Genomic DNA, 107,819 nt, shown 5'->3' with positions numbered 1-107,819 from the left:
TGCGTGGCACCGATCCGGGCGCAGGCCAGCATCGCGACCGCTGCCTCCGGGATCATCGGCAGGTAGATCGCCACCCGGTCACCGGCGGTCACCCCGAGTTCGGTGAGCGCGTTCGCCGCCTGGCAGGTCATCCGGTGCAGGTCGGCGTAGGTGATGGTGCGGCTGTCGCCGGGCTCGCCCTCCCAGTGGATGGCCACCTTGTCACCCCGGCCAGCCTCCACGTGCCGGTCGAGACAGTTGTACGCCACGTTCAACTGCCCGCCCACGAACCACTTCGCGAACGGCGGACGGGACCAGTCCAGCACCTGATCCCACTGCTTGCTCCAGGCCAGCCGGGCGGCCTGGCGTTCCCAGAAGGCGAGCCGGTCGTCCGCCGCCTCGGCGTACGCCGCCTCGGTGACGTTGGCGTCGGCGGCGAGTTCGGCCGGCGGCGGGAACTGGCGCGTCTCGTTCAGCAGATTGGCCAATGCCTCGCTCATGCCCGCACTCCGCTTCGCTTCGTGCCGGCATGAGGGACCAGCGCGCTGCATTGATGATTCGCTCGCTGCCGCTCGCTCATGCGGTGACTCCCTCGTCGCTCGGGTGACCTGGGTCTCTCCCGGGCAGGTTAGTCGCGGCGGCCGAGCGAGGCGACCGATCCCCCGCGCCCCCGTCGCCAAACGGCCCGTCCCACGCGCCGAGGTGCAGGGCAGGTCATCGACAGGGCTGTTTCACGGATTGCGGCATCTCGGGCCTTCCCGTCGGCGAGAAAGCCCGACATGCCGCATGGCGCGACCGCGGCCCTCCCGGCGCGGCCCCGTCAGGGCGGCCCGCCTGGCCGGATGGGTGGTCTCTGTCGGGTCGGGTGGGTGGCCCTCCCCGCAGGGTCGGGTGGGTGGCGGGGATCGCGTTGCCGGCCACTCACGCTCGGGCCCACCGGCATCGCCGCTACCGTGACGGGGTGACCGCCGATCCGCTCGCGCCGCTGCTCGACCTCGCCGACATCGCCACCGCCGTGGAGCGCGCCCGCGACCGGTTCGACGGTGCCCTCGGCCACCGGGCGTTGCGCCGCCACGGCGGCCAGGTCGCCGCCGAGGTGAGTCTGCGCTCCGCGGTGGCCAGCGCCGGGCTGGAGGGCCACGACCACGAACGGGAGACGGTACGCGCCGGCACCGTCACCGAACCTGTGCTCCAGGGTGCCCTGCGGGTGGCCGGAGCCCTGCCCGGGCTCAGCGAACTCTGGCCGAAGGCACCCCGGCAGGTACTGGCGAAGCTGCACGTGCTCGCCGCCCGCGAGGTGGTCACCGAAGCCGAACTGGGTCGCCCGATCGACGACCCGGTGGTCGCCGCCCGGCTCGACGGACTGGCCACACTGGTGGCCGGTGGCACCCAGGTCACCCCGCTGGTGCTGGCCGCCGTCGTGCACGGTGAACTGCTCAATCTACGGCCGTTCGCCGGCCCGTCCGGCGTGGTGGCCCGGGGCGCGGCCCGGCTCGTCCTGCTCTCCAGCGGATTCGACCCACGCGGCCTGCTCGCCGTCGACGTCGGGCACCGCGAGCGTGAGCCGGAGTACGTGGGCGCGGCCGGCGCCTTCGCCACCGGCACCCCCGACGGGCTGCGCTCCTGGCTGCGCCACTACATGTCCGCCGTCGAGGTGGGTGCCGACCAGCTCACCGCCATCGGAGACGAGATCCTGGCCGCCTGACCGTCCCCGGGTACGCGAACCCTGTCGGCCTGCGCCGCGGCAGCGACTGCGTGGCGAGGGGTTGTCCGCCGTCGGCCGCGCCGGGCGGAACCGGGGTGCGACGGCCAGGTCAGGCTGGTGAGGCGCTGGTCCGGTACGGGGCGGCGCTCGGTCGGTCAGGCAGGTGAGGCGCTGGCCCGGGTGCGGCGGTGCCGGCCGTACCAGGCGATGCCGATCGCCACCCCGACACCCACGCCGAGGGCGGCCGCGGCGACCGGGACGGCGGGCCGCTCACGCAGTCGCCGGCCCAACGGGATCGGGTGCCGGAACTCAAGCACCGGCCAGGCGTTCTCCACCGCCAGCCGGCGTAGCTGCCGGTCCGGGTTGACAACTGTCGGACGACCCACGCACTCCAGCAACGGCCGATCGCTGTACGAGTCGGAGTAGGCGTACGAGTCGGCCAGGTCGTAGTCGCGTTCGGCGGCCAGCTCGCTCACCGCCTCGACCTTGCTGGGACCTGCGGCGTAGAACTCGACCTCGCCGCTGTACCGACCGTCGACCACACCCATCCGGGTGGCGATCACGTCGGTGACCCCGAGCAGCGCGCCGATGGGACGCACCATCTCCTCGCCGGAGGCGGAGACCAGCACCACGTCCCGACCGGCAGCCTGGTGCTCCTCGATCAGCGCGGCGGCCTCCGCGTACACATAGGGGTTGATCAGCTCGTGCAGCGTCTCCGCGACGATCTGGCGGACCTGCTCCACCGGCCACCCCTTGCACAGGGTGGCGAGATAATCGCGAGTCCGGGCCATGGTCTGCTCGTCGGTGCCGCCCAGCCGGAACATCAGCTGCGCGTACGCCGACTTGACCACGTCACGTCGCGTGATCAGACCGTCCCGGTAGAACGGCCTGCCGAACGCCAAGGCGCTCGACTTGGCGATGACGGTCTTGTCCAGATCGAAGAAAGCGGCACTTCGGCCCACGGCGCGAAAGTCTAGCCCGATGGTCTATCGTCGGCGGGTGCCCGGGGGCTGAAGAGCACTCGGACCTGCGGGTCGACCCCCCACCCGCCTGCGAACAGTGACCGCGGTCACACGCTGCGAACAGGATTTCGCAGGGAGTGGAGGTTACACCACTCGACGTACACAGGTCCGCTCAGGCAGACTTGTTCACAGCACGAGCATTCATCGCTCGTACAACCGGCAGACCCTCGGCGGTTGCACCCCCCGTGACCGCTGAGTGGGTTCGGCTCGACCCCCCCCCGGAGCCGAACCTCAGACGACCCCCGTCTCCCCCCGACGGGGGTCGTCCCTTTCCCCTCCCGTCGCCGACCCAGGTGAAGCCGTGTCTGCCAAGTGGCATACCCTCCCGAAGCCGTCGCACGGGAGGAACCATGAGCGGAACGGCTTATCGCCACGCCGTCGGTGCATTTGTCGCCTGGGCGGTGTTCGTCGCGCAGAGCCCCGTCATCTACGCCGGCCTGCTCGTGTACGCGTGGAGCACCGCTGGGGATCCAGGTGGCCCACTCGCCCTTCCGGCGATCTGCTTCTCGCTGGCGTGTCTGGGCGTCGCCCTGGTGCCGCTGCTGTTTGTGCCGGCGGCTTGGATCGGCGAGGTGGCCGCGAGAAACGGGCGGCTTTCCGTGAAGTTGCCGGTCGCGATCGCCGTCGCCGCAGTGCTGGCGACGATCTACGTTACCGGCACCGCAGCACTGACCGAAGGATCGATCGCCGTCGGCACGCTGGTGGTGTGCTTGGGTGGCGTGGGCGCTGTGCTCTGCCCGACTGCGGCCTACGTCGTGGTCGCCCACCGCAAGCTGAAGGCGAGTTCCGTCTAGCGGCGTCTCCTCGGTCAGCGGCAGTGGAGCCGTCATGCGCACCCGCCGACAGCAGCGGCATGGGTCACGGCGCCCAGGTTGTCACCACATCCGGGGGCTGCCTCCGTCAGCGCGGGTGGTAGACGACCGCGCGACTCACTCCCCAGACCGGGCGGATCGACGCGGCGATGCGTCCGCGGTCGTCGAGGTCGACCACTTCGCCCTCGGTGCTGACACCGGCGAGGCTGAGGTCGTGCAGGACGCCGCGCCGCCACAGTGCCGGGCGTTCGCTTCCGTCGGTGGCCTGGGAACTGGCCAGGATCTCGCCACGGTTGTTTATCGCTCGCAGCCGGGTGAAGCCGCCGCCGAGGGTGCCGACGTCCACGGCGCGGCCGTGCCGCCACAGGATGCCGCGTTCGGACTGTTCCGCCGAGAACTGCCAGCCGATCGCCCAGCCTCGGTCGTTCAGGGCGTACGTGTTGCTGCGGTTGAAGGGGCCGGCACCGAGGTCGGTGACCCGGCCACGGTGCCACCGGGCGGCGTGGAAGCCGTCCGGCACGGACACCCCGCCGGCGACCTGGCCGCGCTCGTTGATGTCGGACACGTCGCCGAGGGGCAACGGCCGGGGGCGGCGGTTCGTCCACAGCACGGGGCCCGTGTCGGTGTGGCCGACGACCTGGCCGCGGTCGTTGATCGCCACGGGCCGGCCGGACGGGCCACCCAGTGGCCGTAGGACCCCGCGATGCCAGACGTACGCGCCGGAGCCGTCGTCGCGGACGCCGACGACCTGGCCTCGGTCGTTGACGTCGGTGGGGCTGAGGTCGCCGAGATTGATCATCCGGCCGTTGCGCCAGAGGAATCCGTGGTAGATGCCGTCGGCGTCCTGGGCGCGGCCGACCACGTCACCGCGGTCGTTCATGGCGGTGGCGTAGCTGCTGTCGCCACCGAGCGTGCCGAGGTCCACCGCGCGGTAGTCGGTGCGGGCGGGGGACACGGCGGCGGTGGGTGCGGCCGTCAGGGCGGCCGTGAGGAGTGCCATGGCGAGGATGGATGGCATGGGACGGCTCCCTCCGGAGCGTGGCCGGCGAAAGGTGCGCCCAGCGTAGGCGCGTCCTGCCGCTCCGTCAGGGTGCTGTCACCTAGCGGACAGCCTCGCCGGGCGCTACGTGTCGCTCGCCGGGTCCGGCGCGGACCGGCCGCGCGACAGGGCATTCGGTCACGCGGCTGGTTACCTGATCACGGCGCGGGCGGGGGCACGGGTCGGTTCGAAGCAGACCAGGGCGTGGCCCCGACGGTCGGTCACCACCCAGGGATGGCCGACGTACGTGTGCTGCCGGTACGACTCGCGCGGTTGCAGCACGGCGTACTGCCTCCGATGCCCACGGTGGTCCAGCCAGTACACGATCACCGATCGCTGCCTGAGGTTGACGAACTCGATGCTCGTCTCGCTGCCGCCGCTGACCGAACGCAGATCATGTTCCCGCCATGCCGGTAGCGGGGTCAGGTGCGCCGGCTCGGGCGGTCGGGTGGTCGGTGGCGGGCCTGCTGACCGGCTCGGCGAGGGGGTCGGGCGGGCGCTCGGCCTGGGCGGCCCGGTCGGCGAGGGGGGTCGGGTGGCCGACGGGATCGGTGTCGCCCGCCGGCTCAGTTGCGGCCGGGAGGAGGAGACTCCCCCGACCGACGACGAGGCGGCCGGGGTGGACGGCGACAGCGCGTCGGCGGAGGCGACACCGTCCAGGTTGGACCCGGGACCGCCCGGTTGCGGCGGGATCCAGTCCGACGGCACGTCCGGCGCCGCGACGGTGGGGGGTTCGGTCGCCGGCCAGAGCGCGGTGAGCATGAGGCCGAGCACGGCGGCGGCGACGCCCGCGAGCATCAGCCGGTGCGACATCCGGCCGGGAGCGCGGTGGGCGGGCGCCAAGGCGACGGCTGGCTCGCGTACGGGCGGGGGTGGGGTGAGCGGCCCGTCGTCGCCTGCGGCCGGTGCCGGTGGCAGCGCGCGCGGAACCGGACGCGCCGGCAGTTGCCTGGCGCGGGAACGCGGGTCGAACAGCCAGGGGCCGACCCGCAGCCTCGGCTCGACCCGGGGACGTTCGTGATCTGGCGACTGAGTCATGACCTCGATCCGGCGAGGAATGCCGTTCGGCCGACGGCACAGGACGTCGATTATGCGTGGTGCACGTCACGTCCCGCCATGGGGTGGTGAGGGTCGAGACAGGTGCGATGTGCGGACCGTCCACATAACAGATCAACGACCGTTGTGGGCGTTGTCCACAGAACGCCTCGTTGTCCACAGGCCGGCCGCCTGGGGCGGCCTGCGGGGTGGCAGCGGCGGCAGTGTTCGACCCAGTGAACCCGCGCCGACCGCTTGGAGGCCGCGATGCCACCCCGTACCTCCCTCCCACCGGACCGGCGCCTGCCGCTGGTCGTCACCTCGGACGGTGACCTGCTCGACGACCTGCTCCGGCTCGCTGCCGCCGGAGGAGTCGAGGTGGAGGTCGCCGCCGATCCAGCGGCCGCCCGCACCCGCTGGCGGCCGGCTCCACTGGTCCTCGTCGGCAGCGATCAGGCGCAGTCCTGCCTGCGGGCGCGGCTGCCCCGGCGTTCCCGGCTGGTCCTGGTGGGGCGGTCCGGCGATGTCGAGCCCGGCTGGCAGGTGGCCGACCTGCTCGGTGCCGAACACGTGGCCGTGTTGCCGGCGGCCGAGCCGTGGCTGGTGGACCGGTTCGCCGACTGCGAGGTCGAGGGCGCGGCCACCGCCCAGGCCCGGATGGTCGCGCTTGTCGGCGGTCGGGGCGGTGCGGGTGCCAGCATCCTCGCCGGTGGCCTCGCCGTCACCGCTGCCCGAGCGCGGCTGCGGACCCTGCTGCTCGATGCCGACCCGCTGGGCGGTGGGTTGGACCTGGTGCTCGGCTGGGAGCAGCTGGAAGGGCTGCGCTGGCCCGCGCTCACCGGAGCCGACGGGCGGGTCGACGCGCCCGCCCTGGTGCGAGCGTTGCCCAGCCGTGGTGATCTGGTGGTGCTCTCTTGGGACCGGGGTGACCTGGTCGCGGTGCCGGCCGAGGCGGTGGCGGCCACCTTGGACGCTGCCCGACGGAGCCGGGACTTCGTGGTGGTGGACCTGCCCCGGCAGCTCGACGACGCCGCGGTGACCGCGCTTCAGGCTGTCGACCGGGCGTTCGTGGTGGTGCCGGCCGAGCTGCGGGCGACCGCCGCCGCGGCCCGGGTGGTCGCGGCGGCAGCCCCGCACTGTCAGGACCTGTCCGTCATCGTCAGGGGGCCCGCTCCCGGCCGACTGCGCGCCATCGAGGTGGCCAGGGCACTCGGTCTGCCGCTTGCCGGTTCCCTGCGGCCGGAGCCCGGATTGTGTCGCGGACTGGAACGGGGTGAGGCCCCGGCGGCCGGTGGGCGCGGGCCGCTGGCCGAGCTCTGCCAGCGGATCGTCTCCGACCTCACCGGCCAACCCGTGGCGGGTGCGGCATGACCGGGGAGAACCTCGCGGCCCGGGTCCGGCAGCGGATCGCCGCCACCACCGCGCCTGTCACCCCGGCCGCGATCGTCTCTGCGGTACGCGCCGAACCCGACGCCGCGGTACTCGGTGACAACGCCCTGCTACGGATCGCCGACCGGGTACGCGACGACCTGGTGGGCGCCGGTCCGCTGGCCGTACTGCTGGCCGACCCCGAGGTGACGGACGTGTTGGTGAACGGGGCACGGGTGTGGGTCGACCGTGGGCAGGGGCTGCACCAGGTCCCGGTGCCGGTGGGCACTCCGGACGACGTACGTCGTCTCGCACAGCGGCTCGCGGCCGGTGCCGGCCGCCGGCTGGACGACGGCTCGCCGTGCGCCGACGCAAGATTGGCCGACGGCACGCGGCTGCACGCGGTGTTGCCGCCGGTGGCGACCGACGGGCCCTACCTGTCGCTGCGCACCTTCCGGCAGCGGCCGTTCACCCTTGACGAACTGGTCGCCCAGGGCGCGGTGGCCCGGCCGGTGGGGCCGGTGCTCGCCGCCGTGGTGGCGGCCCGGCTCGCCTACCTGGTCATCGGTGGCACCGGCTCCGGCAAGACGACCCTGTTGAACACGTTGCTCGGGCTGGTGCCGAGCACCGAGCGGATCGTGCTGGTCGAGGACGCCGCCGAGTTGCGGCCGGTGCATCCGCACGTGGTGGGCCTGCAGACCCGCACGGCCAATGTGGAGGGATCGGGTGCCGTCGGCCTGAGCGAGCTGGTCCGCCAGGCACTGCGGATGCGACCGGATCGGCTTGTGGTCGGTGAGTGTCGGGGCGGGGAGGTGGTGGATCTGCTGGCCGCCCTCAACACCGGCCACGAGGGCGGCGCGGGGACCCTGCACGCCAACACCCCGTCGGACGTACCGGCCCGGCTGGAGGCGCTCGGCCTGGTCGGCGGGCTGCCGCGTCCAGCGCTGCACGCCCAGGTGGCGGCGGCGCTCCAGGTGGTGTTCCAGATCCGCCGCACGCCTCAGGGCCGGGTGCTGGAGTCCATCTGCCTGCTGCTGCCGGAAGGCCCCGATCGGCTGGTCACCGCCGTACCCGCATGGATTCGTGGTCGGGGGCTCGGCCTGGCCGCTCGGGCGCTCGGCACGTTGATCCGTAACCGCGACGTGCCGGTGCCGGCGATTCTGTGCGAGCCCTGGCCTGCGTCGGCGGTGTCGTCATGACCGGCGTGTGGTGGTGGGCGGTGGCGGTGTCGCCGGTTCTGGCGGCAGTCCTGACGTACCGGATGCGTGGTCGTCGTCCGTCGAGGTGGTCCGTGGACGGCGGGAAGGCGGCCGACGAGCAGCTTGTCGCATGGGTCGTTGCGCTTCGGGAGGCGGGCGGTCAACGTGACGGCGAGGGGCCGGAGAGCCTGCGTCGGAGTGCTCCGAAGCCGAGAGGTGTCGGATGGCCTGCGGTGACGGCTGTGTCCGGGCTCGGCGACGCGCACGTGGCGGTGCCGTTGCCGCGGCAGAGTGTTCCGGCGGTGCGGGTCGCGCGGCGGGTCGCGCCGAGTGCCGTCGGCGAGCGAAGCGTGCCGGCAGGGAGCAACCCGCTGGCCCGGTCCGCCGGGTCAACCTGCACAGCGCGACGTCCGGCCGGTGTCCGGCTGTCGGTGCGCAGTTCCGGGTCACCACCCTCGTCGGTCGCGGACCATCCGTCCAGATCGCCGGCCTCCCCGATGGCTGGACCGGTGTCGGGGCCACCGACAGCGCCGGCCGCGTCCCGCCCGCCGGGGCCACGGGGAAGCCGCGGGCCGGGTCGGCCCGGTGGCGTGACCGGTGGTGTCGTACCGGGACCAGCATCCGTCGTCGCGGCGTCCACGACCCGGGTGATCCTGGTGTTGACCTGCCTGCTCGGCGCAACGGTCGGTGGCCTGCTCGCCGGTCCGGTGACGGCAGTGGCTCTGGGTGCCTACGCCACGCTCGGCGTGCGGGCGATGCGCCGCCGGGCAACTGTCGGCCGGGCCGTACGGGACCGCCGGGAGCGGCTGGATCAGCTCTGCGCTTTGGCCGGGGACCTGCGCGTCGGTCTGCCGGTACCGGTGGCCGCACAGGTGCTGACCAGCCCGTTCCTGGCCGTCAGCTCGGCTGCGGGGCAATCGGACGAGGCCGTCGCTGACAACGGCCCGCCCGCCGGGCCCGAGTCGCGCCCGGCGGACCGGCCCGCTCCCGGTTCGGCTGAGGATCGGCTGGGGCGACTGGCCGGGGCTGCGGTGCGGCTGGCCGAGCGTACCGGGGCGCCGCTGGCCGACCTGGTGGAGCGGATCGAAGCTGACGCCAGGTCGACGGACCGAGGGCTGGCCGCAGCCATGGCCCAGGCATCCGGGGCCCGGGCCACCGCCTGGTTGCTCGCGGCCCTGCCGCTGGGCGGGATCGGTCTGGGTTACGGGATCGGAGTGGACCCACTCCAGGTTCTGCTGCACACCCCGGTGGGTGGCGGATGCGCCATCGCCGCAGTGGGCCTTCAGGTGGTCGGGTTGCTCTGGTCGGAGCGGCTCGCGGCCACCTCGGGCGGGGACAGCTGATGCCCGGGACATCCCTGGTCGCCGGTGGTCTGGCCGGCGTCACCCTGATCGCCGTGCTCGCGGTCGGCCGGTACCGGCCCCGACGCCGGTTTCGTCGACTGTCCAGACCTGTAGGGGCAGGCCGGACCGGTAAGCAGCGCTGGCGGACGAGGTTACGTGGGATGCCACCGGCCGTACTGCGTTACGGGCGGGCCACCGAAGCCCCGGCCCGGGCTTCAGCAGTCCCGCCACCGGGGACTGTTCAGTGGCGGCCGGATCTGGTCCGGCTCGCGGCCGGGATGTCCGGGCTGGCGGTGGCGGTGCTTGTCGGAGGATGGGCCGGCCCGGTGGCGGCGGTGCCCACCGCGGTGCTGCTGGACCGACTGCTCCGGCGGATCGAGCCGCCGGCCGTCCGTCGTCGTCGGCTGCGCGCCGCAGCCGATCTGCCCCTCGCCGCTGACCTGCTGGCGGCGGCGTTGCGGGCGGGGGCACCCGTGGAACGCTCGGTGCTTGCGGTGGCCGACGCACTCGGCGGGCCGCTGGGCCGACAACTCGCCCGGGTCGGCCGGACGCTGCAACTCGGCGGCGGCCCGCAGGAAGCGTGGGCGCATCTGGCGGCGGTACCGGGAGCGCACCGGGTGGCCACCGCCGCGATCCGCTCGGCGAGCAGCGGCGCCGCACTGGCCGGCGCGCTCACCCGGCTCGCCGACGACCTGCGAGCAGACCGGGCAGTCGCGCTTGAGACGGCCGCCCGCCGGTCGGGCGTGCTGATCGTGCTGCCGCTGGGCCTGTGTTTCCTGCCCGCCTTCATTCTCGCCGGTCTGGTGCCGGTGATCGTCGCTGTCCTCGGCGACGTGCTGTGATCCATCGAGAAAGGACGAACACATGCGCAGAATCCTCGCCCGCCTTCGCGGTGACGCCGGGATGAACACAGCGGAGTACGCGGTCGGCACGCTCGCGGCGGTGGCCTTCGGCGGCGTCCTGCTCAAGGTGCTGACCTCCGACGGAGTGCAGTCCGCGTTGACCGCCGTCATCGACCGGGCACTGAAGTGACCGGGCGCCGGCGGGCCGGCCACGACCGGGGCTCGTTCACTGCCGAGATGGCGGCCGGCCTGCCGGCGCTGGTGCTGCTCCTGCTCACCGGGCTGACCACGATCAACGCGGTGAGCACCAAGGCGGCGTGCCTGGATGCCGCCCGGGAGGCGGCGCTCGCCGCAGCCCGGGGAGAGCCAGGTGTCGCCGTCGGCGGCGGACGAGCCCCGCAGGGCGCGGAGGTGGACGTCGTCTCGGACGGTGCCCACGTCCGGGCGACGGTCCGCGCCTCCGTTCGTACCCTCGGCACCGACCTGCCCGCGATCAGTGTCGTGGCCACGGCCGTCGCGGCTGTCGAACCGGGCTTGCCGGAGCCGCAGACATGAGCTGGTGGACGGGTTGGCGGGCGACCGGGGACGGTGAGCGGGGTGGGGCCACGATCTGCCTGCTCGGGGTGGGTTTGCTGTTCGTGGTGGCAGGTCTCTTCGGTGCCGGGGTGGGTGCGGCCCGGGTGGCGCGACAGCAGGCCCGGGTCGCCGCCGATCTCGGTGCCCTCGCGGGTGCGGCTCGGGCCCTTCAGGACGAGCCGGTGGCGTGCGCCCGTGCCGTGGAGCTGGTCGCCGCGAACAGTGCCCGGCTGGTGCGGTGCCGCCTCGACGGGCTGGACGTGCTCGTCACCACGGAGGTGACAGTTGCTCCGCTGCCGGGAATGACCCGGACGGCCAGGGCCACCAGCCGGGCCGGCCCGCTACGTGGCTGACCGGGTCTCGGGGCTACGCCGTGCCCCGGTACCGCAACGGTCACGGTGGTGGTGGCGGTGGGCCGGCCCGCTCGGCGTGGTGGTCGAGCGGGCCGGACCAGGGCCGTGGTTGATCGCTGTGGTGGGGTCTGGCGTCAGCGGCCCTGGAGGGCGTCGAGGGCGACCGCCATGGCGATCACCAGGCGACGGTCGATCTGTGGGTGCTGGATCTCGACGACGTACCTGTCACGCAGGCCCCACTTCTTGACCACTGTGAAGACGGGCTGTCCGTCCGCGACGAAGTCGAAGTGGTACGGCAACCAGGACAGCGAGTCGACGAACCGGCGGAGCAGCGCCACCGGCATGCTGCGCTCCTGACCTGTGACGTTGGGCAGGCCGGCCTGCTCGACGTGCCAGGTCGAGCGGAGCAGGGACTGCGCGAAGTCCTTCCGGAACAGGCCGATCGGGGCGCCGGCGTGGTCGGTGACGTCGTACGTGGCACCGAGATCGAGGCGCTGACGCGCCTTGAAACCGAGCAGCGGCTGCTGCTTGGCCTCGTCGGCGTAGATCGTCACCTGCTCCTTGAAGGCGAGCCGCTTCTGCTGGGCGAACGCCAACAGGCCGCCCTCGGAACCGTCAGGCGCGACACTGTGCACCTCGTACTGGTTGACCATGAATCGCACCCGCTGGCGGATGTGGAACTGTCGCTGCGCCTGCAAGCTGTCGAGCTGCATGAGAACTCCTCAACTGTGGTGCGCCGGAGTGTCGCACAGCCGGACAACGGCCGCCCGGCCGCCAGTCGCCGCCCGCAGGCCGCCGGTCAGCGGATGCCGTCCGCGGCTGCCCGGTGCGTCATGGTGGTCAACAACTGCTGGATGGTGCGCAGGCGTTCGTTTATCTGATCCAGTCGTTCGGCCTGGGCCAGGGTGGCTAGCGCGGTGCCCAGCGCGATCTGCTGGTTGATGTCGAGCTGCTCCTGGTCAATGGTGTAGAGCAGGTCGACGGTCTCGGCGATGGTGTCGGCCACGGCCTCTCCTCCATGCTGGCAAAGGACAACGAACGGCAAGCACAACACTCGATGGAAGCGCTCCCACAATCATTGCCCGCCGGCCCCGGATTTCATACCCGGCCGATCACTCGGGCAAATTGGCGAGTACCACGTCGAGCACCCGGATGGCGTCCGGCTTGGACAGCGGGTTGTTGCCGTTGCCGCACTTGGGTGACTGGACACAGGACGGGCAGCCGGCCTCGCAGCCGCACTCCGCGATCGCGTCGCGGGTGGCCCGTAGCCAGGACGCCGCCATGCCGTACGCCCGCTCCGCGAAGCCCGCACCCCCCGGATGGCCGTCGTAGACGAAGACGGTCGGCGCCTCGGTGTCCGGGTGCACCGCCGTGGAGAGCCCGCCGATGTCCCACCTGTCGCAGGTGGCCACCAGGGGCAGCAGCCCGATCGCGGCGTGTTCGGCCGCGTGCAGCGCCCCCGGCACGTCGGCCGGGTCCACCCCGGCGGCGGTGAGCGACTCGGGGGAGAGGGTGAACCAGACGGCGGCGGTACGCAGCTCGCGCGCCGGCAGGTCAAGTGGGCGGGTGTCGATCACCTCGCCGGTGGCGATCCGTCGCCGCTGGTAGGAGACCACCTGGCTGGTCACGTCCACCTCACCGAGGAAGAGCCCGACCGGCCCGGCGTCGACGTAGGAGCGCACCGAGACCACCGACAGCGCGGTGACGTCCCGGGCGTGGGTGGACCAGTCCGGCTCCTCGGGCCGGACCAGCGCGCATCCGTCGTCGAGGTCGAGCGAGTCGACCACGTACGACACGCCCTGGTGCAGGTAGACCGCTCCGGTGTGCAGCAGGAAGTGCGAGGAGCCGCCGTCGACAGTGCCGAGCAGCCGGCCGGTCGCCGCCTCCACCACGCAGACCGGGGCGCCGCCCTCGCCACGCAGATCCACAGCGGGCCGTTCCCGGTGCCGCCAGTACCAGCCGGTCGGTCGTTGCCGTAACGCGCCCGCCTCGACAAGCGCCTCCACCGCCTCCTTGGCGCCGGCACCGAAGAGGTCCAGGTCGGCCGGGGTCAACGGGGCCTCGGCCGCCGCGCAGGCCAACTGCGGGCCGAGCACGTACGGGTTGGCCGGGTCGAGCACTGTCGCTTCCACGGGCCTGCCGAAGACCGCCTCCGGATGGTGCACCAGGTAGGTGTCCAGCGGGTCGTCCCGGGCCACCAGCACCGCGAGGGCTTCCTGGCCGGAGCGTCCGGCCCGGCCCGCCTGCTGCCACAGCGAGGCCCGGGTGCCCGGATAGCCGCAGATCACGACCGCGTCCAGCCCGATCAGGTCCACCCCCAGTTCCAGGGCGTTTGTCGAGGCCAGCCCGAGCAGGTCGCCGTGCAGCAGCGCCCGCTCCAACTCGCGGCGCTCCTCGCGCAGGTAGCCGGCCCGGTACGCGGCCACCCGGTCACCGAGCCCGGGCACCGCCTCGTCGAGGCTGCGCCTGGCGCTTGTCGCCACCACCTCGGCACCCCGCCGGGAACGGACGAAGGCGAGCGTGCGTACCCCGGCGGCGACGGTGTCGGCGAGCAGGTCGGCGGTTTCCCGCAGCGCCGACCGGCGGACCTGGGTCAGATCGGACCCACCTGCCGGCTCCGGACCGGCGACGGACGGGTCCGGAGGGAGCAGCGGCGGTTCCCAGAGGGCGAAGGTGACGCCCGCGCGCGGCGAGGTGTCCTCGGTGATGGCCGCCACCGGCAGGCCGGTCAGCCGGCCGGCCGCCGCGGCCGGGTCGCCCGAGGTCGCCGACGCCAGCACGAACGTCGGTCCGCCGGCCCGCCCGTAGCTGGCGCACTGCCGTCGCAGCCGGCGCAGCACGTGGGCGACGTGCGAGCCGAACACACCCCGGTAGACGTGGCACTCGTCGACCACCACGTACGCCAGCCGGCGCAGAAAGCCGGACCACTGGGCGTGCCCGGGCAGGATGCCGTGGTGCAGCATGTCGGGGTTCGTCAGCACGAACCGGGAATGCCTGCGGATCCACTCCCGCTCGGCGCGCGGGGTGTCACCGTCGTAACAGGCCGGGCGTACACCCTCGATCTCCAGCGCGGCGACGGCGCGCAACTGGTCGGCGGCGAGCGCCTTTGTCGGTGCCAGGTAGAGCACCGTGGCGCGCGGGTCGGCGAGCAGCGTGGCCAGCGCCGGCAGTTGGTACGCCATCGACTTGCCGGAAGCGGTGCCGGTGGCGACGACGACGTGCCGACGGTCGTACGCCAGACCTGCCGCCTCGGCCTGGTGCCGCCACGGCGTTGTCACGCCACGTCGGGCGTACGCCGCGCGCAGGTCCTCAGGAGTCCAGGACGGCCACGGTGCCGGTACCCCGACCCGGGGCGGCACCCGCTCGATGTGGGTGACCGGATCGGCGGGGTGCCGCTGGCGTAGCCGGCGCAGCAACTCCCCGGGTGACGCGACCGGCGGGCCGCCCGGAACGGCATCGGTGGGGCGCTCGGGGCCGCTGCCGGTGGATACGGTGGCTGCCGAGGTCACGTCCTGCACTCTCGCACTGGTGTACGGAAATTGGAAATCGGCGTGCCGGGTACAGATGGACCTGGCCCGGTGAGTCGTCCGCCCGCCACCGGGGTAGTGGTTAGATGCCAACAGAGTTTACGGCTGCCTGAGGAGGACGGATGGAGCTGTCGCTGGCGACCCGCACCGTGGGTGAGCACACGGTGCTCGAGGTCGGCGGTGAGGTGGACGTCTACACCGCCCCCCGGCTGCGCGAGCGGCTCCTGGAACTGATCGACGCCGGGGCCCGGCACGTGGTGGTCGACCTGGGTCGGGTGGACTTCCTCGACTCCACCGGGCTGGGCGTGCTGGTCGGCGCGCTCAAGCGGCTGCGTACCGCGGACGGCACCTTCGCCCTGGTCTGCGACAAGGAGCCCCTGCTCAAGATCTTCCGGATCACCGCGTTGGACCAGGTCTTCCCGCTGTATCCGACGGTCGAAGCGGCGACCGGCGCCGGCAAGTGATGGCCACGGTCCGGCTCTCCTTCTCACCCGCGCCGGTGCACGTGCGTACCGCCCGCCTGGTCGGCGTCGCGGTGGCCCGGCGGGCGGGGGTCCGCGAGGACCTGCTCGACGAGGTACGCCTGGCCATCGGCGAGGCGTGCACCCGGGCGGTGGCCCTGCACCGCCAGTACGGCGTCGTCGAGCCGGTGCTCGTGGAGATGTCCGACTCCGGGGCGTACTCGGTGCGGGTGGTGGACCGGGCGCCCATCGAGGCGAGCATCGGTCTGGCCGCGCTCGACGCCGATCAGTTGGCCAACGAGTCGCTGAACGAGGACGACCTGACCACAGGTGTCGGTTTCGCCCTGCTCGCCGGGTTCGTCGAGGATCTCCAGGTGCGGCCCGTCGACGAGGGCGTCGGCACCGAGGTGCGAATGGTCTGGCCGCTCGCCCGCTGAGCGCTGCCGGCGACCCGCTGCCGCAGGATGGATCAGTTCCTATATCAGATTTCGGTTCATAACACAGCGACGGAGATCATCCAGACCCGCCGCCACCTCGGTGTGACCTCGAACACTGGGGGCGGCTAGAGTACGCGGGTTGTCAGCAAGTGATCCACCCGGCAGCCAGCGCAGATGGGCGTGGAGTCGCTGGTTCGCCGGGTGGATCGGCGCGCGCTTGCGAGTTCGCATCCAGGCGCCGGGCGGTGCGTCTCCACCGGCCGGCGCGTTGTTCGGCACAGGAGGACACAGATGTCCGACACCTTGGCCGCCGAGGGCGGCGGGATCTCCCTCACCGGAGCCAATGTCACGTACGTCGTCATCGCCGCGGTGATCGCGCTGGTCGCGCTCGCCTTCGCCGCCGCGTTGACGAAGACGGTGCTGGCCGCCGGCAAGGGCACCACCAACATGCAGGAGATCTCCGGGGCCGTGCAGGAGGGCGCCTCGGCCTATCTTCTCCGACAGTTCCGTACCCTGGCGATCTTCGTGGTGATCGCCGTGGTCCTGCTGTTCCTGCTGCCGGTGCACAACACCGACGGCAGCGAAGTCGCGGTGAAGATCGGTCGCTCGCTCTTCTTCGTGGTCGGAGCCGTGTTCAGCGCCTTCATTGGCGGCGCGGGCATGTGGCTGGCGACCCGGGCCAACCTGCGGGTGGCGGCTGCCGCCCGGGAGCGTGAAGGTGGCCGCGAGGCGGCCATGAAGATCGCCTTCCGGACCGGTGGCGTGGTCGGCTTCCTCACCGTCGGCCTGGGCCTCTTCGGTGCCGCGCTTGTCGTGTTGGTATTCCGGGGCGACGCGCCGACCGTGCTGGAAGGCTTCGGCTTCGGTGCCGCGCTGCTGGCCATGTTCATGCGGGTCGGCGGCGGCATCTTCACCAAGGCCGCCGACGTCGGCGCCGACCTGGTCGGCAAGGTCGAGCAGGGCATCCCCGAGGACGACCCGCGTAACGCCGCCACCATCGCCGACAACGTGGGCGACAACGTCGGCGACTGCGCCGGCATGGCCGCCGACCTGTTCGAGTCGTACGCGGTCACCCTGGTCGCCGCGCTGATCCTGGGCCGGGCCGCATTCGGCTCCGACGGCCTGGTGCTGCCGCTGATCATCTCCACGATCGGTGTGCTGGTCGCCATCATCGGCGTCTTCATCACCCGGCTGCGCGCCTCCGATCGCAACGGCCTGACCGCGATCAACAGGGCCTTCTACCTCTCCGCGCTGATCTCGGCGGTGCTTGTCGCGGTCGCCACGTTCGTCTACCTCCAGCCGTCGTGGGCGGCGCAGCTCGGCGACGACTGGCGGACCACCCTCGGCGTCAACGGCGGGGATCCGCTCTTCGGCCCCCGTGGTGTGGTCATCGGTGCCGTGATCATCGGTATCGTGCTCGCCGCCGCCATCCAGGCGCTGACCGGCTACTTCACCGAGACCAACAAGCGCCCGGTGCAGGACATCGGCAAGAGCTCGCAGACCGGTCCGGCCACCGTCATCCTCGCCGGCATCAGCGTCGGCCTGGAGTCGGCTGTCTACTCGGCGCTGCTCATCGCCGCAGGTGTGTTCGGCGCCTTCCTGCTGGGCGGCGGCTCCATCACCCTCTCGCTGTTCGCCGTGGCGCTGGCCGGTACCGGCCTGCTCACCACCGTCGGCGTGATCGTCGCGATGGACACGTTCGGCCCGATCTCGGACAACGCCCAGGGCGTGGCCGAGATGTCCGGCGACATCGACGAGCACGGCGCCCGGACGCTCACCGAGCTGGACGCCGTCGGTAACACCACCAAGGCGATCACCAAGGGCATCGCGATCGCCACCGCGGTGCTGGCCGCGACCGCGCTGTTCGGCTCGTACACCGACACGCTGCGGGTGGCGTACGCCGACGCCGGGGTGACCGACGTCGGTGCCGAGATCCTCAACGCGCTGAACGTGTCCAACCCGCAGAACCTGGTCGGTCTGATCATCGGTGCGGCTGTGGTGTTCCTCTTCTCCGGCCTGGCCATCAACGCGGTCTCCCGTTCGGCGGGTGCCGTGGTGATGGAGGTCCGCCGGCAGTTCCGTGAGCTGCCCGGGATCATGGACCGCACGCAGCGTCCGGAGTACGGCAAGGTCGTCGACATCTGCACCCGGGACGCGCAGCGTGAGCTACTGACCCCCGGCCTGCTGGCGATCCTGGCGCCGATCGCTGTCGGCTTCGGCCTCGGGCCCGGCGCGCTGGCCTCGTACCTGGCCGGTGCGATCGGTGCCGGCACGCTGATGGCGGTCTTCCTGGCCAACTCCGGCGGTGCCTGGGACAACGCCAAGAAGATGGTCGAGGACGGCGCGTACGGCGGCAAGGGCTCCGAGGCGCACGCCGCGACGGTCATCGGCGACACCGTCGGCGACCCGTTCAAGGACACCGCCGGCCCGGCGATCAACCCACTGCTCAAGGTGATGAACCTGGTGGCGCTGCTGATCGCGCCGGCCGTGGTGGCGTGGAGCGTGGGCGACGACCGCAACGTCGGCCTGCGGATCACCATCGCGGCGGTGGCGACGTTGATCGTCGTCGCGGCCGTGGTGTTCAGCAAGCGCAAGAGCATCGCGATGGGCGACGACGCCGACAGCGGTTCCGGCAGTGCGGACCCGCGTCCGGAGGAGATCAAAGCCTGACGGACAGGACGCACCGGTCCCCGGTCGGCAACGTCTGCCGGCCGGGGACCGCGCTCCTCTCCGGACCCGGTACCGATGACCGGTGCCGACCGCGAAGAGAAGCCGTACGCTGCAACGCATGCGTACGTGCCGGGCGGCAGCCGCCGGAAAGTTCACGGTGGTCCTGGCCACGCTGATGATGTTGGTCGCCTGCGGGTCCAGCGGCCCCAGTCCGCGCGCCTGGGCCGCCTCGGTCTGCTCGGCGCTCACCCCCTGGCGGGCCGAGATCAGCAAGTTGACGAACAGCACCGATCAGCAGATGACCGCGCAGACCACCCCGGCACAGGCCAAGGAGAACCTGGTCCGACTCTTCGGCGGTGCCGAGCAGGCAAGCGAGACCGCCCGGCGCAAGGTGGAGCAGGCCGGAGTCCCCGAGGTCGAGCACGGGGAGGAGGTCTCCGCCGGCTTCCGCGCCTCGCTCGCGTCGATGCGGGACGCCTACGGCCGCGCCCGGACCACCATCGACGGCCTGGGTACCGGCGAGGCCAGCACCTTCTACGACGGTGTCCAGGCCGCGGTGGAGACGCTCCAGCAGGAGTACGACGCGAGCGCGCTGGACACCAGCCGACTCGACTCCGAGGAGCTGAAGCGCGCCTTCGACGAGGTACCCGAATGCCGGTGAGCGGTTCCGGCGAGACACCGGCGGCGCAACAGCTGCCGGTGTCCTTCCCACCGCCCGTCGAGACGCCACAGGCGTCGCGCCGTCGTCGGCTGACCGGCCGTCGGCCCACCCCCGTCGACCCACCGACCGACGGCGACTCCCCGGCCGACCCGCCAGCGGCACCGGCCGACCCGACCGCCACCGACAGGCAACTTGTCTTCTTCGGCGCGGAGACCGGTGAACCCTCGGTGGCCGACCTCGCCGGCCTGCTCGCCGGCCCGGGTGAGGTGCACCGGATGGGCGGCACGGCCCGGTTGTCGGTGGTGGTGGCCGCCGCGTGGCGGGTGCATGTGCTCATCGGTGAGCTGGCCCAGCGGGGTGTGCGGAGCAGCTGGGCACCAACCGAGGACCAGCGCTACGCGGTACGCACCGCGTACACCCGGACGATCGTGCCGCTCGCGGCGGCCTGGCTGCGCGGCCCGACGCAGCATCCGCCGCCGGGTTTCCAGCTCGACGGCCGGCGGCTGCGTCTCTGGCTCGCCGCGGCCGGAGTGGCCGATCCGCCCGACTTCCTGCTCCGCCTCGGCGGCAGCGACCCGGCGCGGTGGGCTGTGGTCGGTGCCGCCCTGGCCACGGCCGGGCTGACCGGCGAGCTGATCGAGGCGGGGCCCGATGGTCCCGCGTACCGGATCGCGGGCAGCCGCGGCACCCGGCGGCTGGCCGAACTGGTCGGCGAGCGCCCGCCCGCGAGCCCGCCGACGGCCTGGCCGAGCCGGTTCTGACTGTCGGCGCGGCTGTCCGATGGGAGACAGCCGGGTGTCCGGGAACACAGGGAGAATCGGCCGGGTTTGACCTCCACCGAGGGGCTGCCATGGTCACAGTGGCCCGCTCGGCACCCTACCCAGGGTGTACGGTGACGCCGTCCGGCGTGACCACAGATCGTCCGGGGCGGATCGCCGCCCCCGAAACCCGAAACACGGACGGCGCGTTACGTTGGACATCCGGACCGCCGGGAACCGGTGGGACGACTGCGCCCCAAGCCGGCCAGGCGCGGCCATTGAGTGGGAATGAGGTCGAAACAGACGTGCCGAGCAACGCTGGAACCACCCGTCTGGTCATCGTCGAGTCTCCGGCGAAGGCCAAGACGATCTCGGGCTACCTGGGCCCGGGGTACGTCGTGGAGGCCAGCTTCGGGCACGTCCGTGACCTGCCCCGCAACGCCGCCGACGTGCCGGCGAAGTACAAGGGCGAGGCGTGGGCGCGGCTCGGCGTCGACGTCGACAACGGCTTCAACGCCCTCTACGTCGTCTCCGCCGACCGCAGGCAGCAGATCACCAAGCTGACCAAGCTGGCCAAGGAGGTCGACGAGATCTTCCTGGCCACGGACGAGGACCGCGAGGGCGAGGCGATCGCCTGGCACCTGGTGGAGACGCTCAAGCCCAAGGTGCCGGTCCGGCGGATGGTCTTCCACGAGATCACCAAGCCGGCGATCCAGGCGGCGGTGGCCAACCCCCGGGAGATCGACCGCGACCTGGTCGACGCCCAGGAGGCCCGCCGTATCCTCGACCGGCTGTACGGCTACGAGGTCTCCCCGGTGCTGTGGAAGAAGGTCATGCCGAAGCTCTCGGCGGGCCGGGTGCAGTCCGTGGCCACCCGCATCGTGGTCGAGCGGGAGCGGCAGCGGATGGCCTTCCGCACCGCCGAGTACTGGGACATCCTGGCCACCCTCGCGGTGACGAACCCGGGCGAGGGGCCGCGCAGCTTCAACGCCACACTCGTCGCGCTGAACGGCGACCGGATCGCCACCGGCAAGGACTTCGAGCCGACCACCGGCCGGGTCCGGCCCGGTGCCGGTGTGGTCCACCTCGACGAGGGCGGCGCCCGAGGGCTCGCCGCCCGCCTGGAAGGCCGGCCGTTCACCGTCACCCGGGTCGAGGAGAAGCCGTACCGGCGTCGCCCGTACGCGCCGTTCATCACCTCCACCCTCCAGCAGGAGGCGGCCCGGAAGCTGCGGTTCTCGTCGCAGCAGACGATGCGTACCGCGCAGCGGCTCTACGAGAACGGCTACATCACCTACATGCGTACCGACTCGGTGAACCTGTCGGACACCGCCATCGCCGCGGCCCGCCGGCAGATCGTCGAGCTGTACGGCGAGCGCAGCGTGCCGCCGGAGCCGCGCCGCTACACCGGCAAGGTGAAGAACGCGCAGGAGGCACACGAGGCGATCCGCCCGGCGGGGGACAACTTCCGCACCCCGGGCGACGTGGCCAAGGAGTTGTCGGCCGAGGAGTTCAAGCTCTACGAGCTGATCTGGCGGCGCACCATCGCCTCGCAGATGACCGACGCGGTCGGCTCCAGCGTCTCGGTGCGGATCCGGGCGACCACCTCCGGCGGCGAGGAGGCCGACTTCGGCGCCACCGGTAAGACCATCACCGATCCGGGTTTCCTGCGCGCGTACGTCGAGTCCAGCGACGACGAGAACGCCGAGGCCGAGGACGCCGAGCGCCGACTGCCGAACCTGGTCAAGGACCAGCCGCTGACCGCCGACGAGCTGGCCGCGCAGGGGCACCACACCCAGCCGCCGGCCCGCTACACCGAGGCGTCGCTGGTCAAGGCCCTGGAGGAGCTGGGCATCGGCCGTCCGTCGACGTACGCGTCGATCATGCAGACCATCCAGGACCGGGGGTATGTCGTCAAGCGTGGCCAGGCGATGATCCCGTCGTTCCTGGCGTTCGCGGTGATCGGGCTGATGGAGCGGCACTACCCGCGCCTGATCGACTACGACTTCACCGCCAGCATGGAGAACGAGCTGGACGAGATCGCCGGTGGCGACCACGCCGCCGTCGACTTCCTCACCGCGTTCTACTTCGGCACCACGAACGGTGCCGGCGACCAGGACATCGCCCGCTCCGGCGGGCTGAAGAAGCTGGTCACCGAGAACCTCAGCGACATCGACGCGCGCAGTGTCAACTCGATCCCGCTCTTCACCGACGACGAGGGGCGTGAGGTGGTGGTGCGGGTCGGCCGGTACGGGCCGTACCTGCAGCGCCGGTTGCCCGGCGAGGAGCAGGCACCCGCTGCGGAGGGCGAGGAGGGCACCACCCCGGGCGACCGGGCACCGATCCCGGAGGGGCTGGCACCGGACGAGCTGACCCCGGAGAAAGTGCACGAGCTGTTCCTCGGCGGCGGGGGCGAACGCAAACTGGGCGACGACCCGGCGACCGGGGAGCCGATCCTGCTCAAGTCCGGCCGGTTCGGCCCGTACGTGGCGAGCGGCGAGCGCAAGTCGTCGCTGCTGCGCTCGCAGTCGCCGGATTCGCTCACCCTCGACCAGGCGCTCAAGCTGCTCAGCCTGCCCCGGCTGATCGGGGTCGGCCCGGACGGCGCGGAGGTGTTCGCCAACAACGGCCGCTACGGCCCGTACGTCAAGCGTGGTGACGAGTTCCGTTCGCTGGACTCGGAAGACAAGATGTTCACCGTCACGCTTGACGAGGCGCTGGCGTTGCTCGCCGCCCCGAAGACCCGCCAGCGGCGGGCCGCCGCCCCGCCGCTGCGGGAGATGGGCGCCGACCCGCTGACCGAGAAGCCCCTGGTCATCAAGGACGGCCGGTTCGGCCCGTATGTCACCGACGGGGAGACGAACGCCTCATTGCGGCGCGGCCAGACGCCCGAGGCGTTGACCCTCGAGGAGGCGTCCGAGATGCTCGCCGAGAAGCGGGCGAAGGGTCCGGCCCCGAAGAAGAAGGCTGCCGCCAAGAAGGCCCCGGCCAAGAAGGCCACCGCCACCAAGGCCACCAAGGCCACCGCGAAGAAGACCCCCGCGAAGAAGACCCCCGCCGCCAAGTCCACCCCCGCCAAAGCCCGCACCACCGACTGACCGCGCCGAATCTTGGTCCGAAACCGCCCCCTGCGGGGCGCTGGCGGACCAAGATCTGCGTCGTCAGGGGTGCCAACCCGCCGCTGTCAGGGCGGTGCGGAGTTGGGTGATGACCTGGATGGGTGCGTGGCGGATGGCCCAGGCCGGGAAGCGGAGTACCCAGTCGCCGCGCTGCCACAGGTCGTTCTGCCGGCGCATGTCCGCCCATGCCGTGGCCGGATGGAGATGCTGGCCACCGTCGATCTCCACCAGAACTCCCCACTCCTCGAACAGCGCGTCCAGGTAGCGGCGCCGTCCGGCGGCATCCCGCCGGACGGCCTGCCGGGTCGGCTGGGGCAACCCGGCGCGCCGGACGAGGGCGAGGAACTCCAACTCCGGCAGGGAGTGAGCGCCACCGGCCGCGTCGGCGGCCGTCTGCCGGATCAGGCTGCGCCGCCGGGCGCGGGGCAGCCGATCGAGTACGCGCTGGACATCGTCGCCGCCGACGAGGCGCTGCTGAAATCCGGCCGCGATGATGGCACACGCCTGATGGTCATCGACAGCCCATTGCGCTGCGTCCACGATCGACCGAGCCGGCATCGTCCGACGCGGTTGCCCGACGTGGAGAACGTCCTCGTCGGCCAGAATGGTGGTGCGGTGCACCTGGACACCGGGTGGCATCGCACGCGGCCGGTGTCCGGCCGGTATGAGCAGGTGCACGAATCCGTCGTCATGTCTGCGCAGGCCCCATGCCCGGGCGGCGCTCAACCCACCGAGCATCGCCGCCGGACCGGCGGACAGAACGGCGATCCACGGCAGTTGCGTAGGTGTCAACGGACCGTTGTGCGTCAGGTAAACGGCTCGATGCACCTGCCGCCACCGACCGGACGTGACCCGGTACCGGATGGCCTTTGGCGACAGGTGCTGGCGGGCCTGATCGAGGCTGAGCACCTGCTCCTGGTGGAACAGCAACCAGGTCAGCTCATCCGCGTCGTCCCGTGGTGGGACCGACGCCCATCCTCGCCGACTCCCCATGCCACCACCCTGCCGGGCACCTTCTCCCCGCGCTGCCCCTGTGGACAGCCGGCGGATCTTGGTGCGGAAGTGCCCCCTGGAGGGCGGGTTCGGACCAAGATCTCGGTGTGCCTAGCCGAGGAGGGTGGACAGGTAAGGGGTGGTGAGGGTGTGGTGGGGGTCTAGCTGGGCGCGGATCTGTTGGAAGTCGGGCCAGCGGGGGTAGGCGGCGGCCAGCGAGGCGGCGTCGCGCCAGTGCAGCTTGCCCCAGTGCGGTCGTCCACCCAGCCCGGTCGCCACCTTCTCGAAGGCCCGGAAGTACGGCTCGTACGGCATACCGACGTACTGGTGCAGGGCGAGGTACGCCGAGTCGCGGCCGTAGGAGTGGGACAGCCAGATCGGGTCAGCGGCGGCGAACCGTACCTCGACCGGGAAGAGCACCTTGAACGGCAACCCGTCGATGATGTGCCGTACCGCCTCCAGCGCCTCAGCCAGGGCCTCGCGCGGCAGCGCGTACTCCATCTCCAGGAAGCGGACCCGGCGTGGGCTGCAGAACACGGCGTCGGAGCGACCCGTGTAGCGGCGCTCGCTGAGCGCCCGTGCGGAGATCGCGCTGATCCCCGGTGCCAGGCCCGGTACGGCCCGGCCCAGCCGGCAGGCTCCGGCGAAGACGGTGTTGGCCAGGAAGTCGTCGTCCAGCCAGCCGCGCCAGCGGGACAGCGGACGGTCGTCGACGGGCACCCGGTCGTTCGTCTTGAGCTGCACCCGGGTGGTGTACGGGAACCAGAAGAACTCCAGGTGGTCGTGCGCGTCGACCAGGTCGGGCAGCTGCGCCAGCACGTCGTCGAGCGTCGCCGGGCGTTCGTGTGCCAGCAGGACGAAGGCGTCCACACAGCGCAGCGTTACCTCGACGAGTACGCCGAGTGCGCCGAGCGAGACGCGGGCCGCGTCGAACACCTCCGGATGCTCCTCGGCGGAGCAGCGCAGCACCTCTCCGGTGCCGGTGACCAGGGTCAGCGCCTCGACGAAGGTGGCCAGACCGCCGAAGGCCGCCCCGGTGCCGTGGGTGCCTGTGGAGATGGCCCCGGCCACGGTCTGCGCGTCGATGTCACCGAGGTTGGGCAGGGCCAGCCGGTGACCGGCGAGTAGGGCATTCACCTCCCGCAGCGTCATTCCGGCCGGTACGGTGACGAGGCGCCGATCGATGTCCACGCGTACGTCGATGGCGAGTCGGGTGAGGTCCATCCGCTGCCCGTCGCTGACCGCGACGGGGGTGAAGGAGTGGCCGCTGCCGACCGGGCGGATCCGCTCACCGGCTGCGGCGGCACGTCGGACCTGTTCGGCGGCCTCGTCCACCGAGGACGGCCGTAGTACGGCGGTCGCCACGCCGCGTTGGTTGCCCGCCCAGTTCGACCAGGCGGCGGTCCCGGTGGCGGTGCTCTCGACCATGCCCGCTCCTAAAGATGAATATGAACCGAATTCATATCAGGAACGTTGTCCCTGGTAAACACCGCAATCGAGGTCCGCTCGTTGTACCGGTAGTCACGGACTCGTGACGTGCAGATATGTTCATCCGTCGAGAGGGGGTGGCGAGTGTCCACTTCAGCCGCCACGACCGGGCCACTGCGTCGAGTACCAGTGCAGGGTCGTAGTGTCGCGCGGGTCCAGCGGATGCTGGACGCCTGCGCCGAACTCGTCGACGAGGTGGGGTACGAGGGGCTGACCACCACCCTGCTCGCCGAGCGGGCCGAGGTGGCGATCGGGTCGGTCTACCAGTTCTTTCCGGACAAGCGGGCGATTGTGCAGGCGTTGACGCTGCGCACGATGGAGTCCTACCTCCAGCGGCTCGATGAACGCTTCGCCTCGGACGACCTGACCCACTGGTGGGACGGGGTCGATGCGGGGATCGATGAATACATCACGATGCACCGCACCGTTCCCGGGTTCCGTACCCTGCACTTCGGCGACGTGGTCGACCTGCATCTGCTCGATGAGCAGCGGGACAACAACGGGGTGATCGCTGATCAACTTGCCCGGGTGCTCACCGAGCGGTTCGGGCTGGCCGACGTGCCGGACCTGCGTTTCCATCTGGAGATCGCGGTGGAGGCGGCCGACTCCCTGATCAAGCTGGCGTTCCGGCGCAAGCCGGACGGGGACGACCGGGTGCTGACCGAGGCGAAGGCCCTGATCCGGGAGTACCTGCACCGGCAGGTAAACGCGCGGGGTGATGCCGGCCGTCGGCCGGTGGTGCAGCCCGCGAAGCCGGCCGACGACCAGATCGTCGCCGACGCCGAGCCCGCGCAGCCGGCCGCCCAGCCCGCCTGACACCGATCCGGTCAGCCGGCCGGGCGGCCAACCGGACCGGGCGGTCAGAGGAAGGCCCGACCCTCGCCCCGGTAGGTGGGCACGGTGGCCACCACCTGGTCACCGTCCACCAGGTGCAGCTCGTTCACCCGCTCACACAGCTCGCCCGACTTCGCGTGCCGGAACCAGACCCGGTCGCCGATACGCAGGTGGGCGGCGGGTGGGCCGGTCAGTGGGGTCTGCACCTCGCCGGCACCTTCGGCGCCGAGCAGGCTGAGCCCGTCGGGCAGCCAGGGTCGGGGCAGCCGACTGCGGTCGGCCGAGCCGGAGGCGATCCAGCCACCACCCAGCACGGTGGCCAGGTCCGGCGTCGGGCGTCGGACCACCGCGCAGGCGAAGAAGGCCGCCGGAGTGGGGCGCCAGGCGCGGTACGCGTCGAACAGCGTCGGCCCGTACAGGCCCGATCCCGCGGTGATCTCGGTCACCGCGGGATCGTCGCCGGTCGCGGCCACGCTGCCGGTGCCGCCGCCGTTGACGAATTCCAGGTCGGCGTGCTCGCGTACGGCGGCCACCGCCGCGCTCCGGCGGACCAGCAACTCGCGGTACGACAGGCGCTGGGCCAGCCGGATGGCGTTGCCGAGCGCCGCCCGCCCGGGCGGTGCGTCGCCCAGGCCGGCGATCTGCGCCTCGTACGACATCAGCCCGACCAGCCGGAAGCCCGGCCGGCGGGCGACCGTGGCGGCCAGCCGGCCGGCCGCCCGCGCGCTGTGCACCGGCGAGCGGCGGACGCCGACATGCACCCGCCCGCCCAGCAGCCGCCATGAGGCGTCCAGGTCGAGGCAGATCCGTAGCTCGGACCGGCGCGCGGGAGGCGACACCGAGTCGCAGAAGTCCAGCTGATCCGGATCGTCGACCATCAGGGTGATCGCGGCGGCGAGCCCCGGATCGTCGCCCAGTCGGGCGAGCGCGCCCCTGTCGACTGTGGGGTAGGCCACCAGCACGTCGGCGCTGATCCCGCTGCCGACCAGCCAGATGGCCTCGGGCAGGGTGAACGCCATCACCGCGTGCCAGCCCGGTCGGGCCAGCGCACGGGCGACAAGGTCGCGGCTGCGTACCGATTTGCTGGCGACCCGCAGCGGCTTTCCGCCGGCCCGGTCGACGAGCGCGGCGGCGTTGGCGTCGAAGGCGCCGAGGTCGACCACCGCGTACGGCGGATCGAGGTGCGCGGTCGCCCGGTCCAGCCGGTGGCGCAGATTCTCGCTGTCGGTGGCCACGTGTGCACGCTAACTGTGAAACGGTTAATGCGAAATACCCTCGCGTCTGCGTTGCCTGGGTCGGGCTGGCCACGGCGGCCTAGGCTCGGCGAGCAGGCGGTGCAGGACGGGAAGACGTCCATACCGGGTCTAGAGTGTTCCACCGGGGGTGCCCAGCGATGGGCCGGCACGTGGAGGTACGGCCATCGAAAGCGAGTTCAACGGCGAGTCGTCCGGCGTGTCGCCGTCAAAGGACCAGCCCGCCGGCCCAGCCGACCAGTCCACCCGCCCGGCTGGACGCGACACGACCGGCCGGTCCGGTGGTGCCCCGAACCAGCCTGGCAAGGCGGGGCCACCGAGCCCGTCGGGCGGATCCGGCAGCCAACCCGACCTGACCGGGTACGGTGCGATCCGCTCGGTGCTGCGCATCCGGCCGTTCCGCAGGCTGTGGATCGTGCTCGGCGCGGCCTCCTTCGGTGACTGGCTCGGACTGCTCGCCACGAGCGTCTTCGCCGCCGCCCAGGTGGAGGGAAGCACCGCCAAGGGTGCGGCCTTCGGCGGCGTGATCGCCATCCGGCTGTTACCCGCCCTGCTGCTCGGCCCGGTCGCCGGAGTGCTCGCCGACCGGTTCGACAGGCGCTGGACGATGGTCATCTGCGACCTGCTGCGGTTCGTGCTCTTCGCCTCCATCCCGCTCTACGCGTTGACCGGGGCCAGCGGCGCCCGGGTGGTCAGTTGGGCGGCGATCGCCACCTTCCTGATCGAGACGGTCACCCTGCTCTGGATCCCGGCCAAGGAAGCCGCGGTACCGAACCTGATCCCACGGGCCCGGCTGGAGTCGGCGAACCAGCTCACCCTGATCACCACGTACGGCCTGACCCCGGTCGCCGCCGCGATCCTGCTCGCCTCGGGCGACGGCATCGTCCGGGGCGCCACCGGCGGCGAGATGCCGGACTGGGCCCAGCCGGCCCAACTCGCGCTCTGGTTCAACGCCTTCTCCCGGCTCGCCACCGCCGTCGTGGTGGCCTTCGGCATCAAGGAGATCAGCCAGGGTCAGACCGACGAGCAGGAGCGCACCGAGCAGAGCATGATGCGCCAGTTCACCGAGGGCTGGAAGTACATCGGTCAGACTCCGCTGGTGCGAGGGCTGGTCCTCGGCATCCTCGGCGCCTTCGCCGGCGGCGGCATCGTGATCGGCACGGCCCGGTTCTTCGCCGACTCGCTCGGCGCCGGTGACGCCGCCTTCTACCTGCTGTTCGGCGCGATCTTCATCGGCCTGGCGATCGGCATCGGCCTCGGGCCGATGATCGTGCGGGAGATGTCCCGACGCCGCTGGTTCGGCATGAGCATCGTGTTGGCCAGCGCCTCGGTGATGACGCTCGCCTTCGCCATCCACCTGTCCATGGCGCTTGTCGGCGCGGTGTTCGTCGGTGCCGGTGCCGGAATGGCCTTCCTCTCCGGCACCACCCTGCTCGGCGGTGAGGTCGCCGACGAGGTTCGCGGCCGGGTCTTCGCCGTGGTGCAGATCGGTACCCGGCTCGTGCTGATCCTGGCCATCGCGCTTGGCAGCCTGCTGGCCGGCGTCGGTGGCTCCCGCACGCTCACCATCGCCGACCTCGGCATCTCCGTCTCCTCCACCCGCCTGCTGCTGCTCGCCGCCGGCGCGGCCGGAATCTTCGCCGGGATCAGCGCCTTCGGGCAGATGGACGACAAGAAGGGCGTGCCGGTCCTGGCCGACCTGTGGGGGTCGATCCGGGGCCGCCCGCTGATGCCGGCCGAGCCGTTCGTCTCGGCGGGACTGTTCGTCGTCTTCGAGGGCGGCGAGGGTGCCGGCAAGTCGACCCAGCTCGGCGAGTTGGCCGAGCTGCTCCGTGGCCAGGGCCGGGACGTGGTCGTGACCCGGGAGCCGGGTGCCACAGGCGTCGGTGCCCGGATCAGGTCGCTGGTGCTCGACACCACGCCGGAGGAGGCCCCCTCCCCACGCGCCGAGGCGCTGCTCTACGCCGCCGACCGGGCACATCACGTGGCCACGGTGGTCCGACCCGCCCTGACCCGGGGGGCCGTGGTGATCAGCGATCGGTACGTCGACTCGTCCCTGGCCTACCAGGGCGCCGGCCGGACGCTCCCGGTCGACGAGGTGTCCTGGCTCTCCTCCTGGGCCACCGGTGGGCTCAAGCCCGATCTGGTGGTGCTGCTCGACGTCGATCCGCGTACCGGCCTGTCCCGGGTCGCCGCGCGTGCGGAGAGCGCCGACCGTCTGGAAGCCGAGTCGATCGCCTTCCATGACCGGGTCCGCTACGCCTTCCTCGATCTCGCTGCCGCCGACCCGAAGCGTTACCTGGTGCTCGACGGCGCCCGCCCGGCCGAGGAGATCGCCAAGCGGGTCGCCCGTCGGGTGGAGGAACTGCTCGGCAGCCCCGACGGGGTCGAACACCCGGGCCCGGCCCACGGCCCGGACACCTCGGTGCAGCCCGAGTTATCCCCGTCGGAGCTGGTGACGACGGAGCGGAGCTGATGCCGGACGCCTTCGCCGACCTGGTCGGGCAGGACGAGGCGGTGGAAACGCTGCGCCGGGCCGCCGCCGCTGCCGCCGCGGTGCTGCGCGCCACCGGCGAGCCCGAGGTGGCCGGCGGCACCGACCCGGGCGGGGGAATGACCCACGCCTGGATCTTCACCGGTCCGCCCGGCTCGGGCCGGTCGGTCGCGGCGCGGGCCTTCGCCGCAGCGCTCCAGTGCGTCCACGGCACCGGCTGCGGCGAGTGCCCCGGCTGCCACACCACCCTCGCCGGCACCCATGCCGATGTCCGCCTGGTGGTGCCCGAGGGGCTCTCCATCGGGGTGAACGAGATGCGGGCTCTGGTGCTCCGCGCGGCCAGTACGCCGTCCGGTGGGCGCTGGCAGGTCGTCATCATCGAAGACGCCGACCGGCTGACCGAGGCGGCCGGGAACGCGCTGCTCAAGGCGGTGGAGGAGCCTCCGCCGCGAACCGTCTTCCTGCTCTGTGCGCCGTCGACCCACCCGGACGACATCTCGGTGACCATCCGGTCGCGGTGTCGGGTGGTGCCGCTGCGCCAGCCGGCGGCCGAGGCGGTGGCCGACGTGCTCGTGCGTCGCGACGGGATCTCCCCGGAGGTGGCCCGCTGGACGGCCGCCGCCACGCAGGGCCATGTGGGGCGGGCCCGGCGGCTGGCCCGTGATCCGCAGGCTCGGGCCCGGCGGGAGGCGGTGCTCGCGGTGCCGCGTCGGCTCACCGGGGTGGGAGCCGCCTTCGACGCGGCGTCCGCGCTGATCGAGGCCGCCGAGGCGGAGGCCGAGGCATCGGTCGCGGAGGTCGACGCCGCGGAGCGCGCCGCGCTGGAGATGGCGCTCGGTGCCGGCGGCACCGGCCGGGGCGCGGCCAGCGCCGCCCGGGGCACCGCCGGGCAACTCAAGGATCTGGAACGACGCCAGAAGTCGCGGGCGACCCGGGCCCAGCGGGACGCGCTGGACCGGGCTCTGGTGGATCTCGCCGCCTTCTACCGCGACGCGCTGACGATGGCACTGGGTGCACAGGTGTCGCCGGTGCACCTCGACACCGCCGAGCTGGCCGAGGCGGGCGCTCGGAGCTGGCAGGCGGAAGGTGCGTTGCGTCGCCTGGAGGCGGTGCTCACCTGTCGGGCCGCAATCGACGCCAACGTCAAGCCCCGGATCGCCGTCGAGGCGATGATGCTCGCCCTCTGGAAGGGCTGACCGCCGCCGCTCGGCGTCCCCGGTCGCCCTGTAGCCGGACCGTTGCCCACAGCCATCGACAGGCGCAATTCGCGTGCGGTACGGTCCGGTGTGCCGTGGTGACGGTAGCGGCACGCACAGTGATGAAACCGGGAGGAGTCCGGCGATGCCGCGGGGTGAGATCGACGAGGCGTGGATTGAGGAGGCGGTCCGGCGCTACCGCCGCATCGAGTCTCTCCAGGCCGAGTTCGACCAGGCCGTGGCGACGGTCGAGGTCACCGTCCGCTCGCCGGACGGGCTGGTCGAGGTGGTGGTGACCGCCGGTGGCCGGATCACCGACGTGCGATTCCTCGGCCCCCTGCACGCCCGGGCGCCGCGCGACGTGGCCGACTCGGTGCGGGCCGCGGTCACCGCCGCCGCCGACGCTGCGGAGTGGGCCAGGGAAAAGCTGCACAACGAGACCTTCACTGCCTACCGACCGCTGACGGGGGCCTGAGATGGACAGCCTTCGCACCCTGGCCGGCCGCCTCGACGAGGCGAGCGCCACGCTTACCGCGCTCTCCCGATCGGTCACGGCCGGCGACCCGGCGCAGGTGGCGTTCGGCGCCGACGCGCCGGGCCGGGCCGGCGAGGTGGGTCGGGCCCTGCACCGGCAGTGGGTGGCCGCCACCGGCGACCGGGCCCGGGAGGCGCACACCGCCGCCGCGCAGGTGGCATCCGTGGCCGCCGCGCTGCGCAACGCGGCCGACCGATACTCCGACGCCGACTCCGCCGTCTCCCGGCGGCTCGCCGGTGAGGCGTGATGGATTTCCTCGACCGGCTCGCCGAGCCCGGCCTCGACCTGTTGGGGCGGGTCGACACGCTGCTCGCGGCCGGTGCGCCCGAGGGGCACCGGGTCTGGCCGCTGTTGCGCCGGATGCAGGTGCTGCCCGGTGACGCGCTACGCGGCTTCCTCGAACTGCGGCCGGGGCCGTTGGCCACCGCCGGGCACGCCGTGCGTCGGCACGTGCACGGCTACGACCACGCCTGCGCCGCGCTCACCGATCCGGTGCTCTGGTCCGGTTCGGCGGCCATGGCGTACGGCCAGTCCCGGGCGGCGCTGTTGCGGCATCTGGACGAGGGCCCCGAGAGCCTGGTCGGCCGACTGGAGGCCACTGCCGGCTACGCCGACGCGTTGGCCGACTGGGTGGAAGGCAGTCGGCTGGCCGTCGCCCGGGCGCTAGCCGAGGTGATCGGCTCGACCGAGGCGGTGGCCGTCGTCGCCGCCACGTCGGTCCGCCCCAAGGCGGCGGACGCCGCGCCGGCCAGGTCGGGTGGGATCGCCGCCGCCGAGATCGGTGCCCGGGTGCTTGCGGTGCTCTGCGTCGCGTACGACGGAGCGGAGACCCTGTTGCGGCAGTGGGCACCGAGCCTGGCCGAGTCTCCGTGGCGACCGGGTGGCGGGCGGTTCCGGCCGGACACCGGTGGTGGCCCGGCCGGTGGCCGGACGACCCGCGTCGGTTGGTGAGGCCCGCAACAGGCGCACGGCGTCGCTCGCGGACACCCTCCCGGGCGGCCCGTCAGCGACGCCGTGACCTTCCCTGCACCCCCCGCAGGTCTGCCTCCACTCAACGCTGTTCGGCTCGGTCTTGTCCCGCCCGCGACGCAGGTTTCAGCCGTCCGGGCGGCATCGTCGTACCGGTAGCCGGGATGGGGATCGGTCAAGTCGACAACCGTGGATGGCTACCTGGCCAGGGCGGGCGTTGTTGTCCCGGTCGAGCCGAGGCGGAGTCCAGGCGGTGATCCGGCTCGCGCGACGTAGGGTGAGGCAATGGGCATGCTGTGTGCGGTCAGCTTCCAGCGGTACGGGCGCCTCTACTACCTGGACCCCGGTGACCTCCGACCGCAGGTGGGCGACAAGGTGCTGGTGCCCACCGATGACGGCCCCGAGGTAGCGGAGTGCGTGTGGGCGGCGCAGTGGGTCACCGAGGAGACAGCGGGCTTCCCTCGGCTGGCCGGGCTGGCGCAGGACGAGGACCTGCGCCGCGACGAGGAACTGCGGCGGCGTAAGGCCGAGGCGAAGGTGGCGGCGAAGCGGCTGATCCGCGAGCACGGGCTGCCGATGAAAGTGGTGGCGGTCGACCACGTGCTCGGCAACGGCGAGGGGGGTGGCGAGCGCAGCACCATCTACTTCACCGCCCCGCACCGGGTGGACTTCCGCTCCCTGGTCCGCGATCTCGGTGCGACCCTGCACTGCCGGGTGGAGTTGCGCCAGTTGTCGGCCCGCGACTCCGCGCGGGTGCAGGGCGGCATCGGCTCCTGCGGGCGGGATCTCTGCTGCGCCACCTTCCTGAACGACTTCGAGCCGGTCACCATCCGGATGGCCAAGGACCAGGATCTGCCGCTCAACCCGCTGCGTATCTCCGGCGCGTGCGGTCGGCTGATGTGCTGCCTCAAGTACGAACATCCGCTGTACCAGAAGTTCCAGGAGTCCGCCCCGGCGATCGGCGCCCGGGTGACCACGCCCGAGGGCGAAGGCCGCGTGGTCGGCCACAGCGTCCCGATAGACGCGGTCACCGTCCGCCTGGACGCCGACGGCTCGCGCTCCCGGTGCTCCCGCGCCGACGTCTGCGGCTCCCGCCGCGCCTACGACACCCGCTGACCCCACCCCCGCGCTCCACCCCCTGCCAGTCCGCGTCGATCATGAGGTTGGCGGCAGTCTCATAGATCGACATCGCCGCCAACCTCATGATCAACGGTATGGGTGGGTGGTCAGGTGAGGGTGATGGGGGGTTCGGCCAGGCGGGGAGCCAGCGGGGTGGTGGGGGTCAGCCAGGAGGACTCGGGGGACTGGTCGGGGTTGACCTGCCAGTCGCGGGTGACGCGGTCGACGGCGATCGGGTAGAGCGTGAGGGTGCCGTCGGGGTCGATCCGCATCCTGACGAAGCCCTTGGCGTCCTCGATACCCTGCCCGGCGAACAGCTCGTTGACGTTCACCCCGAAGGAGCTCGCGAGCAGCAGGTAGGCGGCCACCAGCTGGCTGGCCACCAGCCCGATGACCGGCAGGTAGACCACTGCCGCAGCCACCGCCGGCAGCGGCCACGACCAGTCGTGGAACGGCAGGGCCAGCCAGGCCCAGGTGCCGGCGGCAGCGAGCCCGACATGCGACAGCCCGTGCCCGACGCCGAGAATCCAGTGCCGGGCGTGCCGCTTGCCGCTGGAACTCGGCGGTTTCGCGAACATCGCCGCCGCGAGCACCGTCACCAGCACCATCATCACCAGCGGCACACTGAACAGCCGCTGCTCGGAAGCCTCGGAACGGAAGTCGGTCACGCCGGCCATGGAGAGCATCAGCAGGGTCTGCAGGACGCCCAGCAGCGTCGAGAAGCCCGGGTTGCGGCGCGGCAGCCGGGCGAAGATCCCCCAGCCGTACCGGCGGGAGCGGGCGGCGTCGGGGTAGCGGCCCGCCAGGTCGTACGCCCGGGACGGGCTGGACCGTCGGGCCAGGGTGTCCCGTGGCGGTACCTCGATGCGTTCGGGCAGCTTGTGCGTGGGGTACAGGTACGCGCCGCCGCTGCCGCAGGTGACCAGTTGCCGACCGTCCGGCCCGGTGTACCGCGCATAGTGGTGCAGGTCGCCGGAGATCAGCAGGCGGACCTGAGCGCCGGTGGGCGCGACGATGGTTCGGATGAAGTAGTCGATCGAGTCGTACGCGGTCGGCTGGTCGACGGCCTTCACCCAGGCCGGAGCCGGCACCGCCAGGATCACCCGGCTCTGCGGCCCGAGCCGCTTCGCCACCGCATCGAAGTAGGTGAGCTGCGGGTCGTCGACGTACGAGCCGGACTGGTCGTCGAGACCCAGCAACCACCAGTCGGCCGGCAGTTCGGCGGCGAAGTACGACCGGGACTGGCCGGTACGCCAGCCACCGAAGTGCCGGTCCCGGGTACGGACGAACAGCCGCAGGAACGCCGTCAGCCCGTCGTACCAGTCGTGGTTGCCGGGCACCGCGAAGATCGTCGGCTGCTCCGGTGGGGTGGCCGGCAGCGCCGCCTGGTACGGCCCCTTGCACCGGTCCTCGTACGCCGCGTACTCCGCCGACGGGTAGACCTGGTCACCACCCATCACCAGGGTCTGTGCCCGGGGCAGCCGGTGCCCGTCCACGGTGATCTCCCGCTGGGCGAGCAGGTACGCCACGGAATAGGTGGCGTTGAACCCGTCACCCAGGTCGGCGACGTAGTCGAGCCAGAGCCCCCCGTCCGGCCCCACCTGCCGGGAGATCTCCGCGTCCAGCGCCTTCTGGAGTTCCCGCTTGTCCAGGTACGCCCCGAACAGCATCGCCAGCAGCGTACGCAGGCCGGTGCTGATCAGCAGGAACGGCGCGAGCCACGGCACCGGCTTGCGGGGCGTGAAGCCCAGCTCCAGCGGATCGGTGCTGCGGGGCCGCCGAGACGCCCGGCCACCTGCCGCCTCCCCGGCGTACGGCCCCGGCGGTTGGGGCCCGCCGCTGGACGGCGGCCCGGCATCGACCGGTTCGTCGCGAGGGGTGTGATCGTCGGTCATTCGCCGCAGCGTAGTGCGGCCCGGGTGACCCGACGACCCCGGAAACGCCCCGGGTGCCCGGTTCGTTCGGCCCGGGAGCAATCCCGCGCAGCTGTGGACCGATGCGTGCCGTACACTTGAGCACCGTTGCCGCCTTAGCTCAGTCGGCAGAGCGACGCACTCGTAATGCGTAGGTCGACGGTTCGATTCCGTCAGGCGGCTCGGTAAAGAAGCCCAGGTCGATGACCTGGGCTTCGCCGTTTTTCAGGTCGACAACCCGCGAAGGGGACCTGTTCGGCGCGGCCGAAGCATTGGGGCCTTCACTCTCCGCCATGCAACCCCGTTCGCTCGCGAATCGTCAGGGGGCTGTGAGAGTGAAGGAGAGACTGTGTGAAACGTGACCGTGACGAGCAGTTCCACAGCTTCGTGCTCAGCCGGCGCTCCGGGCTGGTACGAACAGCGACGCTGCTGACCGGTGGTGACGCGCATCTGGCCGAGGATCTGGTCCAGTCCACGCTTACCAAGCTGTACGTCGCCTGGCCGGCGGTCCAGCGGGCGGACAACATCGAGGGCTACCTGCGCCGGACCCTTGTCAACGCGCTCACCGACGAACGCCGTCGGTGGTGGCGCCGCCACGAACGCTCGGTGGCGGAACTTCCGGACCGTTCCCGCGCTGAAGCGGGCAGCGCCGGCGACCTCGACGACGGCCTGCGCGCGGCCCTACGTGACCTGCCACCAAAGATGCGCGCCGCAGTGGTTTTCCGCTACTTCTACGACCTTTCCGTAGCCGACACCGCCGACGCCCTCGGCTGCTCCGAGGGAACGGTGAAAAGCCAGACTGCCCGCGCCCTGGACCGGTTGCGGGCCGCCCTTGACGAATCTTCCCTGACAGGAGTCACCCGATGATGGATCTGCACGACCGGCTCGACCGGATCGCCGGCCCAGTCTCCGAGCCGTCGGCCGCCGAGGCCGACGCCGACCTGGCCCGGGGCCGCCGGGCGCTGCGCCGCCGCCGGTCCGCCCGCGCGCTCGGTACCTCAGCCTTCGCGGTCGCCGCGCTTGCCGTCGCCGTCACCATCGGTACCCAGGCCGGCCCGACCACCACCACTCCCGACAACGCGCCGGCCCCCGTCGTGGCTGCCCGCCTGGTGGCCTACGAGGGCAAGCAGCCTCAAGGTTTCACGATCGACAAGGTTCCAGCGGGCTGGGAGATCCAGGGCGGCAGCACCAGCGAGCTGACGATCGCTCCGAAGAACGCGGCGGACAAGAACCCGATGGCGTTCATCGGCAAGATCGGCATTATGTTGCAGTCGGCGAGCGACCGCTCCACCCCGACCGGTACGCAACTTGACGTCGGTGGCAAGCCTGGCGTGCTCAATAACGGCGATGGCACCGGTCACGGCAAGAACCTGTGGGTCAAGCAGCCCGACGGCGTCTGGATGCTTGTGCAGATCTGGGACGCCCGCGGCTGGACCCAGCAGGACATCATCGAGTTCGCCGACGGCATCCAGGTCCAGCCGGGGGTCGAACGCATGGTCGGCTGACGTCCGTCGTCCGCCGCGCACCTGCTCAAGGTGCGCGGGGGGCGAGGCGGGACGACCCGGCTTGATCGCCGATCATGGCCTGGGCCTTTCGGCTGCCCTCGCCAGGCTGAGCAGCCGAACGAGCCAAGCGGACCCGCGGATGCCGCGAGAGAGGTCTTGTTCGAGCCGACTAACGTCTCGGCCATGCCTCTCTCGGGCCGCAAACGGCGGCGAGCGTCCCGCTTACCGCTGTGGCCCAGGTTCACCATATTTGGCGTCATGACCTCGACTGCGCTTCTCCTGGCGGGCCTGTTCGCCGATCTGGGGCCGCCGCCGCCGGCTGGCGAGTTGGTCCCCGGCACCGTGGTCTCCGTCGAGGCCGACCGCAGCGGACGTCCTGTCTCGGCCCTGCTGTCGATCGATTCGAGCGACGGACCGGTCTACTGCGGCATTTACCGGGAGGCGTTTCCCGGAGAGCACATCCCGCCACCACAGACGCGGCTGACGGTGGACTACACGCCCACCGCCTGTGCCCCAGCCCCGGTATCGCGCGAGCTGCCCCGTTGGCTGCTCCTCTCGACGGGCGGTGGCGGACTGGCCCTGATGGCGGCCTACCTGCACCGAGCCCGACCGATCACCTGGGGTCGATTCATGGAGTCATGGACCCGGGGCTACATCGGGCGGGGCGCCTAGCTTGGCCTTTCCGATCCGGCCGAGGTGGGTGTGCTCGAACCCCTCGGTGGTCTTGAGGCCGTAGCCGAGGGCGCGGTCGACGGCGATGTGGAACGCCCACGCGATGGCGAGAATGCCGAGCCAGTCGATCGGGTCACGGAATGCGGCGAAGGCCACCGCTACCGCGCCGAGCAACGCCGGCAGCGCGTAGGAGTGCACCAGGTTGTAGCAGGCGGCACCCACCCTCGGACCGCGCAGATAGCCGACCATCGAGAGGTCGAAGACCAGGAAGAGGGCGAGCAGCCACCACCACGCGTACCCGACGGCGACGGTGACCACGACGGCGAAGGCTGCCACGACAACGCCCTCGATGCGCTGCGTCTGGACCGGGTTCAACATCCGACAACTCCTGTCACAGCCAGTCGTGTTCGCGGGCGTAGCGCGCGGCCTCGTGGCGGGTGTGGGTCTGGGTCTTCTGCATGGCGTTGGAGAGGTAGTTGCGGACGGTGCCCTGCGCGAGATGGAGCCGGGCGGCGATGTCGGCCACCGAGTAGCCCTCGCTCGTCACCCGTAGCACGTCGAGTTCACGCTCGGTGAGTGGGCAGTCGTCGACGATGGCGAGCGCGGACACGTCCGGGTCGATCCACCGTTTGCCCGCGTGCAGGTCGGTGATGACCGAGGCGATGTGGCCCGGCTCGGCCGACTTGCTGACGAAGCCCTGGACGCCTAGCTTCAGCGCCTTGCGCAGTACGCCGGGCCGGGCGTGCCGGGTCAGCATGAGGACCACCTGCTCCGGTCGGCCGCGACGGATCTGCGTGATCGCGCCGAGGCCGTCCACGCCGGGCATTTCCAGGTCGATGACGAGCACGTCGGGCTGGTGTCGCAGGGTTGCCGCGACGGCGGTTTCGCCGTCGGTCGCCTCGGCGACGATGTCGATGTCGCCTTCGAGTGGAAGCAGCGCGGCCAGCGCCTTGCGCAGCAGGGCCTCGTCGTCAGCGAGCACGATGGTGGTGGTCATCGGTCATCCTCCGCAACGCCGCCGGTGGCAGCATCGGCCCGAGCGGGCGGGAACCTCGCGGCGGTCAGGAAGCGCCCGTCCTGCTGTTCCACGGCCAGCTCGCCACCGTCGGCCGCCACCCGTTGCCGGAGGCTGGACAACCCTCTGAGCTCGGGCAGCGTATCGCCGCTCACGCCGTCGTTGACGATCGCGATGCCGGATTCGGAGAGCGTGATCTGCACCTGGGTGGCCTGTGCGTGACGCAGGATGTTCGTGGTGGTCTCGCGCAGGACCTGGCCGAGCAGTTCGCTGCTGCGCGGGCCCACCTCGGCCTCCCGGGTCACCCGGACCCGGATGCCCGCCGCCTCGAACAGGTTCTTCGCATTCTCGAGTTCAGCCGAGAGGTTGAGCCGGCGCTGGGCGTACGCCAGCTCCTTGGTCTGGGTGATGGTGTCACTCACCAGAGCGTACGTCTCGCGCAGTTCCTTTTCGGCTCGATCGGCGTCGCGGAGCACCAGCTTCTGCGCCAGGGCGATCTTCAGCTTGACCACGTGCAGGGTGTGACCCTGGATGTCGTGCAGATCGCTGGCGAAGCGGACGCGTTCGCGGATGACCGCGAGCTCCGCCTCCCGCTCCCGGGCGTGATCCAGCTCCCGGATGAGGTCGTAGAAACGTTCGCCGATGACCGTGAGGACGGTCACCAGGATGGTGAGGCCCGTCGGGACGAGGACGTAGGTGATCAGGACGCCGCGTACGTCGTCCTGCTGCACCAGGAGTCGAGCCGCACCGACGGCGGCGACGTAGGTGAACAGTCCGACCGCTGCCAGGGTCCGGCGTCGTACCTGGCGCAGGGCCAGGGACCCCACCGCGCAGATACCCCAGTAGGCGTTGGGGCTGCCGGTCAGCAGCACCCCGAGCGGCCACACCACAGCCCCGACGACCGTGCAGGGCAGAGCGACCCGGGCGAGGTCGTCTGCCGTCCAACGTTCGAAGGCCACCACGGCCGCCACGGCACCCGGGACCAGGACGATGAAATGCCACCAGGTGCGCGCGTCGGTGGCCAGGAGAACCACAGCGGCGAACACGACAGGCGGCAGTGACGTGAGGAGATTGATCCGGCGCAGCCGCTTCTGCGTCGTCTTGGTGAAGGCCGGCGATCTCGCGGTCACCCAGCCAGTATTCCCACGTACCGGCGGGAGGAGCAGTGACACCACGTCACATGTACCCGTGACGTGACGCCACTGATGGATCGGAGCGACCGCTGCTGTCATTGGGGTATGTCCACGACACCAGTGATCGAAGTCGAACGCCTCAACGTCAAGTACGGCGACTTCCACGCCGTGAAGGACCTTTCGTTCGAGGTCCGGCGTGGCGAACTGTACGCGCTGCTCGGCACGAACGGGGCGGGGAAGACCTCGACCCTGGAGACCATCGAAGGGCACCGGGCGCCGACCTCCGGCACCGTGCGCGTCTTCGGACATCACCCGGGTGACCGCCGGGTGGTACGCCCCCGGATGGGGGTGATGCTCCAAGAGAGTGGTTTCTCCCCGGACCTCACGGTACGTGAGTCGGTCCGGCTGATCGGCACCCTCACCCGGCGGAGCGACGATGTCGACCGGGTGCTCGACGTCGTCGACCTCATCGGCAAGGCCGGCCGGAAGGTGTCCCAGCTCTCCGGCGGTGAGAAGCGGCGGCTGGACTTCGCCACAGCCGTCTACGGCACCCCGGAGCTGATCTTCCTGGACGAGCCGACCACCGGCCTGGACGTCCAGTCCCGCGACCACCTGTGGACGACTGTCGACCGGCTCCGGGAGAACGGCGCGACGATCGTGCTCACCACGCACTACCTGGAGGAGGCGCAGCAGCGCGCCGACCGGATCGGGCTCATGCACGAGGGCACCTTCCACCGGGAGGGCACGGTCTCCGAGCTGACCCGCACCCTGCCGGCGGTGATCCGCTTCTCGGTGCCGCCGACGGCACCGGCGCTGCCGTTGCAGGCCGCCACGAACGGCGACGGCAAGGTCGCGATCGAGACCTTCGGCCTCCAGAAGGACCTGCACATCCTGCTCTCCTGGGCGCAGGACCACGCGGTGGAACTGCGGGACCTGGAGGCCGGGCCGACCCGACTCGACAACGTCTTCCGCGCCATCAGCGGCTGACCCGTTTCCCGAGAGGAATCCCTTCTGTGTTTCCCATCGCGTTCAGCGAGCTGATCCAGATCTTCCGGAACCGGCTGGTGCTGGTCACTAGCTTCATCATCCCGGTGGTCGTCTCCGGGTACTTCGTCCGTCAGCACGAGACCTTCGCGAGCCTCGGCAGCCTCGGCTACATCGCGGCGATCGTGCTGTTCACAGTGGCCGCGTTCGGGCTCTACGCCACGACCGTGACCACCCTGGCGTCCCGGCGGCAGAACCTGTTCCTCAAGCGGCTGCGCTCCACGGCCATCGGGGACACCGGCATCATCGCCGGCCTGCTGCTGCCCGCCACAGTCGTCGCCGTGGTGCAGGTCGCCGCGATCCTGACCGCCCTGGCCATGGTCGCCGGCGGGCCGGCCAACATACCCCTGCTGGTGGTGGCGATCGTCGCGACCGTGGCCATGCTGCTCGGTCTGGGGCTGGCCACCGCCGGCCTGACGAACTCACCCGAGCACGCCCAGGTCACCACCCTGCCGGTCACCCTCGGCGTGATCGGCGTGACCAGTTGGGTGGGCATCAGCGGCACCGAGGATCTCGCCCTGCTCAAGCGGCTGCTACCCGGTGGTTCCGCCACCGAGATGGTGATGAACGCCTGGAACGGCGGCGTCGCCGTGACCGACTCCCTGCTCCTGCTGGGCCCGACGCTGGGCTGGGTCGTCGTGGCCGTCGTGCTGGCCCGCCGCCTGTTCAGCTGGGAGCCCCGCCGCTGAGGCGGCGAGCACGCCGCCGTTGACCCCGACCGACCGTTCGACCCGGTGCACACTGCGCTGGAAGACGTACGACGAAGGAGTGACAGTGACCGCTGAGACGAGGCAGTCCGGATCGCCGACCCTGGTGGAGGACCTTCTGCTGCTGCTGTTCCAGCCGAGATCGGGCACCATCGCCGGCGAGAACACCCTCTTCTACGTCCTCGCCGGAGCCGTCCTCGCCGATCTCGCCCTCAACGAGCAGGTGACAGTGGCGGACCGGCGCAAGGTGCGGATCGTCGAGGGTCACGCACCCTCGGACGACCTGCTCCGATCGGCGTGGGACTACCTCTCCGAGAAACCCCGAGGCGTGCAGACGGCGCTCGCCGCGATCGGCCCTGAGCTACGCAAACCGGTGTTGGGGCGGCTCATCGAACGCGGCGACATCCGCCAGGAGGACCGTAAGGTGCTCGGCCTGTTCCGTACCACAGCACTACGCGACGGTGGCAACGGACGCCGCGCACGCCTGCTGGAGCAGGTTCGGCGGGTCCTCGTGGACGGAGCGGAACCGTCGGTGCGGGTAGCCGCGCTGGCGGCCCTGCTGTCGGGCAGCGGAACTCTGCCCCAGTTCTACCGCGACATTCCCTGGAGCACACCCGTGATCAAACGCGCCAAGGAACTTGAGCAGGGCAACTGGGGAGCCGGCGCCGCAGCGGAGGCCGTGACCCGGACCATGACCGCGACCGTCGTCAACAGTGTCATCGTCACCACCACGGTGATCCCGCGAAGCTAGGTGTAGAGGTTTGCGGCGTACTGGGGGCCGTAGTGACGTTCGAGGTCGGCGAGGGTCTCCGCCGGAGCCTCGACCTCCTTGATCAGCCGGGCCCGGCTGGGCAGCGGGTCCGGCGGCCAGGTCTCCGGCTGCCACAGCTGGGACCGGAGGAACGCCTTCGCGCAGTGGTAGAAGATCTGCTCGATCTCGACCACCACCGCGAGCACGGGCCGGTGTCCCTTGACCGCCATGTCGTCGAACCAGGGCGCGTCACGCAGCAGCCGTGCCCGGCCGTTGATCCGCAGGGTGTCGGTGCGCCCGGGAATGAAGAAGATCAGGCCGACGTGCGGGTTCGCCAGGATGTTGCGGTAGCCGTCGGCCCGCTTGTTGCCGGGGCGCTCCGGAATGGCGATGGTCCGGTCGTCGAGCACCAGGGCGAAACCCGCGGGGTCGCCCTTGGGGGAGACGTCGCAGGTGCCGTCCGCCCCGGCGGTGGCCACCAGGCAGAACGGCGAGGCGGCGAGCCACTGCCGGTCACGCTCGTGCAGCCGGGTGCGCTCCTTGGCGACTGCGCGGGGAGCCGGGGTGCCGAGCAACTCGGTCAATTCGGCTGCGGATGTGATCTCCACCGTCACTGGGTGCCTCCCCGTGGAGTTGACCGTGGTGGCGGCACCCGGGCGGGAAACCGCCACGGTCAGTCTAGTCGCGCCCGGCCGCGAGGTTTGTGCCCCGATGACCGGGGTACCGCCCAACGAGCGCCATCGGAGAGCAGTGGAGGCCCGGAGATGGAGAGTCGGCTCAAGATCCTGGGTCACCCCGTCCATCCGATGCTTGTGATGTTTCCGTTCGCCCTGCTCGTCACCGCCGTGCTCTTCGACGTCATCGACACGGTCGGCGGGCCGGACTTCCTCGGCGAGGTGGCGTACTGGAACCTCACAGTCGGTCTGATCGGTGGCCTGCTGGCTGCGGCGGCCGGGACGTTCGACCTGCTGGCCATCCCGTCGGGTACCCGGGCCAAGCGGGTGGCGCTGACCCACGCCGCCGCGAACGTCGCGGTGATCCTGCTCTTCGCCGCCGTCTGGGCGGTACGACTCAACGCCGACTCACGGGGTGCGGGCGGGGCGCTTGTCGCCATCGAGGTGGTGGCGCTCGGCATTCTCGGCGTCGGCGGCTGGCTGGGCGGCGAACTCGTCGACCGGCTCGGCGTCGGGGTCGACCGGGACGCGGGCCTCGACGCGCCCAGTTCCTTGCGGCCGGGGGCCGCCAGTCAACGGATGGGAGATGTGCGATGACCAGGCCGGGACGCGGTTGGCGAGGCGGTCAGCAGGGCTGGGACCCGATGGGCGAGTTGCAGTCGCTGCGCGCCGAGTTGAGCCGGCTGGTCGGTGGTCGACCGGGGCCGCCCGAGGTGGAGATGGGTGAGACAAGCGACGGCTGGGAGGTGATCGTCCGGCTGCCCGGTGTCGCTCCGGAGGAGGTCGCGGTGGAGTTGGACGACCGTGAACTGTGCGTACGGGCACGCACGGAGGCCGAGGTCAACGCCGACCACGGGATCCCCGGCGGGTTCGAGACCCGGGGCTTCGAGTACCGCGTGCAGTTGCCGTCGCGGGTGGACCCGCAGGCCATCGACGCGCTCATGGACCACGGCCTGCTGCGGGTACGGCTGCCCCGGGCGAACCGACCTGAACCGCGCACCATCACCGTCGGCCGTACCGGTCCACGTGCCGCGGGTCCGCCCGGTGGTGTACCGAGCAGCTTCGACCCGGCGGCGGACCGGGAACTGCACCAGCCGGACGTCGCCACCGGCGAATCCGACCGGTAGCGCGCCGAGTGGCCCTGCTGGAAGAGGCCGCCGAACGGGTACCCGAAGTGGCCCGGATCGCCGTGCTGCGCGCCAACGCGCTGGGTGACTTCATCTTCGTGCTGCCGGCGTTGGAGGCGCTGCGGGCCGCGTACCCGCAGGCGGAGATCGTGTTGCTAGGTGCGCCCTGGCACGCGCAGCTGTGGCGCGACCGGCCGGGCCCGGTCGACCGGGTCCTCGTGGTGCCTCCCGCGCCGGGGATCCGGACAGCGACCGCTGGCGAACCCGAGTCCAGCGTCGTCGATTTCCTGGCCGCAGCTCGCGCGGAACGCTTCGACCTGGCGCTGCAACTGCACGGTGGTGGGGCCAACTCCAACCCGCTGGTGGCCGCGCTCGGTGCCCGGGTCACCGCCGGCCTGCGGGCGGAGGACGCGCCGCCACTTGACCGTTGGCTGCGCTACGTCTACTACCAGCACGAGGTGATCCGCTATCTGGAGGCGGTGGCGCTTGTGGGTGCGCCGGCCACCACCGTCACCCCGGCGCTGCCGGTCACCGATGCCGACCGGGCCGAGGCGCGGACGGTGCTCGGCGATCCGGAACGCCCCCGGGTGGCGTTGCATCCGGGGGCTACCGACACCCGCCGTCGCTGGCCCGCCGACCGCTTCGGGCAGGTGGCCCGGACGCTGCACACCGACGGGTACGAGGTGCTGGTCACCGGCACCCCCGCCGAGCAGGACGTGGTCGACCAGGTGGTCGCCGCCGCAGGTGTGCCGGTCCGTCCGCAGGTGGGCACGCTCAGCCTGGGCGGGTTGGCCGGTTGTTACGCAGGGTGCGAGCTGGTCGTCTCCAACGACACAGGTCCACTGCACCTGGCCGCCGCCGTCGGTACCCCCACCGTCGGCATCTTCTGGGTCGGCAACCTCATCACCACCGCTCCCGTGCTGCGGGGACGGCACCGGCCGATCACCTCGTGGACCGTGCACTGCCCGGTCTGCGGCGTGGACTGCACCCCCGGCATCTACCCGCACCGTCCGGGCGACGGCGACTGCCCGCACCGCGACTCCTTCGTCACCGACGTGCCGCTGGCCGAGGTGCTCGAAGCCGCCCGCGAACTGCTGTTCCGCTGAGATCAGGCGTCCGGGTCCGGGTCGGCGAGGACGACCTCCCACGCCTCCACGTCGCGTTCGGTGACGGTGGTCGGCGACTCCAGGTGGTAGGCGCCGCTGGGCAGGACGCCGGCGCCGCCGTGGCGCGCCAGCACGGCGAGCTGCGCGGCGACGTCCTCCCCCTGGTGGCGCGTCGGCACCCGCCGCCAGAAGTCGAAACCGCCGGCGTCGATCAGCTTGACCCGGTCGTAGAGCACGCACCCGCCGACCCAGGAGACCTGGTACGCCCGCCAGTCCCCCTCCGGCAGCGCGAGCGACGCGGTGACGTGCAGCAGGTTCGCCGCGGAGTGGATCTGCGCCCGGTCCCAGTCGGGTGTGCCCGGCCGGACCCGCTCCGGGACTGGCCGGCCGTTCCACTCCCGGTAGTGCCGGTGCGTGTGTGGCCGTACGTCGTCCAGGTAGGACAGGCCGTGCACCCCGTTGCCGACGAAGCCGCAGCCCAGTTCGCCGATCGCGGTCACCAGCCGGCGCAGCGCCCCCGGTTCCAGCCAGACGTCGTCGTCGAGGAAGAGCACGTACCGGGCGGCGGAGGCGGCGAGCAGGAAGCTGCGGTGCTCGGCGAGCCCACGCCGGGGCAGCCGTCGGGTGAGCAGCACCGGATGCCCTCGGTGACGCAGCGCCCGGACCATGGTGGCCGCTGCCGGGTGGGCGTACCCGGGGTCGCCGTCGGACTGGTCGCTTACCACCACCCCGAATCCCGGCACCCCCTCCTGGGCGGCGAGCCCGGAGAGGGTGACGGCGAGTTCAGTGGGACGGTCGCGGGTCGGGACGAGCACGTCGACCAGCCGATCGGCGCGGAACTGCGCGGGCGTGCCGGCGTCGAGGGGTCGGTTCACTGCGCCTTGCCGGTCAGCGGCGGCGCGTCCGCACCGGTCGTGGCGGTGGTGCCGGTGGTCTCCACCCCGGACGCGGGCGTGGTCGGCCCGGCCTCCGCGCCGGTCACGCCCTCCTGACCGTACGCGCGGATCCGGTCGATGATCGCCGAGGTGGACCGGTCCGGCACGTACCCCAGGGTGCGGACCTGGCCGCCCAGCCGTTGCACGAGCGGCGCTTCCGGTACCAGTTCGGGCGGGTAGTCGCCGCCCTTGACGTAGACGTCCGGCCGGACCGCTTCGATGAGGGCGGCCGGCGAATCCTCCTCGAACACCACCACGTGGTCGACGCAGGCAAGTGCGGCGAGCAGGGCGGCACGGTCCTCGATCGGGTTCACCGGCCGGTCCGCACCCTTCAACCGGCGTACGCTGCCGTCGGAGTTGACCGCCACCACCAGCAGGTCGCCGAGGGCGCGCGCCTGTTCCAGGTAGCGCACGTGTCCCCGGTGCAGGACGTCGAAGCAGCCGTTCGTGAAGACGACCGAGCGGCCGGCGCGCCGGTGCTCGGCGACGATCTCCGTCAGGTACCCGGTGTCGACAAGCACCTGCCGGCCGTCGGGTGTCGGTCGGCCCAGCGCGGCCAGCAGGTCCTCGCGGCGGCACACGCAGGTGCCGGTGCCGGCGACGGTGCTGGTCGCGGCGAGCTGGGCCAGTTGGGCGGCGGTGGACAGCGGAGCGTCGGCGGCCAGCGCCAGTGTCATCGCCGCCAGGTACGCGTCACCGGCACCGACGGCATGACTGGCCGGCACCGGTGTGCTGTGGCTGCGGGCGGGCTCGCCGTCGACGCCGCCGACCACCGCTCCCTCGGTGTCCAGGGTCACCGCGACCACTGCCGCGCCGGTGTGGGCGCGCAGTTCGGCGAGCCGGGACTCGGCCAGGACGGCCCGGTCCACGCCCGCACCGACCTCGGCGTTCACTGTCACCCCGGTGCCGGTCACGCTGAGCCCGTCGCGGGTCATCGCCACCCGGCTCTCACCCGGGGTGGGTTCACCTGTGGGCCCGTCGGTGCGCCGCATCCCCGCCGCACCGGGTGCCGTTCCCACGGTCAGCTCGGAAGGCCCGTCCGTCGGGTCGACCTCGGGATGGGCCAGGTGCAGCTCGCGGCCACTCGTCGAGGCACCGTCCCCGGCCGATCGGGTCCCGGCACCGGCCGGGCTAGCGGTACCGGCCGGGCTAGCGGTACCGGCCGGGTCGGTGGTCGGCCCGGCCAGGCCCGCGCGGGCGAGCAGCCGGGTGGCCTCCGCGAAGCTCGGGGTCACCACCGTCGGAGCGAGGCCCCGCCAGTCGGCGAGGTCGTGGGCGTCGAGCGCGACAGTGGCGTACCGGTCCCGGTGCTCGACCAGCCAGGCGCGTACCGGCGCGGGCAGGGCACCCAGGCCGTAGTCGCAGACCACGAGCGCCGGGGCTTCGCCTCCGCTGGCGGCCCGCAACTCCTCGCTCGCGCAGTCCAGGGCGGTGAGCAGGCAGTCCACCCCCACGTCGCTGAGCGGGTCGTCCGGGTCGCCGGAGTCCTCCCGCAACAGGATCTGGTCGCCGGCGAGCATCCGCCGCTTGACCGGGGTGGGCCGCCCGGGCTGGCTGACCGTGCGGTCCCAGACACCGGCCCGGTCGAGGCAGTCGTGCAGCTCGTCGCCGGCCGCGTCGGCCCCGACCGGAGCCACGAGCACGGAGCGTCCGCCAAGCGTGGCGATGTTGACGGCGGTGTTGGCGGCGCCGCCCGCCGCCGTGATGCGGCGGCGCAGGGTGAGGACCGGGGCGGGGGCCTCCCGGCACAACCGGTCGGAGTCGGCGAACCGCCACTCGTCGAGCATGGCGTCGCCGATCACCAGGACCGGACGCCCGAGCCAGCTCTGCACGACGTCGGCGAGCCGGAGCTGTTCCGCTGCTGCTGCTCGTGCCATGCCGGCGGTTCCCCTCCGGTCGGCGGGGTCAAACCTGCCGGCCGGGCACCCGCCGACGACGACGTGCGGTGGGCCACCGCTGCGCCGCGTTTCGTGACGTCGGTGTCGGGAACGGATACGGACGAAACCCCCGGAGAGGAGAACACCATGGCAGCGACGTTGCAGGGTAAGCGGATCGCCTTCCTGGCCACCGACGGCGTGGAGGAGGTCGAGTACGTCCAGCCGCGTCAGGCCGTCGAGCAGGCCGGCGCGACCGCCGAGCTGGTGTCGATCAAGCCGGGGAAGATCACGTCCTTCGAACACCTGGACCCCTCCACCACGTACGAGGTGGATGTGCGCGTGGCCGACGCGGATCCCGCCCGGTACGACGCGCTGGTCCTGCCCGGCGGGGTGGCCAACCCGGACTTCCTGCGTACCGATTCCGACGCGGTCCGGTTCGTGCGGTCGTTCTTCGACGCCGGCAAGCCGGTCGGGGTGATCTGCCACGGCCCGTGGACGCTCGTCGAGGCCGATGTGGTGCGGGGTCGTCGGCTGACCAGTTGGCCGAGCCTGCGTACCGACCTGGTCAACGCTGGCGCGGAGTGGGTCGACGAGCAGGTCGTGACTGACAACGGACTGGTCAGCAGCCGTAAGCCGGACGACCTGCCGGCCTTCTGCGCCAAGATCGTCGAGGAGTTCGCCGAGGGCAAGCACTGACCCGTACGCCGATCCCCCGCGCGATCTTGCAGTTTCCGTCGCCGAATTGCCATGTATAAGGCGAATGTCGCGACAGAAAGTGCAAGATCGCCGGGGTGGCGGGCGGGGGTGGCGCTATTTCAGGATCAGGCGGTTGGTTTGTTCGAAGACGTCCAGGTCGGCAAGGGTCTCCAGGACGCTGGCCGAGAGGGGTTGGGGCATCGCCTCGCGGTGGAAGAAGCCCGCGTCGATGGTCTCGTCGGTGACCCGGGCCAGTCGGCCGTCCCACTCCTCCACGCGGAACGCGGTGGTGAAGATCTGATAGGTGTGGCCGTACATGTTCGTGTGGGTGCGGTCCGGGCCGGTGTAGAGCGCGAAGGCACTCACCCGCAGCGCCCGCAGCCCGGTCTCCTCGCGTACCTCCCGTACGGCGCAGTCCGCGATCGACTCGCCAAGCTCCATCGCACCGGCGGGCAACGCCCACTGCCCGTTGTCGGAGCGGCGGATCAGCAGGATGCGGGCCGAGTTGTCGCGCACCACGGCTCGCGCGCCGACGAACATCAGCGTCCGGTCGCCGGCCAGGGCGCGCAACTGCCCGACGTACGAATCAGCCCAGGAGATGCTCACCCGGACAACTTACGGGGGTTCCCAACGTGTGACCGGCGACACTAATTTGTTACCCATGCGTAGCACGATGATGGACGCCCCTCTTCAGGTCTCCCGGATCCTCGAACACGGCGCCACCGTGCACGGCACGGCCGAGGTGGTGACGTGGACCGGCGGCGAGCCGCGCCGCAGCACGTACGCGGAGGTCGGACGGGACGCCGCCCGGCTCGCGCACGCCCTGCGGGCGGAGTGCGGGGTGACCGGCGACGAGCGGGTCGCCACCTTCATGTGGAACAACACCGAGCATCTGGTGGCGTACTTCGCCGTGCCCAGCATGGGTGCGGTGCTGCACACGCTCAACATCCGGCTCTTTCCCGACCAGGTCACCTACATCGCCAATCACGCCGAGGACCGGGTGGTGCTCGTCGACTCGACGCTGATCCCGCTGCTGGCGAAGTCGCTCGGTGACATGACGAGCGTGCGACACGTGGTGGTGGTCGGCGGTGGCGATCCCGCTCCCCTGGTGGCGGCGGCGGGCGACCGGATCGCCGTACACCACTGGGACGCGCTGCTGGCCGGGCGGCCGGAGGTGTACGACTGGCCCGAGGTGGACGAGCGCGACGCCGCCGCCCTCTGCTACACCTCCGGCACCACCGGCAACCCCAAGGGGGTGGCCTACTCGCACCGCTCGATCTACCTGCACTCGTTGCAGATCTGCATGCCGGAAGGGTTCGGGCTCGGGCCGACCGACCGCGAGTTGGCCATCGTGCCGATGTTCCACGCGATGTCGTGGGGACTGCCGTTCGCGGCCTTCCTCTCCGGCGCGTCGCTTGTGATGCCGGACCGCTTCCTCCAGGCTGCGCCGATCGCCGAGATGATCGCCGCTGAGCGGCCGACCCTGGCCGGTGCGGTGCCGACCATCTGGACCGATCTGCTGTCCTACCTGGACAGCCACGACGTCGACACCGCATCGCTCAAGGAGGTGATCGTCGGTGGTTCGGCCTGCCCGCCGTCGCTTATGCACGCGTTCGACGAGCGGCACGGCGTCGACGTGATCCACGCCTGGGGGATGACCGAGATGTCGCCGCTGGGCTCGGTCGCCCGCCCGCCGGCTGGCGCGACCGGAGACGAGGCGTGGCGGTACCGGTACACGCAGGGGCGGGTGCCGGCGGGGGTGCGGGCCCGGATCGTGGGCCCGGCCGGGGAGCCGCTGCCCGCCGACGGGACCTCGGTCGGTGAGCTGGAGGTCCGTGGGCCGTGGATCACCGAGCGGTACGTCGGCGACGACGCGCCGGACCCGGAGAAGTTCCGTGACGGCTGGCTGCGTACCGGTGACGTCGGCACCCTGTCGGCGGACGGCTACATCACCCTCACCGACCGGGCCAAGGACGTGATCAAGTCCGGTGGGGAGTGGATCTCCTCGGTGGAGCTGGAGAACGCGTTGATGGCCCACCCGGCGGTGCTGGAGGCCTGCGTGGTGGGCGTACCGGACCAGCGGTGGGACGAACGACCGCTGGCGACCGTGGTGCTCCGGGAGGGTGCCTCGGCGACCCCTGAGGAGTTGCGCGAGTTCCTGGCCGGATCGGTGGCGCGCTGGCAGTTGCCGGAGCGCTGGGCGTTCGTCGAGGCGGTGCCGAAGACGAGCGTCGGCAAGTTCGACAAGAAGGTGGTGCGCTCTCGGTACGCCGACGGCGGCCTCAATGTGCGGGAACTGGCCACGCCGTAACGTTTTTCGGCGCATCATCGCCGTTGGGAGTGGTGGCCTGAACAGACCTCTCTCCGGTGGGCGGCCCCGGCGTTCGCACCGCGCCGGGGCCGCCCGTTCCTTGCGGGGCGACCCGCAACGCCAGTATTGCGAAACTTGTTCGCCTCTGTCCTGAGGACGGCGAAAAATCCCAGGTCAGACCGCCTACTCGCGGGCGCTGAGCAGCACCTTGCCGACCACCGAGTCCTCCACCGCCTGATGCGCGGCAGCGGTCGCCGACAGCGGGTAGGAGTGCAACGGCAGGCCAGCCTCCTCACCCACCCGGATCCCGCCCTGGGCGGCTGCCGCCGCGACGTCCACCACCGCCTGCGCCTTGGCCGCCTTCGGCATCGTGTAGACAAGGACGAACTGCCAGCGGGCGTTCGGCGCCATCAGCGGACGGATCGGCAGCGTCACCTCGTCGCCGCCGTCGTTCGCGTACACGCAGACCACCCCGCCCGGGCGCAGCAGCCGTACGTCGGTGGCCGCGTTGCGGGCGGGGGAGACCTCCACGATGCCGTGCACCCCGTCGGGTGCGAGCTTGCGGACCTCCTCCACGACGTCCTGCTCCCGATAGTTGACAACCGCCGAGGCGCCGGCCGCCGCAGCCAGTTGAGCCTTCTCGGCGCTGCTCACCGTGGCGATCACACAGGCGTCGGCCCAGGCCGCAAGCTGGATCGCCGCGTTGCCGACGGCACCCGCCCCGCCCTGCACCAGCACCGTGTGATCGCTCAGCGCACCCGGGCGCAGGCTGTCCGGCAGATACTCACCGGCGGTCAGGCACCGGTGCGCCGTCAGAAACGGGATGCCCAGGCAGGCGCCCAACTCGAAAGACGCGTCGCCGAGGCGTACCACCTGGCGGACCGGAACCACCGTGTACTCGGCGGCGGTGCCCCAGGGCCGCTGCCAGGCAGCCTCCCAGATCCACACCCGTTCGCCGATCAGCTCCCGGTCGACGCCCTTGCCGACCGCCTCGACCACCCCGGCGCCGTCCTGGCCGGGCGTCTGCCAGCCGGCCGGCAGCGGACCCTGCCGACGCGACTTCCAGTCCGTCGGATTCACCCCGGAGACCGCGACCCGCACCAGCACGTCACCCGGACCGGGTTCCGGCACCGGACGTTCGACCAGCTGGAGCACCGAGGGGTCACCGGTGCGCTCGTACACCATCGCCTTCATGCCACCGACCGTAGGCGGGCCGGGGATCGCCCGGTGCCGGTTCAGCCCAGCCGGTCGACGACCTCCGGGGTCAGCTCGTCGATCGAGTCCAGCACCGTCACGGCCAGCCGTCGAGCGTCGGAATCCAACGGGTACGCACCGTGCGGCACCGCCACCACCGCCATCCCGGCGGCAGCCGCCGAACGGATCCCGTTGGAGGAGTCCTCCACCGCCACGCAGCGCGTCGGGTCGAGGCCGAGTCGCCGGGCGACGCTCAGGTAGACGTCCGGGGCCGGCTTGCCGCGCTCGGTCTCCTCTGTCGACAGGGTGCTGCGGAACGCGTCGGTCAGGTCGGTGGCGGCCAGCGCCGCGGCGATCAGCCGGGTCGGCGAGGAGCTGGCCAGCCCCAGGGGCCACCGCGCGGCCAGCCGGCGGACCACGTCGACAGCACCGTCGATCACCGGCACCCGGGCCGCGTACCGGCGGGCCATCTCCTCGACCACCTCGGCGGCGACCTGGTCGGCGGTACGCCGCACTCCCAACTCGTCGCTGAGGTACCGGGCCCACTCGCCGGTGCTCATGCCCATCAGCCGACGCTGGGTGTCGTCCTGCCACTCACCCCCGTGTTCGGCCACATAGGCGCGCCGAACCTCCTCCCACACCGGCTCGGAGTCGACGATCACCCCGTCAAGGTCGAAAACCACCCCATCCACCGTCACACCTCCATCCTTCCCACCCGAGACCACGTTGATCAAGAAGTTCGCGTCGGCGATCCGGAGAAGTCTGACCCGAACCTCTTGGTCAACTCGCCAGGGGCGGTAGGCCGATGGGGCTGTCCGGCGGGATGACCGTGTGGGCGGCGCGGGCGATGGGGTCGAGCAGGTCGCGTAGGCGGTGCGCGCGGTCGGGGCCGAGGGTGAGCCAGGGGCGGGCGGCGGCGAGGTCGGTGGCGTCCTCGATCGCCTGGAAAGCCGATCGTCCACGCTCGGTCGGCTTTCCGTCGGCGTCCAGCCAGCCACGCACGGTGAGCCGCTCGCGCGCCTGTGACCACTCCTGCTCCGACCACCCCCGGCCGAGCAGGTTGGCCGGGGGCATGTCGACAGCGACCCGCCAGGCCAGCGTCTCCACCGGGTCGAGATCGGCGGCGACAAGCGCCGCCACGTGCCCGTCGCCGCGATGTTCGCGCAGCGTGGTGGCGGCCTGCCAGAGCCGAGCCAGCGGATACTCACCCCGCGGCAGGGCCGCGTTCGCCGCACCGAGCACCCGGCCGCCGGTCTCGAGCCCGTCGGTCGCAGCCTCCAGTAGATCGGCGGCCTCGACGAGGTGCCGCTCGGGCAGCTCGTAGGTCAACTCGGCGAGCGCCTGCACCGCCCCGGTCAGCCGGGCCCGCAGCGCCTGGTCCGGCGTGGCCAGCTGCCACACCTCCGGCAGGGCCCGGATCACCATGTGCGGCGCGAAGTTGTAGAAGGCGGCGATCACCGGAGCCGGCCCGGTCGGCCCGAGTGGAGCGGCCCGACCGGCGAAGTAACCCCGCCAGTAGCCGCGCAGCCCGGCCGCTCCGTAGGCGGCGCGGGCGCGCGGGTGGAAGTACGTGACGGCATGCACCGGTTCGTAGTGCGTCCACATCAACCGGGCGGTCCGCCCGTCGGCGTCCACTGCCGTCACGTGTACCTCCGCGTTGGCTTCGATAAGCGTCCCGGGCGAAGGTGCCCGGGACGCTTGCCGAACCTACTGCCGGTCGGTGACCGTCCGGAAGCCATCTGTGGTCAACGGCATCGATGTTCCGTTGCTGTCGGGCGACCCGCCCGGGGCTCACTCGGCGGCGAGCACGTCCACCACGAAGCGCAGCGGGCCCGCCGGACGGCCGCCCCCAGCGTCCTCGCCGTACGCGTCCTCGGCCGGGATGTCGAGCTGCACCCGGCTGCCCACGGTCACGCCGACCAGGCCCTTGTCCCAGCCTGGGATGACCTGCCCGACCCCGATCGGGAAGGTGGCCGGCTGTCCCCGTTCCCAGGAGGAGTCGAACTCCTCGCCGTTCTCGTAGAAGACGCCCACGTAGTTGGTGGTGATCGACTGGCCGGCCGTGACCTTCGGCCCGGTGCCCTCGATCAGCGGGGTCACCGTCAGCTTGGTCAACTTGCCCTCGCCGGCGGTGACTGTCGGCTTGCTGCCCAGGGCGGGGTCAGCGCCCTCCGGCAGCTGCGGTGCGGGCGGGGCAGCCGCCGGAGGGTTTGTCGCCTCGGTCGGGGCGGACGGCGTACCGGCGGCCTGCTCGGGGGCATCGTCACCACCACGCTGGCCCACGATCACGAACACGGTGATCAGCACCGCCACGACGGCGATCCCGGCGAACGCGCCGGCCCAGGCCTGCCGGCGGCGCTTCGCCTCGGCTGCCTTCTGAGCCGCCAGCTGCTCGGCCAGCCGCCGCCGTGCCTTGGTCTCCTGCTCGCTCACGTCCTCGACTCCCTGCTGAGAGGTGTGGGATGGGTCCGGCCACGGGCAGCCGTCGCCGACACACGGTACCTGGTACCGGACGCACTTCCGACCATCGATGGTCCACACCGGCCGGCGCGGAGGCGCCGATCATGGAAGACCGGCCGTGCCGAAAGCACCGAAAGTGCCGAAAAGGCGTATCTGCGGGGCCTGGCCGGCCTAGGCGGACTTGCGCGGGGTGCTCTTCTTCGCGGCCTTCGTGGCCTTCTTCTCAGCGGTCTTCTTGGCCGGCTGTGCCTTCTTGGCGGTGGCCTTCTTCTCGGCGGTCTTCTTCGCGGGTGCCTTCCTGGCCGGCGCCTTGGCGGCCTTCTTCTCCGCCGCCTTCTTCTGCGCCGAGCGCGCCGACGAGATCGGAGTCGGCTCGGTGCCAGCACCGGCCGGTGCCTCGCCGCGAGCCGCCCGGGCCCGTTCCACGGACGCCTTCAACGCGGCCATCAGGTCAACCGCGGCGGCGGGCGCCTCCTCCACCTCCTCCGGCTGGACCACCTTGCGGCCCTCCACCTTCGCGTCGATGACCTCCTGCAACGCCGCCCGGTAGTCGTCGGTGAACTCGTCCGGGTGAAAGTCCCCGGCCATCGAGTCGATGAGCGAGGTGGCCATCGCCAACTCCGGTGGACGGACTTTCAGGTCCTCGTCGAGGAAACCGAAGTCCGGCTTACGGATCTCGTCGGGCCAGAGCATCGTGTTGAGCAGCAGCACACCCTCACGGACCCGCAGGGTGGCCAACTGCTCCCGCTGACGCAGCGCCACCTTGACGATCGCCACCCGCTCCGAGTCGGTCAACGCGTCCCGCAGGAGCAGGTACGGCTTGGTCGCGGTGCCCTCCGGCTCCAGGAAGTACGCCTTGTTGTAGAGGATCGGATCGACCTGCTCGGCCGGCACGAACTCCAGGACGTCGATCGCGTGGGAGGTGCTCAGCGGCAGGTCGGCGAAGTCCTCGTCGGTGAGGATGACCATCTCTCCGCCGCCGATGTCGTAGCCCTTGGCGATGTCGTCGTAGCTGACCTCCTCGCCGCAGACCTGGCAGGTGCGCTTGTACCGGATCCGTCCGCCGTCGGACCGGTGCACCTGGTGGAACCGAATGTCCTTCTCCTCCGTCGCGGAATACAGCTTCACCGCGATCGAGACCAGGCCGAACGACACGGCACCCTTCCAGATGGCCCGCATGCTGCGCTCCCTTCCCCGGTATCGACCATGCTCGCATCACAGCGAACCGGACGCGAGGTGTTCGGCCTGCTACTACAGTCGGCCTGTGCCCGGCGCGCCGCTCAAGCCGATGCTCGCGATGACCGGGCAGCTTCCGGCAGGTCCCGATTGGGCGTACGAGTTCAAGTGGGACGGCGTACGCGCGCTTGCCGACATCGCCGCCGGACGACCACGCCTGTACGCCCGCTCCGGCGTGGAGATCACCACCGCCTACCCCGAGCTGATCCCGCTCGGCGAGCAGGTCGACGATGTCCTGCTCGACGGCGAGGTGGTCCTCTTCGACCAGGCCGGTAGGCCGTCGTTCACCGCCCTGGCCGAACGGATGCACGTGCGCAACGCCGCGAAGGCGGCCCGGCTGGCGGCGACCGTGCCGGTCACGTACATGATCTTCGACGTGTTGCGGCTGGGCGGTCAGGACCTCACCGGCCTGCCGTACGCCAGGCGTCGTGAAACCCTCGACGGCCTGGTACTGGGCGCGGCGCGGTGGGCGGTGCCCCCGGTCTTCTCCGACGGGCCGGCCACCTACGAAGCGGCCGGTGAGCACGGCCTCGAAGGGGTGATGGCCAAGCGCATCGAGTCGGCCTACCGGCCGGGCGTACGTTCGCCGGACTGGGTCAAGGTCAAGCTGGAGGTGACAGGCGACTTCGTGGTCGGCGGCTGGCGGCCCGGCGCGCGGAAGATCGGCGGGCTGCTGGTCGGGGTACCCGGCGCCGACGGCCGGCTGATCTACCGGGGCCGGGTCGGCGGAGGGATCGGTGCGGCCCTCGAACGGGAACTGCTGCGCGAGCTGGAGCCGCTGCGCACCAGCGTCGTACCGTTCAGCGGCGACGTGCCCCGCGAGGATGCCCGAGGCGCGATCTGGGTAACTCCCCGGATCGTGGTGGAGGTGAAGTACGGCCAGCGCACCCCGGACGGGCGCCTGCGGTTCCCCAGGATCCTGCGGATCCGCCCGGACAAGCCCGCCGAGGAGGTCGACGATGCCGGCTGACCGATTCCCGGTCGAGGTGCACGGCCGCACGCTCGAACTGTCCAACCTGGACAAGGTCCTCTACCCGGCGGCCGGCTTCACCAAGGGCGAAGTGATCGACTACTACACCCGGATCGCCCCGGTGCTGCTGCCGCACCTGGCCGACCGGGCGCTGACCCGCATCCGTTACCCGAACGGCGTGGACGGCAAATCGTTCTTCGAGAAGAACGCCCCGGCCGCCACCCCCGGCTGGGTACGCACCGAGAACCTTCCCGTCCCCGGATCGAGCAAGGGTCGGGAGACGATCGACTACGTGGTCGCCGACGACCTGCCGACCCTTGTCTGGTTGGCCAACCTCGCCGCCCTGGAACTGCACACCCCGCAGTGGAAGATCGGCGCGCATCCCGACCTGATGGTGGTCGACCTGGATCCGGGCGCTCCGGCGTCACTGAAGCAGTGCTGCCAGGTGGCGCTGCTGCTGCGTGACCGGCTGGCCGCCGACGGCGTCGACGCCTACCCGAAGACCTCGGGCAAGAAGGGCATGCAACTCTGCTGCCCGATCTCCAGCACCCGGTCCGCGGACGAGGTGTCGGCCTACGCGCGGCGCGTCGCCCAGGAACTCGAACGCGAACAGCCCAGGCTCGTGGTGTCGAAGATGGCGAAGAACCTCCGGCCCGGCAAGGTCTTCATCGACTGGAGTCAGAACAACGCGGCGAAGACCACAGTGGCGCCGTACTCACTGCGCGCCCAGCCCGTCCCGTCGGTGTCGACGCCGCTGACCTGGGACGAGGTCTCCGCAGGTGCGGCGGGGCGACGGCCGGCCACCAGGCCGTACACCGCAGGTGAGGTGCTGGACCGGGTCGAGCGGCACGGCGACCTGCTCGCCCCGCTGCTCGACGGCGGCCCCGAACTGCCGGAGTAGACGACCACGGACCCGCTCACCTGTCGGAGCGCACGGCTGCCGACTCGTCGGACCGCCGCAGCCGCGCGTACGCACCGGCGAGCATCGCGACCGCGAGCAGGCTGACGATCACGTCGCTGAGCAGAGCCTGGGTGGGCGACACCTGTGTGTACGGGGGCACCAGGTAGGCCAGCACGGCCGCCCCGAGCAGCGCCCCGGCCGCCCCGGCCAGCACGTGCCGCTGACCCCATCCGGTGCGCCCCGACCACCGGACCAGCATCACCACAAGCGCGGCGACGACAACCACCGACACGGCGACGCCTACCCAGCCGGAGAGCATGCTGACCCCCAGGTAGACGAGCAGCACCAGCAGGCCTGGACGGGTCGGCCTGGGTGCGCCGGCCGGAACCGGAGGCGGTCGACGCCGCCATCGGGGCAGGGCCGCCACCACGACCAAGGCGACGACCACCGACGCCGCCCCGATGAGCTGACCGGGGCTGGCCAGGAACCCCTTGCGCCCACTGTCGTCGGCGAAGACGAGCAGGCTGCCGAGCAGATAGAGCACGGTCACGGCGACCAGTCCCGGTGCCCGCAGCCACGGCCGCAGCCGGCGGGCCGGGGAGAGGTACGACTCGACGATGGCGATCGGCGCGCAGATGGTCAACGCGACGTGGTTACCGACGAAGCTGACCACCTCCTGCGCACTGATGCCCAGCACCGGAACGCGGGTGCGGTCCGCCGCGCTCAGCTCGGCGAACTCGGTGTCGGCCAGGTAGTCGGGGTTGAACAGCGACTGGTCCACCAGGCCCGCCTGGACGACCCCGAACCCCGCCGCCAGCAACACGATCATCGGCCAGCCGCCGCCGGTACGCCGGGCCGCCTCCCGGATGAGCACCGCAGCGCCCCCGTACATCGGGGCCAGCACCACCACGACGCCCAGCATGTCGGTGCCGGCGAAGCCGCCCCACGAGCATTCGGCGGCCCAGGGGGCGAGGAACAGCAGCGCCACGACTGGCGCGAGTCGCCGGAGCATCGGCCGTCGGACGCCGTCGAGCGCGGCCCGCTCGTCCCCGTGAGTAGTCATACCCCTGACTCTCCCGGTGAGGCGGCACCCGGCACCAATGCCATCAGTCATGTGTTCGCCGGTCCGGCGCGCGGGGCCGGCCTCGACAGACGTGGGCGGCAGGAGTAGGACCTACGTATGCGTGCTGCCCTTCCCGTACCGTCCGCCGCCGGTCTCGCCGAGCGCGACCAGCCGTTGATCACCTACCTCGACCACCGGACCGGTGACCGTCACCAGCTGACCGCCGCCGAGCTGGGCGAGTGGTCGGCGCGGGCCGCCGGCCTGCTGCGGAACGGGTGCGGGCTGACGCCGGGCAGCCGGGTGGCGGTGCTGCTGCCGCCGCACTGGCGGACCGCCGCAGTGCTGTTGGGGGCCTGGGCGGTGGGGCTTGAGGTGTCGTTCCGGCCGCGCGCCACGGCCGGGCTGCCGGTGCTGGAGCCCGGCGGCGACCGACCGTACGACGCGGTGCTGGTCACCCCGGAACGGCTCGACGACTGGCTGGAGGACGTACCCGACGGGCTGCACCGGTATCTCGTCGGCACCGGGTCGGCACCGCTCACCGACGTGCCGCCCGGCTGGCTCGACTGGTCGGTGGAGGTGCTGCGGCACGGTGCCGCCCCGGGCGACCGCCCCGTGCTGCACGCCAACGATGCGGCCAGCCCGGACGGCACCAGCTACGCCGAGTGGGGTTCGATCGCGAAGGCGGTGGCCGAGCAACTCGACCTGCGGGTCGGTGATCGGCTGCTCGTCGACGTCGCCGAGCAGGACCAGCCGCTCAAGTGGCTGCTCGCCCCACTCTCCGCAGGTGCCACCGTGCTGCTCTGCGCCAACCTGGACCCCGCCGACCGGGACGCCGTCGCCGCCGCCGAGCAGATCACCCGCGTCCTCTGACCACGCCGAGGCAGGGACGACCCGAGGCGGCAACATCCCTGTTGTTGCTGGGTCGGCCCCGAGGTGAGGCAGCAACAACAGGGATGTTGCGCGGGTCTTGCCGACGGGGATGCGGTCAGTCGACGGTGGGGAGGGGCGGGCCCAGGACGTCGTCGGCGTCGACGATCGTGTACGCGTACCCCTGCTCGGCGAGGAAGCGCTGCCGGTGGGCGGCGTACTCGGTGTCGATGGTGTCCCGGGAGACAACCGTGTAGAAGTGCGCCTGGCGGCCGTCGGCCTTGGGGCGTAGCACCCGGCCCAGGCGTTGCGCCTCCTCCTGCCGGGAGCCGAAGGTGCCGGACACCTGGATGGCCACGGCCGCCTCCGGCAGGTCGATGGAGAAGTTCCCCACCTTCGAGATGACAAGCGTCCGGATCTCCCCGGTGCGGAACGCGTCGAAGAGGCGCTCGCGTTCCTTGTTCGTGGTGGAGCCCTGCACGATCGGAGCGTCGAGATACTCCCCGAGCTGGTGCAACTGGTCGATGTACGCGCCGATGACGAGGGTCTGCTCGTCCGGATGCCGATCGAGCAGGGCGCGCACCACAGGCAGCTTGGTGCGGGCGGTCGCCGCCATCCGGTAGCGCTCCTCCGCCTCCGCCGTCGCGTACGCCATCCGCTCCGCGTCGGTCAGGGTGACCCTGACCTCGACGCACTCGGCGGGGGCGATCCAGCCCTGCGACTCGATGTCCTTCCAGGGCGCGTCGTACCGCTTCGGGCCGATCAGGCTGAACACGTCGCCCTCCCGGCCGTCCTCGCGGACCAGGGTGGCGGTCAGGCCCAGCCGGCGGCGGGCCTGGAGGTCCGCGGTGAAGCGGAAGATCGGCGCGGGCAGCAGGTGCACCTCGTCGTAGACGACAAGACCCCAGTCGCGGGCACCGAACAGATCCAGATGCGTGAACGCGCCACCGCGCCGCGAGGTGAGCACCTGGTACGTGGCGATGGTCACCGGACGGATCTCCTTGCGCTCGCCCGAGTACTCGCCGATCTCCTCCTCGGTGAGCGAGGTCCGGGCGATCAGCTCGCGTTTCCACTGCCGGCCGGCCACCGTGTTGGTGACCAGGATCAGCGTGGTGGCCTTCGCCTCGGCCATCGCCGCCGCACCCACGAGCGTCTTGCCGGCACCGCAGGGCAGCACCACCACACCCGAACCGCCGGCCCAGAACGCCTCGACCGCCTCCCGCTGGTACGACCGCAGGGTCCACGGCTTGCGACCGTCCTTACCGGCCTCGGCCAGCTCGATCGGGTGTGCCTCGCCGTCGACGTACCCGGCCAGGTCCTCCGCCGGCCAGCCGAGCTTGAGCAGGGCCTGCTTGAGTCGCCCCCGCTCGGAGGGGTGCACCGCGATGGTGTCGTCGTCGAGGCGGTTGCCGAGCATCCCGGCGAGCTTCTTGCTCTTGGCCACCTCGACCAGCACCACCCGGTCCAGGGCGCGCAGGACCAGGCCGTGCGCCGGATCGTTGGCGAGCTGAAGCCGCCCGTACCGGTCCATCGTCTCGGCCACGTCCACGAGCAGCGCGTGGGGCACCGGGTACCGCGAATACTTGATCAGGGCGTCCACCACGCCCTCGGCGTCGTGGCCGGCCGCGCGGGCGTTCCACAGCCCGAGCGGGGTCAGCCGGTACGTGTGCACGTGCTCGGGTGACCGCTCCAACTCGGCGAAGGGTGCGATGGCCATCCGGCAGGCCTGTGCGTCGGGATGGTCGATCTCCAACAGGAGGGTCTTGTCCGACTGCACGATAAGCGGTCCACCACTCACGCCGAATCCTCTCGTCCGTACGGCTGACCCGGCCGCCGGGAGCAGGTGCCTGACCTGCCGCAGGGCGACCATCCAGTGTTGCACGCGAGGGCGGGTGGCGAGAAAGTGCGCGCTCCGCGCAACCCTGCCGGTGCTTCTGCGCGTCTAGCAGTAGGGGACGAGTCGTCGAGGTCGGCGGATCGGTGGATGGTGAACGGCCACCGTACGCCCTCGCGGTCGTCATGCCGGTCGGTTCCGGTGCGTAGCGCGTTCGATCCACGGCCGAACGGGCCAGGAAGCGGGGGCCTTTCCCGTCGCCGTGGACAGCCAACGGGGGCGAGCGGCGCGCCCGGGCCGAACCGGCGACCCCACCGCACCGTTTCGCCGCCCGCCGTCCCCGGGTAGGAGCCGAACCGGATCGGTACCCGATGGTGCTGGTCGACAGCCGTCAAGGGTGACACCCTTGACGTTCAGGGCCGGACCGTACGGGGGAGGGCAGATGACCGTTGATCAGGAAGTTGTCCCCAAGCGAGAGCAGGCAGAGTCGGCCGAACCCGTCTCCACCGCGACCGTGATCGCGTACACGATCGTCGGTGTCGTCCTGTTCGGCTGGTTCCTCTTCGGCTGGCTGGTGCTCCAGCAGGGCTTCGTCGACTCGGTAGGTGAGGCCGCCGGTACCGGGTTCGCTCTGCTGCTGATCGTGGCGATCATCGGGTCGGTGCGGCGTAGCCGCCGCTGACCCGGCCGAACGTCACTTCTCCAGCACCGCTGCGGTGATCCGGTGCAGCGCGAAGGTGTGCAGCATCTCGGTGCGCTCGTCCTCGGCGCGCAGGTAGCCCGCGCCGAGCGAGACCGGCCGCACCAGCCGGGACGCGGTCGCCCCGTGTGCGTCGACGTAGCCGACCCAGACCAGCGCCTTGTCCCGTACCGCCTGTTGCAGCACGGCCAGGGCATCGTGGTGACCGTGCGCGGGGGTCGGCCCGTCCGGCGTCGCGCCCCGCACCACAGCGGGGGCCCGTCGGGCCGCCCGCGCCACCGCGTCACCCCGGCGGATCTGCTCCACCACGCCGAGCAGACGGGGCAGCGGCAGACGTGGGGTGGCGAGTGGGTCGAGTGCCCGACTCGCCACCGACACCCGGGCCGGCGCCCGTCGGGTCTTGGGCCGGGTGAGCACCGTCGACCCGGTGGCATCCTCGGCCACCGGGGCGTAGCCGGCCTCCCGGAGCACGCTCAGCAGCCGGCCACCCTGGTACGGGGTCACCAGCACGGTCGGCGCGAGCCGACGCAGCGCCAGTGCCTCGACCCGCCGGTCGGCCAGCACCTCGGCCAGCAGCGCCTCGTCGTCGCTGCGCAGGTACGCCCCGGCGGAGCCGATACGCAGCCCGCCGTGCTTGCGGGCCACGTCGTCGATCAGGTACGTCAATCCCTGCGGTACCGGGGTGCGGGATCGACGGCGGAACAGTTCGTGCAGGTCGTCGGCGGAGTAGCCGGCGTCCAGGGCACGTCGCACACTGCCCGTGGTGATCCGGTGCACGCTCGCCCCACCCGCCGACTCGGGCTCGGCGACCACCTCCAGTTCGGCGGCGAGCGCCGGCTCCGGCGGCCCGGGCACCACCACGGTCAGGTCAGCCTGGACGAGGAAGTGGTCCACCGGGGCGGGTAGCAGCGTGTCGAGCACCCGGACCGCGCTGCCGCCGTCCTCGGCGTCGGCCCGCAGCCCCAACGGGTCGTCCGTCGCGCCGTCCTCGCTCGCCGTCGCCTCGGCCAGCAGCAGCCGCCCGTACGAGGTGAGCGTGCCCAGCCCGGTCACGCCCAACGTGGCCGCCTCGGCCAGCACCTCCCGATGCGCGTTCTCCCGGCCACGGCTGCGTCGGGGCGCCCGCCAGTCCAGCAGCGCCAGCACCTCCTCGGCGCTGGGCGCCGCGGCCGGTTCGAGATCCGCGAGTACGCCGAGCACCGCCCGCCGGGCGGCCGGGGCACCCACCCGTTCCGCCTCCGCCGACAGCACCGTGATCGGGCGGTCCCGGTCGTCGCGCTGGCCGACCAGCCCGACCTGTCGGGTCATGGTCAGCCAGGCCCGGGCCACCTGCTCCCAGCGTTGGGCCAGCGAACCGGCCCGCCACATCTCGTACCCGGCGGTGGGCAGCACCTGCTGGTCGGCGCCGTACCGGCCGGCGACGCCGGGCAGTTCCATCTCACCGGTCAGCCCGGCCGCGTACGCCACCTCCAGCAGCAGCGCGGCTGTCGGCTCGTCCAACCCGGTGACCCGCGCCAACCGGCGCAGGTCACGCACGCCGATTCCGCCCGACCGCAGTACCGGTGCCGGTTCGGCGGCCAACTGCTCCAGCAGCGCCTCGGTGTGGCGTACCACCTCCATGGTCTGCCCGGCCCCGGCGGAGTCGGCCGCCTTCGGCTCGCGCGGCGTGGCGGCCACCTGGGGCGGGCTGCTGCTCAGCGGACCCAGCGGGCCGGTGTCGCGGCGCAGCAGCAACCCGATCTCCCGGGGCAGCTCGACCATGCCGGCGGTGCCACCCTTACCGCCGGAGACCCGTACCAGCAGCCGGTGGTCGACAAGCCACCGCACCGGAGAGCCGGTCGGCGCGCCGCCGTTCGTGTCGTCCGGTGGCAGGTCGTCGTCCGCGCCGACCGCAGGTGCCTGCAACGCGCCGGGCGGCACGCTGCCGACAGGTGGACCGGCGGCCAGCCGGTCCAGGATCGCCCGGGCCGACGGCGGCGCGGAGAGCAGCGTCCGCCGCAGCTTCGCCGGGTCCGCGCAGAGCGCGGCCGTGCGCGGGTCCAGCTCCGCCGCCGGCCGACCGAGCCCCGCAGGGTACGGGGAGATCTCGTCGATGCCACCGACGAGGTGCAGGGCCCGGTCGGTGCCGTACAGCAGGAAGCGGGCACGTAGCCGGTCGACGGCGGCCCGCACGGCGGTGGGCGCGGGTGGGTTGGGGCCGTTGGTGGCCAGGGCGAGGACCCCGTCGACCGAGGTGGTGCCGTCGGCCGGGTCACGGGTCAACCGGGCGGCGTCCAGGATCTGGAGCGTGAACTGGTCCAGCCCGTCGAGCGCGCGCGACACCGAGACGCGGGACTGTGCCCGGATGGCGAGGGCGGCCACGTCGGCGGGGACCGGTACGACGAGGTCGGGCCGTAGCTGAAGGAGCGCGGCGAGGGACTCGTCGGGCAGCGACCGCAGGTGGTCGGCGAGTGAGGTGCTCATCGTCGTTCCACGCTAGCCCGGAGGGGGGCACTCTCGCCCATCGGACGTCCCGGCCGGTCCGACTGGCCGGGTAGCTTTCCAGGATGCCTTCGTTGACCGTCGGATTCGATCTCGACATGACGCTTGTCGACTCGCGTCCCGGGATCGCCGCGACGTACCGCGCGTTGACCGAACGGACCGGCGTACCCGTCGATGCCGATGTCGCCGTGTCCCGGCTCGGCCCGCCGCTGCGTACCGAGATCGCCCACTGGTTTCCACCGGAGCAGGTCGAGGAGGCGGTGGCCGTCTACCGCGAGCTGTACCCGGCGTACGCGATCACGCCGACCGTGCCACTGCCCGGCGCGGTGGCGGCCCTCGCCGCGGTCCGTGATCGCGGTGGCCGGGTGCTGGTGGTCACCTCCAAGGTCGGTCGGCTGGCCCGGCTGCACCTGGATCACCTGGGGCTGGCCGTGGACGAGCTGGCCGGTGACCTGTTCGCCGAGGAGAAGGCGACCGCGTTGCGGGCGCACGGGGCGACCCACTACGTCGGCGATCATGTGGCGGACATGGTGGCCGCCGCTGCGGCCGGAGTGCCCGGCATCGCGGTGGCCACGGGCCCGTGTTCGGCCGATGAACTGCGCACGGCCGGGGCGGCGACGGTGCTTGCGGATCTCACCGGATTCCCGGCGGCGCTCGACGGGATGATCCGGCTAGCCTTGAGGCAGTAGACGGTTCAAGCGAAGCAGAGGTTCTCAGGTGCCTACGGGTCGAGTGAAGTGGTACGACGCGGCCAAGGGATACGGGTTCGTCACCAGCGACGAGGGTGGCGACGTGTTCCTGCCGAAGGGCGCGCTACCTGCGGGTGTCACCGAACTCAAGGGCGGCCAGCGCATTGATTTCAGCGTGGTGGACAGCCGGCGGGGCACCCAGGCGATGGGGGTGAAGCTCCTCGACGCGCCGCCGTCCGTGGCGGAGCTGCGCCGACGTCCCGCCGAGGAGCTGCACGGCCTGGTCGAGGACATGATCAAGGTGTTGGAGGCGAAGGTCCAGCCCGACCTGCGTCGGGGCCGCTTCCCCGACCGCAGGACCGCACAGAAGATCGCTCAGCTGGTCCACGCGGTCGCCCGCGAGCTGGAGGTCTGAGGCACGAGCCCGGCGTCGGTGGCCCGGCCGAGCAGTGCCTCGACGGCAGCGAAACCCGCCTCACCGAGGTCTGCGGTGAACTCGTTGACGTAGAGGCCGATGTGCTGGTCCACCACGTCGGGCTCCATCTCCTGGGCGTGCGCCAGCACGTACGCCCGGCTGGCCGCCGGATCGGCCCAGGCCCGCTGGACGGAGTCCCGGATCCAGCCGGCGGCCTGCTGCGGGTCGACCACACCACGGCGGGCCAGGATCGCACCGAGCGGGATCGGCAGCCCGGTGTCGGACTCCCACCACTCGCCCAGGTCGACCAGGGCGGTGAGGCCGTGTCGTGGATAGGTGAACCGGGCCTCGTGGATCACCAGTCCGGCGTCGTACCGCCCAGCGGCCACGCCCGGCATGATCTCGTGGAACGGCACCACCTCGATGCGCTCTGGTGCCCGCCCGGCCGCCCAGAGCCGGAACAGCAGGTAGGCCGTGGTCCGGTCACCAGGCACCGCCACGGTGGCACCGCTGAGGTCGTCCCGGTCCGGCCCGCCGTCGCGGTCGGCCCGGGTGAGCACCAGCGGGCCGCATCCCCGACCCAGCGCACCCCCGCAGGGCAGCAGGTGGTAGTCCTCCAGCAGCCACGGCAGCGCCGCGTAACTCACCTTCACCAGGTCGTACGCGCCGCGTTCGGCGGCCGTGTTGGTGACGTCGACGTCGGCGTACGTCACCTCGACAGGCGGCGCGCCGGGCACCTGTCCGTGCACCAGCGCGTGGAAGACGAACGTGTCGTTGGGGCAGGGCGAGATAGCCAGCGAGAGCGCCACACCCCCACCGTAGCTCCGCCGACTCACTGCACCCCCCGCCGCCGGCCTCACCCCCGCCTGCCCCGGCGCACACCGGGCCTCGCGCTCCTGCCCCGTTCCGGCGGCAGGTGCGGGTGTGGTGGGCACGTCCTGTCGAGCTGAGGGCGTAAACGAATCGCCGCTGGGCGCTAGAGACGTCGGTCGCGTGGGATGACCGTCGTCTGGTCTGCCGCCCGCGTCTGCTGTTCCGCGTCCGTCGGGCCGATAGCACGGATGGTTCAGCTCGACAGCGCGCCAACACCATGTGCCGCCGCCTGGAGGATCGGATTGACATCGGGCTGCGGCATCCTCGCCGTGGCCTGTTATCCACAGGATTATCCACAGGCTCGCGGCCGGGATTGAGTGACTGCGAGGGCGCTGGGAGCATCGGTGGATGGGGGACGACGAGGATGAGATGCTCGATCTTGGGTCGGTGCTGCGGGCGTTGCGTCGGCAGGCTGACCTGAGTCAGCGGGAGCTGGCAGAGCGGTCCGGCGTGCCGCAGTCGACAGTGGCGCGGATCGAGTCCGATCGGTCCGCCGGTGCCCAGTTTCGAACGGTGCAGCGCCTGGTACGGGCGGCGGGCGGGGCGCTACGGATCGCCGGTCCCGACGAACAAGCCCCGCCCTGCCCCGACGAACAAGCCCTGTCCGGCGAAGTGATCTGCGACGACATCCGTCGGGACGATGCGGGCCGGCGCTATCCGGCGCACCTGGACGTCCGGCAGGTCCGGACGCTGAAGGACTGGCCCGGTGCCTGGTGGGCCCATTGGTACTCGCTGCCGCCTGACCGGTGGCCGCTGCGGGTTCCCGAGGTGACCTACGACCTCGACCGGGGCCGCCGGGACGAGCGGCGACTCCGGGAGCGGCTCCGTGATTCGGTACGGATCCGTCGCCTCATCGACGGTGTGCCGGACGGTTGCTGGCGGCTCGTGGCGGAACTGCCCGGTGGCGACGTCGTCGGCGAGCTGCGTGCCCATGAGCGCAGTCTCGACCTGCTGCTCGGGGAGGACCTGGGTGATCGTCGCGAGGTGGTACTCGACGGTGTGCTGGTGGCACCCCGGCTCCGCCTGCTCGGCATCGGGCGTCGGCTGGTGGCTCGCCTCACGGAGGAAATCCAGCAGACCGGTCCGCGCGCGATCTGCGCCACAGCCGAGTTCGGCGGCATCCACTTCCTGCTGGCGTGCGGTTACCGGATCGAGTGGAGCCGGCCGCAGGCGCTGCGGCTCGACCCGCCGAGGTGAACCGGACCGGACGGGACGGGGTGGGCGGGCACGAGGCGGCGGCGTCAGCGTAGGGCGGAGGCGGCGGCGGTGAGGGCGGTGAGGGCGTCGCGCAGGCGCCACGCGTCCCGGTCACGTGGGCCGATCGGGTTCGAGATGGTACGCAGTTCGACGAAGGGCACCCCGGCCTGGCTGGCGGCGACCGCCACGCCGTACCCCTCCATGGCTTCGGCCACCGCGTCAGGGTGACGTCGGATCAGTTCGTCGGTGCCTGTCGTGGTGCCGGTAACGGTACTGACGGTCAGCACCGGTCCCACGGTCGCTGCCGGCAGCGCCACGCGTAGGGCTGCCAGCAGCGTGGCGTCGGCGTCGACGGCAGTACCGCCGCCGAGCAGCTCGGCAGGCATGCCGAGTTCGTCGATCGGGATGAAGCCGTCGGGTGACTCCGCGCCCAGGTCGGCGGCGATGGCCCGGGTGCCGAGCACGGTGCCACCGACCGCGACCCGGCGGGCGAAGCCGCCGGCCACCCCCGCACTCACCACCGCCCGGTACGGGCGGCCAGCCATCTCGGCGAGTGCCAGCAACCGGGCCGTCGCCGCACCGGCGACCGCCGGGCCGACCCCCACCGGCAGTACCGCCACTGTCGGGTCGGCGAGGCCGGCCTGGATCGCCTCCGCCTCGGCCGGCACCGCGGTCACCACGAGCAGACCACTCACGTGATCGAACCCGGTGAGCTGCGCCGCGTCTCGTCGTCGCCACCACCGGAACCGGTGACCGTCGAGGACGGGCGGTAGATGTGGAAGCCCGGTGGTGCCAGCCCTGGCTCCTCCGGATCGCGTCCGCCCTGGTAGGGCGCCGGGGACGTGGGGGTGGCCCCGGCGGCGCGCTCCTCGGCGTGTTCCTGCTCGGCACGCTCTTTCTCGGCGCGTTCCTCCTCGGCCTGCTTCTCAGCGGTCAGCTCGTCGTCGGTGAGCGGCCGTCCACGCAGTTTCTCGGCCCGCAGCCGTCGGGCCATCACAAGCGCCCGGGCGGCGGCGAGGGCACCGACACCAGCGGCGACCGCGATGCCGATCCGGCCGTCGAAGGGTACGAGCCCCAGCCCGCCACCGGCGACGAAGGCGAGCATCAGCGCGGTCTCGGAATGGGCGAAGGAACTGGCCCGCAACCGTTCCGGGATGCGTTCCTGGATCGAGGCGTCCACCGCCAGTTTGGCGATGCCACTCATCATCGCCGTCACCACGCAGAGCAGGGCGACCATCGGCAGCGAGAAGCTCAGCACGGTGAGCACGCCCACCCCGGCGACGATCACCATGCCGCTGGACTGGAGGGCGGCCGGCCGGTGGATGCGCAACCGGGTACCGATCGCGGTGGCCAGGAAGGTACCGACGGCAAGTGCTCCGCCGACCAGGCCGAGGGCCCACTCATCGCCCAGGTCACGCCCGAACACCACGGTGGTCAGGTCGCCGGCCTTGATGGTGAAGGCCAGGAAGAGCAGCAGGAATCCGTAGACCGCGCGCAGCGTGGCCGCGCCGACCAGGGTCGAGATCACCAGCCGCCCGGCGGGTCTGCCCCGGCCCAGCGGTCGCTCGTCAGTGCCCCGACGCAGCGCCCGCAGCGGTCGCGGTACCCGCTCCGGCGGCTCGGAGTCGGCCTTCGGCGGCAGCCGTAGGGAGATCACCATGCCGACCAGGAAGATCACTGAAGCGACCCGCAACGGCCACTGCGGCCCGAACCAGAACGCGGCCAGCCCGATCGGTGCGACGAGCGCTCCCGCCACCGTGCCGTAGACGCTGGCCCGGGCACCCACCTGGGACAGGCCGAGCCCCTCCGGCAGCAACCGGGGTACGGCCGCGGAGCGGGCGACACCGTACGCCCGGGAGAGTGCCAGCACCCCGAAAGCCGCTGGATAGAGCCCGAAGCCGTGGATGTAGTCGGAGATCAGCCAGGCCAGGAAGGCCCGGCCCAGCATGGTGCTGGCCAGGGCGTACCGACGGCCGTGCCGGAAGTGGTCGAGCAGCGGCCCGACAACCGGTGCGAGCATGGCGAAGGGCACCATGGTCACCAGCAGGTAGAGCGCGACCTTGCTCCGTGCCTCGCCGAGCGGCACGTTGAAGAAGATCGTCCCGGCCAGCCCGATGGCGATGAGTGTGTCACCGGCACAGGAGATCGCGTGCAGATCGAACAGGCGGACCATGCCGGTCTCCCCGCCGGCACCCCGGGCCCGAGCCCGAGCGGCACTGCGGGTCACCCAGCGACCGCTGCTCAGGGAGCCGCGCAGCATCAGCCGGGTGGCGCGGATGCCGGTGCCGACGGTCCGCCCGAGGAGGGACCGCTCAGAGCGGGAGAACAGCGGCATGGCACCCATCCTGACCCATCGGCCGGGGCAATGCTGCGCCACCGCCGGAGAACACCTCTGGGGAGTGCCTCACAGCCCACCCACCCGATGGGGAACAATGGTCGGGTGACCAGGCCCGCCTCCGCCCGTGCCGCCCGTCTTGACCAGGTCTGCGCCGCTGCCGTCGAGGTGGCGCGCGCCGGCATCACCGAGGTGGGCCCCGACGACGTCGGCGACCACCTCCAGGCCGTTGCCGAGGGTGATCGACTTGTCACCCACTATTTCGAGTGCCGCCTGGCCGGCTACCGCGGCTGGCGGTGGGCGGTCACCGTGACGCGGGTGCCGCGCAGTCGTACCGTGACGATCTGTGAGACGGTCCTGCTGCCCGGGCCTGACGCGTTGCTCGCGCCCGGCTGGCTGCCCTGGCAGGAGCGCCTCAAGCCCGGCGACCTGGGCCCCGGCGACTTGTTGCCGACCCCGTCGGACGACGAGCGCCTCCAACCCGGCTACCTCCTCTCCGACGACCCGGCGGTCGAGGAGACCGCCTGGGAACTGGGGCTCGGTCGGCCCCGGGTGATGTCGCGGGAGGGACGGATCGAGACGGCCCAGCGCTGGTACGACGGCGATCACGGCCCCGCGGCACCGATCTCCGCCTCCGCGCCCGCCGCTGCCCGCTGCGGCACCTGCGGCTTCTACCTGCCACTCGCGGGCAGGCTGCGGCAGTGCTTCGGTGTCTGCGGCAACTTCTACGCACCGGACGACGGTCGGGTGGTCAGCGCCGACCATGGCTGCGGCGCCCACTCGGAGACGCTTGTCGAGGCTGACACGGCTGTCGACGAGATGCCCACCGTCTACGACGACAGCGCGGTGGAGCCGATGGCGGTCAGCCGTGCGTCCGGTTCGGTCGAGGGCGGCGAGCCGGCGGAGCCGTACGGGCACTCCTGACAGTGGCCGGCGCCGGCCCGCTCAACCGGCGGCGTGACGGCGGCGGCGATTGGCGTCGTGCCGCATCATCACCGCCAGGCCGGGGAAGCCCCACAGGAATCCGGCCAGGCAGATCCAGAGCCAGTTCTCGTGGCCACTGGCGGCCAACCGGTCGCGGAAGAGCAGCAGCACCAACCCGGCGACGGCCCAGGCTGCCATTCCGGCGAGCGCGAACGGCACCATCGGCGGATCGAGCGGCTCGGGGCGGGGTGGCGGGGTGGGCACCCGGCCAGCCTACGTGACCCTGCTTCCCGGCAGGTCGGCCATCTGCGACGATGCGCGCGACAACCCGATGATCCGCTGTGAGGTTCCTGATGGCAGTAGCGCCGCCCGACAACGGCACCCCACCCGGTTCCGGTCAGCCGCGTAACGGCTTCGACCGGTACTTCGAGATTTCGGCCCGCGGCTCGACGCTGACCCGCGAGGTGCGCGGTGGCCTGGCCACCTTCTTCACGATGGCGTACATCGTGGTGCTCAATCCGCTCATCCTCGGCAGCGCCGTCGACGGTGACAACCAGACCCTGCCGATCCCCGCGATCGCGGCGGCCACCGCCCTGGTCGCCGGACTGATGACCATCCTGATGGGCGTGGTCGGCCGGTTCCCGCTGGCGGTCGCCGCCGGGCTCGGGGTGAACGCCCTTGTGGCGTACGAGATCGCCCCCGAGATGACCTGGGCCGACGCGATGGGCCTGGTGGTGATCGAAGGTCTGATCATCGCGGTGCTGGTGCTGACCGGGCTGCGTACTGCGGTGTTCCGCTCGGTGCCGACCCAGATGAAGACGGCGATCGGCGTCGGTATCGGCCTGTTCCTCACCATCATCGGCCTGGTGGACGCCGGCTTCGTACGGCGGATTCCGGACGAGGCGAACACCACGGTGCCGCTCGGCCTGGGCATCGGCGGCAAGCTCGTCAGTTGGCCGATGCTGGTCTTCGTGGTGGGTCTGCTGGTGACCCTGGTGCTCGTGGTGCGGCGGGTGAAGGGGGCCATCCTGGTCGGCATCCTCGCCTCCACGGTGTTGGCCATGGTGGTGGAGGCGGTGGGCAACATCGGCCCGTCCTTCGTCGACGGTGTGCCGAACCCGAAGGGCTGGTCGCTGAACGTCCCGACGCTGCCGAGCAACCCGTTCGACGTTCCGGACCTGTCCCTGCTCGGCCAGTTCAACGTGCTGGACTCGTGGGGGCGGGCCGGTTGGCTGGTCGTACTGATGTTCATCTTCACCCTGCTCATCACCGACTTCTTTGACACGATGGGCACGATGGTGGCCGTCGGTCAGGAGGGCGGCATGCTCGACGAGCAGGGCACCCCGCCGCGCACCAGGGAGATCCTGCTCGTCGACTCGATCGCGGCGGCGAGTGGTGGTGCGGCGAGCGTCTCCAGCAACACGTCGTACATCGAGAGTGCCGCCGGTGTCGCGGAGGGCGCCCGGACCGGGGTGGCCAACCTGGTCACCGGCGTGCTCTTCCTGCTGGCCATGTTCCTCGCGCCGCTGGTGGTGGTCGTCCCGTTCGAGGCGGCGTCGGTCGCACTTGTGGTGGTCGGCTTCCTGATGATGACGGCGGTGCGGACCATCGACTGGTCCGACTACGAGATCGCCATCCCGGCCTTCCTCACCATCGTGTTGATGCCGTTCACCTACTCGATCTCCAACGGGATCGGGGCGGGCCTGATCGTGTACGTGGTGGTCAAGCTGGCCAAGGGCAAGTCCCGGGAGATCCACCCGCTGCTGTACGCGGTGGCGGCGCTGTTCGTGGTGTACTTCCTGCGCGGTCCGATCGAGACGCTGCTCTTCTGACAGTGGCCCGGGCCGGGCTTGCGTGATCCACCCGACGTGATGCGTACGCCCGGCCCGGAGCAGGAGAAACGTCGGGGTGAGCATGGTCATATCCGCTGCGCCTCGGTCAGCTAATTAGTTAGGCTAACTATCGTGACGGAGCGGACGGTGACGGCTCAGAGCATGCCACCGGCGCAACTGGCCCTTCAGTTGCGTGATGCGATCACCCGGTTGAACCGGCGGGTCCGCCAGGCCCGGCCGGTAGGTGACCTGACGGTCACCCAACTGTCCGCGCTCACCAGCCTTCGGTTGGCGGGCGCGCTCACGCCGCGGGAACTCGCCGACGTCGAACGGGTGCAGCCACCGACGATGACGAAGATCGTCGCGAAGCTGGAGGAGCGCGGCCTCGTGCAGCGCACCCCCCACCCGACCGACGGTCGGCAGGTCATCCTCGCGACGACCGAGGGGGGCCGGGCCGTGCTCGACCAGTTCGAGCGGGTCCGGGACGAGTGGCTGGCCCGCCGGCTGGCCGAGTTGAGCGACGCCGACCGGGAGACCCTGCACCACGCAGCGGAGATCCTCCAGCGACTCTCCCGAGCCTGACGCCGCGCACACCTGGTGTGCCCCGCGCCGTGCCGTCCGTCGTTGACGACGCGTACGACCGCGAGGAGGCGCACCAAGAGTGCAGGCAAGGCTGAGCACGATGTTCCAGTCCCTACAGGTCCGCAACTACCGGCTCTTCGCATTCGGGCAACTGGTCAAGCTGATCGGTGTCTGGATGATGTTCATCGCCCAGGACTGGCTGGTCCTCGAGCTTTCCGGCGACTCGGCAACCGCGCTCGGCGTGGTCGTCGCGCTCCAGTTCACCCCGGTACTGCTGCTCACGCTGCTCTCCGGCCGCCTCGCCGACCGGTACGACAAGCGGATGCTCCTCTTCGTGGCCAACGCGTTCTGGACCGTGCTGTCGCTGGCCATGAGCCTGCTGGTACTCACCGGCCTGGTCCAGCTGTGGCACGTCTTCGTCTTCGCCGCCCTGCTCGGCGTGGCAAACGCGGTGGAGACCCCGGTGCGCCAGGCGTTCGTCTCCGAACTTGTCGGCACGTCGCTGCTGCCCAACGCACTCTCGCTCAACGCGGCCGTGTTCAACTCGGCCCGCATCGTCGGCCCGGCCGTGGCCGGGTTGGCCATCGCCGCCTTCGACGTCGGGCCGGTCTTCCTGGTCACCGCGCTCAGCTCGATCGCGCCGCTGGTCACGGTGATCAGGATGCGTCCGGCCGAACTGCACCGGGACCCGCTGCCACCGCGCGACGAGCGGGCCGCCGCGACAGTGCTCGACGGGCTGCGCTACGTCGGCCGACGGCCCGACCTGCTGCTCCCGATGGTGGTGATGTCGGTGATCGGGATGTCGCTGTTCAACTTCCAGCTGACACTTGCGGCGTTGGCGAAGACCGTCTTCAACACCGGGGCCGCCTCGTTCGGTCTGTTCAGCACCACGCTCGCCGTCGGCGCACTTATCGGTGCCCTCGCCGGGACCGGCCGGCGGAGCCGTCCCTCGGTCTGGCTGGTGCTGGGTGCCGCGATCGGCTGCGCCACCTTCGGCACCCTCGTCGGACTGGCCCCGGCGTACTGGATGGTGGTGGCCCTGCTGCCGCCCACCGGCTTCTTCATGGTCTACTTCGCCCAGGCGGCGAACCAGCGGGTGCAGCTCGGCACCGACGCCGCGTTCCGGGGCCGGGTGATGGCGCTGTGGGTGCTGGTGTTCCTGGGCACCAACCCGGTCGGCGCACCGATCATCGGTTGGGTCGCCGAGACCTTCGGCGCCGGTGCCAGCATCTGGGCCGGTGGGCTGCTCTCGCTGACCACCGCGCTGCTCGCGCTGGCCTGGCAGCTGCGCCGGGCCGGGGCCCGGCTGCGGTTCCGGGTGCTTCCGCTGCCCCGGTTCTACGTCACCGAGGTGTGAGCGGAGTCGGCACTGCGGGCCAGCCCGTCGCCGGGCCCGCAGAATGCGGAAAATCGGTTACCTGACGCTCCGCAGCGGCATAGCTTCGATGGGTGGAAGTCCTACGCTTACTGCTCCTGGCTGTGGCGCTGGCGGCTGTGGTCTTCGTACCGGTGCTGATCGCGCTGATCATCTGCACCGACGAAGTCATCGACCGGCTGGCCTGTCGGTACGGCGAGTGGCGGCAGCGGCGCCGGGAACGACGACTGGTCGCCCAGTTGGATGAGGCTGCCGACGCGGGCGCGGTCGCCGACCGGATCGACCTCGACGCGCTCGACCGGATGGACCGGCGGCCCTTGGAGCAGATCGCAGCCGACCTGCGGTGCCTGCGCCGGGACCGGGCCGGCGGCAGCAGAACTGTCGTGTGGCACAGCGACGTGCTCGACGCGTACGACGACCGGCTCCGTCTCGCCTGCCGGGCGCTGGGCATCACCGAGCATCTCGCCGAGTTGACAGGCATCGACCGGCAGATCGAACGGGTACGGGTCGAGGCCGAGCTGGACACCGCCGGCCTACGGCTGCCGCCCGCCCGCCCCGAGCAACCCGAGCGGTGGCTCTGACTGCCATCCTGTGACAGGTGCGACTCTTCACCGCGATCTACCCACCAGCCGAGGCCACCGTGCACCTGAACGCACAGGTGGCCCGGTTACGTCTGGCGGCGGCTTCGGCTGCCGGCACCAACGTCCGGATTGTCGATCCGACGACGGCCCACCTCACACTCGCCTTCCTCGGCGAGGTGGAGGCCGCCCGGTTGGCCGAGGTGCGGCAGGCGCTCGGGGGCGCCGTCGACGATGCTCGCGGCGGTGCTGTGCTGGGCGCGCGGCTGGCCGGGCCGCCGGTCCTACGCCTAGGCGGCGGTGGCCGGTTCGGCTGGGGCCGCAGCACAGTGCTCTGGGTCGACGTACGCGGCGACGTGTCCCGCCTGATGGCGCTGGCGGGCGTCGTTCGCACCGGGTTGGCCGCAGCCGGGCTGCCAGTCGACGAGAAGCCGTTCCGGCCGCACCTGACCATCGCCCGTCCGGGCGATCGGCTGCCGCACACCGACATCGAGGCGGACCTGGCCACCCTCGACGACTACCTCGGCCCGCCCTGGCCAGCCGAGGAGTTGGTGCTGGTGCACAGCCAACCCGGACCCCCCTCGCGCTACCACCACCTCGCCGCCTGGCCCCTCTAACCCCGCCGACTTCCCGCCCCCGCCGGCTTCCCGCCGATCTTGCACTTTTGGTCGCTGAAGAGCCTGTCGCAGAATGCCGATGGCGGTGCGGAGCGGGCTGGCTTGATTGCGCTGCCCGGCTCAACTGGCCTTCGGTGCTGGTGCGTCAGACTGCCGCTGTGTGGATCTTGCGGATGTTGTAGGCGGCGGCTGCGAGGTTCAGTTCGCTTCGGGCAGCGGCGATTCCTCGTCGGGAGAATCTGTCCAGGATGGTTTTGAGGGTTCCGATGCTGGGTTCGACGGTCGCGCCGCGTCTCTTGTAAGCCTTGGCGCCTTCAGCGGTCCTGAGTCGGTGAGCCATCGCCTCTCGTGTTGTCGCGCCAACGGGTGGCGGACCGTCGGTAGGTGAACGCAACGCCGCTGTGGCCTGCTCGCGGCTCTTGGCCAGGGCGATGAGCCGGTCCGGTCCGGGCGCGTTCAGGTTGCTGTTGCTGCAGTAGCCGGCATCGGCCAGCACGAGCCCGATCTGATGATCGGGCGAACCGGTTGCCTGGTGCGCGGCAGCGGCAGCGTCAACCGCGGCGGTCATCATCGGCACGAACGATCCCATGTCGTTGGGGTTCCGGTTCACATCGACAGCAGCGATAACGTGGTCGCTGGTGACCGCGACCTGCGCGTTGTAACCCTGGAGGAACCCGCGACGGGTGGGCATCACCCGCGAGTCCGGATCGGTGATGTTCGCGACGGTCTTCGGCAGAGATTTCGCGGGAGCCTGGCGATTGCCAGCCGCTGTGGCCGCGGTTTCGGCCGCAGCGACGACACGGCGGGCTCTGATAATCCGGGAGTGTTCTTCGGTCGGGACAGGCGGAGCACCCATCGGCTTCTTCCCCGCAGCGATCAACGCGGCCCTGCGGGCGAGTTTCGCTTGGTGGTCGCGCAGCTCGCGCTCCAGATGAGCTCTCGCCTCAGCAAGCCGCAATGGCCCATCCGGGATCCGGCCGCGCACCGGCCGACCAGCTCGTGATGCCTCCAGTCGAGCCTGGGCCGCCATCTTCCTCGCCTCATCGTCGGCCTTCAGACGCTGCTGCTGCTCAGCCAGCTCCGCCGCCGCGCGCCGAATACGCTGCGCCCGGCCCGACCGGTCAGCCAAGGCTGTGGGGACACGGTCACCGTTGGCCTCGCCGCCGTCGTGACACGCTTGCGCGTTCTCGGAGGCATCGACGTCAGCTGCTTCCTCGACGATGCCGGTGGCGATCTGCGTAGCCTGCTGGTCGAACCAGTCCTGTCCCCGGTTCGCGTCGATCGACGCGTTCGCGGGAATCTTGGTGCCATCGATCGCGATCGTGCCGAACCGGGCAAGCCCTGCCCGCGCCGCGATCATCAGCACCTGCGTGAACAACCCAGCAAACGCATCCTCGGAGCCCGCCCGGAACCGTGCGATCGTCGCGTGATCAGGGATATCTCCGGCGCACAGGACCTTGAACGCGACATCGGTGTGACAGAGCCGCTCGACCTGCCGGGACGAACGCACTCCTCGGCAGTATGCGTAGACCAGAAGAGCCAGCACCATCCGCGGGTCATACCCTGCCGCGCCAACCCCACCACGGCGACGACACGCCTCGAACGCGGAGACGTCAAGCATCTCGACGACATCGAGGACGAACCACACCAGATGATCGTCCGGCAACCAATCCCGCATATCCGGCGGCAGAAGAAACACCTGATCACGCAGCACAGGACGATAACCGCGGGCCATAACCAATTCTCCCAGAAACGCCGCTGACGCCCCGGCTAGACACGGCATACTGCGACAGGCTCCGAAACGTCCCTTATCGGACTGATGTCCCGACGGAAAGTGCAAGATCGGCGCGGAAAGGGAGGGGAGGGAGGGGCGCGGGTGGGGTGGGGACTGTGGGTTAGGAGGATTCGCGGGCAGCGGGGCCGGTGCCGAAGAGGACGTCGTCCCAGCTGGGCAGGCGCTTGCGCGGCTTGCCGCCGGGCTCGGCGGACTCGGTGGCACCGGCGGCTGGGGCGTTCGTCCGGCGGGGCCGCAGCACCGCCAACGAGGGCACGGCCGGGACCTCCTTCGGCGCGTCCGCGTCGTCGTCGAAAGCCGAGCCCTGACCGCCACCGAGCAGGGCCGCAGCACCCCCGGAGACGGCCCGCTGGCGCTGCGCGTCCGGACCGCCGGCGAGCGCGGCCGGTGAACGTGGCTCGAGACCACGGCCCGAGGTCGAGCCGAGCGGCCGGTCGAGGGAGGCGAGCAGGGCGTCGCGGCCGGCGCGGATCGGGTCACGACCCGAACGTCCCGGCTCGGCGGGTGACGGCAGGCCGTGCCCACCCCGGCTCGGTTCACCGCGCGACGGGCCGGGCAGGGCGTGGCCGCCCCGCTCCGGTGCCGGCTCCTGGCCCAGGATCGGCGTCGGGCGCTCGGCGCAGAGATATTGCGCCATGTCGTCGTGCGGGGTCACCGACTGTCGGGTCTTGTCCAGATCCCAGACCGCCTGTGCGGTGGCCTTGCCGGACGGCCAGGTGGCGACGATCCGCCAGGTGCCGTCGTCGCGCCGCCACGCGTCCCAGGAGATCTTCTCGGTGTCGATCCCGTGTTGGGCGAGCCGGCCGTTCACCACCTCGGCGAGCGGCGTGGGCTTCTCGGCGCCCTTGAGCCGGGTGCGCCGGGCATGCTGGGCGAGCATCGCGCGTTCCTGGAGCACCGGCCCGGCGTAGCGGAGCACCCGGTCAACCGGGACACCGGCGATCCGGGCGACGTCCTCGGCGGACTCACCGGAACGGATCCGGGCCTGAATGTCCCGAGGGGACAGGGAAGGCACCGGGTCAGCGGCGGCCGGTGCCACCGCGAGCGTGGGCGTACCCGGCTCGGCGTGCAGCGCTCCGGCGATACGCTCGTCCAACGGCAGGGCGAGCAGTCGCCCGACCTCGTCGGCGAGCACCAGGGCCTGGCCGTCCTCGGAGAGGGCGACGAAGCGTACTGGGCGCATCGCGTTGCCTCCGTCCCGCTTCGCTGGCCGTACGCCACGAGCCGGCCACCCGGGGCGTTGCGCTCCACGGTACGCCCATCCGTCTCCCGGTGGGAGACGCCACGCCCGGGTAAGCGGCGGATCCACCTGCTCCGCCGCTGTGCGACGGGTCAGCTTCCGACGGCCGACAGTGGCGCGCATCAGGTCCGAAGTGGTCCGTTGTCACCCGAGCGCCGGAGGTCGACGGTGGCGTCGTGCGGTGCGGGCCCGGCACCCCGTCCGGGGTGCCGGGCCCGCGGTCACGTCCGGCCGGCGGTCCTACAGTCGCTCGACGACGTAGTCGATGGAAGCGGTGAGCGCTTCGACGTCGGACGGCTCGACGGCCGGGAAGAGCGCGACCCGCAGCTGGTTGCGGCCCAGCTTGCGGTATGGCTCGGTGTCGACGATGCCGTTGGCGCGCAACGCCTTGGCGATCGCGCCCGCGTCCACCCCGTCGGCGAAGTCGATTGTGGCGACAACGTTGGAGCGCAGTGCCGGGTCGGTGACGAAGGGCGTGGCGACGGACGAGCGCTCGGCCCAGCCGTACACGATCGCGGCGCTCTCGGCGGTGCGCTTGGCCGCCCAGGTCAGGCCGCCCTGGGAGTTCATCCAGTCGGTCTGCTCCGCGGCGAGGAAGATGGTCGCCAACGCCGGCGTGTTGTACGTCTGCTCCAGTCGCGAGTTGTCGATCGCGGTGACCAGGTCGAGGAACGCCGGGATGTACCGCCCCGAGGCCTTGATCTCGGCGGCCCGCTCCAGCGCGGCCGGCGACATCAGGGCCAGCCAGAGCCCGCCGTCGGAGCCGAAGCACTTCTGGGGGGCGAAGTAGTAGACGTCGGTCTCGCCCACGTTCACCTCGAGCCCGCCGGCACCGGAGGTGGCGTCGACAAGCAGCAGCGAGCCCGGGTCCGCGCCGGCCACCCGGCTGATCGGCACCGCGACGCCGGTCGAGGTCTCGTTGTGCGGGGTGGCGAAGACATCCACGCCCGTCTCGGCGACCAGGGCCGGGGCGCTGCCCGCGTCGGACTTGCGGATCGTCGGCTCGCCGAGGAACGGGGCGTCCTTGACGGCCTTGGCGAACTTGGCACCGAACTCGCCGAAGCTGGCGAACTGGGCCCGGTCGCGGATCAGACCGAACGTGGCGACCTCCCAGAAGGCGGTGGTGCCACCGTTGCCGATGATCACCTCGTAGCCGTCGGGGAGGGAGAAGAACTGTGCGATGCCGGAGCGCAACCGGGCCACCTGGTCGCGGACGGTCTTCTGCCGGTGCGAGGTGCCCAGGTAGCTCGTGGCCACCTCGGTGAGCGCGGAGACCGCGGCCGGACGGACCTTGGACGGCCCGCAGCCGAATCGGCCGTCGGCGGGCTTGATCTCGTCGGGAATCCGGATGGTCGGTGCGTCAGCCACGGTGTTCAAGATCCTTCCGCATGGGTCGGGGCCCGGGTGAGCAGAATGGGCGCGGACCGACGGCGGGCACGTGCGTGATCGCACGGCGGTGCCGGGTCGGAGCCCGTCCGGCAGCGCTGCCGGACTTCATCCTCGCACCAGTCACCGCCGGTCCGGGCGCTGGTCCCACCCTGAACCGTGAGGCGTCCGCCACAGCCGCCTGACCTGGCCTGCCGCCCGAGCGAGTCGGAAAGGGCCCCTCCGCCATTCGGCGAAGGGGCCCTTCCGCTGCATCTCAGACGTCGTGCGGGACGGCGTCCCAGCCGTCTACCTCGTGCGGCTTACGGGTGCCCGGGCCCACGTAGCGGGCCGAGGGGCGGACCAGCCGCTGGAGCTTCTTCTGTTCCAGGATGTGCGCGCTCCAGCCGCCCATCCGGGCGCAGGTGAACATGGAGGTGAACATGTGCGCCGGTACCTCGGCGAAGTCGAGCACCACGGCGGACCAGAATTCGACGTTCGTGGCGAGCACCCGGTCCGGCCGGCGGGCCTGCAACTCCGCGAGGGCGGCCTTCTCCAGAGCCTCGGCTACCTCGAAGCGCGGGGCACCCAGCTCCTTGGCGGTGCGGCGGAGCACCCGGGCGCGCGGGTCCTCGGCCCGGTAGACCCGGTGGCCGAAGCCCATCAGCCGCTCGCCCCGGTCGAGCACCCCCTTGACGTAGCCCTCCGCGTCGCCGCTGCGCTCGACCGCCTCAAGCATGGTCAGCACCCGCGACGGGGCGCCGCCGTGCAGCGGACCGGAGAGCGCGCCGATGCCCGAGGAGATGCAGGCGGCGGCGTCCGCGCCAGTGGAGGCGACGATCCGGGCGGTGAAGGTGGAGGCGTTCAGGCCGTGCTCGGCCGCCGAGATGAAGTACGCGTCGACCGCCTTGACGTGCCGGGGGTCGGGCTCACCGCGCCACCGCTTCATGAAGCGCTCGACAACCGTCTCCGCCTTGTCGATCTCCTTCTGCGGGACCGCCGGCAGCCCGAGGCCGCGCGCGGACTGGGCGACGAAGGAGAGTGCGGTGACCGACACCCGGGCAAGGTCCTCGCGGGCCTGCTCGTCGGAGATGTCCAGCAGCTGCTGCAGGCCCCAGTACGGAGCGAGCATGGCGACGGCGGACTGCACGTCGACCCGGATGTCACCGGAGTGCACCGGTACCGGGAACGGCTCGGCCGGCGGCAGGCCCGGGCCGAAGCGGCCGTCGACGAGCAGCGCCCAAACGTTGCCGAAGGAAACCTGGCCGATCAGGTCCTCGATGTCGACCCCGCGATAGCGCAGCGCACCGCCCTCGCGGTCGGGCTCGGCGATCACGGTTTCGAAGGCTACGACGCCCTCAAGTCCGGGTTTGAAATCGGCCATCTCACTGCTCCTGGTGTGTGGTCGGTGCGCCCGCCCGGGCTCGGTGTCCCGGCCCCGGCCGGGTGAGCGCCTTAGGCGACCCTCAGGGATGTGTTCGTGACATCTTGCCTGCTGGTGGCCGGGTGCGCGAGACGCTGTCGATGTGCTGCTGGCGACATCCCGCTTGCCGGCCCCCGTCCGGCACCGATAAGACTGGGCCGGACGGGCTGGTCGCCGGGCGCGTACCGGCCCGACGGGGGAGGAGCGGGAACGTGATGGGGGACACACCGGTGCCGGCCGGCATGCGGCACGAGTACGCCGCCGAGTCGGGCCTGACGGAGAGCGAACTGGCCGCCGACTGGCACGCCCAGTTCGACAGGTGGTTCGCCGACGCGGTCGCCGCCGAGTTGCCCGAGCCGAACGCCATGGTGTTCGGCACCGCTGACGCCGCTGGCCGGCCGAGCGCGCGGACGGTGCTGCTCAAGGGGTACGACCCGGAGGGGTTCGTGCTCTTCACCAACTACGGCTCCCGCAAGGGCGTCGAGGTGGCCGCCAACCCGTACGCCAGCCTGCTCTTTCCGTGGTTCCCGATACAGCGACAGGTGATCGTCACCGGCCCGGTGGAGCGACTCGACCGGGCGCAGACCGAGGCGTACTTCGCCAGCCGCCCGCGCGGTTCGCAACTCGGTGCCTGGGCCAGCGCCCAGTCGTCGGTGCTGCCGGACCGGGCCACCCTCGACGACGCGTACCGGGCCGCGGCGGAGCGTTTCGCCGACGTGGCGCCGATCCCCGCCCCACCGCACTGGGGTGGGCTGCGGGTGTGTCCCGACTCGGTCGAGTTCTGGCAGGGCCGGGCGAGCCGGCTGCACGACCGGCTGCGGTTCCGCCGTACCGGTGCGGGTTGGGTCGTGGAGCGGCTGGCACCGTGACCGTCGGCAGCACGGAGCGGCAGCGTGAGCGGCGCCGCTGGGCGATCGATCTGCGTCCGCTGCGGGTGCCGGCGTACCGGCGGCTGTGGATCGGCAACGCCATCGCGATGTTCGGTTTCCAGTTCACCGCGGTCGCAGTCCCGGTGGAGATGTACGCGCTCACCGAGGACTCCCTCTGGGTCGGTCTGCTCGGCGTCGCCGCCTTCGTACCGCTGCTGGTCTTCGGGCTCTGGGGTGGCGCGGTCGCGGACGCCATCGACCGGCGGCGGGTGCTGCTGGGCGGCTCCGTGCTGCTCTGGGTGGCCGTGCTGGGGCTGCTGGCCCAGGCGTTGCTCGACATCGGCAGCCCGGTCCTCCTGCTGACCCTTGTCGCGTTGAGTTCGGTGGCGTTCGCGATCTCCGGTCCGGCCCGTGGCGCACTCGTGGCCCGGCTGGTTCCGGCCGAGCTGGTGCCGGCGGCCACCACACTGAACTTCACCACCGCGATGGCGACAGCGGTCCTCGGGCCGCTCGCCGCCGGCCTGATCCTGGCGATCTGGGATCTCGGGGTGGCCCTGCCGGTCGCGTACGCCGTGGACGCGACGCTGCTCGCCGCCCTGGTGTGGGCGGCGCTGCGGCTGCCGGCCATGCCGCCGGAGCCCGACCCGGACGGCGGGCCGCGCCAGGCGGGGCTGCGCAGCATCGTCGACGGGGTGCGGTACCTGGCCGGCAGCCCGGTGCTGCTGCTCTCGTTCGCCATCGACCTGATCGCGATGGTGTTCGCCTTCCCCCGGGCCCTCTTCCCCGAGGTGGCGACCGAACGGTTCGGTGGCGGTGCTGCGGTGGGCTGGCTCTACAGCTCCATCGCGATCGGCTCGCTGCTCGCCGGCCTGGTCTCGGGCTGGATCGGCCGGGTGCGCCGGCAGGGTCTGGTGCTGGTGCTCGCCGTGGTGGGTTGGGGGGTCGCGGTGGCGCTGGCCGGGTTGGCCGGCCAACTCTGGCTGGTGGTCGTCCTGCTGGTGCTGGCCGGTGCCGCCGACCTGGTCAGCTCGGTGGTACGACAGTCGATGCTGTTGATCTACGCCCCGGACCGGATGCGCGGCCGGCTCCAGGGCGTCAACACGGTGGTGGTGGCCGGTGGACCGCGCCTGGGCGACCTGCGGGCCGGCGCGATGGCGGCCGGGTTCGGCAGCGGGGTGGCCTGGGTCGGTGGCGGTGTGGCGGCGGCGATGCTCGCGGTGCTGCTCGCGGTGGCTTTCCCGGCGTTGACCCGCTACCGCCCGCCGACCGTGGCGGGTGAGCACGAGCCTGACCAGGGCCGCCGACCGTGACGAGCGAACTACGGCGTCGGCGGCTAGGGTCTGGCGACATGGACAGCCGCGATCCGCTCCCCCTGTCGGGAGCGCAGTGGAGCATCTCAGCCGCCGGTCACGAGGCGGTAATCGTCGAGGTGGGCGGCGGGCTCCGCGCCTACCGCCAGGACGGGGTCGAGCACCTCGACGGGTACGCCACCGACGAGGTGTGCCCGGGCTCGGCGGGGCAGGTGCTCGCGCCCTGGCCGAACCGGATCCGTGACGGTGTCTACACCTTCGGCGGGCAGTCCAGGCAGCTCAACCTGACCGAGCCGGAGCGGCACAACGCCATCCACGGCCTGGTGAACTGGGCGTCGTGGCACCTGATCGAGCAGCGACCGGACGAGGTCACGGTCGGCTACGACCTGCTGCCGCAGCCCGGGTACCCGTGGCCGCTGCGGCTGCGTACCAGGTGGAGTGTGGGAGCTGACGGGCTGCGCGCCGAGCACGAGGTGACGAACATCGGCACCGAGGCGGTGCCCTTCGGTTTCTCCGTGCACCCGTACCTGCGGCTGCCGGGGGTGCCCGTGGAGGACATCGCGCTGCGGGTACCCGCCCGGACCCGGCTGATGCTCGACGGTCGGCTGCTGCCGGTCGGCGCGGCCGTGGTGACCGGCACCGAATACGACTACACCGAGCCGCGCCGGATCGGCGACGCGGTGCTGGATCTCGCCTTCGGGCAGGTGGCCCGGGACGCCGACGGCGGCTCCTCGGTGACGCTCACCGGGCCGGACAACTCCGCCGGGCTGCGGATCTGGGCCGACGACCAGTTCGGCTGGTGGCAGGTCTTCACCGGCGACACGCTCACCGGCGAGCGGTTCCGCCGGTCGGTGGCGGTGGAGCCGATGACCTGCCCGCCGGACGCGTTCCGGTCCGGCCGGGATCTCATCACCCTGTCCCCGGGCGACATCTGGCGCGGGAGCTGGGGCATCCGGCCAGGCGTCTGAGCGTCCGGTCACCTACCGGGCGGAGCAAGTGGAGGAGTACGGCGTGGAGTTCGCGGAGGTGGTCCGGCGGCGTCGGATGGTGCGCAACTACGACCCGGGCCGGCCGGTCCCGCCTCAGGTGCTGGAGCGGCTGCTGGAGCACGCGGTGCGGGCCCCGTCCGCCGGCTTCTCCCAGGGCTGGGGCTTCCTGGTGCTGGAGTCGCCGGAGGACCGGGAGCGCTTCTGGACGGCCAGCACCCCGGAGGGCGGCGGGATGGGGCGGTGGCTCACCGGGATGCGTCGGGCCCCGCTGATCGTGGTGCCGCACGCCAACCGCTCGGTCTACCTGGAGCGGTACGCCGAGCCGGACAAGGGTTGGGCGGACCGGTCGACGGATCGTTGGCCGGTGCCCTACTGGTACGTGGACACCGGCTTCGCCGCGCTGCTGATGATGCTCACCGCGGTGGACGAGGGGCTGGGTTCGTGCTTCTTCGGCATCCCGCCACAGCGGTTGGAGTCCTACCGGGAGGCGTTCGGTGTGCCGGAGGCGTACCACCCGATCGGCGCCCTCACTATCGGTTATCGCGCCCCCGACCACCGGTCACCGTCGCTGCGTCGGGGGCGCCGTCCGGTGGACGAGGTGGTCCGGCGGGGACGGTGGAGCTGACCCGAACCTGTGGGTTCGTCCGGTTGAGAACCGGACGACCGGTGGCGAAACTGGCATCAGGGAGCAGAACGTGGCGTGCGAGGTCCGGCTACGCTGGCACGGTCATCGGCGCCGCAGGTCGCGGCGCAGCGCCGCGACGCGGCCCGGCGTCGTGGTACCGGCCGGTCAGGGGGAGGGGAGCGTGCCGTCGTGATCTTCAGAGCGGTCCGGGACGGACGTCCCTACCCGGAGCACAACCTGACCCTGAAGCAGTGGGCGGAGATTCCGCCCCGTCCGCTGCGCCTGGATCAGCTCATCACCACCAAGCGTGAGCTGGCGCTGGACAAGCTCCTCGCCGAGGACTCCACCTTCTACGGTGACCTGTTCCCGCACGTCGTGCAGTGGAACGGTGGCCTCTACCTGGAGGACGGCCTGCACCGGGCGCTGCGTGCCGCGCTGCAGCAGCGCAACCAGATCCACGCCCGGGTGTTCGTGCTCGCCGAGGCGGTCGAGTGACCCAGGTGGACCTGCTCGACCTTGACGCATCGCTTACCGAGGACGAGCGACAGATCCGCGCCGTCGTGCGCCAGGTGGTCGACGACCTGGTACGCCCGCACGTCGCCGGCTGGTACGAGGCAGGCCAGGTGCCGGCGCGCGACCTGGCCCGCGAGTTCGGCAAGCTCGGCCTGCTCGGCATGCATCTGACCGGGTACGGCTGCGCCGGCTCGACCGCCGTCGCGTACGGGTTGGCCTGCCTGGAACTGGAGGCCGGTGACTCGGGTGTCCGGTCCCTGGTCTCGGTGCAGGGTTCGTTGGCCATGTACGCGATCTGGCGCTACGGCAGCGAGGAGCAGAAGCAGCGCTGGCTGCCGGCGATGGCTGCCGGTGAGGCGATCGGCTCGTTCGGGCTGACCGAGCCGGATCACGGCTCCGACCCGGCCTCGATGGCCACCCGGGCCCGCCGCGACGGCGACGACTGGGTGCTCAACGGCACCAAGATGTGGATCACCAACGCGCCGATCGCCGATGTGGCGGTGATCTGGGCGCGTACCGAAGCCGGCGTGCGGGGCTTCGCCGTACCGATGGACACGTCGGGGGTGACGGCCCGGGAGATCGCCCGGAAGATGTCGCTGCGCGCCTCGCTGACCGGGGAGATCTCCCTCGCCGACGTCCGGCTGCCGGCGGACGCCGAGCTGCCCGGCGCGACCGGGTTGAAGGCGCCGTTGAGCTGCCTGACCGAGGCCCGGCACGGCATCGTCTGGGGTGCCCTCGGTGCGGCCCGCGACTGCCTGGAGACCGCCCTGACGTACGCGACGAACCGTACCCAGTTCGGTCGGCCGCTGGCCGGCTTCCAGCTCACCCAGGCCAAGCTCGCCGACATGGCTGTCGAGTGGAACAAGGGCTACCTGCTGGCGCTCCAGCTCGGCCGGCTCGCCGACGCCGGGAAACTGCGCCCCGAGCAGGTCAGCGTCGGCAAGCTGAACAACGTACGGGAGGCGCTGGCCATAGCCCGGCAGTGCCGGACCATCCTCGGCGCCAACGGGGTCTCCGGCGACTATCCGGTGATGCGGCACGCCAACAACCTGGAGAGCGTGCTGACCTACGAGGGCACCTCGGAGATCCACCAGCTGGTCGTCGGGCAGCGACTCACCGGCGTGTCGGCGTTCACCTGAACCTGGCCCACTCCATCTGACGGGCTCGGCGAGCGGCTGTCGTAGGTTGGGCTTACCGTCATCAACAGAGACCGCGTCTGACGAGGACGGTGAGGGCGATGGCACGCGACGGCGACATCAACGAGCCCACCAGCAGGTTTACCGACCAGCGGTCGGGCGATGTGCTCATGGACGACCCGGACACACCACCGCAGGCTCCGCCCTCCGGTGGCGGCGCGGTCCGTGCCCTGCTCTGGGTGCTCGGCGCGGCGGCGCTCGCCGTGGTGGTGCTGCTCGGCGTGCAGACCACCGGGATCCTTCCCGAGTTCCGCAACCCGTTCACCAAGGAGCAGACCGACCGCTCTCAGCCGGCGCTGCTCCAGTCGATGCAGGACCTCAGCCGCTACGTGGCCGCCGAGGGCAACTTCCAGGTCGTGGTCGACCTGCAGAACGACAGGCGCAACGTGCCGGACTGGCTGCTCAACCAGCGGACCTTGTTCGTCGGGGCGGGCAGCGTCGAGGCGTACGTCGACTTCGGCACCCTCACCGAGGGGGCGATCGTGCAGTCGGCCGACGGGAAGTCGGTGGAGATCAAGCTGCCGGCGCCGCAACTGGCCGAGACCAACCTCGACCTGGAGAAGAGCTACGTCTTCGCGGAGGAGCGCGGCCTGCTCAACCGCGTGGGCGACCTGATCGGCGGTGACCCGAACCGGCAGCAGGAGGTCTACCGGCTGGCCGAGGACCGGATCACCGCGGCGGCCCGGGACAGCGGCCTGAACGCCCGGGCCGAGGAGAACACCCGGAAGATGCTGGAGGGGCTGCTCCGCTCGCTCGGCTTCGAGCAGGTGAGCGTCACCTACATCGCCCCCTGACCACCCCCGCCGTCACCCCCCACCCCGCCGTTCGCCGCCAGCAGGCGGCAACCGTCGTCGGCGATCAGCCCTCATAGCTGGGCGTACAACTTCGGGGTTTTTGTCGCCTGCCGCGCGCCGGATACAGCAACAACGGTGATGTTGCGCCATCAACGGCGGCGCGCGGCCTGCGGCGCGCGGCGGGTGGGGATGGGGGGTCGGTCAGTGGCCGGGGACCAGGTGTCGGTCCTCGTTGGGCATGATGATCCAGAGCGCCAGGTAGACGATCACCTGGGTGCCCGGGAGCAGCAGCGACAGCAGGAACAGCAGCCGGATCAACCCGGCGGACGTCCCGAACCGCCGGGCCAGACCGGCGCAGACCCCGGCGAACATGCGCCCCTCACGGGGCCGGACCAGTTTGCGACTCATCGTCGATACTTCCCCTCTGCGGCGATCCGCCGCTGCTGGAATCAACGCTAGGGATGGATGGCCGCCCTGACCTCGGTCGGGAGGAGGAAGGCCACCCCGCTGACCCGTAGGTGCTTACCCGCGTGGGTTCCGGACGACGCCTGTCGTCGGGATCAGGGGCAACCGCGATGCTGCGGTAGCTGTCGAGTTGCGCCGTCCGCGCTGTCGCGGGTGTGATCCGTCTGCGCCGTCAGCTCGACAGCGCTCGCACGTCGGTCACGGTCGCGTTCTGGGTAGTAGGCTCGCCGGTCGGACGCCCTCACCCGGGCGTCACCAGGGCCGGACCGTATCGGGGACCGGCCAGAACCGGGTCGGCTCCCCAACACGGAGTCGACCATGACCGGCCGCTTACCGGTAACCCCGGCGACGGCGAGAAGGCACAGTCATGATCAGCGTGTTCGACCTGTTCAGTGTGGGTATCGGGCCGTCGAGCTCGCACACGGTGGGGCCGATGCGGGCGGCGCGTACCTTCGTCGCCGGGCTCAAGGCCGACGGACTGCTCACCGAGGCCGTCCAGGTGCGGGCCGAGTTGTTCGGTTCCCTCGGCGCCACCGGGCACGGGCACGGCAGTGACCGGGCGGTGCTGCTCGGTCTCGCCGGCGAGGCCCCGGAGACGGTCGACACGGACAGCGTCGAGGCGCGGGTGGGCCGGATCCGGGCAGAGCGTCGGCTGGCCCTGCTCGACACGCACGAGATCGACTTTGACCCGGAACGGGACCTGACCCTGCACCGCCGCCGGTCGTTGCCGTACCACCCGAACGGGATGATCTTCTCGGCGTTCGACGCGAGCGGGGCCGAGCTGCGGACGCGCACCTACTACTCGGTGGGTGGCGGGTTCGTGGTGGACGAGGCGGCGGCCGGGGCGGACCGGATCAAGCCGGACAGCACCCCCGTCCGGTACCCGTTCCTCACCGGCGCGCAACTGCTCGACGTGACCGCCGCGACCGGGCTTTCGATAAGCGAGGTAATGCTCGCCAACGAGGTGTCCTGGCGGGCCGAGGCGGACGTCCGAGCCGGGCTGCTCGACATCTGGCGGGTCATGCGGGAGTGCGTCGAGCGCGGTTGCACCCGCGACGGCACCCTGCCCGGTGGCCTGAAGGTGCGCCGCCGCGCCGCCGAACTCCGTCGCAGCCTGGAGGCGGACGCCGCTGTTCCGGCCGCAGCTGGGCCCGCCGGTGGAGCAGCGCTGGCCGGGCCGGTAGCGGGTGCCGGTGGGGATCCGTTGCACGTGATGGACTGGGTGACGTTGTTCGCGCTGGCCGTCAACGAGGAGAACGCGGCCGGCGGACGGGTGGTGACCGCGCCGACGAACGGGGCGGCCGGGATCATCCCGGCGGTGCTGCACTACTACGCGCGGTTCGTACCGGGCGCCTCCGACGAGGGGGTGGTCCGGTTCCTGCTGGCGGCCGGCGCCATCGGGGTGCTGTTCAAGGAGAACGCGTCGATCTCCGGCGCGGAGGTGGGTTGCCAGGGCGAGGTCGGCTCGGCCTGCTCGATGGCCGCCGCCGGGTTGGCCGAGGCGCTTGGCGGTACGCCGGCCCAGGTGGAGAACGCCGCAGAGATCGGCATGGAGCACAACCTGGGCCTGACCTGCGACCCGGTCGGTGGCCTGGTGCAGATCCCGTGCATCGAACGCAACGCGGTGGCTAGCATCAAGGCGATCACCGCCGCCCGGCTCGCGCTGCGCGGCGACGGGGTGCACGCCGTCTCGCTCGACAAGGTCATCAAGACCATGCGGGAGACCGGCGCGGACATGAAGGTGAAGTACAAGGAGACGGCACGCGGTGGCCTGGCCGTCAACGTGATCGAGTGCTGAGGGCTCGTCGGGCGGTGTTCACCGGCTGCTAACCTGTCGTCCGTTCAGCAGGCGGGAGACGGCGGTGACCTCTGGCGTCGGAGCGTTGTGGTCGCACCGCGGTTCGCTGCGCATTCTGGTCAGACGCGACCTGGCGGTGAAGTACCAGCAGTCCGTGCTGGGTTACCTCTGGTCGTTGATCGAGCCGCTGGGCATGGGCGCGATCTACTGGTTCGTCTTCGGCGTGCTCTACTCCCGCGACACCAACCGCCATCTCGGCGAGGCGGCCGGGTCGTACCCGTTGTTCCTGATCACCGGAATCTTCGCCTGGATGTGGACCAGTTCGGCGCTGAGCGAGGCCACCCACGCACTTACCGGCCAGTCCCGGTTGATCACCACGATGAACGTGCCCCGACAGGTCTTTCCGATCGGCCGCGTCGTCGGCCGCTTCGCCGAGTACGCCGCCGGCCTGCCGATCCTGGCCGCCATCGCGATCTGGTACGCGGCGCAGGGCCGGATCGAACCGGGCTGGTCGCTGCTCGCCCTGCCGCTCGCGGTGCTGGTGCAGGCGACCCTGTTGATCGGGCTGGCGTTGCTGCTGTCCGCGTTCAACGTGCTGATGCGGGACGTGGAGCGGTTCATGCGCCTGGTCATCCGGGTGCTCTTCTACGCCACGCCGATCATCTACCCGCTGAGCCTGGTCCGCGACTCGGGCCTGCCGGGCTGGCTCAGGGCGGCCTACGAGATCAACCCGCTGGTCGGCATCTTCCAACTGCATCACGCGGTCTGGTATCCCGACGAGTTCCCGGGTGCCCGACTGCTCACCACCACGGTCGGCATCAGCGTGCTGCTGCTCGTGGCGGGTTGGTGGGCGTTCCGCCGGCTCGAACCCGCAGTGCTCAAGGAACTCTGATGGGCGACACGATCATCGAGGCCGAGGGCCTCGGCATCCGGTTCGTCCGTAACCGCCGCCGGCAGTTGCGGCTGCGGGAACTGTTCATCCACCGGGGTACCCGGGGTGCCTCCGACGGCCGGTTCTGGCCGCTGCGCGACGTCTCCTTCTCGATCGCGCCGGGGGAGACCGTCGGGGTGATCGGCCGCAACGGCACCGGCAAGAGCACCCTGCTGCGGCTGATCGCCGGGGTGCTGATCCCCGACGAGGGGCGGATCCGGGTCTCCGGTGACGTCGCGCCGCTGCTGGAACTCTCCGCCGGCTTCTCCAACGACCTCACCGGGCGGGAGAACCTGTACCTGGTGGGCGGCCTGCACGGGCTGTCGTCGGGCTACCTGAAACGGCACTTCGACGAGATCGTCTCGTTCGCCGGTGAGCAGGTGGAACGGGCCATCGACACCTCGGTACGGCACTACTCGTCAGGCATGAAGGTGCGGCTCGGGTTCGCGATCATCTCGCACCTGCCGCACCCGATCCTGCTGATGGACGAGGTGACGGCGGTGGGCGACGCCGAGTTCCGCAAGAAGTGCTACACGACAATCGACCGTCTGCTCGGGGAGGGGCGCACTCTGGTGCTGGTGTCACACAACGAAAAGGATCTGACCCGGTTCTGTCGTCGGGGCCTCTTCCTCGACGCGGGCCGGCTGAGCGTCGACGGCACCATCGCCGAGGCGCTGGCCGCGTACCACGACGCGGTACCCCGGTGACCCTCGCGATCGTGCTCGCCGCCGGATCACCGGCCGCGAGCCTGCCGACGGGTACCGGCGAGACGACTGGTGAACGGCTCGCCGCCCAGTGGCGTCGGGCCGGTGCGACCGAGGTGCGGACGGCCGCCGACCTGGACGAGCTGGCCGATCTGGCCGGGTCGGCCGACGGTCCGGTGGTGGTCAGCGGGGTGGACCTGGTCGCACACACGGCCGTACTGCGGCACCTGGTGACCAGCCCGGTCGGGCCGACAGTGGCGCTGGTGCTGACCGACCCGCCCGCCGACGGACGGACGGTACTGCGCGAGGAGCGCGGCCAGGTGGTCGAGGCCGGCCGCCCCGAACAGCTGGCGGGCGGCGCGGCCACCGGCATCTTCGGCGGCGCGGTGCGGGTCGGTCGGGACGACCTGCCGGCGCTTGTGGCGGCGGCCCGTGCGGTCGCCGCCGGTCGGCTGCCGGCCGGAGCCGTCGCGGTCGACCTCTTCGAGCCCCTCGGGTCGGTCGCCGACCCGGACCCGGCGACCGGTCCCGTCGTAGACCAGCTCTTCGCCGCGCTCACCGCGCAGGGCGCGCTGGTCTTCGCGCAGCGGGTACGCCTGCTCGTCGCGCACCGGGTCGACGAGGCCGCCGGCCTGGCCCGGGCGGAGGCCGCGGTGGCGGCGGTCGACGAGGACCGGGCCGAACTGCGGCTGTCGGTGAAGGAGAAGGACGACTTCTTCACCACCTTCTTCGTCAGCACCTGGTCGCCGTACGTGACGAAGGTCTGCGCCCGGCTGGGGCTGAGCCCGACAGCCGTGACGATGGTCTCGGTGGCCTTCGCGGCGGCTGCGGCGGCGATGTTCGCCGCCGGTGGCCGGCCGCTGCTTGTCGTCGGCGCGGTACTGCTCTATCTCGGGTTCGTGCTGGACTGCGTGGACGGCCAGTTGGCCCGGTACACCCGCAACTTCAGTGCCTGGGGCGGCTGGCTGGACACGATGGCCGACCGGGCGAAGGAGTACCTGGTCTACGCCGGTCTCGGCTGGGGCGCCACGGCCGCCGGGTTCCGGTACGGCTGGGCCCTCGCGATCGCCGCGCTGACGATGCAGACCGTGCGGCACATGACCGACGCGTGGTACGGCGTGCTGCACGACGAGGCGGCGCGCCGGCCGAAGAGCGTCGGCGCTGGTGGCGGTGGGATCGGCGACCGGCTCAACGCGGCCTCGACGCGGGTGCAGGCGGACACCGGTTCGGTGTCGTACTGGCTCAAGCGCACAGTGGTCTTCCCGATCGGCGAACGGTGGGCGTTGATCTCGCTGGCCGTGGCGCTCTTCGACCAGCGGATCGCCCTGCTGGCGGTGCTGACCTGGGGCGTGCTGGCGTTCGCGTACACCGGTGCGCTGCGGACGCTGCGGGCGCGCTGGATGTGGGTGCCGGTGCTGGACACGCTCGACGCGACCCTGCATCGCGACGACGGCCCACTGGCCGCCCGGCTGCCGGTGCTGCGTCGACCGGGGCCGCTGGTGCTCGCGACGGCCGCGGCCGTCGGTGCGGCGACGCTGCTGCTGGTGACGCTTGTGGAGGTGCCGGGTAGCGGGAGCACCGCGTCGTGGCTGCGGTGGGTGGCGGTGCCGGTGGTGCTGCTGGTCCTGCTGGTCGCCGCGGCCGGGTCGGGGGCGGCACACAACGGGCCGTTGGACTGGCTGGTGCCGGCCGCGCTGCGGGCCGCCGAGTACCTGTTCGCCGTCGCCGTCGGGGTGATCGGCGGTGCGCCGCCCTGGCTGATCTTCGGGTACGTCTTCGTCCTCACCCTGCACCACTACGACCTGGTCGCCCGGCTGGAGAAGCGGCAGCCCGCACCACCGCTGCACGCCGCCACGCTCGGCTGGGAGGGACGCTCGGCGGTGCTCGCCCTGACGGCGATCGCCGGAATCGTGAGTATTGGTCTGGCTACACTCGGTATCTACCTGTTGGTGCTGTTCGTGGCGAGCGTGGTGCTGGCCTGGGTGGTCCGGCCGGTACGCGCCGCGCAGGCGCCGGCGGCTGCGGGAGGTCGCGCGACACGCTGAGGAGGGGCCGGGACGATGACGCTTGTCAGCTTCGTCGTCCCGGCCTTCCGGGTGCAGGGCTACCTGCGGGAGTGCCTGGACTCGATCCTCGCCCAACCGGTCGCCGACATCGAGGTGATCGGCGTCGACGACTGCTCGCCCGACGGCAGCGGCGACATCCTCGCCGAGTACGCCGACCGGGACGACCGGGTGACCGCCGTCCGGCTGGATCGCAACGTCGGGCTGGGCCCGGCCCGCAACATCGGGCTGGACCGGGCCGTCGGCGAGTACGTCTGGTTCGTCGACGGCGACGACTGGCTGACGGCGGACTGCCTGGTCGAGGTGGCTGCCCGACTGCGCGAGACCCGGCCGGACGTGCTGATCGTGGACCACGTACGCGCGCACTGGGACGACACGGCGACCCGCAGCGCGATGGCCGAGGTCTTCCCCGTCCCGCCAGGTGCTGTCACGTTCCGGCTGGCCGAGCGGCCGGAGACGGTGAAGCTGCTGCACACCGCGTGGAACCGGTTGGTCCGTCGGCAGTTCCTGGCCGACACGGGGCTGCGCTTCGCGCCCGGCTGGTACGAGGACGTCTCCTTCAGCTACCCGACGCTGCTGGCCGCCGACCGGATCGGGGTGCTGGACCTGGTCTGTGTGAACTATCGACAGCGGCGGGCGGGCGCGATCACGAGGACCCGCGGCGAGCGCCACTTCGACGTCTTCGAGCAGTGGCACCGGGTGTTCCGGGAGCTGGACCGGCTCGGTGCCGAGGAACTGCGGCCGGAGATCTTCGAACGGATGATGTGGCACTACCTGGTGGTGCTCGGTAACGGCGACCGGATCGGGCCCGAGCTGCGACCGACCTTCTTCGCCCGGGTCGCCATCGAGCACGCCCGGTTCCGGCCGGCGGAGGGGCATCGGATTCCGGGCGGGGTGGCGGGGCTCAAGCATCGCCTGGTGGCGGCCGGGCGGTGGCGTACGTTCAGCGCGTTGCGGACCGCGAGCCGGGCGGGGGAGACCGTCCGGCGGGTTGCCGGCGGCACCCGCCTACGGGTGCTGCCACCGGCGCGGCTCGGCGTGCGGCGGGCCCGGGACGCGGTGCTGCGTCAGTACCAGCGGACCGAGCGGCGTCGGCCGGTGGAGGAGAACCTGGCTGTCTACGCCGCCTACTGGTATCGCGGCTACACGTGCAATCCCGCCGCGATCTACGAAGCGGCCCGCCGACTGGCACCCCAGGTCCGGGGCGTGTGGATCGTCAGGCGGGACCGGGTGCACACCCTGCCGGAGGGGGTCGAGTACGTGGTGGCGGGTACCGCCGCGTACCACCGGACGCTGGCCCGGGCCCGATGGTTGATCAACAATGTCAACTTCCCGGACTCGGTGCGCAAGCGGCCGGGCACTGTGCATGTGCAGACCCACCATGGCACCCCGGTCAAGGTCATGGGGCTGGATCAGCAGCGGTATCCGCTGGGCGCGGGTGGGATGGACTTCGCCGGGCTGCTGCGCCGGGTGGACCGGTGGGACTTCAGCGTCACCTCGAACAGCTTCTCCACCCAGATGTGGGAACGTGCCTATCCGGCCGGGTACACCACCCTGGAGGTGGGATACCCGCGCAACGACCGGCTGGTGACCTCGACCGCCGAGGATGTGCTGCGGCTGCGCGCGGAGTTCGACGCCGGCCTCGGTGAGCAGGTCGTGCTGTACGCGCCGACCCATCGGGAGCATCTGCCCCGGTACCGGCCGCCGTTCGACCCGGAACGCTTCCTCGACGCGCTCGGTCCCGCCGGTCTGCTGCTGATGCGCAGCCACTACTTCCATGACCGGGACCGGCGGCCACCGCCTGTCGCCCGTGCCCGCGTCCTGGACGTCAGCATCCGTCCCCGGGTCGAGGAGCTGTACCTCGCCGCCGACGTGCTGATCACCGACTATTCGTCGGCGATGTTCGACTACGCCGTGCTGGACCGGCCGATCGTCATCTACGCCCCCGACTGGGACGCCTACCGGCTGACCCGGGGCGTCTACCTGGACATCGTCGCCGAGCCGCCCGGCCCGGTGGCCCGGACCTTCACCGAACTGCTCGACGTGTTCCGCTCGGGTGCGCTGCGGTCACCGGACGCTGAGCAGGCCCGGGCGCGCTTTCGAGAGCGGTTCTGCGCCCTGGAGGACGGGCGGGCCGCCGAGCGGGTGGTACGCCGGGTGTTCCTCGGCGAGAACCCGGTCTGAGTTGGAAGTTCCGCACAATCGCCGCTAATCGATGGAACGTAATAGGTCTGTCACGATTCAAACATGGCACGTTTACCCGATGTGCCTTCCGCATGATCCTGGCCACAGTCATTCGGGGTTCCGTGGACGAGGTGGGGAGGAGACGGTGACCACCGTCGCGCTCAAGGATGTTACGAAGGTCTTCCGGGACGGCACGGTCGCGGTCGACAGCATCAACCTCGACGTGAACGACGGTGAGTTCATGGTGCTGCTCGGGCCGTCCGGCTGCGGCAAGTCGACGGTGCTGCGGATGGTCGCGGGGCTGGAGGACCCGACAAGTGGTGCGGTCATGCTCAACGGTGAACTGGCGAACGACCTGCCGCCCCGGGAGCGCAAGATCGCGATGGTCTTCCAGGACTTCGCGCTCTACCCGCACATGAGCGTCAACGACAACATCGCCTTTCCGCTCAAGCTGGCGGGTGTCGAGCCGACGCCGCGCGGCGAGCGGGTCACCGACGTGGCAAGTGCGCTGGGCATCGGGGACGTGCTGGCCCGGCGGCCCAGTCAGCTCTCCGGCGGTCAGCGGCAGCGGGTCGCGATGGGTCGGGCGATCGTCCGCCGGCCAGGGCTCTTCCTGATGGACGAGCCGCTGTCCAACCTGGACAGCGGTCTGCGCGCGGAGCTGCGGGCGGAGATCTCCGGCCTGACCCGCGAGCTGGGTGTCACCACCATCTACGTGACGCACGACCAGGCCGAGGCGCTGACCATGGCCGACCGGGTCGCCATCATGCGCAAGGGCGTCCTTCAGGACGTGGGCACCCCGACCCAGGTGTACGGCCGTCCGGCGACGCTCTACGTGGCCGCGTTCCTCGGCAGCCCCCGGATGAACCTGCTGGAGGCGTCGGTCTACGTCCACCTCGACCGCTATGTCACGCTCACCCTCGGCGAGCAGGCGCTCTACCTGCCCTGGGACGACATTCGCAGCCGGTCCGTGGCGCACTACCACGGTGAGCGGATCGTGGTCGGCATGCGGGCCGAGGCACTCACCCCGGTCGCTCCGGACACCCCCGGTGACGTGCTCCAGGGCCGGATCCGTTACCTGGAACACCACGGTCACGAGTCGCTCGCCTTCCTGGACATCGGCGCGACAGCCATCATGGTTGACGACATCGGCGGGCCGGTGGACACGGAAGCTCCGCCCGGTCAGCGTGGCCTGCGCCGGTTCGGCCAGGTGATGCAGCGGATCAAGGGGCGGACCACTGGCGAGTCGGCGACGCCCGGGAGCAACGGCAACCGGACAAGCGTGCTGCACGACCCGGGTCGCCACCACCGCCGCCCGGCCGAACTCGCGGTACGGCTCGCGCCGTACCCGGCCGTCACCGCCGGTCATCCGCTCGCCGTCCAGGTGCGCATGGACGCCCTGCACTTCTTCGACGATCGCGGCGACCGCATCGACGTCGGCTGGCGCTGACCCACGGCGCTGACCGGAACTGTGGCAGTGCAGGTGTCCCGGAGGCGGCGTGTCGGCCACCTGCACTGCCACGGATCGCGCCTTGCCTAGCAAGTTACCGGCGGGTAGTGTCCGGGGGGTGACAATCGATTCGCGGCAGGTGGCGGCCGGCATGCTTGAGGCGGTGCCGTTCGCTCGTACGCTCGGTTTCGAATTCGTCGAGGTGGCGCCGGAGGCGGACGGTTCGGTCCGGGCCGTGGTGCGGCTGCCCGACTCGCCGGCTACCCACAATCACGTCGGCGGCCCGCACGCCGGGGCCATGTTCACCCTCGGGGAGACGGCCTCCGGTGCGGTGGTGCTCGCCGCGTTCGGTCACCTGCTCGACCGGGCCACGCCGCTGGCGGTGGGTGCGGAGATCGCGTACCGCAAGCTCGCCATGGGCCCGGTGCGGGCGACGGCGCGGCTCGGCCGCCCGCCCGCCGAGGTGGTCGCGGAGTTGGAGGCCGGCGAGCGACCCGAATTTCCGGTACGCGTGGAAATCGCCACCGAGGCGGGCAAGCCCACCGCGGAGATGACTGTCGTCTGGACCCTGCGCCCGAACTGACCCGCGCCTCCCCCGGCCCGTCGCGGACCGGAAGGTCCGGCCTCGTCGGCCTGCCTCGACATGCGGCGTCCTGGCCTCCTCCGCCCTGGTGAAGCGCCCTGGATGCGGGATGTCGGGCCTTGCCGACCAAAGGATCGCCCGACATGCGGCATCCTGCGCCGGTCCTGCCGTCGAGACCGTCGAGGGTCGTCGATGTTGCCGGGGCGGGCCCAAGCGTGCTGGAATGGCTCATATCGCCGCAGCGCGGGGGCAACCGCGCTGAGCACGGCCAGCACGGGAGCAACGCAGTGCCGGCAGCGCAGCACCTCGGGCAGTTGCCTGCGCGCCGCCTAGCTGGGTCAGCTACACCCACAACGGTCACACCTACCCGGGCACGGTGTTCCGCCGTTCGTGTCACCGGCAGCTGTCTTGGCGCCGACCGAGAAGGTCGACCCCCGACCTGCCGGGAGGCGTCCCAGCGGTCCGCAAAGCACAGAACCGGCGACGAGGTGAGAAGCGATAATGATTTCCCGGGAGAGTTTCGCAGGGTGGTACCGGCACCGTTACGTGTGGGCGGCGGCAATCCTGCTTGTGGTGTCGGCCGGTGCTGTCGTACTCGTCAGCTCGGCCAACTCCAAGACGGAGCCGCCGGACCTGCACGGGCAGATCGTGAACCGGATGCGTACCACGCTGGAGCAGGCCGACCCGGAGCAGCACAACCACGCCGGGCACGAGGTCCAGCAGGTCGCCGACGGTGAGGAGAGCAAACCCGCGGTGATCTGCGGAGTCCACGTCTACGGCTACGAGCCGGCCGACGTCACGGTGCTCGCCGACGTGAAGACGGTCTACGGGTTCCACCTCTGCGGGGTCGCCGAGCAGGGGCGTACCTGGGACTGGGCGGTCAAGCTGGCTGGTCCGGTGATCATGGACATGGCCACCGAACCGGTGGGCATCCAGGTGGTCGAGGCGACCGAGGACACCAGGTTCATCGACCGGCTGCATCAGATGTTCCCGGCCAAGTACGCGGAGCTGGCGGAAAAGGAGGCGCTCGGCGCATCCGAGATGGCCGATCTGCGCCGTCGGTACGACTCCGCGGCCGGCCTCTGACCACGCTGGGCGAGGGCAGATGCGGCGGAACCGCGTTTGCCGGTATGGGTGGGCGGATAGATTGGTACGATGCTCGGTCTGCCTGATCATGTGACCGCTGTTCTGTTCGACCTCGACGGTGTGCTCACGCAGACCGCCCGGGTCCACAACGCCGCCTGGACCGAGACGTTCGACGACTACCTGCGCCGCCGCTCGGCCACGACCGGTGAGCCGTACCGGCCGTTCGACCCGGGGCCGGACTATCACCGCTACGTCGACGGTCGCCCCCGTCTCGACGGGGTGCGGTCCTTCCTCGCCTCCCGGGACATCACGCTGCCGGAGGGGTCACCTGAGGATCCGCCGGGGGCCCAGACCGTGCACGGCCTCGGCAACCAGAAGAACACACTGGTGCTGGAGCGGATCCGCACCGTCGGGGTGGACGTCTACCCGGGCTCGGTGGCGTACCTCAAGGCGGTGGCCGCGGCGGGGCTGCGCCGGGCGGTCGTCACGGCCAGCGCCAACGGTCGGGAAGTGGTCGCCGCCGCCGGCCTGGAGCCGCTGCTGGAGGCCCGGGTGGACGGGCTCACCGCCCGAGCCGAGGGGCTTCGCGGCAAGCCGCACCCGGACACCTTCCTGGCCGGGGCGAAACTGCTCGACGTGGCGCCGGAGAAGGCGGCCGTGATCGAGGACGCGCTGGCCGGTGTCGAGGCCGGTCGGGCCGGCGGATTCGGGTACGTGGTCGGCGTGGACCGGGCCGGCCAGGCCGACGAACTGCGTGCCCACGGCGCCGATGTGGTGGTCGACGATCTCGCCGACCTGCTCGACGCCGGGCGGCCCGAGTGATCCGGGAGCGGGCGTACCCGGTCGAACCGTGGCACGTCCGGGAGACCCGGCTGGACATGGACGTGCTCGCCCAGTCCGAGTCGGTGTTCGCACTGTCCAACGGGCACGTCGGTCTGCGCGGCAACCTGGACGAGGGCGAGCCGCACGGGCTGCCCGGCACCTACCTCAACTCGTTCTACGAGCTGCGGCCCCTGCCGTACGCGGAGGCCGGGTTCGGCTTCCCCGAGTCCGGCCAGACCATCGTCAACGTCACGAACGGCAAGCTGATCCGGCTGATGGTCGATGACGAGCCGCTCGACGTGCGTTATGGCGAGGTGCTCGCCCACGAGCGGATCCTCGACATGCGCGCCGGCACGCTGCACCGGTCGCTGCACTGGCGCTCACCGGCCGGCCGCGAGGTCCGGGTGAACAGCACCAGGCTGGTCTCCTTCCGGCAGCGTTCGGTGGCCGCGATCCGCTACGAGGTGGAGGTGGCCGACGGCAAGCCGCTGCGCCTGATCATCCAGTCCGAACTTGTGGCGAACGAGACGTTGCCGCCGCAGAGCCGCGACCCGCGTGTCGCCGCGGTCCTGGAGTCACCGTTGCAGGCGGAGGAGGAGCTGACCACGCCGGCCGGCGGGCTGCTGATCCATCAGACGAAGGTCTCCGGGCTGCGGGTCGCCGCCGCCATGGACCACGAGGTGAGTTCGCCGGCCCGGACGTCCGTCGGCTCCGAGGGGTACGAGGACTGGGTGCGTACCACAGTGGCCTGCGTGCTGGAGCCGGGGCAGCAGCTCCAGGTGGTCAAGTACCTGACCTACGGGTGGTCCAGCCGGCGTTCGCTGCCGGCGCTGCGCGACCAGGTGGGTGCCGCGTTGGCAGCGGCGAAGCTGGACGGCTGGGACGGCCTGGTCCGCGAGCAGCGGGAGTACCTGGACGAGTTCTGGGACGCCGCCGACGTCGTGGTCGACGGCGACCCGGAGGTGCAGCAGGCGGTCCGGTTCGGCCTGTTCCACGTGCTCCAGGCGGGCGCACGGGCGGAACGGCGGCCCATCTCGGCCAAGGGCCTCACCGGCCCCGGGTACGACGGGCACGCCTTCTGGGACACCGAGATGTTCGTCCTTCCGGTGCTGACGTACACCCACCCCGCCGCAGTACGGGATGCGTTGTACTGGCGCTTCTCCACCCTTGAGCAGGCCCGGGAGCGGGCCCGGACGCTCAACCTGGCCGGTGCCGCCTTCCCGTGGCGAACCATCGAAGGGCCGGAGTCGTCGGGGTACTGGCCGGCCGGCACCGCCGCGTTCCACATCGCGGCCGGCATCGCCGACGCGCTGCGCCGCTACGTGCTTGTCACCGGCGACCGGGATCTGGAGCGGGAGATCGGGCTGGAGCTGCTGGTCGAGACGGCACGGCTGTGGCGCTCGCTGGGGCACCACGACCGCAACGGTGACTACCACATCGACGGGGTCACCGGCCCCGACGAGTACACGGCCGTCAAGAACGACAACATCTACACGAACCTGATGGCCCAGCGGAACCTGCGGACCGCCGCCGAGGTGGCGATGCGGTACCGCGACGAGGCGTTCCACCTGCGGGTCACCGACGAGGAGGCCGCCGCGTGGCGGGACGCCGCGGCGGCCATGCACATCCCGTACGACGAGGAACTCCGGGTGCATCAGCAGGTGGAGGGCTTCACCCGGTTGCAGGAGTGGGACTTCGAGCAGACCCCACCGGACAAGTACCCGTTGCTGCTGCACTATCCGTACTTCGACCTGTACCGCAAGCAGGTGATCAAGCAGGCCGACCTGGAGCTGGCCATGCACTGGCGGGGCGACGCCTTCACCACCGAGGAAAAGCTGCGCAACTTCCTCTACTACGAGCGGCGTACGGTCCGCGACTCATCCCTGTCGGCGTGCACCCAGGCGGTGCTGGCGGCGGAGGTCGGCTACTCCGATCTGGCGCACAGCTACCTGCGCGAGGCCGCGCTGATGGACCTGCACGACCTGAACGAGAACACCCGCGACGGGGTGCACATGGCCTCGCTCGCGGGCGCCTGGATCGCGTTGGTGGCCGGGTTCGGCGGCCTGCGGGACCACGACGGGACGCTGTCCTTCGCGCCGTGCCTGTCCAGCCGGCTCAACGCCCTGTCGTTCTCGCTCCAGTGGTGCGGCATGCGGCTACGGGTCGACGTACGCGGCCACGACACGACGTACGCCCTGCACCACGCCGCCCCGGACGCCGTCATCGAACTGCGGCACCACGGTAAGCCGGTACGCGTCACCTGCGACGAGCCGGTGACAGAGCCCAATCCGCCGCCGCGTACCGACCTGCCGATGCCGGAGCAGGCGCCCGGCCGAGCGCCGCTGCTCCGGCTACCGGAGAACCCGGCCTGATCCGGCTGCGCCGTCGTCAGATCGGCTCACCCTGAGAGGGGTGGCCGGTGGCGTCGTGGGGCGTCCTCGCCCGGGGATCGTCGGCCGAACGTGCCTGGGCCGCGTCGTCCGCCCAGTCCCGTCCGCGATTGTCGTCCTGTTCCCGCCGCTCTCGTTCGGCGGCGGACTGCACGGGCTCACGCTTGTGATGCGCCATGACGGTCCTCGCGATCTGTCGGGGGCGCCGGTGACGCCGGTCCGTCTGCGGTCGCCCGTCGGCTACCCGGCGCCCCCCGGCGCAAACCCTCAGCGCGACCGGGGCGTGTTGTCGCCCGGGCCGGGTATCCGGGCGGGCGAGACAGCAACTGGGGGACGAGATGGACGTACGCGGCGAAGCGGCGACGATCCCGGCGGGCGAGGCCCTGCTCCCGGCCGATCTGCTGGTGCCGGCGGAGCCGGTCGGTGCTGTGCTGTTCGCCCACGGCAGCGGCAGTTCCCGGCACAGCCCGCGCAACGTGGCAGTGGCTCGCCAACTCAATCGTGGTGGGCTCGGCACCGTCCTGGTGGATCTGCTCACCCCGGCCGAGGACCGGGTGGACGCGGTCACCGCCGAGCTGCGTTTCGACATCGGGCTGCTGGCCGACCGCCTCGCCGGGGTCGTGGACTGGCTGGCCACCGAGCGACCGTTCGGAGCGGTCCCGGTTGGCCTCTTCGGCGCCAGCACGGGAGCCGCCGCCGCCCTGGTCGCCGCGGCGCGTCGGCCGGATCTGGTGCGAGCGGTGGTCTCCCGGGGCGGCCGACCCGACCTGGCCGGTTCCGCGCTCGGCCAGGTGCGCGCCGCCACGCTGCTGCTGGTGGGAGGTCTCGACGAACAGGTGATCGCCCTCAACCAGCAGGCGCTCGGCCAGCTGACGTCCCGGGCCAACCTGCGGGTGATTCCCGGCGCGACGCATCTCTTCGAGGAGCCGGGCACCCTGGACCAGGTCGCCGAGGCTGCGGCCGACTGGTTCCACGACCACCTGCACCCGCACACCACCGCCGCATAGGACCACGCACCCACCCGTCCCGGCCTCCGCCCCCGGCTCCCGGCCGACGTGGGGGCCGCGTCTCGGGCCGGGGTGGGCCGTTTCTCGGGCCGGGGTGGCTGCGCCTCGGGTGGGCGTGGGCTGCGTCTCGGGCCGGGGTGGGCCGCGAGTTGCGGCATGTCGGGCTATCCCGTCGGCCTGATGGGCCGGGTTGCCGCGACCGGTGGTGGCGGGTTGAGTGGCTGGCGGCGCCGTCAGGCGGGTTCGGGGTCCGGCCCGGGTGGTGGCGGCGACGGGCGGGCGGGTGGCGCGCTCGAGGCCGGTGGCGCGGTCGGGGCCGGTGGTGCGGGTGGACCGGACGGCGAGTCGGCAGTCGCTGCGGTGTTCTGTCGATGCCGCTGCACGGTGTCGATCACGCGCCAGACGACAGCGGTGATCGGGACCGCCACGAAGGCCCCTGCGATGCCGGCGATGAGGGTGCCGGCGGTCACGGCGACCAGGATCACCACCGGATGCAGCCGGACCTGGCGCTTCATCACCAGTGGCTCCAGCAGGTTGCCCTCGATCTGTTGGACGGCGATCACGGCGGCCAGGGTGAGCAGGGCGGTGGTGGGACCGCTGGCGGCGAGTGCGACAAGTACCGCGACCGCGCCGGCCACTGTGGCACCGACGATCGGCACGAACGCACCGATGAACGTGATCAACGCGAGTGGCAGTGCCAACGGGACGCCGAGCAGCACCAGCGCGAGGCCGATGCCGACAGCGTCGATGCCGGCGATCAGCATGGTGCCTCGGGTGTACGAGCCGAGGGTCCGCCAGCCGACCCGGCCCGCCTTGGCGGTGATCTCCCGGTTGCGCCCGGCGGCCCGGCGCAGCGTCCAGTGCCACATCTCCCGGCCGTCCTTGAGCAGGAAGAACAGCAGCACGAGGGCGAGCAGGGCGGAGCCGACCACCTCGGTCACCGTGCGGGCGCTGGCGACCGGATCCACCTCCTGCTGGCTGACCGTCTGACTCACCTGGGCGAGCAGCCCGTCGAGCTGTTCGTCGGTGACCGGCAGGGTGGAGGTGACGAAGTCCCGGGTACGTTCCAGCCCCTGACCCAGTTCGTCACCCAGCTCGCTGAACTGGTCGGCGGTCAGACTCCAGGCCAGCACGCCGACGCCACCCAGGATGCCGAGCAGGAGCAGGACCGTGAGCAGGGCGGCGAGCGCGGCGGGCAGCCGTAGCCGGCGCAGCGCCAGCTGTACCGGGTCGAGCAGTGCGGCGAGGAAGAGGGTGGCGGCCACGGCGATGGCCAGTGGGGTGACCAGCAGGGTTATCCGGGCCAGCAGCCAGAGCCCGGCGGCGATCACCACCAGGCAGGCGCTCCACACCACGGCGGAACGGATCAGCCACGGCAGGGCCGCCCATGTCTGGCGCGGGCCGGCGTTCCGATCTGCCGGCTCGTCGGGGGTCTGCCCGCCATTCTCTGCGACCATGCCGGCCCTCCTCGATGTCCGGCGAGGTCGGTACCCGATCGACGTCCTCCCGACACCGATTCCACGCCAGGGCCTGGTCGAAGTCCCGACCGACGGTGGTCTGCGCGCCGCCTCGGCCCGACGAGGACTTCGACACCGACCCTAGTTGCCGGAGGTCGAGGCGGGGGGCGTTCGGCTGGCGAGACCGGGCTCAGTACGCGGCGACAGGTGCCCGCCCGACGACCACCGCCGGAATCTCCCGGGTCTGCTCGGCGGTACCCGGCGTGGTCAGTGGCAGGACGGACTCGCGCTCCCCGGCCGCCGGCAACAGCGCGCTCACCGCTTCCTCCCGCAGGCTGCGGGCTGCGGCTGCGGCGAGTTCCGCGGCCCGCCAGGTGGTCTGCTCCCGCTCCCGAGCCGTCCGCTGCCGGGCCAGCAGGTGGTCGCGTACCGCTCGGCGAAGCATCAACTCCTGCTCGACCGGGTGCAACCTTGGGTCCCAGCCACGATGCGCGAAAACGTCGCTGAGCTGCTCCACTGACAGCTCCCGACGCCAGTACGCGTCCAGGGCGGCCCGGTGCAGCCAGCGCTCCCGGTCGGCGTACTCGGCGGGGGTGCGGCTTGTCTGCGGCAGTGGCATGCCGGCGGCGGAGGAGAGCCGACGCACGTCCGCCTCGGCCGCCTCGTACGCCCGCCATGCCTGTTCGGCCTCGTCCTGCGCGGCAAGCCACTCGTCGCGGCGGTGCCGGGCCGTCGCGTCGGCCCGGTCCGCGGCGACCGTCACCTCTTCGGCCCAGCGTTCCTGGTCACGTCGATGCTCGGAGTGTTCGGACCGGCTCGGTAGCGCGGCCTCGCGGATGCGGGTGCCGGCGTCGGAGCGGAAGAACCGGGGCCGCAGCAGCAGACCGGCGACGGCGAGCGTCACCACGCCGAGCAGCCCCAGCCAGATGGCGGCGGCGCGGGGCGCCTCGAGCAGGACGGAGGAGAGGGCGGTACGCATCATCAACACCTCGCGGTCGGATGAGTCGTCGACTGTGGCGGACGCGGGGAGACGGCTGGCCGGGTGGCGGGCGGCGTTCGCGCCGCCGGGCCGAGATCGCCGGGGTGGTCTCGGTGGTCACCTGCTCGGGGCGCCGACGCGTGTGGTCGGGTTGGCCACCGGGCTGCGCTGGCACGCCGGCCGGCGTGCTGCGGCGTCACCGGGCTCGATCGGCCGGTCGGGCTGCCGTCGGTCAGCCGGCGGGTGGGCCGCGCCGGGTCGGCTCGCCCGGGCGGGTGGCGGGGACCGGGGCGGCGACGCGATCGACACCTGCGGCGTCGGTCGACGCGGCCTCGGCACGTGCCGGCCGGCTCGGCGCGGTGCTCGCCGACTCGCGCTGACCCGGGCCGGCGTCGACCGCCTGGCCGGGCTCGACGACCGGCCGGACCGCCACCAGCGTGCTGGCGGGAGCGTCGACGGCGACAGTCGCGGACACCGGCGAGCCGGTGGCGGACCCGGCCGGCGGATCGACCGCCACGGCCCCGCCGAGGCCGACGGCGAGCACGAGCGAGGCCAGTGCGAACCGGGTCAGCTCACGCAGTGCGCGCAGCGTTGCCGGCCACAGTGGACGGGCGAAGGCTGGCGACGGCACGGCTCCAACCTATCCCGCCGCCGGCGTGATCGCACCGCGGCGATCGTCCGGGGTGGGTGAAGCGCGCCACGTGATCCGATCGGGACGACTGCCGGCTCACGTGTCGGCGGTGCCGGTCACCTGCTCCTTGGTGAAGAGAGCCAGCAGGTCGCCGACCTGGTGGTCGGCCTCCGCCGGGTGGCGGAACCGCCCGGCCGGGTTGAGGGTGTACTCGTTGCGCCGGCCCACCCGGGTGCGGTGCAGGTAGCCGCCGGCTTCGAGGTCGGCGACGATCGCCTGGGCGGCGCGTTCAGTGACGCCGACCTCGGTCGCGACGTCGCGCAGCCGGGCTGTCGGGTTACGGGCGATGGCGAGTAGGACATGCGCGTGGTTGGTGAGGAAGGTCCAGTTCCGCGCGTTTTCCCGTCCGTCAGTGCTCGCCATGTCCGCCATCGTATGACCTGCCGTTCGGGTGCCCGGGTGGCGCTGTCGCCGGGGGTGCGGGATCGATCTGACGCAAGCGTCGGCTGATGCATGAAATGCATATCACGTATAGCTTGACGTGCGTTATGTCGCGTGTGACGGTGTTGGCAGCCCGTGACCAGCGCCGGCCGGGATGACCAGGCATTCCTCAGGGAGAAGAGGTACAGCCGGATGAGTCGACCCGCAACTCCCGGTCCGCAGCCGGGACCCGAACGCGAACTGCTCACCGCAGACCTTCCCGGCGCCCCGCAACGGGCTCTCGCCGAACTGCTCGCCGGCAACCGACGGTTCGTCACCGACACGCTGCGGCAT

At 71.5% G+C, this 107,819-nt stretch carries 103 protein-coding genes, 1 tRNA gene and 2 pseudogenes (1 of these 106 only partly in view); 66 read left to right on the top strand and 40 right to left on the bottom strand.

Features of this window, described 5'->3' with window-relative positions:
* A partial coding sequence (locus Van01_RS07345; protein ID WP_204002509.1) for an acetyl-coenzyme A synthetase N-terminal domain-containing protein occupies positions 1–479 on the bottom strand: 479 nt, incomplete at its 3' end.
* A gap of 461 nt (positions 480–940) precedes the next feature.
* On the opposite strand from Van01_RS07345, the gene Van01_RS07340 reads away from it, so the two are divergent.
* Complete coding sequence (locus Van01_RS07340) at positions 941–1,684, top strand: Fic family protein (protein ID WP_204002507.1); 744 nt, start codon at positions 941–943, stop codon at positions 1,682–1,684.
* A gap of 155 nt (positions 1,685–1,839) precedes the next feature.
* Here the strand turns inward: Van01_RS07340 and Van01_RS07335 are convergent, their stop codons facing one another.
* On the bottom strand, positions 1,840–2,646 hold the full coding sequence (locus Van01_RS07335) for an HAD family hydrolase (protein ID WP_099847885.1): 807 nt from the start codon (positions 2,644–2,646) through the stop codon (positions 1,840–1,842).
* Positions 2,647–3,056: 410 nt separating this feature from the next.
* Here Van01_RS07335 and Van01_RS07330 point away from each other — a divergent pair, with 410 nt between their 5' ends.
* Positions 3,057–3,500 (top strand): hypothetical protein, encoded by a 444-nt coding sequence (locus Van01_RS07330; RefSeq protein ID WP_204002505.1) that lies wholly within the window; start codon positions 3,057–3,059, stop codon positions 3,498–3,500.
* A 106-nt stretch (positions 3,501–3,606) separates the two neighbouring features.
* Here the strand turns inward: Van01_RS07330 and Van01_RS07325 are convergent, their stop codons facing one another.
* Together Van01_RS07325 and Van01_RS07320 are read right to left on the bottom strand one after the other, a co-directional pair.
* Positions 3,607–4,536 carry a hypothetical protein gene (locus Van01_RS07325; protein WP_204002504.1) on the bottom strand — a complete coding sequence of 310 codons (930 nt, stop codon included), beginning with the start codon at positions 4,534–4,536 and terminating at the stop codon, positions 3,607–3,609.
* A 171-nt stretch (positions 4,537–4,707) separates the two neighbouring features.
* Positions 4,708–5,595, bottom strand: coding sequence for a VHL beta domain-containing protein (locus Van01_RS07320; protein WP_239098913.1), 888 nt, complete (start codon positions 5,593–5,595; stop codon positions 4,708–4,710).
* 264 nt (positions 5,596–5,859) lie between these two features.
* Here Van01_RS07320 and ssd point away from each other — a divergent pair, with 264 nt between their 5' ends.
* The 7 genes from ssd to Van01_RS07285 all read left to right on the top strand — a co-directional run bounded on the left by ssd (position 5,860) and on the right by Van01_RS07285 (position 11,273).
* Positions 5,860–6,963 (top strand): septum site-determining protein Ssd, encoded by a 1,104-nt coding sequence (gene ssd / locus Van01_RS07315; protein WP_204002501.1) that lies wholly within the window; start codon positions 5,860–5,862, stop codon positions 6,961–6,963.
* The gene (locus Van01_RS07310) at positions 6,960–8,159 is read left to right on the top strand and encodes a TadA family conjugal transfer-associated ATPase (RefSeq protein WP_204002498.1); all 1,200 of its coding nucleotides are present in this window, start codon (positions 6,960–6,962) and stop codon (positions 8,157–8,159) included. The genes ssd and Van01_RS07310 overlap by 4 nt, the downstream gene beginning before the upstream one ends.
* 590 nt (positions 8,160–8,749) lie before the next feature.
* The gene (locus tag Van01_RS33750; RefSeq protein WP_373306218.1) at positions 8,750–9,502 is read left to right on the top strand and encodes a type II secretion system F family protein; all 753 of its coding nucleotides are present in this window, start codon (positions 8,750–8,752) and stop codon (positions 9,500–9,502) included.
* A gap of 278 nt (positions 9,503–9,780) precedes the next feature.
* On the top strand, positions 9,781–10,344 hold the full coding sequence (locus Van01_RS07300; RefSeq protein WP_239092797.1) for a type II secretion system F family protein: 564 nt from the start codon (positions 9,781–9,783) through the stop codon (positions 10,342–10,344).
* Between the two features lie 22 nt (positions 10,345–10,366).
* Positions 10,367–10,534 (top strand): DUF4244 domain-containing protein, encoded by a 168-nt coding sequence (locus Van01_RS07295; RefSeq protein ID WP_092381002.1) that lies wholly within the window; start codon positions 10,367–10,369, stop codon positions 10,532–10,534.
* A 47-nt stretch (positions 10,535–10,581) separates the two neighbouring features.
* A complete protein-coding gene (locus Van01_RS07290; protein ID WP_505745407.1) occupies positions 10,582–10,899 on the top strand; it encodes a TadE family type IV pilus minor pilin in 318 nt (105 codons plus the stop codon).
* On the top strand, positions 10,896–11,273 hold the full coding sequence (locus Van01_RS07285) for an Rv3654c family TadE-like protein (protein ID WP_204002484.1): 378 nt from the start codon (positions 10,896–10,898) through the stop codon (positions 11,271–11,273). Before Van01_RS07290 ends, Van01_RS07285 begins: the two co-directional genes overlap by 4 nt.
* 134 nt (positions 11,274–11,407) lie before the next feature.
* Here Van01_RS07285 and Van01_RS07280 read toward each other — a convergent pair whose 3' ends face one another.
* From Van01_RS07280 to sftH, 3 genes are all read right to left on the bottom strand, one after another.
* Complete coding sequence (locus tag Van01_RS07280; RefSeq protein WP_204002482.1) at positions 11,408–11,986, bottom strand: LURP-one-related family protein; 579 nt, start codon at positions 11,984–11,986, stop codon at positions 11,408–11,410.
* Between the two features lie 86 nt (positions 11,987–12,072).
* Positions 12,073–12,279 (bottom strand): hypothetical protein, encoded by a 207-nt coding sequence (locus Van01_RS07275; protein ID WP_204002479.1) that lies wholly within the window; start codon positions 12,277–12,279, stop codon positions 12,073–12,075.
* A 106-nt stretch (positions 12,280–12,385) separates the two neighbouring features.
* The gene (gene sftH / locus Van01_RS07270) at positions 12,386–14,782 is read right to left on the bottom strand and encodes a DEAD/DEAH box helicase (RefSeq protein ID WP_204002476.1); all 2,397 of its coding nucleotides are present in this window, start codon (positions 14,780–14,782) and stop codon (positions 12,386–12,388) included.
* A gap of 140 nt (positions 14,783–14,922) precedes the next feature.
* Here sftH and Van01_RS07265 point away from each other — a divergent pair, with 140 nt between their 5' ends.
* From Van01_RS07265 to topA, 6 genes are all read left to right on the top strand, one after another.
* Positions 14,923–15,264, top strand: coding sequence for an STAS domain-containing protein (locus Van01_RS07265; protein WP_204002474.1), 342 nt, complete (start codon positions 14,923–14,925; stop codon positions 15,262–15,264).
* On the top strand, positions 15,261–15,698 hold the full coding sequence (locus tag Van01_RS07260; RefSeq protein WP_204002472.1) for an ATP-binding protein: 438 nt from the start codon (positions 15,261–15,263) through the stop codon (positions 15,696–15,698). Before Van01_RS07265 ends, Van01_RS07260 begins: the two co-directional genes overlap by 4 nt.
* Positions 15,699–15,989: 291 nt before the next feature.
* Positions 15,990–18,368: a sodium-translocating pyrophosphatase gene (locus tag Van01_RS07255; RefSeq protein ID WP_204002467.1), complete on the top strand. Its 2,379-nt coding sequence runs from the start codon at positions 15,990–15,992 to the stop codon at positions 18,366–18,368.
* Between the two features lie 118 nt (positions 18,369–18,486).
* A complete protein-coding gene (locus Van01_RS07250) occupies positions 18,487–19,029 on the top strand; it encodes a hypothetical protein (RefSeq protein ID WP_099847873.1) in 543 nt (180 codons plus the stop codon).
* Entirely contained in the window at positions 19,020–19,790 is a 771-nt protein-coding gene (locus tag Van01_RS07245) for a hypothetical protein (protein WP_204002464.1), read from the top strand. The genes Van01_RS07250 and Van01_RS07245 overlap by 10 nt, the downstream gene beginning before the upstream one ends.
* Before the next feature lie 302 nt (positions 19,791–20,092).
* A complete protein-coding gene (gene topA / locus Van01_RS07240) occupies positions 20,093–22,885 on the top strand; it encodes a type I DNA topoisomerase (RefSeq protein WP_204002461.1) in 2,793 nt (930 codons plus the stop codon).
* A 63-nt stretch (positions 22,886–22,948) separates the two neighbouring features.
* Here topA and Van01_RS07235 read toward each other — a convergent pair whose 3' ends face one another.
* The gene (locus tag Van01_RS07235; protein WP_239098912.1) at positions 22,949–23,899 is read right to left on the bottom strand and encodes a PDDEXK family nuclease; all 951 of its coding nucleotides are present in this window, start codon (positions 23,897–23,899) and stop codon (positions 22,949–22,951) included.
* Between the two features lie 111 nt (positions 23,900–24,010).
* A complete protein-coding gene (locus Van01_RS07230; protein WP_204002458.1) occupies positions 24,011–25,327 on the bottom strand; it encodes a D-arabinono-1,4-lactone oxidase in 1,317 nt (438 codons plus the stop codon).
* A 222-nt stretch (positions 25,328–25,549) separates the two neighbouring features.
* Between Van01_RS07230 and Van01_RS07225 the strand changes: the two genes are divergently transcribed.
* Complete coding sequence (locus Van01_RS07225) at positions 25,550–26,203, top strand: TetR/AcrR family transcriptional regulator (protein WP_204002539.1); 654 nt, start codon at positions 25,550–25,552, stop codon at positions 26,201–26,203.
* Positions 26,204–26,247: 44 nt separating this feature from the next.
* Here the strand turns inward: Van01_RS07225 and Van01_RS07220 are convergent, their stop codons facing one another.
* Positions 26,248–27,456 carry an amino acid deaminase/aldolase gene (locus tag Van01_RS07220; RefSeq protein WP_204002443.1) on the bottom strand — a complete coding sequence of 403 codons (1,209 nt, stop codon included), beginning with the start codon at positions 27,454–27,456 and terminating at the stop codon, positions 26,248–26,250.
* A gap of 397 nt (positions 27,457–27,853) precedes the next feature.
* On the opposite strand from Van01_RS07220, the gene tmk reads away from it, so the two are divergent.
* The 6 genes from tmk (at position 27,854) to Van01_RS07190 (ending at position 33,784) form a co-directional block, all read left to right on the top strand.
* A complete protein-coding gene (gene tmk, locus Van01_RS07215; RefSeq protein WP_204002537.1) occupies positions 27,854–29,950 on the top strand; it encodes a dTMP kinase in 2,097 nt (698 codons plus the stop codon).
* Positions 29,950–31,164: a DNA polymerase III subunit delta' gene (locus tag Van01_RS07210; RefSeq protein WP_204002440.1), complete on the top strand. Its 1,215-nt coding sequence runs from the start codon at positions 29,950–29,952 to the stop codon at positions 31,162–31,164. Before tmk ends, Van01_RS07210 begins: the two co-directional genes overlap by 1 nt.
* 145 nt (positions 31,165–31,309) lie before the next feature.
* Complete coding sequence (locus tag Van01_RS07205) at positions 31,310–31,639, top strand: YbaB/EbfC family nucleoid-associated protein (RefSeq protein ID WP_099847867.1); 330 nt, start codon at positions 31,310–31,312, stop codon at positions 31,637–31,639.
* A 1-nt stretch (position 31,640) separates the two neighbouring features.
* Positions 31,641–31,946, top strand: coding sequence for a hypothetical protein (locus tag Van01_RS07200; RefSeq protein WP_204002437.1), 306 nt, complete (start codon positions 31,641–31,643; stop codon positions 31,944–31,946).
* Complete coding sequence (locus tag Van01_RS07195) at positions 31,946–32,650, top strand: hypothetical protein (RefSeq protein WP_204002434.1); 705 nt, start codon at positions 31,946–31,948, stop codon at positions 32,648–32,650. The genes Van01_RS07200 and Van01_RS07195 overlap by 1 nt, the downstream gene beginning before the upstream one ends.
* A 303-nt stretch (positions 32,651–32,953) precedes the next feature.
* Positions 32,954–33,784: a PSP1 domain-containing protein gene (locus Van01_RS07190; RefSeq protein WP_204002431.1), complete on the top strand. Its 831-nt coding sequence runs from the start codon at positions 32,954–32,956 to the stop codon at positions 33,782–33,784.
* Positions 33,785–33,894: 110 nt separating this feature from the next.
* Here the strand turns inward: Van01_RS07190 and Van01_RS07185 are convergent, their stop codons facing one another.
* Positions 33,895–35,682 carry a metallophosphoesterase family protein gene (locus Van01_RS07185; protein ID WP_204002429.1) on the bottom strand — a complete coding sequence of 596 codons (1,788 nt, stop codon included), beginning with the start codon at positions 35,680–35,682 and terminating at the stop codon, positions 33,895–33,897.
* A 128-nt stretch (positions 35,683–35,810) separates the two neighbouring features.
* Between Van01_RS07185 and Van01_RS07180 the strand changes: the two genes are divergently transcribed.
* From Van01_RS07180 to Van01_RS07165, 4 genes are all read left to right on the top strand, one after another.
* Positions 35,811–35,883 (top strand) — tRNA-Thr (locus Van01_RS07180).
* A 168-nt stretch (positions 35,884–36,051) separates the two neighbouring features.
* Complete coding sequence (locus Van01_RS07175; RefSeq protein WP_204002427.1) at positions 36,052–36,567, top strand: SigE family RNA polymerase sigma factor; 516 nt, start codon at positions 36,052–36,054, stop codon at positions 36,565–36,567.
* Positions 36,564–37,205, top strand: coding sequence for a hypothetical protein (locus Van01_RS07170; protein WP_204002422.1), 642 nt, complete (start codon positions 36,564–36,566; stop codon positions 37,203–37,205). The genes Van01_RS07175 and Van01_RS07170 overlap by 4 nt, the downstream gene beginning before the upstream one ends.
* Positions 37,206–37,463: 258 nt before the next feature.
* Entirely contained in the window at positions 37,464–37,877 is a 414-nt protein-coding gene (locus Van01_RS07165; RefSeq protein ID WP_204002421.1) for a hypothetical protein, read from the top strand.
* On the opposite strand, the gene Van01_RS07160 is transcribed toward Van01_RS07165, so the two are convergent.
* From Van01_RS07160 to Van01_RS07150, 3 genes are read right to left on the bottom strand one after another with little or no spacing between them, the layout of a single operon-like run.
* On the bottom strand, positions 37,842–38,255 hold the full coding sequence (locus Van01_RS07160; RefSeq protein ID WP_204002418.1) for a DUF4260 domain-containing protein: 414 nt from the start codon (positions 38,253–38,255) through the stop codon (positions 37,842–37,844). The two genes, Van01_RS07165 and Van01_RS07160, sit on opposite strands and share 36 nt — an antisense overlap.
* Before the next feature lie 13 nt (positions 38,256–38,268).
* Positions 38,269–38,874, bottom strand: a complete 606-nt coding sequence (locus Van01_RS07155) for a response regulator transcription factor (RefSeq protein ID WP_204002416.1) — start codon at positions 38,872–38,874, stop codon at positions 38,269–38,271.
* Positions 38,871–40,022 carry a sensor histidine kinase gene (locus tag Van01_RS07150; protein ID WP_204002414.1) on the bottom strand — a complete coding sequence of 384 codons (1,152 nt, stop codon included), beginning with the start codon at positions 40,020–40,022 and terminating at the stop codon, positions 38,871–38,873. Before Van01_RS07150 ends, Van01_RS07155 begins: the two co-directional genes overlap by 4 nt.
* Positions 40,023–40,130: 108 nt before the next feature.
* On the opposite strand from Van01_RS07150, the gene Van01_RS07145 reads away from it, so the two are divergent.
* The 3 genes from Van01_RS07145 (at position 40,131) to Van01_RS07135 (ending at position 42,527) form a co-directional block, all read left to right on the top strand.
* Positions 40,131–41,012, top strand: coding sequence for an ABC transporter ATP-binding protein (locus Van01_RS07145; RefSeq protein ID WP_204002412.1), 882 nt, complete (start codon positions 40,131–40,133; stop codon positions 41,010–41,012).
* Between the two features lie 26 nt (positions 41,013–41,038).
* A complete protein-coding gene (locus Van01_RS07140) occupies positions 41,039–41,758 on the top strand; it encodes an ABC transporter permease (protein ID WP_204002410.1) in 720 nt (239 codons plus the stop codon).
* Positions 41,759–41,843: 85 nt separating this feature from the next.
* Positions 41,844–42,527, top strand: a complete 684-nt coding sequence (locus Van01_RS07135; protein ID WP_204002409.1) for a GOLPH3/VPS74 family protein — start codon at positions 41,844–41,846, stop codon at positions 42,525–42,527.
* Here the strand turns inward: Van01_RS07135 and Van01_RS07130 are convergent.
* Positions 42,524–43,141, bottom strand: a complete 618-nt coding sequence (locus tag Van01_RS07130) for a pyridoxamine 5'-phosphate oxidase family protein (protein ID WP_204002407.1) — start codon at positions 43,139–43,141, stop codon at positions 42,524–42,526. The two genes, Van01_RS07135 and Van01_RS07130, sit on opposite strands and share 4 nt — an antisense overlap.
* 150 nt (positions 43,142–43,291) lie before the next feature.
* On the opposite strand from Van01_RS07130, the gene Van01_RS07125 reads away from it, so the two are divergent.
* Genes Van01_RS07125 through Van01_RS07115 form a run of 3 tightly spaced genes read left to right on the top strand, consistent with a single transcriptional unit; the run spans position 43,292 to position 45,434 of the window.
* Positions 43,292–43,798: a DUF2231 domain-containing protein gene (locus Van01_RS07125; RefSeq protein WP_204002405.1), complete on the top strand. Its 507-nt coding sequence runs from the start codon at positions 43,292–43,294 to the stop codon at positions 43,796–43,798.
* Entirely contained in the window at positions 43,795–44,328 is a 534-nt protein-coding gene (locus Van01_RS07120) for an Hsp20/alpha crystallin family protein (RefSeq protein ID WP_204002402.1), read from the top strand. Before Van01_RS07125 ends, Van01_RS07120 begins: the two co-directional genes overlap by 4 nt.
* Before the next feature lie 8 nt (positions 44,329–44,336).
* On the top strand, positions 44,337–45,434 hold the full coding sequence (locus tag Van01_RS07115) for a glycosyltransferase family 9 protein (RefSeq protein ID WP_204002399.1): 1,098 nt from the start codon (positions 44,337–44,339) through the stop codon (positions 45,432–45,434).
* A gap of 2 nt (positions 45,435–45,436) precedes the next feature.
* Here Van01_RS07115 and Van01_RS07110 read toward each other — a convergent pair whose 3' ends face one another.
* Together Van01_RS07110 and rfaE2 are read right to left on the bottom strand one after the other, a co-directional pair.
* Positions 45,437–46,309 carry a glycosyltransferase family 2 protein gene (locus Van01_RS07110; RefSeq protein WP_204002397.1) on the bottom strand — a complete coding sequence of 291 codons (873 nt, stop codon included), beginning with the start codon at positions 46,307–46,309 and terminating at the stop codon, positions 45,437–45,439.
* Positions 46,306–48,246, bottom strand: coding sequence for a D-glycero-beta-D-manno-heptose 1-phosphate adenylyltransferase (rfaE2, locus tag Van01_RS07105; RefSeq protein ID WP_204002395.1), 1,941 nt, complete (start codon positions 48,244–48,246; stop codon positions 46,306–46,308). Before rfaE2 ends, Van01_RS07110 begins: the two co-directional genes overlap by 4 nt.
* A gap of 147 nt (positions 48,247–48,393) precedes the next feature.
* Between rfaE2 and Van01_RS07100 the strand changes: the two genes are divergently transcribed.
* On the top strand, positions 48,394–48,942 hold the full coding sequence (locus Van01_RS07100; RefSeq protein ID WP_099847847.1) for a type 1 glutamine amidotransferase domain-containing protein: 549 nt from the start codon (positions 48,394–48,396) through the stop codon (positions 48,940–48,942).
* A 114-nt stretch (positions 48,943–49,056) separates the two neighbouring features.
* On the opposite strand, the gene Van01_RS07095 is transcribed toward Van01_RS07100, so the two are convergent.
* Complete coding sequence (locus Van01_RS07095; RefSeq protein WP_093404100.1) at positions 49,057–49,548, bottom strand: NUDIX domain-containing protein; 492 nt, start codon at positions 49,546–49,548, stop codon at positions 49,057–49,059.
* Between the two features lie 70 nt (positions 49,549–49,618).
* On the opposite strand from Van01_RS07095, the gene Van01_RS07090 reads away from it, so the two are divergent.
* Positions 49,619–51,253 (top strand): fatty acid--CoA ligase, encoded by a 1,635-nt coding sequence (locus tag Van01_RS07090; RefSeq protein ID WP_204002535.1) that lies wholly within the window; start codon positions 49,619–49,621, stop codon positions 51,251–51,253.
* 183 nt (positions 51,254–51,436) lie between these two features.
* On the opposite strand, the gene Van01_RS07085 is transcribed toward Van01_RS07090, so the two are convergent.
* The 5 genes from Van01_RS07085 to ku all read right to left on the bottom strand — a co-directional run bounded on the left by Van01_RS07085 (position 51,437) and on the right by ku (position 56,086).
* The gene (locus Van01_RS07085; protein ID WP_204002384.1) at positions 51,437–52,447 is read right to left on the bottom strand and encodes an NADPH:quinone reductase; all 1,011 of its coding nucleotides are present in this window, start codon (positions 52,445–52,447) and stop codon (positions 51,437–51,439) included.
* Positions 52,448–52,488: 41 nt separating this feature from the next.
* Entirely contained in the window at positions 52,489–53,145 is a 657-nt protein-coding gene (locus tag Van01_RS07080; RefSeq protein WP_204002380.1) for an HAD family hydrolase, read from the bottom strand.
* An 82-nt stretch (positions 53,146–53,227) separates the two neighbouring features.
* Complete coding sequence (locus tag Van01_RS07075; protein ID WP_204002534.1) at positions 53,228–54,052, bottom strand: SCO6745 family protein; 825 nt, start codon at positions 54,050–54,052, stop codon at positions 53,228–53,230.
* 186 nt (positions 54,053–54,238) lie between these two features.
* Positions 54,239–54,880, bottom strand: coding sequence for an FKBP-type peptidyl-prolyl cis-trans isomerase (locus Van01_RS07070; RefSeq protein ID WP_204002366.1), 642 nt, complete (start codon positions 54,878–54,880; stop codon positions 54,239–54,241).
* A 198-nt stretch (positions 54,881–55,078) separates the two neighbouring features.
* Positions 55,079–56,086, bottom strand: a complete 1,008-nt coding sequence (gene ku, locus Van01_RS07065) for a non-homologous end joining protein Ku (RefSeq protein WP_204002363.1) — start codon at positions 56,084–56,086, stop codon at positions 55,079–55,081.
* A gap of 85 nt (positions 56,087–56,171) precedes the next feature.
* On the opposite strand from ku, the gene ligD (Van01_RS07060) reads away from it, so the two are divergent.
* Entirely contained in the window at positions 56,172–57,113 is a 942-nt protein-coding gene (ligD, locus tag Van01_RS07060) for a non-homologous end-joining DNA ligase (RefSeq protein WP_204002354.1), read from the top strand.
* Positions 57,103–58,014 carry a non-homologous end-joining DNA ligase gene (gene ligD, locus Van01_RS07055; protein WP_204002352.1) on the top strand — a complete coding sequence of 304 codons (912 nt, stop codon included), beginning with the start codon at positions 57,103–57,105 and terminating at the stop codon, positions 58,012–58,014. Before ligD (Van01_RS07060) ends, ligD (Van01_RS07055) begins: the two co-directional genes overlap by 11 nt.
* Positions 58,015–58,030: 16 nt before the next feature.
* On the opposite strand, the gene Van01_RS07050 is transcribed toward ligD (Van01_RS07055), so the two are convergent.
* Complete coding sequence (locus Van01_RS07050) at positions 58,031–59,077, bottom strand: hypothetical protein (RefSeq protein ID WP_239098911.1); 1,047 nt, start codon at positions 59,075–59,077, stop codon at positions 58,031–58,033.
* Positions 59,078–59,194: 117 nt separating this feature from the next.
* On the opposite strand from Van01_RS07050, the gene Van01_RS07045 reads away from it, so the two are divergent.
* A complete protein-coding gene (locus Van01_RS07045) occupies positions 59,195–59,947 on the top strand; it encodes a TIGR03089 family protein (protein ID WP_204002350.1) in 753 nt (250 codons plus the stop codon).
* A 115-nt stretch (positions 59,948–60,062) separates the two neighbouring features.
* Here Van01_RS07045 and Van01_RS07040 read toward each other — a convergent pair whose 3' ends face one another.
* The gene (locus tag Van01_RS07040; RefSeq protein WP_204002348.1) at positions 60,063–61,742 is read right to left on the bottom strand and encodes a DNA repair helicase XPB; all 1,680 of its coding nucleotides are present in this window, start codon (positions 61,740–61,742) and stop codon (positions 60,063–60,065) included.
* Between the two features lie 478 nt (positions 61,743–62,220).
* Between Van01_RS07040 and Van01_RS07035 the strand changes: the two genes are divergently transcribed.
* Positions 62,221–62,460 (top strand): hypothetical protein, encoded by a 240-nt coding sequence (locus tag Van01_RS07035; RefSeq protein ID WP_204002346.1) that lies wholly within the window; start codon positions 62,221–62,223, stop codon positions 62,458–62,460.
* Between the two features lie 12 nt (positions 62,461–62,472).
* Here the strand turns inward: Van01_RS07035 and Van01_RS07030 are convergent, their stop codons facing one another.
* A complete protein-coding gene (locus Van01_RS07030) occupies positions 62,473–64,941 on the bottom strand; it encodes a helicase-associated domain-containing protein (RefSeq protein WP_204002344.1) in 2,469 nt (822 codons plus the stop codon).
* 83 nt (positions 64,942–65,024) lie between these two features.
* On the opposite strand from Van01_RS07030, the gene Van01_RS07025 reads away from it, so the two are divergent.
* A complete protein-coding gene (locus Van01_RS07025; protein WP_204002342.1) occupies positions 65,025–65,648 on the top strand; it encodes an HAD family hydrolase in 624 nt (207 codons plus the stop codon).
* A 28-nt stretch (positions 65,649–65,676) separates the two neighbouring features.
* Complete coding sequence (locus tag Van01_RS07020) at positions 65,677–66,063, top strand: cold-shock protein (RefSeq protein WP_099847833.1); 387 nt, start codon at positions 65,677–65,679, stop codon at positions 66,061–66,063.
* On the opposite strand, the gene Van01_RS07015 is transcribed toward Van01_RS07020, so the two are convergent.
* Complete coding sequence (locus Van01_RS07015) at positions 66,024–66,872, bottom strand: 1,4-dihydroxy-6-naphtoate synthase (RefSeq protein WP_204002339.1); 849 nt, start codon at positions 66,870–66,872, stop codon at positions 66,024–66,026. The two genes, Van01_RS07020 and Van01_RS07015, sit on opposite strands and share 40 nt — an antisense overlap.
* Positions 66,873–67,284: 412 nt before the next feature.
* Between Van01_RS07015 and Van01_RS07010 the strand changes: the two genes are divergently transcribed.
* Positions 67,285–68,133: a GNAT family N-acetyltransferase gene (locus tag Van01_RS07010; RefSeq protein ID WP_204002336.1), complete on the top strand. Its 849-nt coding sequence runs from the start codon at positions 67,285–67,287 to the stop codon at positions 68,131–68,133.
* Between the two features lie 44 nt (positions 68,134–68,177).
* Here the strand turns inward: Van01_RS07010 and Van01_RS07005 are convergent, their stop codons facing one another.
* On the bottom strand, positions 68,178–68,828 hold the full coding sequence (locus Van01_RS07005) for a futalosine hydrolase (RefSeq protein ID WP_204002333.1): 651 nt from the start codon (positions 68,826–68,828) through the stop codon (positions 68,178–68,180).
* Positions 68,829–69,060: 232 nt separating this feature from the next.
* A pseudogene (locus Van01_RS07000) lies at positions 69,061–70,468 on the bottom strand (MFS transporter); the annotation flags it as partial.
* An 87-nt stretch (positions 70,469–70,555) separates the two neighbouring features.
* On the opposite strand from Van01_RS07000, the gene Van01_RS06995 reads away from it, so the two are divergent.
* On the top strand, positions 70,556–71,392 hold the full coding sequence (locus tag Van01_RS06995) for a DUF3027 domain-containing protein (RefSeq protein WP_204002326.1): 837 nt from the start codon (positions 70,556–70,558) through the stop codon (positions 71,390–71,392).
* A gap of 21 nt (positions 71,393–71,413) precedes the next feature.
* On the opposite strand, the gene Van01_RS06990 is transcribed toward Van01_RS06995, so the two are convergent.
* Entirely contained in the window at positions 71,414–71,656 is a 243-nt protein-coding gene (locus Van01_RS06990) for a DUF2530 domain-containing protein (protein ID WP_204002323.1), read from the bottom strand.
* Positions 71,657–71,745: 89 nt separating this feature from the next.
* On the opposite strand from Van01_RS06990, the gene Van01_RS06985 reads away from it, so the two are divergent.
* From Van01_RS06985 to thpR, 5 genes are all read left to right on the top strand, one after another.
* Positions 71,746–73,224: an NCS2 family permease gene (locus tag Van01_RS06985; protein ID WP_204002320.1), complete on the top strand. Its 1,479-nt coding sequence runs from the start codon at positions 71,746–71,748 to the stop codon at positions 73,222–73,224.
* A gap of 132 nt (positions 73,225–73,356) precedes the next feature.
* Positions 73,357–73,806, top strand: a complete 450-nt coding sequence (locus Van01_RS06980; protein WP_204002317.1) for a MarR family winged helix-turn-helix transcriptional regulator — start codon at positions 73,357–73,359, stop codon at positions 73,804–73,806.
* 79 nt (positions 73,807–73,885) lie between these two features.
* Entirely contained in the window at positions 73,886–75,163 is a 1,278-nt protein-coding gene (locus tag Van01_RS06975) for an MFS transporter (protein ID WP_204002301.1), read from the top strand.
* Positions 75,164–75,255: 92 nt separating this feature from the next.
* The gene (locus tag Van01_RS06970; protein WP_204002298.1) at positions 75,256–75,762 is read left to right on the top strand and encodes a hypothetical protein; all 507 of its coding nucleotides are present in this window, start codon (positions 75,256–75,258) and stop codon (positions 75,760–75,762) included.
* Positions 75,763–75,779: 17 nt separating this feature from the next.
* Entirely contained in the window at positions 75,780–76,376 is a 597-nt protein-coding gene (gene thpR, locus Van01_RS06965; RefSeq protein ID WP_204002295.1) for an RNA 2',3'-cyclic phosphodiesterase, read from the top strand.
* A gap of 145 nt (positions 76,377–76,521) precedes the next feature.
* Here thpR and Van01_RS06960 read toward each other — a convergent pair whose 3' ends face one another.
* From Van01_RS06960 to Van01_RS06945, 4 genes are all read right to left on the bottom strand, one after another.
* Positions 76,522–78,090 carry a transposase gene (locus Van01_RS06960; RefSeq protein ID WP_204002284.1) on the bottom strand — a complete coding sequence of 523 codons (1,569 nt, stop codon included), beginning with the start codon at positions 78,088–78,090 and terminating at the stop codon, positions 76,522–76,524.
* Positions 78,091–78,271: 181 nt separating this feature from the next.
* The gene (sepH, locus tag Van01_RS06955; protein ID WP_204002282.1) at positions 78,272–79,354 is read right to left on the bottom strand and encodes a septation protein SepH; all 1,083 of its coding nucleotides are present in this window, start codon (positions 79,352–79,354) and stop codon (positions 78,272–78,274) included.
* A 297-nt stretch (positions 79,355–79,651) separates the two neighbouring features.
* Complete coding sequence (gene serC, locus Van01_RS06950) at positions 79,652–80,779, bottom strand: phosphoserine transaminase (RefSeq protein ID WP_204002280.1); 1,128 nt, start codon at positions 80,777–80,779, stop codon at positions 79,652–79,654.
* A 274-nt stretch (positions 80,780–81,053) separates the two neighbouring features.
* Positions 81,054–82,160, bottom strand: coding sequence for a citrate synthase 2 (locus tag Van01_RS06945; RefSeq protein ID WP_204002277.1), 1,107 nt, complete (start codon positions 82,158–82,160; stop codon positions 81,054–81,056).
* A 254-nt stretch (positions 82,161–82,414) separates the two neighbouring features.
* On the opposite strand from Van01_RS06945, the gene pdxH reads away from it, so the two are divergent.
* From pdxH to Van01_RS06910, 7 genes are all read left to right on the top strand, one after another.
* On the top strand, positions 82,415–83,068 hold the full coding sequence (gene pdxH / locus Van01_RS06940) for a pyridoxamine 5'-phosphate oxidase (protein ID WP_239098910.1): 654 nt from the start codon (positions 82,415–82,417) through the stop codon (positions 83,066–83,068).
* On the top strand, positions 83,065–84,378 hold the full coding sequence (locus Van01_RS06935) for an MFS transporter (protein ID WP_204002274.1): 1,314 nt from the start codon (positions 83,065–83,067) through the stop codon (positions 84,376–84,378). Before pdxH ends, Van01_RS06935 begins: the two co-directional genes overlap by 4 nt.
* A gap of 38 nt (positions 84,379–84,416) precedes the next feature.
* A complete protein-coding gene (locus Van01_RS06930; protein WP_204002271.1) occupies positions 84,417–85,346 on the top strand; it encodes an aldose 1-epimerase family protein in 930 nt (309 codons plus the stop codon).
* Positions 85,347–85,389: 43 nt separating this feature from the next.
* On the top strand, positions 85,390–85,992 hold the full coding sequence (locus Van01_RS06925) for a nitroreductase family protein (RefSeq protein WP_204002268.1): 603 nt from the start codon (positions 85,390–85,392) through the stop codon (positions 85,990–85,992).
* 189 nt (positions 85,993–86,181) lie between these two features.
* Positions 86,182–86,487: a type II toxin-antitoxin system VapB family antitoxin gene (locus Van01_RS06920; protein WP_093404142.1), complete on the top strand. Its 306-nt coding sequence runs from the start codon at positions 86,182–86,184 to the stop codon at positions 86,485–86,487.
* Complete coding sequence (locus Van01_RS06915; RefSeq protein WP_204002265.1) at positions 86,484–87,644, top strand: acyl-CoA dehydrogenase family protein; 1,161 nt, start codon at positions 86,484–86,486, stop codon at positions 87,642–87,644. The genes Van01_RS06920 and Van01_RS06915 overlap by 4 nt, the downstream gene beginning before the upstream one ends.
* Positions 87,645–87,742: 98 nt before the next feature.
* Positions 87,743–88,495: a DUF4230 domain-containing protein gene (locus Van01_RS06910; RefSeq protein WP_204002255.1), complete on the top strand. Its 753-nt coding sequence runs from the start codon at positions 87,743–87,745 to the stop codon at positions 88,493–88,495.
* A gap of 201 nt (positions 88,496–88,696) precedes the next feature.
* On the opposite strand, the gene Van01_RS06905 is transcribed toward Van01_RS06910, so the two are convergent.
* Complete coding sequence (locus Van01_RS06905; protein ID WP_204002253.1) at positions 88,697–88,903, bottom strand: PspC domain-containing protein; 207 nt, start codon at positions 88,901–88,903, stop codon at positions 88,697–88,699.
* A 424-nt stretch (positions 88,904–89,327) separates the two neighbouring features.
* Here Van01_RS06905 and Van01_RS06900 point away from each other — a divergent pair, with 424 nt between their 5' ends.
* The 10 genes and pseudogenes from Van01_RS06900 (at position 89,328) to Van01_RS06855 (ending at position 102,953) form a co-directional block, all read left to right on the top strand.
* Positions 89,328–90,758 carry an L-serine ammonia-lyase gene (locus Van01_RS06900; protein ID WP_204002251.1) on the top strand — a complete coding sequence of 477 codons (1,431 nt, stop codon included), beginning with the start codon at positions 89,328–89,330 and terminating at the stop codon, positions 90,756–90,758.
* 64 nt (positions 90,759–90,822) lie between these two features.
* Positions 90,823–91,650 (top strand): ABC transporter permease, encoded by an 828-nt coding sequence (locus Van01_RS06895; RefSeq protein ID WP_204002241.1) that lies wholly within the window; start codon positions 90,823–90,825, stop codon positions 91,648–91,650.
* A gap of 140 nt (positions 91,651–91,790) precedes the next feature.
* Positions 91,791–92,396, top strand: a pseudogene (locus Van01_RS06890) (ABC transporter ATP-binding protein); the annotation flags it as partial.
* Positions 92,393–94,438: a DUF5941 domain-containing protein gene (locus Van01_RS06885; RefSeq protein ID WP_204002238.1), complete on the top strand. Its 2,046-nt coding sequence runs from the start codon at positions 92,393–92,395 to the stop codon at positions 94,436–94,438. The pseudogene Van01_RS06890 and the gene Van01_RS06885, both read left to right, overlap by 4 nt.
* Before the next feature lie 15 nt (positions 94,439–94,453).
* On the top strand, positions 94,454–96,640 hold the full coding sequence (locus Van01_RS06880; protein WP_204002236.1) for a bifunctional glycosyltransferase/CDP-glycerol:glycerophosphate glycerophosphotransferase: 2,187 nt from the start codon (positions 94,454–94,456) through the stop codon (positions 96,638–96,640).
* A gap of 145 nt (positions 96,641–96,785) precedes the next feature.
* Complete coding sequence (locus Van01_RS06875; RefSeq protein WP_204002233.1) at positions 96,786–98,090, top strand: ABC transporter ATP-binding protein; 1,305 nt, start codon at positions 96,786–96,788, stop codon at positions 98,088–98,090.
* Positions 98,091–98,208: 118 nt separating this feature from the next.
* A complete protein-coding gene (locus Van01_RS06870) occupies positions 98,209–98,673 on the top strand; it encodes a DUF4442 domain-containing protein (RefSeq protein ID WP_204002230.1) in 465 nt (154 codons plus the stop codon).
* 501 nt (positions 98,674–99,174) lie between these two features.
* A complete protein-coding gene (locus tag Van01_RS06865; protein ID WP_204002227.1) occupies positions 99,175–99,759 on the top strand; it encodes a hypothetical protein in 585 nt (194 codons plus the stop codon).
* Positions 99,760–99,828: 69 nt separating this feature from the next.
* Positions 99,829–100,581, top strand: coding sequence for an HAD family hydrolase (locus Van01_RS06860; RefSeq protein ID WP_204002225.1), 753 nt, complete (start codon positions 99,829–99,831; stop codon positions 100,579–100,581).
* A complete protein-coding gene (locus tag Van01_RS06855; protein ID WP_204002212.1) occupies positions 100,578–102,953 on the top strand; it encodes a glycoside hydrolase family 65 protein in 2,376 nt (791 codons plus the stop codon). The genes Van01_RS06860 and Van01_RS06855 overlap by 4 nt, the downstream gene beginning before the upstream one ends.
* A gap of 16 nt (positions 102,954–102,969) precedes the next feature.
* Here Van01_RS06855 and Van01_RS06850 read toward each other — a convergent pair whose 3' ends face one another.
* Positions 102,970–103,149: a hypothetical protein gene (locus tag Van01_RS06850; RefSeq protein WP_204002210.1), complete on the bottom strand. Its 180-nt coding sequence runs from the start codon at positions 103,147–103,149 to the stop codon at positions 102,970–102,972.
* 160 nt (positions 103,150–103,309) lie between these two features.
* Between Van01_RS06850 and Van01_RS06845 the strand changes: the two genes are divergently transcribed.
* A complete protein-coding gene (locus Van01_RS06845) occupies positions 103,310–103,978 on the top strand; it encodes a dienelactone hydrolase family protein (RefSeq protein WP_204002208.1) in 669 nt (222 codons plus the stop codon).
* Positions 103,979–104,211: 233 nt separating this feature from the next.
* Here the strand turns inward: Van01_RS06845 and Van01_RS06840 are convergent, their stop codons facing one another.
* The 4 genes from Van01_RS06840 to Van01_RS06825 form a co-directional block, all read right to left on the bottom strand.
* A complete protein-coding gene (locus tag Van01_RS06840) occupies positions 104,212–105,435 on the bottom strand; it encodes an AI-2E family transporter (RefSeq protein WP_204002206.1) in 1,224 nt (407 codons plus the stop codon).
* Positions 105,436–105,625: 190 nt separating this feature from the next.
* Positions 105,626–106,414: a hypothetical protein gene (locus Van01_RS06835; protein ID WP_204002203.1), complete on the bottom strand. Its 789-nt coding sequence runs from the start codon at positions 106,412–106,414 to the stop codon at positions 105,626–105,628.
* A gap of 232 nt (positions 106,415–106,646) precedes the next feature.
* Positions 106,647–107,045, bottom strand: coding sequence for a hypothetical protein (locus tag Van01_RS06830; protein ID WP_204002200.1), 399 nt, complete (start codon positions 107,043–107,045; stop codon positions 106,647–106,649).
* A 96-nt stretch (positions 107,046–107,141) separates the two neighbouring features.
* On the bottom strand, positions 107,142–107,477 hold the full coding sequence (locus Van01_RS06825) for a helix-turn-helix transcriptional regulator (protein WP_204002197.1): 336 nt from the start codon (positions 107,475–107,477) through the stop codon (positions 107,142–107,144).
* Positions 107,478–107,678: 201 nt separating this feature from the next.
* On the opposite strand from Van01_RS06825, the gene Van01_RS06820 reads away from it, so the two are divergent.
* Positions 107,679–107,819: the 5' portion of a carbonic anhydrase gene (locus Van01_RS06820; protein ID WP_204002192.1), read on the top strand. It continues 558 nt past the right edge of the window; the window shows 141 of its 699 coding nt (coding positions 1–141); the start codon lies at positions 107,679–107,681; its stop codon lies beyond the right edge, outside the window.

It is taken from the genome of Micromonospora andamanensis (assembly GCF_016863495.1).
Lineage (GTDB): Bacteria > Actinomycetota > Actinomycetes > Mycobacteriales > Micromonosporaceae > Micromonospora > Micromonospora andamanensis.
The sequence above is the reverse complement of the archived record's forward strand: the minus strand, read 5'-3'. Positions and strand labels throughout refer to the sequence as shown.

Coding starts and splice junctions, on each gene's coding strand:
- Van01_RS07330 (WP_204002505.1), top strand. CDS start 3,057: ATGAGCGGAACGGCTTATCGCCACGCCGTCGGTGCATTTGTCGCCTGG.
- Van01_RS07325 (WP_204002504.1), bottom strand. CDS start 4,536: ATGCCATCCATCCTCGCCATGGCACTCCTCACGGCCGCCCTGACGGCC.
- Van01_RS07320 (WP_239098913.1), bottom strand. CDS start 5,595: ATGACTCAGTCGCCAGATCACGAACGTCCCCGGGTCGAGCCGAGGCTG.
- ssd (WP_204002501.1), top strand. CDS start 5,860: ATGCCACCCCGTACCTCCCTCCCACCGGACCGGCGCCTGCCGCTGGTC.
- Van01_RS07310 (WP_204002498.1), top strand. CDS start 6,960: ATGACCGGGGAGAACCTCGCGGCCCGGGTCCGGCAGCGGATCGCCGCC.
- Van01_RS07300 (WP_239092797.1), top strand. CDS start 9,781: ATGTCCGGGCTGGCGGTGGCGGTGCTTGTCGGAGGATGGGCCGGCCCG.
- Van01_RS07295 (WP_092381002.1), top strand. CDS start 10,367: ATGCGCAGAATCCTCGCCCGCCTTCGCGGTGACGCCGGGATGAACACA.
- Van01_RS07290 (WP_505745407.1), top strand. CDS start 10,582: ATGGCGGCCGGCCTGCCGGCGCTGGTGCTGCTCCTGCTCACCGGGCTG.
- Van01_RS07285 (WP_204002484.1), top strand. CDS start 10,896: ATGAGCTGGTGGACGGGTTGGCGGGCGACCGGGGACGGTGAGCGGGGT.
- Van01_RS07280 (WP_204002482.1), bottom strand. CDS start 11,986: ATGCAGCTCGACAGCTTGCAGGCGCAGCGACAGTTCCACATCCGCCAG.
- Van01_RS07265 (WP_204002474.1), top strand. CDS start 14,923: ATGGAGCTGTCGCTGGCGACCCGCACCGTGGGTGAGCACACGGTGCTC.
- Van01_RS07255 (WP_204002467.1), top strand. CDS start 15,990: ATGTCCGACACCTTGGCCGCCGAGGGCGGCGGGATCTCCCTCACCGGA.
- Van01_RS07250 (WP_099847873.1), top strand. CDS start 18,487: ATGCGTACGTGCCGGGCGGCAGCCGCCGGAAAGTTCACGGTGGTCCTG.
- Van01_RS07245 (WP_204002464.1), top strand. CDS start 19,020: ATGCCGGTGAGCGGTTCCGGCGAGACACCGGCGGCGCAACAGCTGCCG.
- Van01_RS07235 (WP_239098912.1), bottom strand. CDS start 23,899: ATGGGGAGTCGGCGAGGATGGGCGTCGGTCCCACCACGGGACGACGCG.
- Van01_RS07230 (WP_204002458.1), bottom strand. CDS start 25,327: ATGGTCGAGAGCACCGCCACCGGGACCGCCGCCTGGTCGAACTGGGCG.
- Van01_RS07225 (WP_204002539.1), top strand. CDS start 25,550: ATGCTGGACGCCTGCGCCGAACTCGTCGACGAGGTGGGGTACGAGGGG.
- Van01_RS07210 (WP_204002440.1), top strand. CDS start 29,950: ATGCCGGACGCCTTCGCCGACCTGGTCGGGCAGGACGAGGCGGTGGAA.
- Van01_RS07205 (WP_099847867.1), top strand. CDS start 31,310: ATGCCGCGGGGTGAGATCGACGAGGCGTGGATTGAGGAGGCGGTCCGG.
- Van01_RS07200 (WP_204002437.1), top strand. CDS start 31,641: ATGGACAGCCTTCGCACCCTGGCCGGCCGCCTCGACGAGGCGAGCGCC.
- Van01_RS07195 (WP_204002434.1), top strand. CDS start 31,946: ATGGATTTCCTCGACCGGCTCGCCGAGCCCGGCCTCGACCTGTTGGGG.
- Van01_RS07190 (WP_204002431.1), top strand. CDS start 32,954: ATGGGCATGCTGTGTGCGGTCAGCTTCCAGCGGTACGGGCGCCTCTAC.
- Van01_RS07185 (WP_204002429.1), bottom strand. CDS start 35,682: ATGACCGACGATCACACCCCTCGCGACGAACCGGTCGATGCCGGGCCG.
- Van01_RS07170 (WP_204002422.1), top strand. CDS start 36,564: ATGATGGATCTGCACGACCGGCTCGACCGGATCGCCGGCCCAGTCTCC.
- Van01_RS07165 (WP_204002421.1), top strand. CDS start 37,464: ATGACCTCGACTGCGCTTCTCCTGGCGGGCCTGTTCGCCGATCTGGGG.
- Van01_RS07160 (WP_204002418.1), bottom strand. CDS start 38,255: ATGTTGAACCCGGTCCAGACGCAGCGCATCGAGGGCGTTGTCGTGGCA.
- Van01_RS07155 (WP_204002416.1), bottom strand. CDS start 38,874: ATGACCACCACCATCGTGCTCGCTGACGACGAGGCCCTGCTGCGCAAG.
- Van01_RS07145 (WP_204002412.1), top strand. CDS start 40,131: ATGTCCACGACACCAGTGATCGAAGTCGAACGCCTCAACGTCAAGTAC.
- Van01_RS07125 (WP_204002405.1), top strand. CDS start 43,292: ATGGAGAGTCGGCTCAAGATCCTGGGTCACCCCGTCCATCCGATGCTT.
- Van01_RS07120 (WP_204002402.1), top strand. CDS start 43,795: ATGACCAGGCCGGGACGCGGTTGGCGAGGCGGTCAGCAGGGCTGGGAC.
- rfaE2 (WP_204002395.1), bottom strand. CDS start 48,246: ATGGCACGAGCAGCAGCAGCGGAACAGCTCCGGCTCGCCGACGTCGTG.
- Van01_RS07100 (WP_099847847.1), top strand. CDS start 48,394: ATGGCAGCGACGTTGCAGGGTAAGCGGATCGCCTTCCTGGCCACCGAC.
- Van01_RS07090 (WP_204002535.1), top strand. CDS start 49,619: ATGGACGCCCCTCTTCAGGTCTCCCGGATCCTCGAACACGGCGCCACC.
- Van01_RS07085 (WP_204002384.1), bottom strand. CDS start 52,447: ATGAAGGCGATGGTGTACGAGCGCACCGGTGACCCCTCGGTGCTCCAG.
- Van01_RS07075 (WP_204002534.1), bottom strand. CDS start 54,052: ATGTGGACGCACTACGAACCGGTGCATGCCGTCACGTACTTCCACCCG.
- ku (WP_204002363.1), bottom strand. CDS start 56,086: ATGCGGGCCATCTGGAAGGGTGCCGTGTCGTTCGGCCTGGTCTCGATC.
- ligD (WP_204002352.1), top strand. CDS start 57,103: ATGCCGGCTGACCGATTCCCGGTCGAGGTGCACGGCCGCACGCTCGAA.
- Van01_RS07050 (WP_239098911.1), bottom strand. CDS start 59,077: ATGACTACTCACGGGGACGAGCGGGCCGCGCTCGACGGCGTCCGACGG.
- Van01_RS07045 (WP_204002350.1), top strand. CDS start 59,195: ATGCGTGCTGCCCTTCCCGTACCGTCCGCCGCCGGTCTCGCCGAGCGC.
- Van01_RS07035 (WP_204002346.1), top strand. CDS start 62,221: ATGACCGTTGATCAGGAAGTTGTCCCCAAGCGAGAGCAGGCAGAGTCG.
- Van01_RS07030 (WP_204002344.1), bottom strand. CDS start 64,941: ATGAGCACCTCACTCGCCGACCACCTGCGGTCGCTGCCCGACGAGTCC.
- Van01_RS07025 (WP_204002342.1), top strand. CDS start 65,025: ATGCCTTCGTTGACCGTCGGATTCGATCTCGACATGACGCTTGTCGAC.
- Van01_RS07010 (WP_204002336.1), top strand. CDS start 67,285: ATGGGGGACGACGAGGATGAGATGCTCGATCTTGGGTCGGTGCTGCGG.
- Van01_RS06995 (WP_204002326.1), top strand. CDS start 70,556: ATGGGGAACAATGGTCGGGTGACCAGGCCCGCCTCCGCCCGTGCCGCC.
- Van01_RS06985 (WP_204002320.1), top strand. CDS start 71,746: ATGGCAGTAGCGCCGCCCGACAACGGCACCCCACCCGGTTCCGGTCAG.
- sepH (WP_204002282.1), bottom strand. CDS start 79,354: ATGCGCCCAGTACGCTTCGTCGCCCTCTCCGAGGACGGCCAGGCCCTG.
- Van01_RS06945 (WP_204002277.1), bottom strand. CDS start 82,160: ATGGCCGATTTCAAACCCGGACTTGAGGGCGTCGTAGCCTTCGAAACC.
- pdxH (WP_239098910.1), top strand. CDS start 82,415: ATGGGGGACACACCGGTGCCGGCCGGCATGCGGCACGAGTACGCCGCC.
- Van01_RS06930 (WP_204002271.1), top strand. CDS start 84,417: ATGGACAGCCGCGATCCGCTCCCCCTGTCGGGAGCGCAGTGGAGCATC.
- Van01_RS06910 (WP_204002255.1), top strand. CDS start 87,743: ATGGCACGCGACGGCGACATCAACGAGCCCACCAGCAGGTTTACCGAC.
- Van01_RS06905 (WP_204002253.1), bottom strand. CDS start 88,903: ATGAGTCGCAAACTGGTCCGGCCCCGTGAGGGGCGCATGTTCGCCGGG.
- Van01_RS06900 (WP_204002251.1), top strand. CDS start 89,328: ATGATCAGCGTGTTCGACCTGTTCAGTGTGGGTATCGGGCCGTCGAGC.
- Van01_RS06880 (WP_204002236.1), top strand. CDS start 94,454: ATGACGCTTGTCAGCTTCGTCGTCCCGGCCTTCCGGGTGCAGGGCTAC.
- Van01_RS06865 (WP_204002227.1), top strand. CDS start 99,175: ATGATTTCCCGGGAGAGTTTCGCAGGGTGGTACCGGCACCGTTACGTG.
- Van01_RS06860 (WP_204002225.1), top strand. CDS start 99,829: ATGCTCGGTCTGCCTGATCATGTGACCGCTGTTCTGTTCGACCTCGAC.
- Van01_RS06850 (WP_204002210.1), bottom strand. CDS start 103,149: ATGGCGCATCACAAGCGTGAGCCCGTGCAGTCCGCCGCCGAACGAGAG.
- Van01_RS06845 (WP_204002208.1), top strand. CDS start 103,310: ATGGACGTACGCGGCGAAGCGGCGACGATCCCGGCGGGCGAGGCCCTG.
- Van01_RS06840 (WP_204002206.1), bottom strand. CDS start 105,435: ATGGTCGCAGAGAATGGCGGGCAGACCCCCGACGAGCCGGCAGATCGG.
- Van01_RS06835 (WP_204002203.1), bottom strand. CDS start 106,414: ATGCGTACCGCCCTCTCCTCCGTCCTGCTCGAGGCGCCCCGCGCCGCC.
- Van01_RS06825 (WP_204002197.1), bottom strand. CDS start 107,477: ATGGCGGACATGGCGAGCACTGACGGACGGGAAAACGCGCGGAACTGG.